A 90679-nucleotide genomic window follows, 5' to 3' on the forward strand; every position below is an offset into this window, starting at 1 on the left:
GGAGCACGTCCGGCGTGGGACGGGCGGGGCGAGCGGCACGAACAGCGAGAGCGGCCTGCGTGGGGCTGGCGGGGCGAGCGGCACGAGTGGGGTGGGCGAAGCTGTGGTGCGCAAGCGGCGAGTCCGCTGGAGGCGCGTCCTCGCCGGAACGAGCATCGGTCTGCTGGCGTGCGGCATGCTCGGTGCCGGAGCGGTGTACCTGTGGGTCCGCGGGCTAGACGTCAGCAAGCTGGAGCATCCGCTTCCGGAACCGACGCTCATCATGGACCGCAACGGGCAGCCGGCCTCACAGCTCTCGTCGTCGAAGATTACGCCGGTGCCATTGGACCAAATCCCGCTGGATCTTCGCAATGCCATCATTGCGGTCGAAGACAGGCGCTTCTACGAGCATGCCGGGATTGACCTGTGGTCGATCAGCCGGGCGCTGCTGGTGGATTTGAAATCAGGCTCCATGGCGGAAGGCGGCAGCACGCTGACCCAGCAGCTGGCCAAAAATATGTTCCTGCAATCGGACAAAACCATGAGCCGGAAGCTGAAGGAAGCCGGCTACGCGCTAAAAATTAATCTGACCTATACCAAGGACGAAATTTTGGAGCTGTACTTGAACAGCATTTATTTCGGTGAAGGACGTTGGGGTGTGGAAGGCGCGGCGCAGGAATATTTCGCCAAGCCGGTACAGCAGCTCAGCTTGGAGGAGTGCGCCCTGCTTGCGGCGCTGCCCAAAGCTCCCACTACCTACTCTCCGGCCAAAAATAAGGAAAAAGCGCTGGAGCGGCGCAATCTGGTACTGTCACTGATGAAGGAGCAGCATTTCATTACGGCTGCCGCCTATACCCAGGCGGCAGCCCGACCCATCGCGCTGAAGCAAAACAGCCAGGAGTCGCTTAAAGGCAAATATCCTTCCTATGTCGACTATGTCATTCAGGAGGCCGGCGACTTGTATGGCTTTACAGAGGAGCAGATTCTTACTACGGGCCTGCGCATCTATACGTATTTGGAGCCTCAGCTGCAGCAAACGGCCCAAGAGGTGTATGCTCAGGATTCGCTGTTTCCTGCCGGCCCGAAGGACCAGCTGATGCAAAGCGGGGCCGTCTTCCTCGATCACCATAATGGCGGCATAGCGGCATTAGTCGGTACCCGAGGCCCGCAGGTATACCGCGGCTTTAATCATGCGACCCAGCTGAGACGCCAGCCCGGGTCCTCCTTCAAGCCGCTTGCGGTATACGGCCCGGCCCTGGAGCAGGGGTACGCTCCCGGCTCCCCATTGTACGATGGCCCGCTCGACATCGGCGGCTACCGTCCCCAGGATTGGGACGGCCAGACCCGCGGGCAGGTATCGCTGCAGGAAGCGATCGTGCGCTCCTGGAATATCCCTGCGGTCTGGCTGCTGAATGAAATCGGCCTCGACCAGGGGATGGCCTTCGCCCGCAGGGCGGGCATCCCGCTCAGCCAGGCCGACCGCAGCCTGAGCATGGCCCTCGGCGGCCTATCCGAGGGCGTCTCGCCCTTACAGATGGCACAAGCCTACAGTGCCATCGCCAACCTTGGCGTGATGCATCCGGCACACGCCATCGCCAAGGTCACGACCAAGGAAGGCATCCCCTTGGTCGAGGCCAAGCCGCAGCCGGTCAGCGTCACGCGGCCGGCAGTGGCCTATACCCTGACTTTACTGCTGGAGGAAGCAGTAAAGTCAGGGACGGGACAGGCCGCCGCGCTAGGGCGGCCGACGGCGGGCAAGACGGGCACGACGCAGCTGCCCGACACGCAGGAGTTCGCCGACATCGGCCGCAACGGCGCGAAGGATGCCTGGTTCGTCGGCTTCACCCCTGAGCTGACCGCAGCTGTCTGGCTCGGGTACGATCAAACCGACAAGACCCATTACCTGACGACAGGAGGAGGGGCGGTACCCTCCGTGCTTTTCCGCGAAATCATGAGCCGGGCCCTGCGCGATGCGCCTGCCGCCGAGTTTCCTGTGCCGGACGACTACAAGCAGCAGCTGCTGCAGCAGGCGGCTGCCCAGGCTGCTCAACAGCAGTCCCAGGGGGCCGCGCAAAAACACAAGGATGAGGATAAAAAAGAAAAAGGCCCCGCCAAAGACGCCGGGCCCGCCGGACGCGGAGCCAAGGATAATCGAGTAGATAGGGGCGGCTAGCCCCTGACCTCTCACATAACCATACATGCGGGGCCGCATACGGCGGTTCCGAAAGGATTAAGCATTTCAAGATAACGGGTAGTTAAGCTCAACAGCCCTTGGTCTCTCCAGAAGGGGAGTTTAAGGGCGTATTTGTGTTACTAGACATTTCCCCGTACCGGTGCCGGGAGGTTGCCATCGTAAGGATGCAGGAGAGGAGTATCGCTCAGATTGACCAACTCATCGTCAAGAAGAAAAGTATCCAAAAAAACGGCTGCCCGGAACCCCTTGCCCGTTCCAGTCAGCCGCTGCGCCAGCTTTTCAAAATGATCAAGCTGCCTTACTCATCGTCCCCATCGTTCTTATGAGGCTTCTCTTTGCCCTTCCCTTTATCGTCCTCTTTGCTTTTGTCTTTATTTTTATCCCCGGCGGTTTCTTTCTCCTTGTCTTTATCCAGCCCTTTAGCCTTTCCCTGCGGGTTCGGAGATACGACTGTCGCGTTGGAGACGGATGCAGGTGCCGCTTTCCACTTCACGTCCAGCTTCCATTCCGGCGTGGTATCCTTCAGCTGAAATTCGGTCGCAATTTTCTGCTTTAACGCCTTCTCGAAGGCTGCGTGATCCGCTGGCAGCCCCTTCAGCAGCAGCTGAATCATTGCAGCCGCCGCTTCGCCGTTCAAATGAATAACGGAACGGTCATTTCTTTTCAAATACAGCTCGCTGTCGGTTTTCGAGCCGCTGTCGCTTTGCTTGACCCGCAAATCGAGCTCCCGGCTCTTCCATTCTACCGACAGCTTCTCCCACGCGGGTGCCGCCCCTGCCGCTGTACTGCCCGAAGCCGGGGTAGGGGCTCCGCCCGCGGACGCTTCACGGCCTGTGCTGCTACCGGCTGCCGCCGTTCCTGCCACAGCGCCGGCGGACAAAGCATTTGTCCCCGCCTGTGCCTGCTCCGAAGCAGCTGCTCCTGAGGCTGGCTGCTGGGACTGTCTTGCTGGTGCGCCCGAGGCTCCCTGCGGATTGACGGCTGTGTCCGCCGAAGCCGAGACAGCCTTCACGTAAGCCGCCTGGTCCTTGCTGTTCAATATAATTTCAAGCGAATCGCCCGCCTTCAGCTGGGACAGATCCGATTTTTGCATATCCCGGTACACCCAGATTGTAGAAGACGCGGGATATACCGTTTCTTTGCCGTCCACACTGACGACCAGCTTCTTGCCATTGTCGTCCGCCCTGACAAACGATCCTTTGGCCTGCTGCGACAGCTCCGCGGATACCGTATTATTATCGAAGCCGAACGCAGCGTAGGAAATGAACCCGACGCCCAAGCAAACGGCCACAAGCCATGCGATTTTTTTTCTCATCGATCCAGTCCCCTCCTGATGCAACCTTACCCTGGAAGCCAAGTGAATAAAAGTTCTGCTATTTATCACGCTTCCCGGTACTATAAGATTCGCAGGGGGACTTCATTTTCAGGCTACCCTTTGCTCTCTTCGCTTCGGATTCATTACGTCATCGGATCCCAGCGATGCTCATAGGCGTGCAGTCTGGGGTGCAAAGCGCCGGTTCCCGCCTCCAGATCGATCCATAAACGCAGCTTCTTGATCCACGGCTCGAAGGAATCAAAGGCCGCCAGCTTGTTCGCCGTCTCAAGGGATACGGCCGCAAAGTGAGGACCTGCATATTTGTCGGCCAAGTAGCGGAATGACGTATCCATGGGCGTATATTTTTTGCGGCGTCCTTCCCAGCGGTCAATCGTCGTATCGACAGTTGTTGTATCAACTGATTCCAGCAGTTCCTCCAGCCCATCCACTCTCCGGTAAAAAGGCTCCGCTTCCCGTTCTCCCATCCGACGCAGCGTCTCTTCATGCAGGGGATAAAATACGACACGCTTGACCTCTTTCAGACGGACAGCCGCCAAAAGGCGAACCAGCTCCTGCTCCCCATAGCGCTCAAAGCTGTCGTACACCCATACCGTCCCCCGAAGCCCTTTGCTCTCGTCCTCCGGCTTGTAGCCGAACGGTACCTTGCTTGTTTCTCTTGCCATGGGCAACCCTCCTGCTCTTCCAATTCAAAGGTTTAAAGGATATCTACGTTGTAGTATACCAACCGAAGCCTGCGGCTCATTCCATCCGGGAGGAATAATTGACAGGCTGGCTGGCAATGTTATACAAGAGCCCGCTGACCGCAGCCGGCGAAGCGTGCTCTTTTTTCCGAAGTTACGACTGGTTATCCTGTACGATTTCTGTGAAAAAGGAGTTGTTCCTCTTATGTCGGAAAACAAAAAGCATCAAGGCAACTATGAAGGCACCGCCTCCATGAAGGCCGAAAATCAGGACATGGAGTTCGTCAACGATACCGTTGAGGGCGTAAAGACGACCAAAAACCTGAACGGAGCCATTACGAAGGAAAAACAATAAAGAGGGCGCAGGCCCTCTTTATTTGCGTTCCAAACCGAAATGTCGCATCGCCGTATGAAGCGGCTCCGTGACTCATAAAGCGCATGCGCAGTCATTCGGATACATACGTCGGAGCGGATCGAAATAAGCTTCTGGCATTTTTAATGAGCAGGCTGGCCATAGCCTTGAATTCACCTCGACTTCGGAAGCAGCTTGCCGCCATCCGCAAAAAGAAGCCTTTGCCGTCTGCTCCTACGCCTTACTCCATCTCCCGTAATTCCCGCCACGCCGCAAGCTTCGTCTCGAAGCTTAGTGTCCGGGCCGGGCTGGAGGAGGGCAGCACACCGAACTGCAGGCCCGTATCCAAGCCTTGCTCTACCAGCTGCGGGAGCACCTGTTTGCGGAACAATTGAGCGGCAGCCTGCCCGTTGAACCATATCCGCTCCAGAGCGGGATACTCCTGCAGCAGGCTGATGAAATCGTTCGCCTCGGGCTTCCGGATATCTGCATCCAGACTTCCCTCCCGTTCGCAGGCTGCCAGCACATCCCACAGGGCTACGCCATGCTTCACCGCGAAGCGGAGCCTTTCCTCGTACCTTTCGTCAGGGACAGGGTAGGCCTGTCTTTCAGGTCTTTCAGGTCTTTCAGGTCTTTCAGGTTCTTTAGGTCTTTCAGGCCCCTCAAATCCTCCAGACGCAGCAGGCGCAACCGCTTCTTCGCTTAGCACAGCGTACAACAAGCGCCAAAAATGATTGCGCGGATGCCCGTAATACTGCTGCTTGCTTAAGGAGAGTGCACCCGGCATCGATCCTAGCACCAGGATCCGGCAGCCGGAATCAATGACCGGCGGCAATCCATGCAATCGCCGTTGTGAATCGTCCATGCTCATCTCGTCAGGAGGCCTCCTTTTGCAGTATCGATCCCTGCTCCATCGCCCGTCATCCCAGGTGCGTTTCGGCGCAGCGAAGCGGCCGGTCGAGCCTGCGCGGCGCACTCAACCGGCGTCCGATGCCGTTTGCCCTGGCTTGCGCGCCGCCAGCCGAGCCTTGCGCATCGGCCAATTCAATAGCAGCAAACCCGCAATGAACAGCCCGACGCCGCTAAGAATATACCCGGTGATCCGGTCGTGGAAGAACAAATACGACCATAGAATTGTAAACAGCGCGCCGCTGTTGCTTACGATGACCGCTGCGGCGAAGCTGACTCTTTTCAGCGCCTCGGCGAACCAATTGAAGCTTAGCCCTGTAATGAGCCCCAAACCGACCAACGCCGCGATCCCCCACAGCGGCACCGTCCCCCCTGTTGCATGCGCTTGAAAAGGAAGCGGCACCGCCATCAGAATCGAGCACAGGAAAAAGATCGAGAAGTTCATCGGGCCGGACTCCATCGATTGGACCAGCATTTTTTGGCTGAGCACGTGAAAAGCCGTCCCGATCGCCGAAAGCACGAACAGCAGCGTCGTGAGTCCGTTGCTTGCCAGCATCGTATGGAGCGGCAGACCGTTCCAGCTGATGCACAGCACACCCATGATGCATAAAGCGCCGGCAATCCATCCCCGCAGGGATACATGCTCTTTGAAAATAAACACGGAAACGAGCAATAAAATAACCGTTTGGATCGGTCCGACCAAAATATTGCCGTACGAATACCCGATCGAAATCGCCATATTTTCGAACAAATAATTGCAGCTTTTGCCCAGTGCCCCGATCCAGATCCAGCGCAGGTCCAGCTTCAGGCCGAGCTTTCGATCCTTCACCAAAAGAAGTATGCCCAAAAAAACAATGCCCAGCGAAAACCGGGCAAAAGTAATGGTCGTGCTGTCCACCATCGTCGAGGCGGATTTAACCAAAATACCGACGAAGCTCCAGGACAAGGTCGCCAATATAAGCAAAAGATATCCCATGCTGTCTATTCCCCATTCGCTGTTGGTTTGCTTACCGCTTGAGCGGCTCCCTGCGGCGCCGATTGATGGCTCTCGTTCAGCTTCTGCTGCTGCCGGTCGATAAAAGCGATGCGGGCGCCGAGCCCTTCCAGCTGCGGGAACCTGCCGCGAACGCCGCGGTACAGCTCCCGAGCCTCCGAAAGCTTGCCGCATTGGCGCATCAGATCCCCCAGCAGCGCATCCGCCTTGCCGTCCAATATCGTATAATCCGGGGAAACGGTCCCCCGGTACGTTCGAAAGCTTTCCTTCGCCTGCTTCAGCTCCCGCCCCGCTTCCTGGACCAGCTGCTCCGCTTGCTTCAGCCGGATTTGCGCAAGCATGTACCGGGCGTCGGGATAATCCGGCTGCAGCTCCAGCGCTTTCAAGCAATAGCCTGCCGCTTCGTCCAGACGCTTTTGTCCTTGTCCCAGCCGCCATGCCAGCTGGGCAAGCAGCCGGTACACCTCCAGCAGCCGGCCGAAGCGCGGCTGCTGCAGCGCCGCTTCCTCGGCCTTGCGCAGATGCCGGATCGCTTCCTCCAGGCGGCCCGCCGCCATCGTTTCGCGTCCGTAAAACAGCCACGCGCCCGGGTTGTCCGGCTCCTCCGCAACCTGCTTGGCCAGCAGCCGCAGATTGCGTTCAATCGTCTGTTTGCCGCGCAGCACCGCAGGGTCATAGCCGTCATGCCGAAGCCGAAGACGAACGATCCGCCGCAGCGTAGCCTGCTCGTACAAGCCTTGCCCAGCGACGGCGAGCTGCTCATGAATCCGGCCGCGGTATTCCAAGCCGCGCCGGTTCGGGAACAGGCGGGTCTGGGAAAAGTCGTGGCGGATTTGTTGGCCCTGCTGATGCAGATGCCACACATGCAGCACCGCCGGCAGCTCCGTAGCATGGAAAAGTCCGGCAATATGCCGGACATAGCTAACATCGTCGGATACAAGCTCCTCATCCGCGTCTATCATAAGTATCCAATCGCTCTGGACATGCGCCAGAGCTACATTACGCTGCCGGGCAAAGTCGTCCTGCCACTCCGCCCGGATGAGCCGAACCAGCGGAAAAGACTCCGCTATGGCCGCGGTCCCGTCAGACGACGAGTCGATCACCACGATCTCGTCCACGGCTCCCTGCAGGCTCCGCAGGCAGCGGGCGATGCACCGCTCTTCGTTGCCGGCGATGATCACCGCCGCTACCGTGACCGGCTCCACCTGCAGCAAAGCATCCACATCGCCCCTTGGCGATCCGTCCGGCACCTGCTGCAGCGCTGCGTGCACCCGCGTCACCCAGGCGGCTTCCGGATCGAGCAGCCAGGCCCGATCGAATACGCGCCGTGCCGCGAGACCGAAGCCTTGCTGCTGGAGGGCTTCACCCAGCAGCACCCAGCCTTGTCCGTCCAGCGGCTCTTGACGGACAAGGGCGGCGGCGAGCTGCTCCGCCTCCGCATAGTGTCCCTGCCGCAGCGCGTCCACCGTCGATGAATACATAGAAGTCATCATGAAGACGGAATGTGCGGAAGGAACCGGATTTTATACGTAACGACAGGAGTGGACGGGTTATACTCTGTGGTTTCCCCGAAAACACGAGGATACGCTTGAATGGCCACTTCCCCTTCCGTTCCATAGGTCCAGCCTAGCTGAAACGTGGAGCCGGAGATCGGGTTCTCCACCGTTTCAAAGAAGCGGCCTGTCACTGTATAATCACCGATTTCCTCCCAGCGTCCTTCCATATGTTCGAGGTGACGCCATAAGTCCAATTGAGAACCGGTGTAAGGAAGCCCTTCAACGCCTAGTTTAAACGAATCGATGATCTCACTGGTCTGCTCCTGATCCTCGAACAAGCCGATGACTCTATACGACTCTTCGCGCCACATTTCTCCGTACTGGCTGTCCAGCGTGCCTTCGATAATGAGCTTATTGCCTTCGATATGAGCATTCGAATAAGTGCCGGTGGTGACGGTTTGGTTCAGATTCTGTAAATAGTAATGGTACGTTGCACCTGCAACCGTGCTGTAGTTAAATTTTTGATGCAAATCGATTTCCATTCTTGAATTGGTAAATACCATCCGATCCGCCAAAATCTCGGAATAATACATCCATTTCGGATAAATGGCGACGGTTTGGGAAACCGGTGAATTCGGGTGTGCCGCATCGGTCGCGCTAATCTGAATGAAGGTGGCAGAGTCGAAGTTCTCACCTGCCTCATTGACCAGCAGCGTGTTCCCCTCACGAACGACCGTAGCTCCCCAATCCGGCAGTTCCCCTTCCGACGGCTCGATCGAATACACCGAACTCGTAACGGATTCCGGGCTGCCCACGGACCTGGTATAAGTGTAGCTCAACTGGTCCCCATCCTGATCCCGGAACAAGGCATCCATAGAAATACGCAGCGGCTCCTGTTCGTCGATCACGTACCGGGTGATCCCTTTTACCTTCTCCGGCGCATGATTTACCGGTGGTGTTACCGAAGGAAGTACGGTTACCGGTACGGCCAATTCGGCCGTTCCCCCTGCCGGATCGGTCCCCTTGATGTACAGAACCGCCGTCCCCGCCTGATGGCCCTCAATCACAATCCCCCCATCCGACAAGAAAGCCGTAACTATAGTCTCGCTGCCGGAGCGGACGGAGTAGGTCAATTCCTCTTCTTCGGGGTCGGAGAAATACTTGCTGAATTCAGCGGCGTAGATAAAGTCTGTCTCATTCGCCGTCACTGTTCGTCCCGCTATGCCGCCATCCTGGACTATAGGCCTGCCATTGACGCTTCTTACCTCAATACCGTTCAGCAAATTCGCCATATCCGCCGGACTTTGGGCAGTAGAGGGACTCGCCGTAACTAATTTCCGAATGTCGGAAATGTCAATTTTGTTATCCGGTCCCGGATCAATCATGGTCACGGCAATCTTTTTCGGAGTCAGATCCGACCCGTTCAGCGGTGTAACGGTAAATGTCGCTTTTCCCAGTCCCTTGGACGTAATTTGTAGTAAACCGGAGCTTGTAGGAATTACCCCTTCAGCCACATTTGTGTTGTCCGATACCACCGACGCGAAGCTCGTTATATTGGGAAAGATGGAGTTTAATTTTACTTCAAACGTCTGCTGCGAATGCTTCTTAACAAGATATAATGCTGCGGTTTCCCCTCCGCCGCTGTTCGCCGATGCCAATGCGCTTGGAGCTCCGAAGGGCTGCAGCAGTAAAGGGATCGAAGCTAGGGCTGTACCGGCTTGCCATGCCCAATGCTTGGCCGATCGGCGGGCACCGCCGTTCTCATTTGAACTTCTCACCATGCCACCTCTTATTTTACAATTTTCGCCATCCTATGATGCGTCTATTGTACCATAGCTTTTTGGGGAACAGAACGGAAACCGTCCCCTTTTCTTCCATTAATTTATCGCAAACCTTCGAAATTGAAGTAAAAGGCTGCTGCAATCCTTAATGCTGCCATTGAGAGATAGCACCCAACTGCTGTTGGGATTGCTCCCTTTTCCATCCCCCCTCGATAAAGCGCTTTCCTTATGGTAAAGTGATATACCGAAAGATACATTTCGTAATTTCGCAAGGGGGTTCTTGTGACGGATGAGAAGATTCATGTTCATTTACTTTTTGCTCGCGCTGGCTTTTGTTCTCTACGTGGTCAATTATAACTATCGGGATTCGCGGATCGTGAACCCTTCCCAGGAGGGGCTTCGCGGCAGCATCGACGAGAAATATGTGATGGTTACGTTTCAGGCCGGAATCGAATACTGGAAAAGCGGTTTAAAAGGCTTCGAGGACGCAGCCGAGACGATGAACGTCTCTGTAGAATACCGGGGAGCGACGCAGTACGATTTGCATGAGCAAATCACCGTCCTTGAGCAGGTTATCGCCCGCAAGCCGGCTGGCATCGCCTTATCAGCGATCAATCCGCAGGAGCTGTCGGAGACGATCAACAAAGCGGTCGAAGCCGGCATCCCTGTCGTACTGTTCGATTCGGGTGCGATAACGAGCAAGGCGTATTCCTTCCTGGCAACGAACAATTACAGCGCCGGCGTGACGGCCGCCCACAAAATGGCCGAGCTCCTCCAGAACAAGGGCGAGTTAGCCATCATCACTCAGCCGAACCAATTGAACCATCAGGAGCGGACGAAGGGGTTTCAGGATACGATAGAGAAGGAATACCCGCAGATCAAGATCGCTGCTGTCGAGGACGGCAAAGGCGATCAGGCGTATTCGAGCAAAATAGCGGCTGAGATTATGAAAGATCATCCGAACGTAAGCGGTTTCTTCGCTACCCAGGCGAACGGCGCGGTTGGTATCGGCGAGACGCTGCAGCGTCAGCATCTGGACGGCAAAGTGAAGCTGATTGGCTTTGATACGGATAAATCGACTTTGGACATGATAAAGACTGGGGTCGTATCCGCCACGATGGCTCAAGGCACCTGGCAGATGGGGTATTGGTCCCTGCAATTTTTGTTCCAGCTGAAGCACGGGCTTCTGAATCCGGCGCCGGGCTCCGAGGTTTCTCCGCTCCCGCCCTACGTGGATACCGGAATTACCGTAGTTACCGAAAGGAACGTGGACAACTATTATGCGAAGTAAGGCATCCGGAGGATCGGGCGGACTGTTCAATCGGCTGTTTGGTTTTAAAATAAATGATTTACCTATCCGCTACAAGCTGATCGTTCACTTTCTGCTGATCGGTATTTTGCCTGCTATCGGTTTGGGTGCGCTCACAAGCTTGACGGCGGGGAAAATTATCGAGAGACAAGTCACCGACAACACGCTCCAATTGATCAGCAAAGTCAATACGACGCTGGAGTTTTATTTGAGCAATATGCAAAATATTACGTATCTCGTTTCGTTTAATCCCGAGGTTCAGAGCTTTCTGGAAAACAACGACGATGCCCAAAATATGTACAACATGCGTAAGTTTCTACAGGAATTTACGACGCTGCATTCCGAAATATCCGGTATTCTCGTTATGAACAGTGCGGGTGCCTACATCAGCAATGAGCTGTATGCGCGCAGTACAGCCAGCCTTATTGAGGAGACCTGGTATCAGGAAGCCGTCAAAAGCAAAGGCTTGTTCAAAATATTAGGTCACCCGGCCGGGCGCAACATTACGAGTCACGTGAACTATAAAGACAACGAGGTCATCTCGGTGGTGCGGGCCATTCTGGATCCGGATACACAGCAGCTGAAAGGCGTTGTCCTCATCGACCTGAAGCTCAGAGTCATTGCCGAGACGGCGAAAGACGTGAGGCTGGGCAAGCTCGGATATCTAATGGTGTTGAACAGCCAGGGAGAAGAAATCTACGCGCCCAGGCATCATTTATTGAACGAGATTCCTATCGAGTGGTTCCAGGGGAGTAATGGGGGCACCTTTTCAAAAAAGGTGGACGGGGAAAATTTGCAGTTTATTTACCAAAAGTCCCCATTTACCGAATGGACGACCGTCGGGGTGTTTTCCAGTCAGGAATCTGTGCTCGAAGTAAGGGAAATTAACTTTTACGTGGTCAGCTTCGTCTTTATTCTTTGCTCGCTCGGGATTTTCGCCTCCTTCTATTTGTCCTACAGCATTTCCAGGCCAATCGTTCGATTGATGTCTCTGATGCAAAAAGCGGAATCCGGTGATTTGAACATCCGGTATTTGGGGGACCGGAAGGACGAAGTCGGCATGCTGGGCAAAAGCCTCAATACGATGCTGGCCCAGATCAGCAAGCTGCTGCATCTTACGGAGGTCCAATCGCGTCAGAAGCAGGAAGCCGAATTCCGGAGCTTGCAGGCCCACATTAAGCCGCATTTTCTATACAATACGCTGGATACGATACACTGGATGGCGAGGAATAAAGGTGTCGACGATGTAGCGGAAGTCGTGGAATCGCTCTCCAAGCTGTTTCGGATCGGCCTGAGCAAAGGAAGCGACATCATCCCGCTGTTGGACGAGATCGAGCATATCAAGAGCTACTTGAAGATTCAGAAGACAAGGTACAGGGACAAGCTGAACTACTCCATTCATCTGGACCCGGCCGTTCAAGGGGCTTCCGTCTTAAAGCTGCTGCTGCAGCCGCTTGTCGAGAATGCGATTTACCACGGTATCAAGGAACGGAGAGGCCCCGGCCATATCCTGATGGAGGCCTATGAGCAGGAAGGCAAGCTGGTGCTTAAGGTAACGGACGACGGCAAAGGGATCCCCCCGGAGGCTTTGACGAAGCTAAGGAAGAAGCTGGACGAGCTGTTCACGGACGGATCGGAATTACAAGAGACGGGAGACCGTTCGGGGTACGGTCTGATGAATGTTCAAGCGAGAATCCGCTTGACCTTCGGCCCATCGTACGGGCTGTCTGTCGACAGTGAGCCGGGCCAAGGGACAACCGTGATGGTCATTCACCCGATATTAAGCGGCAGTATGCCGCTTACGACAAAGGAGGAGGTCAGCCGTGACAACAGCGGGCTGGAAAGTGATCATAGCGGATGACGAGCCGATCATTCGGGAGGGCATCCACAACTCGGTAAATTGGGAAGCGCTCGGCATGACAGTTGTGGCGCAAGCAGAGGACGGCGAAGAGGCGCTGGAGCTGGCCGTTCGGCATGGCGTTCATATTTTGCTTGTCGATTTGAACATGCCGATCATGGACGGGCTTACGCTGGTCAAGCATATCCGGGACCAGGTGCCGGACTGTAAAGTCATCATCATCTCCGGCCATGATGAATTCTCCTATGCGCAGGAGGCGATTCGCCTCAATGTAGACGATTATATCCTGAAGCCGGCGAATCCGGAGCAGCTGAGGAAAGTGCTTGAGCGCGTCAAGCTGGAGCTGGAAACGACTATGGAGCAGAATGAGCTTCTGAAATCGGCCTCCAGGCAAATCAGCAAAAATTTCCCGCTGCTGCGGGAAAGGTTCTGCACTGAATGGGTTCAAGGCACCTTGACCCAGGGAGAGATTGAGGAGCAGCTCAGCTTCCTTAAGCTGCCTTCAGCCCGTCCGGCGCAGCTGTGCATCGTGCGTTGGCCGGAAACGAGCTCCAATCGGCCGCTGCTCAAGGAAAATGACCGGCAGCTGTTTTTATTCGCGATCGAGAATATTATTTCCGAGCTGCTGCAGCCTTATCCAAGGGTTACCTTCCGGGATGATTCCGGATTGATCGTCACCATTCTATGGGATTCCGTGGCCGAGAGCGTCTTCTCCGACATCGCCGGCTCCATCCAGGTGTACCTGAAAATTCCGATTCATCTTCAGGTCGAGCCTATGGAGGGGCCCATTACGGAAATAGCGGAGGTTTACCGCATTTGCAAAGCGAAGCTATATAAGGAGTCTGACGTTTCTCCCCTTGTGAAACGAGCCAAATGGCATATCGCCGAGCAATATTCAGACCCGGATCTGACGCTGGAATCGACAGCCAGACTGCTGCAGGTATCCCCGGTGTACCTCAGCCGCATTTTCAAGCAGGAGCTGGGTACCTCCTTCGTCAGTCTGGTTACGCAAACCCGAATCAAGAAGGCGGTGCAGCTGCTCAATTCCACGGACTTGACGATCCACGATATCGCCGGCAAGGTCGGCTACGAAACCCAGCATTATTTCATCACCGCCTTCAAGAAGGCGATGGGCATCCCGCCCAACCAGTACCGCAAAGGCGGCAGCAGTTCATAGCGAGGCGGCAGGGCACGAGACGTCAATGAGACGCTCGTGCCTTATTTGCTTTCACTGATTCACTCCTGCCGAATCTGAATGCTCCTCCGCCATCATTTAACTTAGTTGGTTTTTTATAAAAAAGGTTTCTTTTTTTAAAAGACGGTCCCGCCCCTTTTTAATATACTCAGAGCAGTTCCTAATTCAAAGAGAAATGAAAGGGGTAACACAATGAAAAAAGTAATCACACTCATGCTTTCGTTGATGATGGTATTTGCCCTTGCGGCCTGCGGCGCTGCAAAAACCGGCGGTGACACGGCAGCAGCGGGCGGAGGCAGCGGTACGGATCAAGGCGGAAAAGGCAAATTCGTCGGCATCGCAATGCCGACCAAATCGTCCGAGCGCTGGGTGAAAGACGGCGACAATATGATGAAGGAATTTCAGAAGCTGGGGTATAAAACGGATCTGCAATATGCAGAGGACGTTGTAGAGAATCAAGTGTCGCAAATCGAGAACATGATCACCAAAGGCGTGAACGTATTGGTTATCGCATCGATTGACGGCGAATCGCTTACCAACGTGCTGGACAAAGCGAAAAAGGCGAACATTCCTGTAATCGCTTACGACCGCTTGATCAAAAAGACCGATAACGTCAGCTACTACGCGACTTTCGATAACTTCAAGGTCGGCGTGCTGCAAGGCTCCTATATCGAGCAAAAGCTCGGCCTGAAGGACGGCAAGGGACCTTTCAACATCGAGCTGTTCGGCGGATCTCCGGATGATAACAATGCTTACTTCTTCTTCGACGGTGCGATGTCCGTGCTGAAGCCTTATATCGATTCCGGCAAGCTGGTCGTGCGCAGCGGCCAAACGAAAATGGACCAGGTAGCTACACTCCGGTGGGACGGCGCAACGGCACAGGCCCGTATGGATAACCTGCTCAGCGCAAAGTACGCAACCGACAAGGTAGACGCAGTGCTTTCTCCGTATGACGGAATCAGTATCGGGATCCTCTCCTCCTTGAAAGGCGTCGGCTACGGAACAAAGGATAAGCCGCTGCCGGTCATCACCGGCCAAGATGCGGAGCTGGCTTCCGTGAAGTCGATCATCGCAGGCGGACAAACGCAGACGGTATTCAAGGATACCCGCGAGTTGGCTAAAAAAGCCGTTGAAATGGCGGACAGCATTCTGAAGGGCACTGAGGTGAAGGTCAACGATACGAAAACGTATAATAACGGCGTCAAAATCGTTCCGTCCTTCCTGCTGCAGCCGGTTTCCGTTGATGTGACCAACTATGAGAAGGCTTTGGTCGAAACCGGATACTATTCGAAGGACCAGCTGGCGAAATAACACGATATAACTCATCGACAATGATTTAGTGGCGGCCTGTCCGCCGCTAAATCATTCATTACATTTTAGAGGGTCTGGTGAAATGGACATGACGGATACCATATTGGAAATGAGGGGCATAACGAAAACGTTTCCGGGTGTCAAAGCGCTTGAAGATGTCAATTTGAAGGTCAAAGAAGGCGAAATCCACGCGTTGATGGGGGAGAACGGCGCCGGCAAATCGACGCTCATGAAGGTGCTCAGCGGCGTGTATCCGTATGGCAGCTATAACGGTGATATTTTGTTCGACAACGACATTTGCAAATTCAAAGATATCAAGGACAGCGAGAAGCTGGGCATCGTCATTATCCATCAGGAATTGGCCTTGATTCCTCAGCTGTCTATTGCCGAGAACATATTTCTGGGCAATGAACGCGGACGCCGCGGCATCGTGAACTGGAACGAAACGATCGTAAAAACCCGGGAGCTGTTAAATAAAGTAGGGCTTAACGAATCGCCTGACTCGATCATATCCTCGCATGGTGTAGGCAAGCAGCAGCTGGTCGAAATCGCCAAAGCGTTATCCAAGGAGGTCAAGCTGCTCATTCTCGATGAGCCGACCGCCGCATTGAATGAGGAAGACAGCGATAATCTGCTCAACCTGCTATTGGAATTGAAAAAACAAGGGCTCACGGCCATTATCATATCCCACAAATTGAACGAAATCGTCAAGGTTGCCGATTCCATCACGATTCTAAGGGACGGCAAAACGATCGAAACCCTTGATGTACAGCAAGACAATATTACGGAAGACCGTATCATTAAAGGAATGGTCGGAAGGGATTTGACTCAGCGCTACCCGGCCCGGGAACCGAAGATCGGCGGTACGATTTTCGAGGTGAAGAATTGGCATGTATTTCATCCCGAGCAGGTGGGCCGCAAGGTCATCGACGACGTCAATTTTCATATTCGCGCGGGAGAAATAGTGGGCATCGCCGGATTAATGGGGGCTGGCCGTACGGAGCTGGCGATGAGTATTTTCGGTAAATCCTACGGAACCAAGATCAGCGGGAAAGTGATCAAAAACGGTAAAGAGGTTCAACTGAATACAATTACGAAGGCTATTGACGAAGGCATCGCTTATGTCACGGAGGATCGGAAGCATTACGGATTGATATTGCTGGATGACATCAAACGCAACATATCTTTAGCCAGCTTGAATAAGCTGTCCCGAAATCTCGTCATCGATGAAAATCGGGAAATCACCGAGGCAGAAAACTTCCGAAAGGCGATGAATATCAAGACGCCGAGCATTTTGCAAAAAACGGGCAATTTAAGCGGCGGCAATCAGCAGAAGGTCGTTCTCAGCAAATGGATCTTATCCGGACCGGATATTCTCATTCTGGATGAGCCAACCCGCGGGATCGACGTCGGCGCCAAATATGAAATCTACACCATCATTCATCAGCTTGCGGCAGAGGGTAAAGGGATTCTGATCATTTCGTCCGAGCTGCCGGAAATTCTCGGAATGTGCGACCGGATTTATGTAATGAGCGAAGGACGCATGACCGGTGAAGTGGACGGCAAGGAAGCGACGCAAGAGACATTAATGAAGTACATGACAAAAAGCAGGGGGTAACACACGGTGGAAAGCTTAGTGAAAATGTTCCGGTCCAATATCCGCCATTACGGCATGTTTATAGCGTTAATCCTGATCATTGCATTGTTTCAAATCTTGACGGACGGCATCCTGCTGAAGCCTTTGAATCTTACGAATATTATTTTGCAAAACAGTTACATTCTCGTGCTCGCAATCGGGATGCTTCTGGTCATCATCACCGGGCATATCGATCTGTCGGTCGGCTCGATTGCGGCTTTCGTCGGCGCATTATCGGCCATTTTCATGGTTAATATGCAGATGCCGTTCGCAGTTGCTTTTATTCTTTCCCTACTCATCGGAGCGGCTATCGGAGCTTGGCAGGGCTTTTGGGTCGCTTACGTGAAAATCCCGTCCTTTATCGTTACGCTGGCGGGCATGCTCCTGTTCCGAGGGCTCACAATGATCGTGCTGAAGGGTCAATCCATCTCCCCGTTCCCGGGGGCGTTTCAGAAGATCAGCTCGGGCTTCATGCCCGATTTCTTCACAGGCGGGTCTCTCCATCTTTCAACGATCGTCATAGGAATTCTCTTATCGGTACTGTTAATCTTCAGTGAATTAAGAACGCGGAAAAATCAGAAGAAATACAGCTTTGAGGTGCTCCCGATCGGGCTGCTGACAGCCAAGCTGGCGGCTATGATTGTGATCATCAACGTATTTACTTATGTGCTGGCCAGCTATGAAGGGATACCGAACATCCTTATTATTCTTTTTATTCTGATTGTGATTTATTCCTTCGTGATGAATCGAATGGTCATGGGCCGCCACGTCTATGCTCTCGGGGGCAACGAAAAAGCGGCGAAGCTGTCCGGTGTCAAAACCAAACGCGTCACCTTCTGGGTATTCGTCAACATGGGTGCGCTGGCTGCGCTGTCCGGGCTTATCTTCGCCGCCCGTCTGAATGCGGCAACGCCGAAAGCCGGTGTAAACTTCGAGCTTGATGCGATCGCAGCCTGCTTCATCGGCGGCGCTTCCGCTTCCGGCGGGATCGGGACCGTAGTCGGTGCCATTGTGGGCGGTCTTGTTATGGGCGTCATGAATAACGGGATGTCCATCATCGGGCTCGGAATCGACTGGCAGCAAGGAATTAAAGGCCTGGTGCTGCTGCTGGCCGTAGCGTTCGACATCTACAACAAGAACAAAACGGCGTAAGCCGCAAATTGAAAAAAGGGTATTCCCCGGAAAGCCATGCATTGCAGTGGCTTCGGGGAATGCCCTTATTGTCTATTCAATGAGCCGTAGACCTCATTCATCCGGTTCTTCCCTTTGCCAGTACGAACTATGGGATCCGATGGATCAAGGCGTTTTCGCTGCCGGGAATTCAGCCCGCCCCGTCAGGTTAATGGAACAGCTCCGAAGCACTCAGCGCGTGAACGGCGTGCGCCCCATTCGTTTCAAACAGCGAGGCTTCTTCTGCCGTATCTGCAAACGGTTGGCGGGCAACGAGAGCAAACGGGGCCACGACAGCAATCTCATCTTCGTGCCCTTCGATGACCGCGCCGTCCTCAATGACTGCGCCTTCCCCGATAATCGCATGAGAGATACGCACATGACGCCCGATGGTCACGTTCGGCATCAGCACACTGTCGTTGATACGACTGCCCTTTCCTACTTGTACACCTGAGAAAATGACGGACCGGTGCAGGCTGCCCTCCACCGAGCTCTCCCGGTGTGCCAGAGATTCCTGAACATCCTTGCTTGTGAACACGGAGCGAAGGCTGCCGACATGAGGATCGCGGCTGTACATCGGCCAGTTCTCCCTCTTCAGATCCAGCTGGGGTTGTCCGCCAAGCAAATCCATATGTGCCTCCCACAGGCTCTTAATGGTACCGACATCCCGCCAGTAGCCGTCGAACCGGTAAGCGAACAGCTTTCCGTCCATGCGCAGCATACGGGGGAGCAGATCCTTGCCGAAATCATGGCTTGATTTCGGATTGTTCGCATCCTCGATCAGATGCTCCCGCAAATAAGACCATTCGAAGACATAGATTCCCATGGAGGCCAGATTGCTTAGAGGCCGGGTCGGCTTTTCGACAAAATCCTTGATGCAGCCTCTCTCATCCGCATTCATGATGCCGAAGCGGTGCGCCTCCGCCCAAGGCACTTCCATGACGGAAATCGTCGCTTCCGCTCCGTTCTCCTTGTGATAAGCAAGCATCAGGCGGTAATCCATCGAATAGATATGGTCACCCGACAAAATGAAGACATGCTCGGGATCGTGCCGGTCGATAAAAGAAATATTTTTATAAATGGCATCTGCCGTACCAAGGTAACCGCAAGCATCGGATGTGGGTGCGGAGAGCAGGGAAACCCCCTCATCCTGCTGGCCGGCCAAGCCCCAAGGCTCGCCGCCGCCGATATGCGAATGCAATGATTCTGAAGCGTACTGGGTCAACACGCCAACGGTCCGAATGTCCGAATTCGCGCAATTGCTTAGAGGGAAATCGATAATGCGGTAATGCCCTCCGAAGGGAACCGCCGGCTTGGCCAATTGATTCGTTAAAGGAGATAACCTGCGTCCCTCGCCTCCGGCTAGCAGCATGGCAATACACTCTTTCTTCTTCAAGTTGATCGCCTCCCATGACATGTATGTACTTCCTTTTAACCTTTAAGCACCCAGCTGAAACGGGAAATGCAACGAAATAGGAATTTATGGGAGGATTGCGTGCAGCTTCTAATTATCCAATAAAATGTAAAGGCAGACGTATCAGCCGCCTCAACCCGCTACAAGCTAGTGTAAACCATTGTGGCGGCAGACCATGCACGAATCGGCGAAAAAAATGAAGAAGCCCCTGACAAGGCCGTCAGGGGCATGGGGCAGGAATAAAGCTGTGGAGCGAAGCGTATAGGTACGTGCAGGCCGCCAGCCTAAACGGCAAAAATACCCTGTCTGCCGCCTCCCCCAAAAGGTCAGCCTGGCGCACAGGTCTAAGGACTTGCAATGCGAAACCATTAGCCCAATTCCCGGTATAAAATGCGGTAGCCGAGCGGCTCAAGCTCAATATGCATGATGCCATCCACCGGCTGAACCTCCTCGCCGCTCAGCGCATCGCGCCAATCGTCCGTCTCGATCGGATGCGACAATGTCGTTGTCTCCTCCGTATTGTTCATCCAGACCAAGAAATGCTCTGCTTCGTCGATCCGCTCGTAGACGAGCCGCCTGTCGCCCTGCTCCGCCTGAAGGAAGCGGAATTTTCCGCTGACCAGCGCAGCATGCTCTCTGCGCAGAGCAATCAGCAGCTTATAGAAATCGTACAGCTCCCGGTCCTGGCGTTCGGGGTCCCATTCCATGCATTTGCGGCAGTCCGGATCGGCCCCGCCGGTCAAGCCGACTTCATCCCCGTAATAAATACACGGCGTTCCCATATACGTCAGCAAAAAAACGACGCACAGCTTCAGCCGGCGCTTGTCCTCCCCTACCCGGGTCAGCACCCGAGGAGTATCATGGCTGCCCAGCAGATTGAAGATGACCTCGTTGGTCTGCTGCGGATACCGCATCAATAGCGCGCTGATCCCGTTAGAGAATGTATAACCGTCCATATCCGAAGCCGTGAAAAACTCCAGCACTTGATTCGAGAACGGATAATTCATCACCGAATCGAATTGATCGCCGAGCAGCCACTTGATCGAATCGTTCCACACCTCACCGACGATGTAAGCTTCTGGGTTCGCCTGCTTAACGACCTTGCGGAAGTCCCGCCAAAAATGGTGATCGACTTCATTGGCCACATCGAGCCGCCATCCGTCGATCTCCACCTCCTTCACCCAGTACTCAGCGACATCGAGCAAATACTGCTTTACCTCGGGATTCGCTGTATTCAGCTTCGGCATGGTGCCATAGAACCCGAACGTATCGTAGTTCGGAATACCGTCCTTCACCTCGAGCGGAAAGCCGCGAATGTGGAACCAATCCGCATACTGCGAGCGCTCCCCGTACTTCAACACGTCCTGAAAAGGAGGAAACTGCTCCCCCGCATGGTTAAACACGGCGTCCAGCATGACGCGGATCCCCCGGTCATGGCACTGCTTTACCAGCTCCCGCATCAGGTCGTTATCCCCCAGTTGGGGGTCAATCCGCCGGTAATCCACCGTGTCATACTTATGATTCGAAGGGGAAACGAAAACAGGTGTCAAATACACCGCATTCACACCCAGATCCGCCAGATGGTCGAGATGATCGATAATTCCCTGCAGATCTCCTCCGAACATATTGTCCAGCTTCGGCTGCCCTCCCCAAGGCTCGGTGCCTTCCGGATCATTGCCCGGGTTACCGTTAGCGAACCGGTCCGGCACGATCTGATAAAACACCGCGGATTTCGCCCATTCCGGCACCGTATTCAAGTCGATTTCATGAATATAGGGAAAGTCGTAATACCCTCCAGTCGGCATGGGCCGGTGGTTCCCAATCCCGTCCTCCGTCAGCCACAAGGTCTCGGACCCGGCTCTTAGCCGGAACCCGTAGGAGACCCTGCCAAAGGGGGGCTTTACGGCACCCTCCCAGTAATCGAACATCGTATCCGATGCCGCTTTGGTCATCGGGTATTCGGCATACGTCCGGTCCCAGTCGTATTTATCCCCCGTCTCCGCCACTACCTCCTCCACGTCGTCTCGTTTGGTGCGAACGCGAAGATGAAGCGTTTCTTTATTGTAAGCATAGGCCCAGCTGCCTTGAGCCGTATGATAAAAGCTTTCCCACTGCATGGCTTCAGCTCCTTCGACCGGTAATGTTGGTTCATGCTTATGAACTCATTAACCAATCGGATGCGCGTTCAAACAAACTGACGGATACGAGACCCGCTCCTTCAGGTTTACAAGGCTTATCGGAACAGGGCGGCAATTAAAGCAGCGATTAGCAGAACACCAAGTACAAACAAAAACGACTTCATAAAACCGCTCCAAAAGGAAGGGGCCGTGCGATTGCCTCCCTGTCCTCCCTGCTGCGACCGTACATACCACTCACGACCATACACACTCACAACGGTCCCCAAGCTGCACAAGCAGGCAATACGCAGCACCTTAAACACGTATTCCCTCATGGGCAAAAGCACTGTGGTGGTCGTCCCTCCCATACCATGAGTCGTTATCTGATCAGGACACCAGAGGATGCCCAGCATCAACCCGACAATAAACCCGTAGATCCCGCCTTTAACCAGCTTTGTCTCCATATGCTCGCTCTGTCCTCTCCCTAATGAAAATCCGGCACCGGCAGATGTAATACTTACATATGAGGAAAGACACAGCGGGCTTCGGTTAAAATAAAGCAGATTCTTTACACAAGCCTTCATCCGGCTTGCACTGACACAGCGCTAACCCTGGACGGTGGCCTCGGCAAAAATCGGCGCAAGCTCCGCCTGCAGAGCCCGCTCCAAATACGGATCCGCCTGTAAAAAACGGCGGAATTCGACATAGCTGCGCGCAAGCGGGGCAAGCTCCGCGGCGGAAGGCTGCTTGCCCTTTACCGCGCGGATCAGCACGTTTTTGGGTGTGTGCTCCATGTCGATGAACTCAAGCAGCTGCGTCTTGTATCCCATCAGCTCCAGCAGCTTCGCGCGGATCGCGTCGGTCGCAAGTGCGGAGAAGCGCTCCTTCAGGATGCCGTGCTCCAGCAGCGGGGAGAGCACGTCGCTCTTCACCTGGCGGAACAGCTCATGCTGGCAGCAGGGTACCGACAGCACGACGTCCGCCTGCCAGCGGATCGCCTTCTCCAGCGCCGCGTCGGTCGCCGTATCGCAGGCATGCAGCGTGACAACCATATCGACGCGGTCCAGGCCGTTATACTGTGCGATGTCGCCTACCAGAAACTGAAGCCGGTCGTAGCCGAAACGGTCAGCCAATTCGCTGCAATGGCGGATCACATCCTCCTTCAGATCGAGTCCGATGACCCGAATGTCCAGGCCCCGTACCTCCTTGAGATAATGGTACAGCACGAAGGTCAGGTACGACTTGCCGCAGCCGAAGTCGACGATATTCAGCGTCCGGTCTTGGGCCAAATGCGGCACAACGTCGGCGATCATCTCGACAAACCGGTTGATTTGCCGGAACTTGTCGTATTTCTTCGCCAACACTTTGCCTTCGGCATTCATGATGCCAAGCTCCACCAGGAAAGGCACCGGAGAGCCTTCCTCGATGACATAGTTTTTTTTGCGGTTATGCGACAGCTCCGTGACAGGCTTCTTGGTTGGCGGCTTCTTCAGAATGCCGACCTTCCCTTTTTTGCTGATGAGGATATGATAATCGGCTTCGGCCGTTTGCAGCAGGGCTTGACGGAATTGGTCCGTCAGCAGCGGGCTCATCCTGGCTGCCGCTTCTTCCGGAGCCAGATTGTCATGCAGCACCTTGGGCCCGACGAAGGAGCTGAACTGGTAGTACAGCTCCCCTTTGAGCTGTATCGGCTTCACGATGACTTTGACGGGAAGCTCGGGGTCTTTTTTCCGGACTTGGCTGAAGGTGCCTTGAATCAGCTCACGGCGATCCATCAGCTCGCCCAGCAGGGTAACTAACGATTGCATAAGGACATTCTCCGTTCTTTTCGGGTATACAGGTTTCCTCTATTATACTGAATCCGCGGCGCGGAAAGCGAGCGGCCGGTCATCCGATGCCGTAGAAGACGTGCTTTGGAAAAAGCCCCTCCATACCGAAAAGAGGTACCGCCCGCATTCGCAAGCAGTACCTCTTCCCATCGAACCGGGATGGTTACCCGGCTTTATTCAACCTTGGCCTTAGCTGCAGCCCTAGCCGAGGAACGAATTCAGCATCCATACATGCTTCTCAAGGCTGGAATGAATAGCCAGCAGCATATCGCCTGTCGTCTCGTCGCCAGCCTTCTCGGCAACCTCCATGCCTTCCTTCAATTGGCTGATCACCAAATTGAAATCCTCAACCAGTGTGCTGACCATCGCTTCGGCTTTTTCCGAGCCGCCGGCTTCTTTAATGGAGGATAGCTCCAGCATCTCTTTCATTGTAGCCACCGGTTTCCCGCCGAGCGTCAACAGGCGTTCGGCAACGGCATCAAAATGCAGCGTAGCCTCGTTATACAGCTCCTCAAATTTCAAGTGCAGCGTGAAAAATTGGGAACCTTTTACATACCAGTGGAAGTTATGAAGCTTAATATACAGTACTCCGAAGTTGGCTACCTGCTGATTCAATACTTTATCCAGTTCTTTGGACATCGACATTCACGCTCCTCTATAAAATTCACAAAACAAGTAATGCACCGGCGACGGGCACTGCCTGCCCGTTCACTGCATATGCCCTTATAGGATGGGAAGAACAGGTCTCAAACTATGCAAGCTTCCGTGAAAAAAATCCGCCAGATCTCCCGCCGCCGGCTGTCTGTATTTCTTTTACCCGCAGGAGGCGGCTATGAATCTTGCGCCTTACGCATAGCTGCGAATTAAGGCTTCCAGCTGATCGGCCACATGGTCTGCCCCGTACTGCAGCTCGCTTGCCGGCAGATGGAAGCGCACGAAGCTTTCATCGAGCTCCAATGCCTCCGACAGCAGTCCGCCGAACCCTCGAGCGCGGCGGTCGATCTGCAGGAACAGCTCCAATCCGTCTTCTTGCACGAAGAACAGTACCTCCAGCTCATCCAGCAGGCCGCGGAACGGGCCGCTGGCAGGCACAAATTCGAACTCCTGAACGAAAGGCAGCTCGCCGCCGAATCGGGGAGCATAATCATTCGTCACCTCGCGCAGCCGGAAGCCCAGCCGATCCAGCGCATCCAGCACCGTCTGCGAGTAGACATGCGGCATGACCTCAATGTAATCGCGGTCCGTCGGGTCAACAGCCATGGCAATATCAAGCCCTGTTTCCACCCAGACCGGCGACCTCCGCAGCGTGACCGGGGTATGCGCAGGGAGCGTAAAGACGAATGGCAGCTCCTTCGTTTCGTTCGCCTGCACGGTGAACCCGCGGGATAGGAGCACGCGCTCAATAACCGCATCACGCGTCACCTTGTGATCGTTCTCTTCTTTCTGGTACTGCGTCTTGATGTATAAGTACAGGTTGTCGATCTTCTGCTCCAGCTGGCCCCCGGTGATGATAACGACACCGCTAACCTCTTCTCCGGCAGCGATATGGTCTGTATCGAGCCGCGTGTCAACCTTGGCAGAGCCAATACCGACGCTGGCCAGCATCTTTTTGAAAAAGGACATTTCCCTTCCACCTCTCGAACGAATTTCGGATTCTCATCCTTATCCATATGTACGGAGCCAAGGGAAAGGAAGTTTCAGGAATGCATCCGAAAGCAGCCGCGCCGGCCCAGCCACCGGTATCCCTTTCTCACAGCCGTCAGCAGGAATTCGGGAATCGGGAGATGATGAAGGAACGGAAAGTAGAACCGATCGTATGCTTTCTTGAGATCGTCCCACATGGAGCAGGGCTCCTCCTCCAAAAAATCCGACACATCCACGACGATGCCTCGGCCGTCCTGCAGCATGACGTTCTTGCCATGCACATCGGTCGGGTTAAGCCCCCGTTCTCTTGCGTATGCGAGTGCCGCATCGATATCGCAGATGACCTGTCGCGGGATCGGAATGCCCCGCAGCAGACAGTTATACAGGGTAACCCCGCTGAGACGCCGCAAAATCAAATAGCCTTTGCCCGTATGGTAACACTCGGAATACGCCGCATGGCGGCCAAGCCGCCGGTACACCTCCGTCTCGTCCTCCAGGCCCGGACGACCGGGCGCATACACCTTGACGACCAGCCGAAAGAAGTCGGGGTGCGTCATCACCGCCGCATAATTGCCTGCTCCGAGCAGCTTCCACGGCTTGGGCAGGTGCCTGACGACAACAGGGTCATGCGGGGCTATGCTTTCCAGCTCCAGCTTGGGCAGCAGACCTTCCTCTACCTGACGAACCAGCGCAGCCAAATCCGGCTCCTCCCCTTTGTTATGGCTATCCGCCATAACGGTAGGTCGGGAGCCCTGCGACACCGGGCTTGACGCAGAACAAGCTGCCGGCATGCGGCTGCTTGGCGAGCTCCTCCTCGGTTGCGCCGATGCGGGCCGTCGTGATATACAGCTCGTCAAGGTTCGCGCCTCCAAAAGCGCAGGAGGAGGCCCGCTCCACCGGAACGGGAATCGCTGTCAGCTGCTCCCCGGTATAAGGATTCCAGCGCGACACCTGCCAGCCGCCCCATTGCGCAACCCAGAGCATGCCTTCCGCGTCTACCGTCATCCCATCGGGGAAGCCTCCGTCTGCGGGGATCGTCACCACCGTCCGGCGATGGGTCAAACTGCCTGTCTCCACATCAAAATCATACGCGACGACCCGTTTGGTAGGAGAATCGATATAGTACATCGTCCTCCCATCCGGGCTCCAGCCGAGCCCGTTGGACACAGTGACCCCTTCAATTGCCTTGCGTACCGTTCGATCCGACTCCAGACAATACAAAGCGCCAGCCGGTCCCTGCTCCTTCTTGTCCATCGTCCCCGCCCAGAAGCGTCCGGCGGCGTCGCACTTCCCATCATTGAACCGGTTACCCGCCTGGCCCGGCTCCGGGTCTTGTATAGCAGTCAGCTGCTCGGTATCCCAATCGAGGGTATAAAATCCCTGCTCCATCGCAAGCACCAAGCCACCGGCCTCGCGCACGACAGCTGCACCTACCATTTGATCCAGGGCAACGGATCGATCCGATCTGTCGAGGGGGTTGAACGCGTGCACCTTTTTACCGGCGATATCAACCCAATACAGCAGCCCGCTCCGCTCATCCCAGCAAGGTCCCTCTCCTAATTGAGCCTGTGCATCCAGCACCAGCTCTACTTGCGGCTGCGCCATTGTCTTATCCTCCCATCAGCCGTTATGATGTTCCAATTCTCCCCTCATTGTAGCACAAGCCCAGGCAGTTGGTAAAAATAAACAAGCGATGGCCATGTGACAATCGGACGCTAAGTATTAAGAAAAACGCTGTTGCGGTGTCCTTCGGCGGACCCTATACGTTTGTGTGTGGGGGGAAGTCAGGTGTGGGGTTCCGGCCTCTGTTGAAACTCGTGTTCCTTGAATCCAACCAACCAGCGGTAGAACACTAGTTTCAAAGGCGGACGCTCCGCTCCTCCACCCCACACCTGACCCCCTCCGTTCTACTCTGTGCTTTGTGTTAGTGCCTTACCCCCTAAACGATCTTCAATTCGGTATTCATATCTATGACTGCCTATGTAATAATCCGTATCCTATACAGCGTTACGGCACAAGCTGCGGATCGTGGCATCCTTCGCACACCAGCAGCTTAAAACCTTTACTCAGGTCTCCGCAGCCCCGAAATATTATAAATTCTGGCATGTATAATGATTCCCTGCTCATGACGGCATGCGTTCGCCACGAAAAAAGACCTTTGGCCCTCGTCTGAGGATGGCGCCAAAGGTCTCATAACATCACTTCATCAGGGCGTAACCCGCCGCTCCGGGCCACGGTACGCTTGTTTAACTGGAAAAACCGTCGTTTTCCAGGCTGGCCAGCGCAGCCTCGTCTTCCGCCAAATCCGCCTGCGCCTGCTCCACCGCCAGCTGATTATGGCTTAAGCCTGCCTGCTCGACAGCCCGCTCGGCACGCTCCACTGCTGTATTTGCCTGCTCTATCATCTGTTCCGTGGGATGGCTCTGCGCTTGCGTAACCGCGTTATGCGCATTGTGCACGGAGTTTTGCGCTTGGGAAATCGGGTTTTGCGACTGCAGGCTGGAATCGGTTCTTGCTCTCGACATAGGGATGCCCCTCCTTGGGTTTGGATTGCATTCCTGTTTACTATGGAACAAAACGGACCGTTTTATGCTCCTTGATCCCTTGCCTGTAACGTCAATCCCGTAACCCACCCCTGGAAGCAAGGGGAATAGTCCCACTCCAAGGGTGTGCCCTTCCCCGGTCGGCGGGGGGCCGCAGCCAAAGCTCCGTCTCTCTTCCAGCGCGGCTTTTAGAGAGCAGCGCCAACCCGCCGCTTAGAACAAATCCAGCTGCCGCGGCTCGGTGCCCTCATACTCGATGCCGAGCATCCGCATCAGCTGCTTCGCATTTCCGGCGGCGTCCCCGCCGGAGTTGTTGTTGAAGATGACCGCGATGTTCGCGGTCTCCCGCTCCAGCAGGCGCAGGCGCTCCGCCCATTCGGCGAGCTCCGCTTCGCTGTAGCGGTACAGGTAGCGCACGTCGCGCCAGTTCGGCTGGCCGCCGCTGTTCCACCCGGCGGCGTTGCGCCCGTGCATCCGCACCACCGTCTGCTCGGGGTGCGTTGCCTTCAGCACGGTCGGCACGCTTCCGTCGCCGGCCTGCGGCTCATCGCAGATGCTGTGGAACCACCCTTCCTTCTCGAGGAAGGAGAGGGTCCGCTCCCGCAGCTGCGGGGTGAACCAGCTCTGGTGGCGGAACTCCAGCGCCACCGGCAGCCCCTTCATCGCATCCTTGGCGTCGCGCAGCAAGGCGACATGCTCCCGCGTGCAGTTAAACCAAGGCGGGTACTGAAACAGCACAGATTGCAGCTTGCCCGCCTCCATGACGGGCTGTACAGAATCGCGGAAAGCCTGGAACATAGACGCCGAATCCGCAAAGGGGCTGCGTCCCCTCAGATGCCCTGTCATCCCTTGGTAGGCTTTGACGACGAATTGGAAGTCGTCCGGTGTCTCCCGCACCCAGCGCTCGAACGTTGCGGGCGCCGGCACGGCATAGAACGAGCTGTCGACCTCCACGACATTGAAGTGCTGGCTGTAGGCCCTCAGCTTATCCCGCTGCGGCACGCCATTCATATATAAATCATCATGATCCCCCCACCCGGCAAGTCCGATTCGGATCAATGGCTTCTCCCCCCATCGACAGGATAAAAACAGTTATTTACGGATGCTGCAATGGGTGATACAATTCATTCGTTATGCCTTGAACAACATGATCATCACCCATATAGCTGTAATACATGGCTTCAGCGATGCTAGGAAAACGCTTCTTGCAGGTGTTAAGACGCCGAGACGAAGGAGTGCTCTCCCTGGCTATTCGTGGTGCCTGCAAGTGTTCATTTTATTTTACTAGAAAGAGGGTTTATATGGTAGGCAAGCTTAAACGCTACTTAATTGGAAAGCCGATGAAATCCAACGCGCTGGAGGACGAAAAGCTATCCAAACTGAAGGCATTGGCGGTACTTTCCTCCGATGCTCTATCTTCCGTCGCTTACGGGACGGAGCAAATCTTACTGGTCCTCATGACCGTAGGCGCAGCCGCCTTATGGTATTCGCTTCCCATTTCAATCGCTGTGCTGGGGCTGTTGACGATCCTGATTTTATCTTACCGTCAGACGATCTTCTCTTACCCTTCCGGAGGCGGCGCGTATATCGTATCCAAGGACAATATCGGCGTGACCTCCGGGCTGATGGCCGGCGGGTCGCTGCTTGTTGATTATATTTTAACGGTGGCGGTCAGCTCTTCGGCCGGAACCGACGCGATTACCTCCGCATTTCCCGGATTGCACGATCATCGGGTGCTCATTTCATTGATCATGATTACCTTCCTGACCTTGATGAACTTGCGCGGGATCACAGAGTCTGCCTCGGTGCTTGCGCTGCCTGTCTATTTATTCGTCATTTCGATCTTTGTGCTTATCGTCTGCGGCATTATCCATTATGCGACCGGAGGCGTGTCCGCACCTGCCCCACATTATGGCGCAACGCTGTCCAGCGTCAGTCTTTTTCTACTGCTCAAAGCGTTCAGCTCCGGCTGCTCCGCCCTCACCGGTGTTGAGGCCGTGTCCAACGCCATTCCCAATTTCAAACAACCTGCCGAGAAAAATGCCGCCTCAACGCTCCTCATGATGGGCGCGATTCTAGGTGCCATGTTCATCGGCATCAGCCTGCTCGCTTACTGGTACGGCATTCAGCCCAATGAGAAGGAAACCGTTGTTTCCCAGATCGCTGATGCGACCTTCGGCCGCGGCACGATCTATTTTATCATTCAGGGCGTGACCGCCTTAATCTTGTTCCTGGCAGCCAACACCGCCTATTCAGCCTTTCCTTTGCTTGCCTTCATGCTGGCCAAAGACAAGTTCATGCCCCACATGTTCATGGTACGCGGCGACCGGCTCGGCTTCTCCAACGGCATTATTATTTTGGGCTTGCTGTCCGCGCTGCTGGTCATCGCCTTTCACGGGGACACGGAAAATTTGATTCCGCTGTACGCCGTCGGGGTATTCATCCCGTTCACCTTATCCCAGCTTGGGATGATGATCCGCTGGATCAAGCTGAGACCGGCCGGCTGGATCGTGAAGCTGTTGATCAATACGGTTGGGATGCTGACAACCTTGTCCATCACCTTGATTTTTATCATCACAAAGTTCGAACAGGTGTGGATGATCTTCGTCTTCCTGCCGCTCGTGATGCTGCTGTTTCACCGGATTTACCTGCATTATGAGAACACGGCGAATGAGCTGCGTATCAATCTGGCGCTGGACAAGCCTGTGATTAAAGGAAGCACCATCGTCATTCCCGTAGCTGGCATTACCCGCGTCGTATTAAATACGATCAGCTATGCCAAGTCGCTTACGGATAACGTCGTTGCCGTCTATATCGCCTTTGATGAAGAAGAAATTCATAGAATGGAAGCAAAATGGGAGGAATGGAATCCGGGCGTTCGCCTGATCGTATTGCGTTCACGTTACCGGAGCGTGATGAAGCCGCTCATCAAGTTCATTGAGACCGTGGAATGGAAAACCGCGGAGTCGGATCACATTACTATACTCATTCCGCAATTTATTACGAAGCATTGGTGGCAGAACATTCTCCACAATCAGACCAGTCTGCTCATCCGCACCTATCTGTTCACTCAAAAGGACATCGTCATAGCGACTGTACCGTACCATTTGAACAGGTAAAAAACAGAGCGCTCCCGGCTAGGGAGCGCTCTATCGATTTTATCTTTGCTACAATATTGGCGACAGCAGTCTCGCCATGGATTCCGCCGCACGGGTCAGCAGCTTGCGCTTCCCGTACTTTTCCCAGGTGAGCAGCTCGCTGTTCTTCATGTCCTCCTCAAAAATCGCCTCCAGCCGCGACGCCACATCCTCCCCATATAAAAACGCCGTCACCTCAAAATTCAGCTCAAAGCTCCGATGATCCAGATTCGCTGTGCCGACGGAAGCGGCCTGCCCGTCCACGATCATGGTTTTGGCATGCAGAAATCCGTTGCTGTACAAGTAGCACTTTGCCCCCGCCTGCAGCAAATCTCTCAAATACGAGTAAGAGGCAAAATGGACCAGCAGATGGTCGGCCCGCTTCGGAATCATAATCCGCACATCAATGCCGGACAGCACAGCAATCTTCAGTGCATTGAACATACTGTCATCCGGCACAAAATACGGCGTCTGCAAATAGATGCTTTTCCGCGCCTGAAAAATCATTTTGATGTAGCCGTTCTTGATTTGCTGCTTCTCCGAGTTCGGCCCGCTCGATACGATTTGTACCGCGGTCTTGGGCGTGTGGCTCATCTCCGGGAACAGCTCGACCGGCTCCATCGTCAGCTTCTCGTTGGAAGCGATGTCCCAATCCATCAGAAACTGCACTTGCAGCCGGTACACCGCATCGCCATAAAGCATGAGGTGCGTGTCGCGCCAGTACCCGAACACTGGGTTCATACCTAAATATTCATTGCCGATATTAAATCCGCCGATGAAGCCGACCTTCCCGTCGATCACGGCGATTTTGCGATGATTGCGGTAATTCAGCCGAAAATTGAGGAACGGGATTTTGGATGGAAAAAAAGGATATACCGCTCCCCCTGCAGCTTTTAATTCGCGAAACAGCCTGTGATTGACCCCAAGCGACCCGATATCGTCGTACAGCAGCCGAACCTGAACCCCCTCCTTGGCTTTGCGCTTCAACGCCTGCACAAGTCTCCGACCGGTCTCATCATTGCCGATTTTGTAATACAAAATATGGATGTGCTGCTCCGCCTCGGCGATGCATTCGAGCAGTGTCTCGAATTTGCGTACACCGTCGGTAAACACCGTAACCTCGTTATTTTGCGACAGCGGCGAGTAGCTGCTGATCAGATTCATATAAATCAGATGCCGAAACCGTTCGATGGCCGGCTCGTTATAGGCAAATGTCCCCCGCTGCATCTGATCGCCCTGCAGGTCCATCTGCTCCCTTACCCGCTCCTGCATGCGCGGCCTCATCCGGTATACCTTTTGTCTCGCCAGGTTTTGCCCGAGGAAAATATAAATGATGAAACCGATAATCGGCAGCAGCAAAAGCAGCATGAGCCACGCCCACGTGACCCCTATATTCCGTCTTTCCAAGAAAATAATAGCAATAGCAAACAGCAGGCTGATGACCGGAATCCAATCGCTCATCGTCTTCCAAAGGTCGCTCCACATCTGCATCCGTCACTCACCCCGACTTCCATAAGCTTTCCTGTTACTACCATACATTATTTTGAAAAATATGCAAAATAGGCAGGCCTAGTAAGCCCCCTATTGCCGGCGGATGTTTAGAATCTAGCAAAATAGGCAAATCTAGTACTAGTTTCTTGAAAAGAAGGAGGATCCCTGCCCATGTTTGGAACCCGTTTGAACCGGATGACGCTCATCTGTCTCGTATTGCTGCTCCAAGCAGCCCCCGGCTTGACTAGCCGTGCTTACGCTTACTACGGTGATGAAGGTTATGAGGATGCGGCCGCTGTGTACGGACCTGCCTATATCGCTTACGATTCAACAACGGAGCTGGGCCCGGTGCTCGGTCCCGCTCTTCCTGAGGCCGAGCCGGAGCCGGCTGCAACGCCGCAGCCGCTGAAGTATCAAGTCGCCTCGGGAGATACCCTGTACAAAATTGCCCGTGATTTCAATATTTCTATCACCGCACTCCTGGTAGAGAACGATATTCCCGACCCGAAGCGGTTATCCGTCGGGCAGCAGCTGCTCATTCCGGATTCCGAAGCGATTATCCCCCTGCCAGGCGGCGAACGCCAAGTGGTCAAGCAGGTTATCAGCTCCACGCTGACCGCCTACACGGCAGGCGTCGAATCGACGGGCAAGAGCCCCTCGCATTCCGCCTACGGTATTACCTACAGCGGCAGCCGGGCCGAGGAAGGACGGACAATCGCCGTCGACCCTAATGTCATCCCTATCGGCACCACCGTATTCATTGACGGTATAGGCATACGTAAAGCCGAGGACACCGGCTCCGCCGTCCGCGGCGCCCGCATCGACGTCTTCATGGACGACGTTAAACAGGCTATCAATTTTGGCGTGAAGCGCAACGTGAAGGTGTATGTACTCTCAGGGGAAAATGTGTAGCTTTGCTAGTTTCGTAGACAAGGATATCGGCATTGCCGTCTTTCAAGATGGCGGCATTTGTCAAGATAGACGAAGGATGAGAAGCTTATACGCTTATCTACGGACCAAGAGCCGCTGGCAATAAACCAGCGGCTCTTTTTTACTAGCTTTGATTAGAATGTGACAGCTTCCACTTTGCGCAAAGGAATATATACTGTGATACCTGCGCTAGTCGTAATCACTACGTTACCGTCTTTAATCCCTTGATATTTCCCTGTACGGAAGGCACTGTCGAAATAAACAGTAATTTGTGTGCCTAAGCTAACTTTGTCAAGAATGCTGAGGATGGAGGATGTGGACATCGGGTGCAACCCCCTTTCCAATGCTAGGATAAGATATCATATGCTAGTGGACCCTCAAAAAACTAGATTAATATAGTAGGGAAAGAACATATTTTAAGGGACAACCCGCCCTCACCTGTGGTGCCTGCCGGGCCAATGTAGGGAAAAAATCATATTTTCAAAGCGTCAGCCATTATATTTCCATCCGTTTTTGTGTATTATATTAAGATAAACTATGAAGCAAGAAAGGTTGATTGTGTTGGAGAACCCGTCTGCATCATCTCATTTTATTAAAAACATCGTCATCGAGGATTTAAAATCCGGCAAAGTGGACGAAATCGTCACACGCTTCCCGCCCGAACCGAACGGCTATTTGCATATCGGGCACTCCAAATCGATCTGCCTGAACTTCGAGCTGGCCGACGAATTCAAAGGACGCACGAACCTCCGGTTCGATGATACGAACCCGTCCAAGGAGGATACGGAATTTGTCGAAGCGATCAAAGAGGATGTGCGTTGGCTCGGCTTCGAGTGGGACGGCCTGTTCTTTGCATCAGATTATTTCGAGGAAATGTATCAACGCGCGATTTTGCTAATTAAAAAAGGCAAGGCTTATGTCGATGACCTGACTGCCGAGGAAATCCGCCTCACCCGCGGCACCTTGACGCAGCCGGGCGAGAACAGCCCGCACCGCGAGCGCAGCGTGGAGGAGAATCTGGAGCTGTTCGACCGGATGCGCAAAGGCGAGTTCAAGGACGGCGAAAAGGTGCTGCGCGCCAAGATCGACATGTCTTCGCCGAACATCAATCTTCGCGATCCCGTGCTGTACCGGATTTCCCATACGACGCACCACAACACAGGGGATCAATGGTGTATTTATCCGATGTACGACTACGCGCATCCGCTCGGCGATGCGATTGAGGGCGTGACGCACTCTATCTGTACGCTGGAGTTCGAGGACCACCGTCCGCTGTACGACTGGGTGATCCAGGAGTGCGAGATGGAGGCGCAGCCGAAGCAGTACGAGTTTGCCCGGCTGAACCTAACGAACACGGTGATGAGCAAGCGTTTCTTGAAGCAGCTGGTCGACGAGAAAATTGTCGATGCGTGGGACGACCCGCGGATGCCGACGATTTCGGGCTTGCGCCGCAAGGGCTTCACGCCGGAGGCGATCCGCAACTTTGCGCGTGAAACCGGTGTGGCCCGCAGCTACAGCATTGTGGATGAGCGGATGCTGGAGCATTTTATCCGTGAGGACCTGAAGCTGAAGGTGCCGCGTACGATGGGCGTGCTGCGTCCGTTGAAGGTGGTCATTACGAATTATCCGGAAGGACAAACCGAAGAGCTGGAGGCGGAGATCAATCCGGAAAATCCGGAGATGGGCAGCCGTCAAATTACATTCTCCCGTGAAATTTACATCGAGCGGGACGATTTCATGGAGAACCCGCCGAACAAATATTTCCGTCTGTTCCCTGGCAATGAGGTCCGCTTGAAAAATGCCTACTTCATCAAGTGCAACGACTTCGTGAAGGATGCCGACGGCAACGTGGTCGAGATTCACTGCACCTACGATCCGGAGACGAAGAGTGGCAGCGGCTTCACCGGCCGCAAGGTGAAAGGAACGATCCACTGGGTCGACGCTTCCAATGCGGTGCCTGCGGAATTCCGCTTATACGAGCCGCTCATTCTCGATGAACAGCGCGGGGACAGCGACAACTTCCTGGAGCACATCAACCCGAACTCGCTGGAGATCGTTCAAGGGTTCGTCGAGCCGGGCCTGAAGGATGCGCAACCGCAGGACAAATTCCAGTTTTTCCGTCACGGCTACTTCAATGTAGATCCGAAGCTGACGACAGCGGAGAAGCCGGTGTACAACCGGGTGGTTTCCCTGAAAAGCTCTTTTGAAGTCAAGTAAATCACGCAAATCCTCCGGGATCACCCGGGGGATTTTTTTGTGCTGTGCACAAAAAGAAAGAGACCCGCAGCAACGGGCTGCGGGTCTTAAAAGGTTATATATTAAAAAGGGGGTCGAGTTCTATTATAGGCTCGTTTCCTTAAGGGAAGATGAAGATCAGATTACAGTTTCATTACAAACTTGGCCGTTCGTCAGCTGCGATCCTAGGAAAGTCGGGGAGGCCGGAGCTGACATCCAAAGTACATGCGGTTGACCCGTTGACCGCCGGAATGCAACGCCATGCCGCGTGCTGGAGGCTTGCTGCCCCTGTGCTTGCGGACAGAAGAGAGTATCACCCGAGCCTCGCATGAGTCCCTTCTATAGCTCTCCCTCGCTCTGACGACGGTATTCCGTCGGGGTGACGGTGAGCTTCTTGCGGAATACCTGGGTGAAATGCCGCATGTCCTGGTAACCGACCCGTTCGGCGATATCGGCGATTTTCAGATACGGGTCCCGAAGCAGCTCCTTTGCGCGCTCCATCCGCAGCTGAATGATGTAATCCTTGAAGCCTTGGCCGGTCTTTTGCTTGAACAGCTGGCTGAAGTAAGCCGGGTTCAGGTACACAATGGACGCCACCTTCTCGAGGGACAATTCCTCCTGATAGTGGGTGCGAATATATTGAAGCGCCACCTCAATGGAGCTTTCGTTGCGATGCTCATACAGGTTGCCCGGCGCCGCGCTGCCGCACTGCTTCAGCTTCTTCACTTCGTTCGGGATGCTTTGAAAATCATGCAGCAGGCCGCTTGCCGCCAGATGAAACGGAATTTTCAAATATTGATTCAAATGGCTGCGCAGCTCCACCAGGAAGCAGTCCAAGCCGGTCCCTTCCTGGAGCGTAACAAGTCCCAGCAAGCTGTGGCTCTCGAAGCTCGCTACGAAGCCGCGCCCCTTCTGCTCAATCAGCTCGGAGAGCACGTTGTCGACGATAAAATGCTCCAGATGAATGGGCGTCTCGCTCTCCAAGCGAACCATCACGAGATAAAACTCAGCATGGCTCTCCATCTCGGATACCATATCGAATCGGCCGATGTCGAGCCCGGATGCCCAGCGCTGGAACACCGCCTCGCGCAAATATTTGAGGTTCGAGCGGAGCACCTGATTCTCCATCGTCAGACGGCTTTCCCGCTGCAGCTCACTTGCAAGCGAATCGATCAGCTTGATCAGCTTCTCCTTCCCGATCGGCTTCAGCAAATAATCCTTTGCGCCAAGCCGCATCGCCTCCTGCGCATAAGCAAATTCGGAGTATGCGGAGATGACGATCCATTTCACGTGCGGATGCCTGCGGCGGGTCAGCTTCATCAGTTCAAGTCCGGTCATGCCCGGCATCAAGATATCCGTAAACACGATATCAATGTGTTCGTTACGAAGCGTATCAATTGCCTCCTCCGGGGAAGCCGCCGTCCAAATGCGCACCTCCGGATAGGAGGTATGGATCGTCCGGCGGACCCCTTCGCGGATGATCTTCTCATCATCGACCACCAGAATGTTCATGAGGTTCCCGTCTCCCTTCTGTTCCATGACCCGCTCTGCGAAGGTACGGATATGCAGATGACCGTCCCCCGGCCCTGCTCGCTGCGGACGTCGAGCCCGTAGCCTTCGCCGAACATCAGCTGCAACCGGCGGTGCACGTTTTGCAGCCCGATGCCCTGCCGCAGCCGGGCGGCGGCATCGCCCGGCTCAGCCGTGGCTGCGGCTGCCGCCGAAGCTGCCGGCCTGTCGGCAGCTTCGGATTGCCCTGCCGCTGTCGCGGCCGTCCCCGGCGCAGCCGAAGCCTCCGCGGCAGCGGGAGCATCGCCGGCGGAGACCAGCGACGCCTGCAGCCGGGCGAGCGCAGCCGCGTCCATGCCCGGCCCGTTGTCTTCGATATACAGGCGCAGCCGGATATCGTCGGCCTGCGCGTATACCCGCAGCAGACCGGCCTCCTGCCTCCGCTCCAGCCCATGCTTCACGGCGTTTTCGATGATGGGCTGGAGCGTCATTTTGGGAAGCCGTATGCGCTGCCACTGGGCTTCCACCTGGATATCCACCTGCAGCCTGCCGTCCAGACGCAGCTGGATGATGGTCAAATAATGCTGGATTTGCTCCAGCTCCTCCTCCAGCGTTACGACCGAGTTTGCCTCCCAGTGCGAGCTGTAGCGGAACATATTCGACAGCGCCAGCACGACGGAGCCCAGCTTATCCTGCTCCTGCTCATCGAGCATCCAATAAATCATATCCAAGGTATTATATAGGAAATGCGGGTTGACCTGCGACTGCAGCGCCTGCAGCTGTGCGTTCTTTTCGCTCGTCGATACCGATTTGACGCGCTCGATCAGTTCATCCATCCGCCCAACCATTTGGTTGAACGAGGATACCAGGCTGTTAATCTCCTCATATGAATTCACGGTCACCGGACCGCCGCGGAAATTTCCCATCTCCACCTGCTTCATCTCTTGAATGAGCCGCTTGAGCGGGGAAGCGAAGGACTTCGATACGAGCGTCGCCAATACGGTCGAAACGACGACCAGTATCGAGCCGACCACAAGCAAATACTGCTTCATCCGGTCCAGCTCTACATTCAGGTCCGCCTCCGGCGTGATGCTGATGAACTGCCAATCCGCAAGCGATGGGCGGGAGCCGACGATCATATAGCCTCCCTGCTCCTCAACCAGCACCTCGTGCTCCTGAAGCAGTCGCAGCTTTCTATCCAGCTCATGAATCAGCTGAGGCTCCTCCCGGCTCGCCGCCATGACCTCTCCGTCCGCGGACAGCATGTAAACCTCGCTGCGCGCCCCGAGCTGAAGGTTCGACAAGGCCGCCAAAATTTGCTGCGGATTCGTCTCGACGAGCACCATGCCGACCGGCTGATGCGTATGGAGATCGTACATTTGCCGGCCGAACGCAAATACGGCCCGCGACTCATTCTGGTCGATGACCGAATGCTCATGCACGCCGAGCCAGACGAGCTCTCCCGTCGAGACGCTCACCTTCCGGTACCAATCCGACTGCTGGAAGCCCGGATCGATAACGCTCATATAGTTGCCGTAGCTGTAAGGCGTGCCGCTCTTGGAGACGACATGGATCCCGATAATATCCTCCCGGGAGTAGTAATTCGCTCCGAGAATATTGACGATCGACCGCTCGTTAATAGCCCGTACCGCAGGATCCTTGAGCGTATCGTCCGGAAGCAGCCGCTGCAAATCGAAATTCCCCGTCACCGACTTGGTGAGCGTGTCGTATCCACCCAACAACAGATCGAACAGCTCGCTTGTCTGGTAGACGTTTTTTTGCGCAATATCACTGATTTTCTGGTGAACCTGATCGGTAGACCGCTTATAATAAAGCCCGCTGACAATAATCAGCAGGCTCAGCATGCAAACGAGAAATAAAATAAACAACCGACTATAGATGGAATGAAAGCCGCGCCGCACGTTTCCCGAACCCCTTTCGTCCTGCCTGTCCCTACTATACAATAACGACGGACGATTGGCACTCGCATTTTCCTGGGTCAGCCCGCAAGCGACGAACCCAGTACTACGAATAGTCTGTTAACCATGCGGATACGCAGGACAGACAGCCTACCGGCGGATGGCATGTAGCTGCCTGCCGCCATGTAGCACCGCTATCGATCGCCCCGACAGGAGCTGTTCGGTTGAGAAGCAGCCGGCACTTAGCCTTTGACCGCTCCGGCGACCATGCCCTTCGTTATTTTTTCCGACAAGACGAAATAAATCAGCATGACCGGCAGGGCCCCCAGCACCAGGAACGCCCCGATCGCTCCGTAATTGACCGAATACTGGCTGACGAAGCTGTATACGCCGAACGGCAGCGTCTTCAGGCTTTGCGAAGAGATGAAGGTCGAGGCCATAATGTACTCGTTCCAGATCGAGATGAACGTCAAAATGCTGACCGTCATGATCGGCGGTATGGAAATCGGAAGTATAATGCTGCGGAAGGTCCGGTAAATGCTCGCGCCATCCATCACCGCCGACTCCTCAATCTCCAGCGGAATCGTCCGCATGAAGCCTGACAGCACGAACACGGCAAGCGGTGTCGAGAACGAAATGTAAGGCAGTATTAGGGCCAAATAGGTGTTCAAGATGCCCAGGTTTTTAAAAATAATCATTAACGGCAGCAGTGTGGCCTGCAAGGGAATCATGATGCCCACGAGAAAGACCAGCATCACCACGGAGCTGTATTTGAACCGGAACCGGGTGATGGCATAGGCGACCATCGAACACAGCACGATGACGACAGCCATTGTCGAGGCTGTGACGAGGAAGCTGTTGAACAAATATTTCAAATACGTTCCCGCGACGTAGGCGTCCTTGTAATTCATCCATTGCGGCGAATGCGGCAGCGAGAAGAAGCTTCCCGACAGGATCTCCTCATTCGTTTTGAGCGAGTAGATGATAAGCCAGAATAAGGGATACACCTGTGTCACGAACAGCACGGACAGGAAGGTGATCACCAGTCCCTTGCCTCTCGTTCGGCCGGCTCTCCGCCGCGGTACGGTTTGAGTCGGAGCGGTAATTACACCGGGTACTGCACTCATGTAGATCTCTCCTTTGTCTTTCTTAAGAAAATTTGTCCTCCAGCTTGCGGAACACGGCATTGAGCACAATCGTTACCGCCAGACATTCCAGCACAAGGAACGATGCCATGGCGCTTCCGTAGCCGTATCTCATGGAGAGGAACGACATGTTGTACATATGGGTGGAGATCACGTCTGTAGCATGCGCCGGACCGCCTCCGGTCATCACCATAATCATATCGAACGCTTGAAGCGAGCCGATGACGGATAATACAATCGATATTTTAAAAATCGGCAAAACCATTGGCAGTGTGATGTACCTGTCGGCGGTCAGCCCTTCGGCCCCGTCAATTTTTGCCGCTTCATAAATTTCGGAAGGAATGTTTTGAATGCCTGTAAATTGGATGAGCACATGGTACCCCAAATACTGCCACAAGGAAACGAAGAACAGCGCGAAGATCGCCACCTTCGGGTCGGTCAGCCATGGCTTGGTCCAATGCTCCAGACCGACGGCCATTAGCAGCTGATTCAGCATGCCGCCGAGCGAGGCGGGGTTGTAGATCGTTTTCCACAGCTGGCCGATGACAACGACCGATAAAATGACCGGTAAAAAGTAGCTGGAAACAAGAAAATTCGGCTTACGCACATAACGGCTGATGAGAATAGCTACGAACAAAGCGAACGGAATCTCCGCCATGGAAAATAAAGCGAACAACAGCGTCCTGCCTACGGATGGCCAGAACACCGGGTCTTTCGTAAACAGCTCTTTGAAATTGTTAAGTCCGATGAAGCTCGACTTGCCGATCCCGTTCCAATCCAGCATGGAGGTATAGAACGATACCAGGATGGGAATGAACACAAGCAGGATATAGAGCAGCAGACAAGGAAGCACAAACAGAGCAATCGTTCGCTTCGGGACTTTTAAAGCATTCACTGTGAACCGCCTCCAGAAAAAAAAGTCGAAGGGAACCGGTGACCCGGTCCAACCTGTACATCCAGGCCAGCAAGCCCCGTTTCCCTTCGTGAAAATAACCGTTTACTTATTATTCGTTTCGAAAGCGGCCTGATGCTCCTTCGCCACGTCCTTCGGATCTTTCTTCTGTACGAACAGATTTTGAATACTGGTCAAGTGCACTTGCGCTGTGCCCGGGTTCATCGTGTTATCGAAGGCGAGGTCGCCGCCCTGAACATTTTTGAACAAATCCATAACCTGCATAGCCAGATCGGAATAGCCTGCGGCTTTGAGATCGCCCTCAACCTTCTGTGCAACGCCGACCGCGTTATGCAATTCAAACGAAACCTTCGGGAAGCTCACCATGAAATAGTTCAGGAAGTCCTTCGTTTCCTTCAAATGCTTGCTGTTTGCCGAAATCGCAAAGCCGCTGCCCGGAGCCAGCATGAATTGATCCGGATTGCCTTTGCCGCCGACCGTCGGGAATTTGAATGCGCCGATCTTGCCTTTGACCGAGGAATCATCGATGCTGCCCGTTGCCCAGGTCCCCATGTAGTACATAGCCGCTTTGCCTGTCTTGAACAGGTTCTCCCCTGCCGTCAGGTCGAAGGAAGTGGCTCCCTCCTGGAATGCGCCGGCCTGCACCAAATCCTGCAGCTTGGAAACGGCTTCGACGAACGCCGGGTCCTCGAACGTTTTCTTCTTATCCTGTACGTCCTTCAAGAAATTAGGGCCGTTGTTCGTTCTCAGCACCATGTTCATAAACAGGAAGGAGCCGGTCCACGTATCTTTCTCCGGAATCGCCATTGGGATGATGCCTTTGGCTTTAAGCTTCTTCGCCGCCTCCACCATGTCCTCGAACGTCTTCGGCACTTCAACGCCCGCTTGGCTGAACAGCTCCTTGTTGTAATACACAACGCCGATATTGTTCCCGTCCGGCAGCGCATACACGTTATTGTTAAAGGTATAATAATCGAGAATGCCTTTTTGGAACGTATCCTTCAAGCCGTTCTGGTCAAGCATATCGTTAAGCGGAGCCAGCAGGCCTGCATCCACGAAGGGCTTCATTTGAGCACTTGGGTTGACGATCGTAATGTCCGGCACTTCTTTGGACGCCGCTTGAGTTTTCAGCTTCATTTTTTGCTGGTCGGTATTCAGAGAATCAAGCTCGATCTTGATGTTCGGGTGTGCCGCCATATAATCGGCGACGATTTTTTTCATCACTTTGTTGTTGGGAGCGGTCGGGTCCGGATAAATGTTCTGGAACGTAATTGTCACGGCACCCTGCTTATCTTTATCCTTCGAGGCATCACCTGCTGCGCCGTTCGGCGAGGCGCTTCCGTTCGTGGAGCCGGTACCGCCTCCACAGGCCGCGAGACCGAATACCATCGTACCTGCCAACGCCAGATGAACCAAGCGATTTGTTTTCATTTCCTTGCTTCCCCCTCGTGTATCGTTGTTCTCAATCACAAGTTTATTATGCTATAGGGAGACCCTTTCAACAATGAAGAAACTTAAGGGATTAGGTTTGTTTTTTCTATGTCGGCTTCAGTCTGCCCGCCCATGATGCGAACAGCGGCACGCCTATTGCCTGACAGGCAATTTGTGAAAAGATTGCATTGACTCCGGCTTCCGGTCATGTTAACATTTATTTAAAGTAACTAACTTACTAATTACAATTAATCGTGATAGAGCAGGGTCACAGCAGAAGCCAGTTCCTTCTGTGCCCGCTTATACCTGGGAGGATGTTGATCATGGGAGCATCATATTTTATCGGCCACGGATCGCCTATGCTGGCGATTCAGGATATTCCTTACACCCGCGAGCTGCGGAAGCTTGGAGCATCGCTCGGCAAGCCGGAAGCGGTCGTCGTCTTTACCGCCCACTGGACGACGCGCGAGCTGTCCGTGACGTCGACAGACGACGTCTACGAAACAATCTATGACTTCGGCGGCTTCCCGGACGAGCTGTTCCGGGTCGTCTATCCGGCCCGCGGCTCCAGGAAGCTGGCCGGCGAGGTCATCGACCTCTTCGCCGCGGCAGGCTTGTCCGCGCGGCCGAACGAGGTGCGCGGCCTCGACCACGGCGTGTGGGTGCTGCTGCGCCACCTGTTCCCCGACGCGGACGTGCCGGTCATCGCCGTCTCGGTGAACCCGCTGCTGCCGCCGGAGCAGCAGTACAAGATCGGGCAGGCGCTCGCCCCGCTGCTCGAGCGCGATATCGTTGTGATCGGCAGCGGCGCGACGATCCACAACTTCCGCGAGATGAACTTTCACGCGGAGAATCAGGCGGATGCCTGGGCGAAGGAGTTCGACGACTGGCTGATCGGGCATCTGCAAGCGTGGGACACCGATTCCCTGTTCGACTACCGGAAGCAGGCCCCTCACGCCGTACGGGCGACGCCGGACTACGAGCATTTTCTCCCGCTATTCCTTGCGATGGGCGCCGGGGACAAGCAGCGCCGGATGGAGCTGCTGACACAAATTTATTTGTATGGCTCTCTGAGCCATTTGATTGTGAAGTTCTAATGTGGCTGACCGCCATGAAGCGCCCCGGTGTGCGGGGCGCTGCGGGCGGCGCGAATGAGCTTGCAACCCGCTGCACCGCTTATTCAGCGGGCAGCAAGCCTTTTTCTTAGGCTGCGCGGACTGTCCAAGACACCTCTTCCTTTCCCTGACATATGGTAGGGATAAAGGAGGAGATCCGCATATGCCATGGAGCTACAAGGTGCCTTACCTGCTCGGAAAGCCGGTCGGCATTTCTCTGAAGAACGGTCAAGGGGTCAGCGGCGTGCTGTGCAGCGTGTACGACGGCCAAGTGTACGTGATGGAGTACTTATACCACACCCAGTTTGCCACCAAGCACTATCCGGTGAATGCGATTCAGGATATGAATCCGTTCCCCAGCTCCTATATGCCGCCACCGCCGCCCATGCCTTATCCGCAGCCTCGCCCGTTCAGGTCCTGACCGTTCAGCCCGAATTCTGTCCGAAGCTGCGTAGAGCTGGAAAGCTTAAAGACGCCGTCAACCCACGCTGTGAGTGGGTGACGGCGTCTTTGCTTAGCTTTCATAGGGTCAGGATGCCGATGTACCGATAGAGATTGCCTAATGAACCCTTCTCATCTTCAGAAATTCTTCAACTTTGCTTCCACTTGTTCTGAAGAAGTTTTCGATACGATGGTCGTGTCGAAAGTAAAGAGCGAGAGAGGCGATGTTTCATGATGCGAGCTATGCAAGAGAAGCTGCTGTTCCTGTATAAATTTATGCGTACGCCAAAGCAAATCGGCAGCGTAACACCAAGCTCTACATTTTTGGCGAGAAAAATGCTGGAGCCTGTTCCTTGGAGCAAGGTTGCGAGCGTTGTGGAGCTAGGGGCCGGTACAGGCGCAATTACCAGGCACATGGATGCGGTCCGGCGTAGAGATACGACAGTGCTTCTGTTTGAGCAAGACCCCCATCTGCTAAGCAGACTGAAGGAGGCTTTTCCGGATTACGCCTGCCATGAGGACGCCTGCGGCCTCCGGAATGCCTTAAAGGAAACGGGAATCGACAGGCTTGATTGCGTGCTTAGCGGGCTTCCGTTTTTCAATTTCCCCCATCAGCTGCGTGAACAGATTATGCAGGAGGTCACGGCTGCATTAAGACCGGGCGGCCTGTTTATCGCCTTCCAATATTCGCAGCAAATGCGAAAACGGCTCAGCCGGGATTTTGAGATTGAGCACATTCATTTCGTTCCGCTCAATGTTCCGCCCGCGTTCGTCTATGTGTGCCGGAAAAAGGAAGCCTCCAGCCATGAGCTATGAAGCACGGCTGTCATTCATCCAACAGTTCGGCCAGTTGGTGTTAATTGACGGAGACATTCGTTAAATGGTAGTTTTGCATTAGACCCGTTATTTTCTTCCAGTCGCTCGTCCCATCATGTCTTATGTGGTGTGGTTGGTACAACCGGATGATGCTCACACGTACAGCTTCTACGGGTGTAGTCACAGCTTCGATGTCACCCAAGCAGTGCCTCGTAACCGGCTCTGTGTTGGGTCAGCTTGATTCACGATTTATGTATGCTGCCGGTTTCATTGGGACGCTTACTTAATCCGAGGAGGAATGCAGCTTGACGATTCGTATTCTCGTATCGGATGACGATCTGGAGATTCGCGATGTCATTCGCATTTATTTGCAAAATGAAGGCTTCTGTGTATATGAAGCGGAGGATGGTATCCAGGCGCTAGAATGGCTGAGCAAGGAAACGATGGATTTGATCATTTTGGACATTATGATGCCGAACATGGATGGAATTAAGACCTGCTTCCAGATACGGGCCATGTCGAACATTCCAATCATCATGCTCTCCGCGAAGGGAGAAGATATCGATAAAATAATGGGTCTGACAACAGGAGCCGATGATTACGTTGCCAAGCCCTTTAACCCGCTGGAACTGGTCGCGAGAGTGAAGGCACAGCTGCGCAGACAGTCGTTCACAGACGCTCTTCAGGCAGGCAAGGTTGCCCCTGCCGACGGCATCTTCGAGGTCGATGATTTGATTATTGATACAAACCGTCATCTGGTGACGGTATCAGGCAAAGGGGTTTCGCTTACCCCGATCGAATTCGCCATTTTGAAGCTGCTCGCCGGACGGCGCGGACAGGTTTTCAACGTCGAGCAAATTTACCGGAATGTGTGGAAAGAGGACAAATTTTTATCCGACAATACCGTAATGGTCCACGTGCGGAATATCCGTGAGAAAATCGAGGACAATCCCCGGGAGCCGCGCTATATCAAAACCGTATGGGGAGTGGGATACAAAATTGATTAGAAGCTTCCTTGCCCTTCTTGATCACCGAAAGAGCATCCGAATCCGGATTGTCGGTTCGTTTGTCCTTAGCTTCTTGATTGCGTTCATCGGTTCGGCCATTATCACCGTAAACAGCTTTTTTGACCGGTTAGGGAGCACTCTCTCGGCCATCGCCTCTTTACTGGCGTTCATCGCCATCTTCCTGCTTGTGTTCTTTATGTTCACGAGGCGAATCGTACGTTACATGCAGACATTGGCAAGCGGCCTTATGACCATCGCCAAGGGCAATCTCAAGTACCGGGTGCCGCTGTCCAACCAGGACGAGCTCGGCGTGGTGGCGCAGAATATCAATTACATGGCGGAACAGCTGCATACCATGATGGACAAGGAACGCCGTCTAGAAATGTCCAAAATCGAGCTGATTACTCACATATCTCACGATTTGCGAACTCCCCTGACAAGCATCATCGGTTATTTGAATTTGCTCAAAAACGACGATTATCGCGATCTGGAGGAGCATAAACGCTTCATCAACAACGCATTCAACAAGACGCAGCAGCTAAAAAAGCTGATTGACGACCTGTTCGATTATACCCGTCTGACCAGCGGGGATGTGACTCTGTCCTTTCAAAGAATCGATATCAGCAGCCTGGTTGAGCAAATTGTCAACGAATTCGAACCGATCGCTCAAGAGCATTCTCTTGCCGTTCACAAGATCGGAGCTCCACAAGCTCTGTACGTGCAGATCGATGTAGAAAAATTTGTTCGAGCCCTTGATAATCTTTTGATGAATGCGCTCAAGTTTTCCTTGAAGCCCGGGGAGGTTGCGATTCGGCTTGCGGAAAGGGGTGAGCAGGTTGTCCTTTCTATCGAAAACCGGGGAAAACCGATCACGACAGAGCAGGAAGCATTGCTCTTCGAACGCTTTTACAAAGCGGAGCCTTCCCGGCACGATCGCGACATGCCGTCCGGCGCGGGACTCGGCTTGTCCATTGCAAGCCATATCGTCGAGCTGCATGGCAGCAAGTTGAAGCTGCATCATCAGAATGGTCATTTCTCTTTTACGATTGAGCTGCCCAAAGTATTGTAATCCATCAGCAATTCCCCTGCTAATGATTCAAAATACTATCCTCCAGCACGGCAAACTTATCGCCGTATTCTTTAATGATATGCCGTTCTCCCCACGCGCACAGCGAATCCAGGATCGGCTTCAAGCCCCAGCCGTACTCCGTCAGCTCATACTCCACCTTGGGCGGGACTTGATTATACGTAATCCGGTTAATAATCCCGTCCTCCTCCAGCTCCCGCAGCTGCTGGGTCAGCATCTTTTGGGTAATGCCGGGCATCAGCCGCTTCAAGTCGCTGGTTCGTTTTTTTCCATGAGTCAAATGGCATAAGATGACGCACTTCCATTTGCCCCCGATCACCTCAAGCGTCGCTTCAACGGATATGTTGTATTTTTTCTTCGGTTCCGCCATGACCTGTCCCTCCTGCTGTTTATAGGCACTTTTTAGTACCTATAGCACTTATAAGTACGTACTATTCTTTTCTACTCACTTGCTCCATAATAGCATTTGCCGGCCGGTGAATCTATAGATAGGAGTGAGATGAATGCCATTAGATAAAAGAAGAAGCACCCTGGCGCTCCTGGCCCTGGCCATTAGTGCCTTTGCAATAGGAACGACCGAGTTTATCAGCGTGGGACTGCTGCCGCTTATCGCTGAAGACCTGCATATATCCGTAACCACCTCGGGCTTAACCGTCACTTTGTATGCATTAGGCGTCACTTTTGGCGCTCCTGTATTAACGTCACTGACCTCCAATATATCTCGCAAAACGCTGCTGTTTTGGATCATGATCGTGTTTATTGCGGGCAACAGCCTTGCGGCCGCTGCGAGCGGCATCGGCGTGCTGCTGACCGCACGTGTCATCTCCGCTTTGTCGCACGGCATCTTCATGTCGATCGGCTCTACGATCGCGGCGGATCTGGTGCCGGAAAACCGCCGGGCCAGTGCCATTGCGATGATGTTTTCCGGGCTTACCGTGGCCACGGTCACCGGAGTGCCCATCGGCACGTTTATCGGACAGCAATGGGGTTGGCGCGCCGCTTTTGCTGCCATTGTCGTCGTCGGTATTGCAGCTCTGATAGCGAATATGCTTTTGGTTCCTTCCCATTTGCGCAAAGGAGCCAAAATCATGCTGCGGGATCAGCTTAAGCTGATAACAAACGGACGACTGCTGCTTGTTTTTGCTATTACCGCCCTTGGATACGGGGGGACGTTCGTCGTCTTTACTTATTTATCCCCGCTGCTCCACGACATTACCGGGTTTCAGGAGCATACGGTAGCCGCCATCCTGCTGCTGTACGGCATCGCCATTGCCATCGGCAATGTCATTGGAGGCAAGGCCGCGAACCGCAAGCCGGTAAATGCGCTGTTCTACATGTTCGCCGTTCAATCCCTCGTGCTGCTGCTCTTGGCCTTCACCGCGCCGTTCAAAGCGGCTGGCCTGATAACGATATTCGGTATGGGGCTGCTCGCCTTCATGAACGTTCCGGGACTTCAGGTGTACGTCGTGATGCTGGCGGAGCGTTATGTTCCCAAAGCGGTTGATGTCGCATCCGCCATCAATATCGCCGCCTTTAACGCAGGCATTGCTATCGGCGCCTACTTGGGCGGAGTGGTCACAGATACCATCGGCTTGATTCATACGACATGGGTGGGCGCATTGATGGTTCTAGGCGCTGTCATCCTGACAGCCTGGAGCCGTGCCTTGGAAAAGAAACCGGCCCGCAGCCCGGAAACCGAGCCCGCCTACCGGTCGGCTTAACCCTTCTTATCCCCAATACAATATACAGGAGTGAACCACATAATGAATCTGCACAATTTGCAGTCCACAACCGTATTGCACAATGGAGTTCGTATGCCTTGGCTTGGCCTGGGCGTTTTTAAAGTCGAAGAAGGAACCCAGCTGGTGGAGGCTGTTCAATCCGCTGTTCGCCACGGTTACCGCAGTATCGATACCGCGGCTATTTACGGCAATGAAGCCAGCGTCGGCCAAGGCATCCAGGCAGCCCTTCAGGAGACGGGGCTGAGCCAGGAAGAGCTCTTCGTTACCTCGAAGGTTTGGAATGCCGATCTCGGCTACGAATCCACTCTCGCCGCGTACGAAGCCAGCTTGGCCAAATTGCAGCTGGATTATCTCGACTTGTACCTGATTCATTGGCCTGTCGCAGGCAAATATAAAGAAGCATGGAGAGCTCTGGAAGCCCTCTACCGGGAAGGCCGTGTCAAAGCGATCGGGGTGAGCAATTTCCAGGTCCATCATCTGGAAGAGATCATGAAGGAGGCGGAGATCAAACCGATGGTCAACCAGGTTGAATATCACCCTCAGCTGACTCAAGCTTCGCTGCTTAGCTACTGTCAGTCCCATAACATTCAGCTGGAGGCCTGGTCGCCGCTCATGCAAGGCCAGCTGCTGGAGCAGCCGGTACTGAAGGAAATTGCGGAGCGGCACGGCAAGTCCGTCGCTCAAGTCATTTTGCGCTGGGATTTGCAGCATGGCGTGGTGACGATTCCGAAATCAACGAAGGAGCAGCGCATCATCGAGAATGGTTCGGTCTTCGACTTTGCGTTATCGGCCGAGGATATGACACGAATCGATGCCTTGAACCGGGATTTACGCGTTGGACCGGATCCGGACAACTTTGATTTTTAATGTGCCCAGACGGTACAAGACCATACAGACCGTTCTTCTCGATCAGAGGGCGGTCTGTTTTATTTTTGACTATCGGCGTCTCACCTAAAAATATCGCAACTCCGCATAGAAATTACACAAGCTTTTCCTTTTTGTTTTCTATACTCTACTATTGTAAGCGCTATCAATAATTGCCTGTAATTCGTTCGAAGGGAGGAGCTTCAAGTTCACCGCTTTCCCAATCTGATTTTTCAGGAGGAACCACCGATGACCACACGCGCTATGAAGTTGAATTTCCCTTATCCTCGCCAGACGTTGTATTTATTCCTGTCCATTTGTCTATTCCTGCTGCTGATGGTTGTATTTACTTCCCGTCCCATTCACGCCGCTACAGTCAATTGCAGCACGGCCTCATGCTTGCAAACCGCCCTTACCAACGCGCAGCCGGGCGATACGATCGTCTTAAACGCGGGAACTACCTTCAGCGGAAATTTCGTTCTGGCAGCCAACGGAACAGCGGCTAGTCCGATCACGCTCAAAAGCTCCAGTGCCACGAGTAAGGCCATTTTGAACGGCGGGGGAACCGGCAGCGGTTATACCGTCTATATTACCGGCGACTATTGGGTCGTTCAGGACCTCAAGGTGACGAATGCCAAAAAAGGGATCATGCTGGACAACGCCAATTACACGCTGATTGACGGAGCCGAGGTGTACAATATCGGGGAGGAAGGCGTTCATTACCGCGACGGCAGCTCCTATAACAAGATTCAGAACTCGTACGTCCATGATACGGGCCAAGTGACCGCCGATTATGGCGAAGGCGTGTATGTCGGGTCCGACCAAGGCAAATGGGGAACCTATGTGAAAGCAACGAATTACAACACGATCACCAATGTGACGATCGGACCTAATGTCACGGCAGAGCATGTAGATATCAAGGAAGGCTCGACCGGCACCATCGTAGAAAACTGCACGTTCAACGGAACCGGCATCAGCGGCGCCAACTCTGCAGACAGCTTCATCGACGTGAAAGGAAACAATGACATCATCCGCAACAATACAGGCTACCGCAACAACAACAGCATCATTGTCGACGCCTTCCAGGTGCATCAACGGGTTACCGGGTGGGGACAGAACGCAACCTTTACCGGCAATACCGTTTATCTGGATACGGCAGCGCCTTATGTCGTTACGACCGATGCGAACGGAACGGCGACCGCCTCCGGCAATACCCGCAGCCCGTCAGGCAATATGTACAGCGGGAATGTGACAGTCGCGAACGGCAGCACCTCATCCAAGCTGTCCGTACCGGGGACGAGTGTGACCGCAAGCAGCGATGATGGCAACGTGCCGGCCAATACAGTGGATGGCAGCCTGAGCACCCGCTGGTCCGCCAACGGCGACGGGCAGTGGATCCGCTACGATCTGGGACCCAGCAAAACGGTGGATCGGATCAAAATTTCCTGGTACCAAGGAGATGTGCGGAGCTCCTCCTTTCAGATCGAGGTGTCAGCAGACGGAACGAGCTGGACAACGGTCTACACCGGAGCCAGCAGCGGTTCGACGCTCAATCTCGAAACGGTTGACATTGCCGACCAAAGTGCACGGTATGTGCGAATTGTCGGACACGGTAACACGGTGAATACTTGGAACAGTATTACCGAAACGGAAATTTGGGGACAATGAACAGGAAAATAGCAGGGTAAGATGAGGAAGCCTTTTAAGAAGCCCTACGAAGATGAGCGGCAGCGTTCTAGGGAAGGGTTCTTTCACCAAAACGTCCGCTTGGGGTTGGTCCGACCGCCATGCAGAGCGGCAACACGCGCGTTGGATATGTAAGCAGGCTTTCGTTTCGCAAATGCAGGCTTTCCTGGCGCTTTGCAGCAAAACAAAAACGGCCGGGTTAGGGGCTCTCCCCTTCCCGACCGTTTTGTTACATTATACTCGACCCAGCAGCGTCAAGCTGCTGGACAACGGCCCAAGAGCATCCAATGCTTCTTATCGAACCATTTGCCGATTGCAGAGCGCTGCTTGTTCCGTTCCTGCGGAAACATGTCGTTATGTTCAGGCTTCCATCCCATAGTTGGACAAATTATTTAATGATAACGGGTCGGTCCGACAAATTTTGCTCCACGTGCAACAATTTTATATCGGTTTGTGTCGCTTGCGGCGCTCTTCCGTTCTGCTCTCAGGTACCTTGCTGCAGCGAACCGTCGAACCGTTACAGCAGCGATTGAATCGTGGACTCCATGTCCATCGGCTCTTCTGTCGGCTCGAAGCGCGCGACTACATTGCCTTCGCGGTCGATAATAAACTTCGTGAAGTTCCATTTCACCGAATCACCTAATAATTGCTCCGGAAACTTCTCCTGCAGAAATGCGTTCAGCATTTTGCCGCTGGCATTGGTTAGATCAAAGCCCTTGAACGGCGCCTGCTCCGTTAAATATTGGAACAACGGATGCGCATCCGCTCCGCGCACGTCCGTTTTCTCGAACAGCGGGAAGCTTACGCCATAATTCATTTGGCAAAAGGCCTCGACCTCCGTATGACTTCCCGGCTCCTGCTCAGCAAATTGATTGCTCGGGAAGCCCAAAATTTCCAAGCCTTGCTCACGGTATTTCTCATACAGCTTTTGCAGGTCGCTGTACTGCGGGGTAAATCCGCATTTGCTGGCTGTGTTGGCGACAATCAGCACTTTTCCTTTGTAATCGGCCATGGAGCCTTCTTTTCCTCTAATGCTGGTGACTGGGATATCATAAATAGACATAAGATCATTCCTCCGATTTGAATTGTTGGATGGTGTGGGTCAGCTGTGTCAGCTGCTTTCGCCATTGACTGATTTCCTGAGGGTCTAAGCCCAAATGACAGAATACCTTCTCTGGAATCTCGTACGCACGTTCCTTCAGAGCCTTGCCCTGCTCGGTCAATTGGATTAATACATTGCGTTCATCCTTCACGTCGCGCACCCGCCGAATAAGCCCCATTTGCTCCAGCCGCTTCAGCAGCGGCGTCAAAGTGCCTGAATCGAGGTACAGTCGGGCACCAAGCTCTTTCACAGTAATGTCGTCTTCCTCCCAAAGGGCTAGCAAGGTCACATACTGCGTATAGGTGAGGCCCAGCTCTTCGAGATGGGGACGGTATATCTTCGTGATTTCCCGGGACAAAGCATAGACGGCAAAGCAGAGCTGATTGTCCAGCTTCAGCAGTTGCTCGCGCTCCATATCTGCCTCCCACCTTCATTTAGATTTTGTAAGATTAAATTGTGCACAATTTGTTTATGGGTTTACTTTACCATCGACCTTTCCAAAAGTCAAATGGTTCTTTTCACAGGCAGCGAATGCTGATTCAACTCCGTCTCATCCGGTTAATGAATGGCAAAAGACTTGAATAAGGAGAGTCGCTTATGCTGATGTCCTATGAATCTATCTTGTTTGCCGCTGTTTTATTATCTCTCCCTTTGGCGGTTGTATTTATTTACATATACAATCGCAACAAAATTTAGCGCTGATTCCCACAAAGAACGATTCCAGCCTGCTTGCCGTGGTTAAAGCACCGCCCAAGTGTTTCTTACGCGCTATGTGACGCAACAACAAAGGAGCCGCCCGCGGCAGCTCCTTTAGATTGCTTGCTTTTAGACCCCAGAGACGCTGCGGGCAAGCCAGCCCTTTCGGGTTCAACAGCTTACTCTGCTTCGCCACCGCTGCATACCTCTTGTCAGGCCTGATTCTCCTTCGGCTTCCGGTTATCCTCCGCCTGCTCCCGCTCCTCCAACTGCCGGCTCATCCTCGTCAGCTGTTCCTCCAGTCGTCGAAGCGTGCGGGTATTCTCCTTCGAATTTCGAACCAAGACCACAACCGCATAAATAATAAATATCCAAAATGCCGCCAACAACAGCTGAATAAACATTGTCGTCCATTCAAAATGCATGCTCCAGCCCCCTCAAGGTCATTCTACCGCTCAAACAAACAGGGTAATCATACCATAAAAGGAAGCCGAAAGGACTTCCAGCTTGCAGATCGGCATCTGCTTAGTTCGGCCGCTTCTCCAGCTTCTGAAGTCCGCGCTCCTGCAAATTCCGCAAAAACTGCAGGGCCTCCGAACGCGTCAGCCGCTCACCGCCCGCGTAGCCTGCCACCGTAGAAGCCGTTTTGCCTTGCGAGTATCCTGCGTCCAACAGAAAGCGGATGGCATCGTCATCACTCGCATAGTTATGCCCGCTCACCCCGGCGATCAGCTGTGCAACCTGAGCGCGTTTCAGCGCCTGGCTTCTGAGCTCCCGGTTGGCCGTGCTGTCCTGCAGACCCAGATTAAGCGCGGCGGCATAGCCGTAATACTTGTCACTCCAATCGCCGGATGCCGAGACGCCGGCGGAATCCAATGCTTCAGTGCTGCCCGGATACATCCGGAACAGCATCGCCAAAAACTCGGCCTCGGTCACTTCACCGTCAGGCCGGAACGTTCCATCCGCATAGCCGTCGATGATGCTATACTGCTGTGCCCATTGAATCGTAGCCTGTGCCCAATGGGAGCTAATATCCGTAAAATTCATGGCTTTGGCAGCAGCCGCCCCCGTTCCTTGTCCCTGTTCTTGACCCAGCTGCTCCACGATGCCGGGAACCGCCCCGCCTTGATTCGGTGTTACAGAGAAGTCGAAGCTGTAGGCCGCGCCCCCATAGGTGGCCGTAATCCTCGCCTTTCCTTCGGAAATCCCATAAATCATGCCGTCGCTGATCTTCACCTTCGATGAATCCGTAGTAAATTGGACGGAAGAGGTCACATCACTCTCACTGCCGCTGCTGGTTCTCGCCATAATGGAAGGGACCTTGATGCTCGAGCCCACGGGAACCGAGGAACGGAAGCTATTCGCATACAGGGTCGAAATGGTGTCCGACTGCGTTGTAAAGCTCCAATCGTAGGTTTTGTTCGTGCTCGATCCGCTTTCAAAGTCGCTGCTCAGGGTAACGCTGGCATTCACCTTATAGGTTGTATTGTTCTTGAGCGGCTCTTTGGGTATGAATATGAGTCCGTAGCTGTTCCCGCCCTTGTTGGAATCCACCAGATAGTAGTCTACATTATTGCCGGAGGGATCCGTAATCTGAGCACTACGGAAGGATAGCTTATTCCCTGTCGAGGTGCTGATGGTAATCGGATAACCTACCTTGGCGCCCGCTTTTCCGTAGGAGCTCAGCGGATTCGGCGTTTCATACGCCATCCAATAGGCCGGAATCCCGGTTTGGCCATTGTAAGGATAATACACAAGCCCGTTATCCTTGCTGTCATATATAATACTCTTCTTCCCAGGGTCAATCACCGTATAACCGTTCGATACACCGACGCCGACATCGCGGAACGATGGCATCAGTAAGATAAACCGATGGAACGGGGCATCGATGAGCATTTGTGTCGCCCCTGACGATGACGCTGAGGTCGGCGCTACGGTCTCCCCTACGCCCGAGCTGGCGTAGCCGAAGGCTCTGGCCCTGTCCCCAGGCCCGGCACCGGAAAACCAGAGCTTGCCGGATGTTTCGTCATGCCCCATCCGCTTGTCTGCATCCTGGTAGTTCGCATGAGCCTGTGCCGCCTTGTTCAAGCTGTCGTCAAACGTAAGCGGAGCTGCCCCTACAGCAGTCCGCAGTGTGTTGAGCAGGTCCAGCGATGCCTTGCGGTGTGCAGCCAGCCTGGACATATCGACGCCGGAATACACATCCAGCGTCGATTGGGGAACCGCCGGCTCCGTATACAACGGTGGGGTGATCGGATTTTGCTCCTCCTCCGCAGTAACCGTAATCGGAACGGTTGCGGTTAAGTTCTGGAATTGAATGTGCAGCACCGTGCTGCCCTCGGCTACGGAGAATACCGCCCCCTCGCTGTTCACAGTCGCCACAGCAGTGTCCTCGACCCAGTAGGTACACTGGGAGGTAACATTATCTGCTACCCCGAACCCCCCCATAGCATAAATCCCTGTCGTGAAGCGTGTGCGGAGGGAGATATCGATTTTCGATACACCTACGGACAGACGCGTATACTGCGGTGTCCCGTATGTGGAGGAGGTGACTGATGACGCTGCCGCGACGGAAGCTCCTGCAGGCAGAATAGAAAAAGGCAGCTGCGACAGCAAAAGCGCCGCAGCAAGTGGTTTCACGATACGTTTCAATGGAATCATCCTTTAGTCATATAATCATTGGGATAAAAGGCGTGGCGAATGACATCCAAATTACCCAACAGTTGGATATTCTACATGCAAGGCAGAAAGTCCTTCCAAAATTCGACAAAAATTTTATAAAGGCCTAGGCAAACGCCAAGAAATGAGGGACCATGGTCCCTCCCGCCCGCCAGCTTCCGGGATAATTTCCGGCCCGCAGCAAAAAAAGAGCCGCCCCCACCTGCTAGGGGACAGCTCTCTTAGCTTCAAAAAATTAGTTCCACTCGATCTCCGCTTCTTCAAGCAAGCTTTTCAATGCTCTTACCGCTACCACGAACAGCTCCGGGCCGCTGAAGCCCTGGAACGTCTCCGCGGCGGACAAATGCGGCTCCAGCGACATGAAGCCATTGTATCCGCGCTGCTTCAACGTGCCGATCAAATCCCGCAGCTCGCCGTCGCCTTCTCCGGCCGGTACCACCTTGCCGCTCTCCAGCAGCGCGTCCTTGATGTGAATATACTCGATGTAGGGTGCAACCAGCGGGTAAGCCTCCGACATCGGACGTACGCCGCACTGCACGAAGTTGGCCGGATCGAACGCCGCCCGCAGCTTGTCGGAATCGCAAGCTTGCAAAATCTCCAGACAACGCTCGCCGTTGTCGCCATAAATCTCTTTCTCATTTTCATGCAGCAGCATGATGTTCTCCTGCTCGGCCAGACGGGCCAGCTGCTTCATCCGGCTCAGCACTTCTTCGCGATAGCCTGCAGGGTCCTCCCCTTCCGGAATGAAGAAGGAGAAGATGCGGATATACGGTGCCCCGAAATAACGGGCCAGCTCGATAGCTTTCCGGAAATCGGTCAGATGCGGCTCAAAGTCATCGGTGATTTGAATCTTGCCGATCGGCGAGCCGATCGAGGAGACGCGGAAGCCGCGTGCATCCAGCCGTTCCTTTACGCGCGCCGCCTCCTCGTCGGTCAATTGGAGCACGTTCTTGCCCCATACGCCGCGCAGCTCCAGGTGGCTAGTGCCTTCCGACGCCAATACGTCGAGCTGTATTTCCAAATCCGGTGATATTTCGTCTGCAAATCCAGTCAGTGTAATCATCTTATTGATAGTCCTTCGCTTTCTTCACTAATTCATCATACGCCGCTTCCGGCGTAATCTTGCCGAACATCACTTTTTCGCCGATATCCTTGAAGTCCTTGGCGGTATAGTTGCTCCACCCTTTGGCGCCCGGATTGAACGGCTGTGCATCCGGAGCTACGTTCTTGATCAGCTCGATTTGCAGCTTGTCCGCAGCCGTCAGCTTCGGCGTCAAGTATTCGAGCACCTTTTTGGAAACCGGCACGCCTCTTGTCGTCGTCAAAATATCCGCCGCTTCCTGGTCGTTCACGAACCAGTCGATAAATTTCTTCGAGGCCTCGACGTTTTTGGAATCCGCGCTGACCGACCAGAACATGGACGGCTTCAGGAAGCCGCTGGACTGAGCGCCCTTCGGCTGCGTCACCAGCGTGTAAGCCCCCGGTTTCACGCCTTCATAGCCCGGGAACAGTGCCGCGAAGCTGCGTTTCATCAATACGGTGTCATTGTTCATCAAGTCCATCTTGGCGTCCGATTCTTTATCGGTCGTAGCGATATCCGGAGGAGGAACGATGCCGTCTTTGCGTAAATCCGCATATTTTTTCACGAACGTAAGGTACGTGTCTTTATCGATATTAAATTTGCCGTCTACCGTAATCGGGTAGCCTTTGCCTTGGCTGATCTGATAGGAGGAATACACCGTATAATCGTTCGTCGCATCCATCAGCGCGTATTTATCCTTCTCCAGCTTGGCTTTCGCATCCTTGCCGAATTGGAAATATTGATCCCACGTCCAGCCGTTGGCCGGAGGCGTAATGCCAAGCTTGTCGACCGCATTCTTGTTGAATACCATGCCCGTCGCGTTATTCCCAAGCGGAATCGCGTACAGCTTGTCTTTGTACTTGCCGGAATCGACGAGTGATTTATCGATATCCGCCGTATTGATGCCCTGGGACAGATCCGCCAGCTGATTTCTGGCGCTGTATTCAGCGAGCCAAGCCGGGTCCATCTGGATGATGTCAGGTGCGTTTTTCGCTGCAGCTTGGGTTGCCAGCTTGTCGGCATAGCCGTCGAAGCCGGAAAACTCCGGTTCAAAGGTCACATTCGGATGTTTTTTCGTGTAGGCATCCAGCGCCTTCAAGGTAGCGTCATGTCTGGCCTGTGAGCCCCACCACACAATGCGCAGCTTGACCGGCTTGTCCCCGCCCGCTGCCGCATCCCCGCTCGCTTGACCGGCTTCATTCGGCTTGGTATTCGCGCCGCAGGCGGCCAAGCTCACTGCTGTAAGCGCTGTAACCGATAGCAAACCCCATCTTTTTATCTGCTTGTTCATCATCTTGTTAACCCCTTCCTGTATTCAGGTCCATGGTGGCAAAGCCGTCCGACGAAAGGAACGATGGTGCCGGATAACTCCATTCATCAGCAGCGCTTCTAGCTACATTATATAAATCAAAGGGTCCAACAAAAATAAGAGTAATGAACACATTTATACCACAATCGGGCACAAACTATTTTTTGCCGAGCTCGCTGGGATTCATACCGTAATGCTTTTTGAAAATCGAGCTGAAATAGGCGACGTTCTTGTAGCCCACCTTCTCCGCAATCTCGTAGATCATGTGCTTCCCTTCCGCCAGCAGCGCCTTGGCCTTCTCCATCCGGACACGGATCAAATAGTTCGTAAACGTTTCACCCGTCGCTTTCTTGAACATCCGGTTCAAATAATTGCGGGATAAATACAGCTGCTTGGACAAATCCTCCAGCCCGATTTCCTCCGCATAATGCTCGTGCGCGTAATGAAGCATGAAATCGATGGCGTCCTTATGCTTGGAATGCTCGCTCCAGCCGCGGTGGGAGGCGATGCCATGGATTTTATGCTGCAGCCACTCCCTCAGCCCTTCGATCGTGTGAACCTTGGCAATTTCCTGCGCAGCGGGAAGGTCGGGGAACAAGTCATCCAGCACCACGCCTGTGCTATATAGCGAATAGGCGAGGATGGTCCACAGCTCCGTGCATAAGTATTGCAGATACGCCGGCGTGATCGACGGCATCTGACGGAGCTGCTCCAAATAGGCGTCCACGATCGCAAGCGTCGCCTCCTCCTTGGAGTACACAATCGCCTCGGCCATCTCCTGATAAAACTTGATGGGCCGAATCGTAAAGGCGGGCTCCTCCATGCCGGACATTCCGGACATGCCGGACATGCGGGTCCCCTCGTCCCCGGTCAGCGTTTGCTGCAGCAGGTCCAGAAAGGCCTCCTCTGTGGAGTCGGAGAGCTGCCGCCAATCCGTCTTAACCCTCCCCAGCCCCGTGCGGATGCTCAGCTTCAAATAGGTCTGCGTGCATTCCGCAAGATAGCCGCCAATCCGGCGAATGCGGTCCAGAGCTTCCTCGTCAGACTGCCCGAGAGGGATGTGAAACACAATGGCCGCATGGTGGCTGTGCAGCTCGATGAAATCCGATGCCGGCCAATCCCGCTCCAGCACTTCACAGATGATGTTGGCCAGCGCAAATCGGAACAAGCTCCAATCCGTCAGCGTCAGGTTCGAGATGCGGTCCGTTCCCATCAGCTCGATCCCCATCACGACATGCTTGCGCCGAAGCCATCTTTCAACGTCTACCGGTTCCATGCTTTCTTCGGCCATCGTCCGCTCCAGCGTTCCTGTCACGACCGACTTCAACCATTCCTTCTGCACGAAAGGCTCGTACATCATCAGCCTGCGCCGGGTCTCCTCCTGCTCCAGCTTCTCGAGCTCCTTGCTCTCAAGCTCACGGATGACGCGCTCCAGCACGCTGCCCAGCTCTTCCATCGTCACCGGCTTCGACAAGTAATCGCTCACCTGCAGCCGCAGCGCCTGGCGCGCATACTGGAAGTCGGAATAGCCGCTCAGAATGACGATTTCTCCCGAGAAGCCCTCCTGCTTCAACTGCTCTATCATCTCCAGCCCGTTCATGACCGGCATATAAATATCCGTAATAATAATGTCCGGGCTCGTTTCCTTTACTTTCTGAAGCCCCTCCTGCCCGTCCATGGCTTCCCCTGCCCATTCCGCCTCCAGCCGTTCCCATGGGATCGATTTCTTCATCCCTTCCAGCACTTGAAAATCATCATCAATAATGAGTACTCTCCACATGGAACTTCTCCTCCACCTCAAGTTTGTTGTGTATCGCAGGCAGCAGAATCAACACTTCCGTCCCTTCTCCATCCCTATTGCGCATGCTCACACCATATGGCTGCCCGAAATAAGCCGCCATCCGGTCCATCACATTGCGGACTCCGTAACCGCCCGTCCTGCGCGGCTTCGGCGCGTCCCAGCCCGGCTTCAGTCCGACGCCGTTGTCGGTAACGGTAATCTCCACGTTCGAGTCCCTTCTTCTCACCTCGACGCGGACCTCTCCGGCTCTTCTTCCATGAAACCCGTGAATAAATGCATTCTCTACAAAAGGCTGTATCGTTAACCGTGGAATATACAGATCGTTCAGCTCGTCCTCGACTTCAATCGAATACTTGAGCCGTTCTCCCCAGCGAACACTTTGAATTTGCAGGTAGCAGTCCACATGCGTCAGCTCATCCCGGATCGGGATGACCGTTTCCCCGTTGGAGAGGCCGATGCGGAACATTTTCCCCATGAGCGATACAATTTTGCTGATCTTCTCTTGTCCCGAGTCGATAGCAATCCAATTCAACTGATCCAGCGTGTTATATAAAAAGTGAGGATTAATCATCGCCTGCAGCGCCAAAATCTCCGCCTCCCGCTGACGCTTATGCTGCGCTTGAAGCGATTGCAGCAGCTCGTCGATGCGTTCCATCTGGCGGCGGTAGCCGTTGAACAGGCTGCCGAATTCGTTCTTATAGTCGACCGGCAGGTCTACCGTAGCGCCCTTGGCCGGTACCCGCCCCATCATCGCGAGCAGCAGCCGGATCGGCTTTGTGAACTGCCTCGACAGAAACAACGTAAAGAACGAAGCGATGAAGATCGCCGTCAGGCCGATGGAGACGAGAATATAAGCAAGGCGGACACTGCCGTGCACAATATTTTTCCATGGCGTAATCTCGACGAGTGTCCAGTCGGAACGCACCTTGCTCCAGACGAGCAAAGACTCCTCTCCTTGACTCGCGGGCATATGAATGTAGTTGGACTTGGCATCCTTACTGCCGATCAGCTCCAGCTCGGTGCTGCTTAGCGCCGGCTTTCCGATCGCAGCGATGGTTCGCCCTCCCGCATCCAGCAGCAGCCGGTTCTTCTCTTTACCGTCCGTCTCCCCCCGCACCAGGCTTTCAATCGCCGAGGCCTTCACGTTGAGCATAAGCAGCCCGTAGTATTTGTCGGAATTGTTGTACAGCTTGCGGGCAAAGGTGACGAACTGCTGCGGCCCCGAATAGGTGGGCAGCGTCCGTTCCCCGATCCAGGTGAAGTCATTTTTCTGAATCTCGGGATACCACGGCTCGTCCCGCACATGCTGCATATCGAGAATTTGCACAGGTGCCTGGGCATCGGTAAGCGAAGGATTATCGATGTATAAATAAATGGACTGCACCATCGTGGTGCTATAGGTGATGCTGGAGAGCATCCTCAGCATGTCGTCCTTGCGGCGAAACCGTTCGAAGGAATCCTTTTCAAACGGGTCATAACCGATCGTGTTCATATTCCGCGATGCCGCGAGCGACATTTGCTCGATCGATTTGAGCTGGATATCGAGCTGCTTGTTCAGCTCGTTGAGCAAATCCTGCTGGTAGTACGACGTCGTATCCGCCAGCTCCCGGGACGTAATGCTGTAGCTGATCCACGTAAAAACGAGCAATAGGACCGAAATAAAGGCAGCAAAGCTGCTAAAAAACAAGCGGTCGATCCGCACGCGTTTGAATAAATTCATCCGGACTCTCCTTCCATGGCCATGCATCCAAGACGGTAGGCCCGATACAGACGGCTGCTTGGAATAAGGCAAAAAAGCTGCACAATATCGCAGCTTTTCATAAGTAGCGTCTATGATTTTACCCCTTCACTGCACCGGAGGCAATGCCATCCACAAAATGCCGCTGAGCCATGAAGAAAATGATGAGCGAAGGAATGACCGATACGAGTGACATCGCGAGCAGCTGGCCCCAAGGCAGGGCCGACTGGCTGTCGACGAACAGCTTGAGGGCAAGCCCCACCGTATATTTATCGACCGAGTTGATGTACAGCAGGTGGCCGAAGAAGTCATCCCAGTTCCAGAGGAAGCAGTAGATCGCAACCGTCACGAGCGCCGGCTTCGTCAAAGGCATAATGATCCGCCAGTAGATGCCGAACCAGCTGCAGCCGTCCATTTTGGCCGACTCGTCCAGGTCCTTCGGAATCGCCCGGATAAACTGAATGAGCAGGAAAATAAAGAACGGTCCGCCGATGCCGCCCGCGAGTGCGTGCGGTACATAGAACGGCAGGTACGTGTTAATCCAGCCGAAGGCATTGAACATAATGTATTGAGGAACCATCGTCACCTGACTCGGCAGCATCAAGGTCACCATCAGAATAGAGAACCAGAAGTTTTTGAGCGGAAAATCCAAACGGGCGAAGCCGAAGGCCACAATACTGCAGGAAAGCACGGACGTGATCAGAACGCCCAGAATCAGCTCGAACGTGTTGATATAGAAATGGGTGAACGTATATTTCGGCAGCGCAACCCAGCCATCCGTGAAATTGCTCCACAGCCATTCGGTCGGGAACAGATTGGGCGAGCTCATCTCGTCATTGGACTTGAATGCGGCCCCCACCCACCACAGAATCGGATACACCATGATGATACTGAATACGGCTAAGAAGATATGAGAACCGATGGTTCGGCGTTGGATTGAACTCATTTCTTGCGTCCTCCTTCTGTCTCGTAGAATACCCAGTAGCGGGACGATGCGAAGATCAGGGCTGTCGCAATCGCAATAATGACCAGGAGAATCCAGGCCAGCGCGGACGCGTAACCCATGTCATAGCGGGCGAAGGCTCTGTCGTACAAATACAGCGCATACATATAGGTCGAGTTGACCGGACCGCCCTTCGTAATGATGAACGCCTGCGTGAACATCTGGAACGAACCGATCGTTTGCAGCACGAGATTGAACAGCAGCACCGGAGAGAGCATCGGCAGCGTGATGTTGAAAAATTGTCTGAGCTTCGACGCACCGTCCACCGAGGATGCTTCATACAGCTCCGACGGAATTTGCTTCAGCCCTGCAAGGAAGATAACCATCGAGGAGCCGAACTGCCAGGCCACCAATATAATCAATGTGCCGAGTGCGGTACCCGGACTGCTGATCCAGCTGATCCCTTTGACGCCGAATACGCTGAGAAACTTGTTGATAAAGCCGTCGATTCCAAAAATATTTTTCCACAAAACCGCAACCGCAATACTGCTGCCGATCAGCGACGGCAAATAAATAAACGTACGGTACACGGAGATGCCTTTAATCTTCTTGTTGAGCAGCATCGCGACCAGCAGGGCGCTTAACAGCTTTAACGGGACAGACAGAACGACAAACATCAGGGTAACATAGAGCGATTGCCGGAACGTTTCATCGTCGCTGAAAATCCGTTCATAGTTTCTCATGCCGACCCATTCGGGGGCATCGAGCAGGGTAAACTTGGTAAATGAATAATAGATGGACCGGATCATCGGCCATAACGTTAACAGCAAGAAGCCAAGCAGCCATGGGGAGATGAATAAATATCCGGCCCAAGGCGATTCCCAGCGGCCTTTCAATATGAAGGCGGAGGCCCGCTTTTGAGCCTTTTGGGAAATGGTCGTAGATTGTGTACGCATATCGGGCTCACCCTTTTCTTCAGAAAGTAACTTTGTACCTTCAGTATAAAAGAGCCCTCCGGCTGCGAAAATGAGAGGATTGAACACAACTTCACCAAAATCGAACACAATCCCCAACCCAGACGACAGTTGTTCTTAAAACCTCCTATAATTCTTTGAAGGATTCGACACGACCGTGAATCGAATTCATAAGTATACCGCAAAAGCCGCACGAGAACCGGGCTATTGTTATCTGTACAATCCAATAAAAGGAGCTGTTTGTATGGAAACGTTTTGGCAAATCAGGGAGTTTTCGAAGGTCATCGGCAAGCATCACAATACGGTGGACGGCTGGTTCAAGCAGATGGAGGAGCGCCGGCTTCATTATATCAACCGCGCAGGGCATGAGAAGGTATACGATGAGCTGGACCTGCAAATCGCACGATACATCTATGAATGGAGGGAAAAAGGGTGGTCGCTGGAGGGCATCTTCGGCCAGCTGGCGGAGCATTGCGAGCTTCGTCCGTTTCCGAAGGACTACGACCTCGCCGCACAGCTGCAAGCCCCTTCCATCGACGTGATCAAAAACCAGCTGGTCCAGGAAATGCGGACCGCCTTCGAGGAGGTTGCAGCCGCCCAACTGAAGGAGCTCGAGCGGATGTACGAGCAGTGGACTGTGCCCGAGCTTCCCCTTCATCCGCTTCCGCTGTACCCGTCCCGGCTGGAGCTGCGCAAGCAGCGGCTGGCCGATGTCATCACACGCAAACGGATTGAGATCCAACTGGAGCAAACGGCGCTTCACCTTTGGTCCACCAAGCCGGCCTCCGAGCGGCTGCGGAGGGTCGGCCTATTCCGCAAGGAGGAAAACCGGGAGATGCGGGAGCTGTTCGTGAAAAGCTACGTGAACAAATATTTTGCCGACCGGGTCCGCGACGAGCTCGATTGGATGGAGCTGCATTGGCCGGAGGAAAGCGCGGAGCAGCAGGAAATCCATTAATAATTAATAAGCCGGTATCTAAGAGCAATTTACGTTACGAAGGACCCCCTTCCTGATTGAAGTGGGGTGATTTCCCGGCTTCGGGCTGCCCGAAGCCCTTTTCCGGTACGACGGCCTTCAGAGCTTTCGGATGAAACAACCCCTTCTTGACGATCGCGTCCGCCAGCTCCGCATCCTTCATTTGGATATCCATGTCCGGGATACGCACGATAAACAAGCGTTTCAAGCGGTCATACGTTACCTCGCCTACCGGCTCCAGCTCGTAGAGCGGCATTTGGCTTGAAGGCACCTTCTTCAGCTCATGCAGCAGGACGAACACCTCGCCCCAGAAGGGCAGGTCCTCGTCCGCTCGGCACGCTGTGATGGTCTGTCTCAGTTGTACCACAAGCTGCTCCTTCGTCGTCATATACGGGAACCGCCTTCCGCTTTAGACGGAAGCAGCTGGAACGCTTCGGCCAGAAGCCGGTACGACTTCAGCTTCGCTTCCATGCTGTGGGTAATGGTGACGATCATCATTTCGTCCGCCTCATACTGCTCGGCGAGCTGCTGAAGCCGCTCCTTGACCTGCTCCGGCGTGCCGACGATCATCCGCCTGCGGTTATCCTCGATCCGGCTCCGGTCGTACTCGGAGTAAGGATAATTACGCGCCATCGCCACCGTCGCCACTCCGGCGGTCTGCCGGTTCTTCTCCCGCAGCAGCAGCGTCAGATCCAGGCTCGACGCCATCTCATCCGCCTCTTCCTCGGTCTCTCCGCAGAAGGCATGGATCGCGACGAGCGACCGGGGCTTGCCGCCAACTACGGACGGCTGGAAGCTGCGGCGGTAGGCGCGCATCTCCTCGGCACCGCCATAGCCGTTGATGAAGTGGGCGAAGGCGAAGCCCGCCCCCCGTTCAGCGGCCAGCTTGGCGCTTTCGCCGCTGGAGCCGAGCAGCCACAGCTCGGGCACCGTGTCGATCAGCGGCATCGCCCGCAGATCGGCCAGCGGATGCGTATCCGGCAGCGAATCGTGGAGATAAGCGATGAGATCGTCCATCTGCTCCGGGTACCGGTCGATGCCCCTTGCCTTGCCCTCCTGCAGCGCCTGCGTTGCCAGCGGCATGCCGCCCGGCGCGCGGCCGAGGCCAAGGTCGATGCGCCCGGGGTACAGCGCCTCGAGCAGGCGGAAATTTTCCGCCACCTTGTAGGCGCTGTAGTGAGGCAGCATCACGCCGCCGGATCCGATGCGCAGCCTCGTCGTCCGTGCCGCCAGATGGCTGATAAGCACCTCAGGGCTAGAGCCGGCCAAGCTTGCCGTAAAGTGATGCTCCGACACCCAAAACCGGTGATATCCCAGCTTCTCCGTCTCCTCCGCCAGCCGTCCCGTGTTCGCCAGCGCTTCTACCGCATTGCTGCCTACCGCTACAGGCGATTGGTCCAATACACTTAATCGCATCCTCTTTGCCGCCTCCCCGCTTCGTCTTGTCCCATTGAATAGATGAGTATGTTTTATCCTAGTATACAATAATTTTCGATGCGAAACTTGCCGCTGTGCAAGGAATCACGCTCTTCTGCAAGTACCGTCTGCCTTGCTTCCCGTTGTATTTTTCCATAAAATTGGAGAGGCTATGCCTGCCCGAAACGAGGATGACCGGCTTTGCCGTCTTTTAGGATGGCATGCGTTTGTGAAAATCGGCGCAGAATGAGAAACTTAACCGCTGATCTGCCTTACGAAATCGCCGACACCCGTTGAGCTCGCATTTTGTCTTACAACCTATTGTCCTAACGGAGGAACCAACATGAACATCATACGACCGGCCACACCCGAAGACGCTGCGGCGACCGTCCCTTTGATTCTGGATGCCATTCAAGATATCGGCTATCAATTAACGGGAGCGGCGACCCATGAAGAAGCGGTGGAGCGGCTCACTTATTTTTTCACCCGGGAAGGAAACCGGCTAAGCTACGAGCATGTCCTTGTCAAAGTGCTGGACCGGCAAATCGCAGGCATGATTCTTTGCTATCACGGACAGCACGCCAAGGCGATCGACCAGCCGCTGCTGGACCGCCTGCACGAGCTCTTGCCGGACAGAGAGGCCGTGCTGGATCAGGAAGCCGATGAGGACGAATATTACATCGACGCCTTGGCGGTATCCCCGCAGTGGAAAGGCCGCGGCATCGGCACCGAGCTGATCTCTGCCGCGGAGCAGGCCGCCCGGCAGCAGTGCTATTGCAAAATTGCACTGAACGTAGAGCAATCCAATACCCGGGCGCAGGCGCTGTACCAAAGGCTCGGGTACGAGACTGACAAGCATCGAACCATTCATGGAAAGCGGTATGACCATATGGTCAAAATGCTGTGAGCTACGCTCGCGGCTCACGGCTCGCGGCAGCTCTCTAAAGCTTCCCCGTCTCCAGACACCGGAAACTGCAACAAAATCCCGCTCCCTTGCGTCATTGGATATATCACCCAATGCGGGGAGTGGTTTTTGTTATGCATAAAATCAGCTGGAAGCCTTTTGTCAGCCGACGGTAATGTAACTATTTTGTAAATCTCTTCAGCAGCCGATACGATATGATAAACATGTAAACAACGATTACAGGAGGGAAATTCTGATGAAACGCACTTATCCATTACTTACCTTAGGCCTGGCCGGCTGCATGCTTGTGGGGGGAACCCCGGTATCCTGGGCAGCGGAAGCTCCTGTTCAGGCGGTTCCGATCTCGGCGGCCATCGCTCCGCAAGCCCCTCTCTCCACGATTGCTATTACATCCAAAGACGTAACCAAAGAGAATGCTCTGCTAATAGCAAAATTGAGCATCCCTGTCTTGTCCGGGATGAAGGATACCCGTTATCAGGCGGAAGTGAACGACATCATTGAGCGGCACGCGATGGAGGAGCTGGCTGCACTGGAGCAGCAGGCGCAGCAGGATGCGGATGAAGCGAAGCAGAGCGGCGGCTACGAGTTCCGCCCTTATGGGTTCGACGTCCGGTACGAAGTCAAAGCAGCGGGCAGACCGGAGGAGGCCAACCGTGTCTCCTTGAAGGTGATGACGTATACTTACACAGGCGGTGCCAACGGAATGTCTCGCGTAGATGCCTATAACTTCACGAATGAGGCGGAAGCGAAGCCGTTGACGCTGCGGGACCTGTTCGGGGACAGCTATAAGCAGACAATTGACGGCATCATTGGACAGGCGATTCAAGCGAAGCCGGAGGACTACTTCAAGGATGCGTTCCAAGGTATTTCCGATGCTCAAACGTTCTATGTAGAGAACGGCGAGGCGGTCATCGTCTTCGGCAAATACGAAATTGCCCCGGGCGCCGCCGGCAATCCGGAATTTCGCATTCCGCTGGCCGGCGGCTCTTCCGCAGCTGCGCCGGCAGGCGGCTTGGCTGTGAACGGGAAGCCGCTGCCCTCCGGCGAGGCACAAGCTTACGTGAACGACGCCGGGGTAACCATGCTTCCTCTGCGTGCCGTGACGGAGGCGCTGGGCTACAAGCTGACCTGGAACGCGGAGAAGCGCCAGGCGGAGCTCAGTAAAGGCGCTCAATGGACAGCGGTGCAGGAGGGCAAGGACAGCTATACGATCAACAAAATGGCCCCTGTTCAGCTGGGAACCGCGCCGATCCTTCACACCGAGAAGCTGTATGTGCCTCTTGCCTTCTTCTCGGATATCTTGAAGCTGGACGTGACGAAGGCAAACGGCGGCGGGATTCATATCCAAGCGCCTAAATAACCCGTCGTTCAGAAGGTTGTGAAAGTTATAGCTTCTTAGTGAAGCATATGTCTCTCTTACCCCATCCTTGCCGCCTGATTCTGGCTCCGGGAATCCGCAGAAAGGTACAGCAGACGAGCGAAGATGGGGCTCCAGCTTTTCTCCCAACATCCTATTGACTCCCTTTTGGAAGTCCTTTACACTTATATTTAGTCGACTAACTAATTTTTTGGAGGAACGAATGGAACGTCAGGATATTTACGAATCGGAGTCACTTACCTTCATCCTATCGCGAATGATGAAGCTTCGCCGCAGCAATGTTCACCTGCTTCTGCGCGACCAAGAGGTGTATCCGGGTCAGCCCCCGCTCCTCTTCCATTTGTCCCGCCACGAGGGGCACAGCCAGAAGGAAATTGCCCAGCATTTGCAGCTTACCCCCGCCACTGTCACAGTGATGCTGAAGCGGATGGAGAAAACGGGCCATGTGGAACGCCGTCCCGACCCTCAGGACCAGCGCATCTCCCGCGCCTATTTGACCGACAAAGGCAGGGAAGCCCTGAGTGAAGTGAAGGAAGCGATGAACTTCCTGGAAATTCAGTGCTTTCAGCATATATCCGAGGAGGAGAAACGGATGATGCGCCGCCTGCTGCTGCAAATGTACGACAACATGAAGAGCTTCGAGCAAAGCCTCCTGACTGAGAAGGATCAACCTAACCGTAAATGAGGTGGTACACTGCATGTGGAAATTACGCGGCTATTTGAAGCCGTACTGGAAGGCATCGTTATTGGCCCCGCTTTTTATGCTGCTCGAGGTCTACATGGACCTGCTGCAGCCCAAGCTGATGGCCAGCATTATCAATGAGGGCGTCCTTCGCGGCGACCTCCCGCATATTCAACAAACCGGCCTGGCCATGATCGGCATCGCCCTGATCGGGCTGCTCGGAGGCATCGGCTGCACGATTTACTCGAGCATCGCCTCCCAATGCTTCGGCGCGGATCTGCGGAAAGATTTGTTCCAGAAGGTGCAATCGTTTTCTTTCCGCAATCTGGACCGCATCCCGGCCGGTTCGTTAATTACGAGACTGACGAACGATATCGTTCAGCTGCAAAATATGGTGCAGATGACGCTGCGCATTCTCATCCGCTCCCCGTTTTTGGCTCTTGGCAGTCTGATTATGGCCGTGACGATCAGCCCCCGCCTCGCGCTGGTGCTGGCCATCGTGCTGCCGATTCTTTTTCTCGTGCTGTACGTGCTGATCCGCTTCGCGTTCCCGCTGTTCTCCATGGTGCAGAACAAGCTGGATCAAGTGAATACGGTGCTGCAGGAAAATTTGACCGGGATCCGCGTCGTCAAGGCGTTCGTGCGCTCCCGTTTTGAGAACAAGCGGTTTCAAGCCGCCAATCAGGATTATATGGACATCGCGCTGAGAGCCTCGCGCGTCGTCTCGATTAATATGCCGGTCATGATGCTGATTCTGAATCTGAGTATCGTTGCGGTGCTCTGGTTCGGCGGCCACCATGTCTGGGAAGGCTCCATGCCCGTCGGGGACCTGGTCGCTTTCATCAACTATGTGACGCAGGTGCTGATGTCATTTTCGATGGTCGGCATGATTCTGATGAATGTGTCGCGAGCCAAAGTATCCGCAGACCGGGTGAATGAAGTGCTCCGCACCGAGTCGGAAATTACGGATCGCCCTCAAGCCTCCGACGCAGCTATTCGGCAGGGGCGCGTCACGTTCGACCGCGTTTCCTTCGCGTATCCGAACCAGCAGGAATTGGCGCTGCGCGATATCAGCTTCACCGCAGAGCCCGGGAGAACCGTCGCCATTCTGGGCGCCACCGGCTCGGGCAAATCGTCGCTCGTCCATCTGATCCCGCGGCTGTACGATACGACCGGGGGCCAGGTGCTCATCGACGGCACCGATGTGCGGGACATTCAGCTGCAGCACCTGAGAACGCACGTCGGAATGGTGCTGCAGGAGTCCTTCCTGTTCACGGGCACCATCCGTGACAATATCCGCTTCGGCCGTCCGGATGCGACGGACGCGGAGGTCAAGGCCGCAGCCCAAGCGGCGCAGGCGCATGAGTTCATCGCCCGGATGCCGGGCGGCTACGATACGCTGCTTGGCCAGCGGGGCGTGAACCTGTCCGGCGGGCAAAAGCAGCGCATCTCCATCGCCAGGGCGCTGCTCGTCCGGCCCGCCATCCTGATCCTCGACGACAGCACGAGCGCCGTCGATCTCGGTACCGAATCGCGCATTCAGAGAGCGCTGCGGGAGCTGATGCGCACCAGCACGTGCTTTCTGATCGCGCAGCGGATATCGTCCGTGCTCGATGCGGACAAAATCCTGGTGCTCGACGAAGGGCGCATCGTCGCCGAGGGCACGCACGCCGAGCTGTACCGCAGCTCCGCTGTGTATCAGGACATTTACCGTTCCCAGCTCGGAAAGGAGGAGCTTGCACATGGCTGAACAACCAACCCGACCGGCTGAGGCCGGAGGCGCAAGACCTGCCGGTATGCCGCCCATCGGCGGCATGGGGATGCACATGGGCATGGGCGGAGGCTCCGGCGGACCGGGAGCCCGAGGCATGGCGCCCAAGGTACGGCCGAAGCATACGTCCCTTACGTTGAAGCGCATCTGGGGCTATCTCGGCCGGCAGCGGGCCAGTCTGGTCTACGTCCTGATGCTGACCGCGATCAGCTCCGGCCTGTCCCTGATCGGTCCTTACTTGATCGGCACCGCCATCGATAAATATATTATTCCGAAGGATTATAACGGTCTCGTATGGCTGTCGCTCAGCCTGATCGCCGTCTACCTGCTCAGTGCGGCTATGACCTGGTACCAATCGTACGTCATGATCGGGGTTTCCCAGCGTACGGTCCGCGAGCTGCGGCAGGATGTCTTCGCCAGGCTGCAGCTGCTGCCTCTCCCCTATTTCGACGCGAGGACGCACGGCGAGCTGATGAGCCGGACGACCAACGACATCGAGAATGTGTCGAATACGCTGAATCAGAGCGTCACTCAGCTCTTGTCCAGCGTTTTGACCGTAATGGGCGCTTTCGTCCTGATGCTGATGCTGGACGTATGGATGACGATTGTCAGCCTCGTGACCATCCCTCTTGTCATGCTCGTGACCGGACAGATCGCGAAGCGGACGCGCAAGTATTTCACCGCCCAGCAGCAGCAGCTCGGCGAGCTGAACGGATTTATTCAGGAAACCGTGTCCGGGCAAAAGGTCGTCAAGGTGTTCCGCAGGGAGGACAAAGCTGCCGAGCAATTCAGCGTTATTAATCAAAAGCTGAACGCCGTCGGCATTCAAGCACAAATCTTCTCCGGGACCGTCGGGCCGGTGATGAACGTCATCAATAACGTGAACTTTGCGCTGATTGCGGCCATCGGCGGTTGGCTTGCCTTCAAAGGTATGACGAGCATCGGCATCATCGTCAGCTTCCTGAATTATTCGAAGCAGTTCGGCCGCCCCATCAATGAACTGGCGAACCAGTTCAACGTCATCCAATCGGCGGTAGCCGGCGCTGAGCGCGTGTTCGAGATTCTCGATACGGCCTCTGAATACGAGCAGGACGCCGGTCTGAAGCCCTTGCACCACGTACAGGGCGAGGTTGTCTTCCGTGACGTTACCTTCAGCTACAAGGAAGGAGTTCCCGTGCTGAAGCACGTGAACCTGACCGCGAAGCCGGGCGATACGATTGCGCTCGTCGGGCCGACGGGGGCCGGCAAGACGACGATCGTCAACCTGCTCACCCGCTTCTATGAAATCGAGAGCGGAGAGATTACAATCGATGGCGAGAACGTTCGCCAGCTGGATAAAAACAGCCTGCGCAGCCAGCTCGGCATCGTGCTGCAGGATGCGTATCTGTTCTCGGACACAATCCGCGAGAACATCCGGTACGGCCGCCTCGATGCCACGGACGCGGAGGTCGAGGCCGCTGCGAAGCTGGCCAATGCGGATGCGTTCATCCGCAAGCTGCCCGGCGGCTACGGAACGCAGCTGTCCGCTGAAGGCAGCAACCTGAGCCAGGGGCAGCGGCAGCTTCTCACCATCGCCCGGGCGATTCTGGCTGACCCGGCGATTCTAATTCTCGACGAAGCGACGAGCAGCGTCGATACGCGCACGGAGATGCACATTCAGGAAGCGATGCATGTGCTGATGAAGGGGCGCACCAGCTTCGTTATCGCGCACAGGCTCAGCACGATCCGCGAAGCCGATCAAATCCTCGTCATTGACGGCGGGGAAATTATCGAACGCGGTACTCATGAGCAGCTGCTCGCGCAGCAGGGGTTCTACTACGGCTTGTATACAAGCCAGTTCAAAAGGGTGGGTTAGCGCTGCGAAAGTCCGATGGCTATGCCCATCGTTATCGTGCTATTCGCGAAGAACGGCTCCCCTCTAGCCTGTGTGCCCCTTTTTCCAGCATTGAGTTCTATGTACATGAAGTGATACTATATACCCATAGACGTATCTATGAAAGGGGTCGGATCGGTATGGAGTACGATGATAATGTGAAAAAGCGGCTGCGCCGCATTGAAGGACAAATTCGCGGTGTCTTGAATATGATGGAGGAACAGCAGCACTGCAAGGACGTCGTGAGTCAGCTGTCCGCCGTGCGAAGCGCCGCAGATAAGGCGATTGCTTATCTGGTAGCCGTAAACCTGGAGAAATGTATCATCGAGGAACGGGAAGCCGGGCGGGATTCCAGCAAAGTGGTTCAAGAAGCGATTGACCTGCTGGTTCGGAGCAAATAACAGGCTCCCCCGTCATCCTTTTCAGGTCATCGACGGGGAGCTTATCGTGATCGGCGGCTACGGGGCCGGACCGTGAAATAGCAATGTTTCCATTGCAGGTTCTCGTTTAAACCGGGGTCTCAAGTGATTTCTTCCAGTTTGTTATCAAAAATAAGAAAAGTCCTTCGTGCCTGCTTCTGGCCCGGAGGACTTTCCTTTTTAATGCTGCTCCCCGCAAGAAGCTTTGTTGGCGAGCCATCCCTCGCCTAGCGCTGCCCGCTCACCCTGGCTAACAGCTATGCAGCCTGAGTCCATCTCAGCAGGTGGCTCCGGGCTCCCGAACCGTACCGGGAGCTGCCTTCTGCGCTCACGCTCCGGCCTTACCGCCAGCCTGCCGCCTATCCCTGCAAGCCGAAGCCTCTGCTTTGCAGATTGCGCAAGCTGATAGCCAAGCTCTCGAACGGATCACGCTCATACGTCTGATCCTGCTCTACCGCTGCCCACTCGACACCGATGTCTTCGCACGCCTCAAGAATACGGGTGAAATTCATATTGCCCTCCCCAACCTCGGCGAACCGGGGCTCACGCGGTCCGGTAACAATCATGTCCTTCAAGTGGACGACTTTCATCCGTCCTTCCACTTTGCGGATCCATTCGGCCGGATCGGCGCCGCCTGCCTGCACCCAGTACACGTCCAGCTCGAAATCGACGGTGGACGGGTCCGTTTCCTCGAGTAAAATATCCATTCCCGTCTTCCCGTCAAATTTAACGAATTCAAAATCATGATTATGATAAATAAACGTCAAGCCCGCTTCCTTCAGCTTTCGTCCGATATCCGTTGCCAGCTTCGCAAAGGAGCTGTACCCTTCGCGGCTTGCACGGTACTCCTGCGGCAGTCCTCCGAGCCCGACATACTTGCAGCCCCAGAGCTGATGCTTCGCAATCACCTCATCCAGCTTGTCCGTCAGATCGGAGAATGGAATATGCGTCGCACAGATCGTTAGCTGCTCCTGATCCGCCAAATCCTTCAGCGCCTGGTTATCGATAGGACCGACACCAGATACTTGAACGGCGTTGTAGCCGATTTGTTTCACCTTTTTTAGAGTCGCTGCAATGTCTTCCGGTGTTTTCAAATGCTCTCTTAACGTGTACAGCTGTGCTGCGATTTGCATTTTCATCTCTCCATTCGACCATGATTGATAGCGTCTTTGTAAGGGCTTCCACTCTATCATCTTACTTCTTGGAAGTTTTTTCAACGCTTTTATACAAACGCTTCAAGTCAAAGCGAGGAGCACGCGCCCCGAATGCGGCGCCATGTCTGCGACCGTCAGCGTTCCGCTGTAAAAGCCCAGACTCTCGCCGGTCCAAAAATCTTCAAGCCGCACCGGCTTAGGGAGGGCTACCTCGAGCGTGGAGGGCTCGTCGCTCCAGTTGAACAGGCAGAGCAGCTCGCGGTCCGGCTCCTGCACGCGACCGATGCGGAAGCTGCTGTCGTCGAACCTCGCGGCGATATTGCGCGTGGTCAACGCCTTGCGGAGGACGGCCAGTCCCGCGGCCGACAGTTCGCACACATCGTCACCGGACAGCACCATGCCCCCGGAGGCGATGATGTACGCCGCATGGAACCCGAATTCATCGGGTGTAATGGATGAGGGCCCTCGGCGGACGGTACCATCCGGATCGACGAGCTTTATGTCCCGATTTTCCAGCACGAGGCAATCGGGATCGTTTACCCACAATCGCTGATGCTGCCAATTGCGGGAGAAGCCTTCGGCAGCCAGCTTCTTGAAGATGGGCCATTTGCGGCTGATATCGCCGGTCACCCGCATCCCGTGCACCGTACCGAGGGACGGCCACATCGGAGCATTGCAGCCGAGCAGGAAGCTGTCCGCCCCCGCGCCCTCGAGGACTGCCTCCATCCCCATCCGGTACGCCTCGACCTTCGTCGCGGAACGCAAATGACGCCGCCCGCCCGGAAGCGCCCCCCACATATTCGCGTCCAGCTTGAAGTAGTGGCAGCCCCACCCCTCGCGCATCGTCCGGAATACCATGCGGAGGTACGCCCTCGCCTCCGGGTGAGTGCCGTCGAGCATGTACCACGGCCCGTGCCGCCAGCCGCCGAAGGAGATCCGGTTCGACGCCAACGGCTGCCCCTCCTCATCCTGAATAAACCAGTCCGGATGGGTTTGGAACAGCTCCGATTCCCGTTGGGCTATGAACGGTGCTACCCAGATAGCCGGCTCGAAGCCTGCCGCCTTGATTTCCTTGCACAGCCGTTCCATGTCGCTAAAGGAGGCTCCCGGCGTCAGCCAGTCGCCCATATGCGCCTGATACCCGTCATCGATCTGGATATAACGCAGCTGCGGCACCTGAGTACCGATCGCCCCGAGGTTATCGAAAATATGCTGCTCCGTCACAGCCGGGCCGAAGCAGTACCACGAGCACCAGCCGCTTGGGACTCCGCGGGGGGAAGCAAGAAGAGGATGGTTGCTCTGAATGAATTCCGCAAACTGCTGCAGCAGCGCTTCCCTGTCGCTCCCCTCAAGCACGGCCAGTTCCTCCAGCTCCCAGCTCTCCCCAGGTGCAAGCGTCAGCCCCTCTCCATCGAGCACCAGCTCGAATCGCCTGTCGGCCAGCCGGACCTCTCCCGTAAACCTTCGGCAGGAGGTGAAGCCGATCAGCACATGCCGGTCAGACTGCGGTGACAGCAGGGCGAAGTTATATACGGCACAGAAGCCATCCGTCTCCGGCAGCTTGTAATGCTTGTGGTCGTCGTAGGCACCGATCAGCAGCGGCTCGGCCATCGTGCCGTTGTATTGGGACAGCATGCTGTAGCCTTCGCCATAGAACGGGGTGTCCCCGTCGAAAGGCCAGGTGCCCTGCAGCAGCACAATGTCCTGAACGGAAACAGGCAGCGCCCCTTCGTTATGGAGGCGAAAGGAGGCGGTGTTTCCCCGCCAGCGGGGTATTACACGCAGCCCGGCAAGCTCTGTGCCATCCGTCCCTCGAACAGCCGAAAACGCCGAGCCTATCCAATCAGTCTTGGTAAATGTCGGTTTCACGATTCTATCCCTCCAGATTCCGATTTGTCCGCAAGTCAACTGTATAAACAATCGCCAGCAGCCAATGCAAACGGTTCCCTCTTCTTCAAATTCATGATTTTATTATATCAACGCTGCCTTCCTCTGGATTTATCTCTTTGTCTACGATTTGCACGATTGGAGGATCATTTTTATCCAGCTTCCGATTGCCATCGCGACATCCGCATGATAGTCTACATTCAAAAGAACGATGTCCGACAGGACATCCCCTGAACCGGAGGTCATCTTCCCCTATGTCCTATACGCAGCAAATCTCTTTATCGGAGCTGCGCTCCCGTGTCGTCGGCGCTTCCTTTTATCCGTTCAAGCCGGGACAGAACGTCCCGCCGCGTTTCCCTTACGTGTATGCTTTTACCTGGATTACGGCAGGGCGGGGAACCGTCTTGATCGACGGGGAGGCGTATGCCGCGGAGCCTTACGATCTTTTTATCATCGAGCCGGGGCGTATCCACGCCTTTCATGCCGACCCGCAGGAGCCTATGGTTCATGCGTCGGTCTATGTGGATCTGCTGTCCCCCTCCACACCAAAGCAGAAGGGAGACAAGCATTTGAACACCCATGATCTGAAGGGCATCGATCCGGCTCTCCGTGCGGTTAAAGTATCGTTTGCCGAAGCCATCACTCTGCCTGTACACAGCCGGCCTCCCCGCCATGCCGAATGGATGGACTCGCTGCTGTCGGTGATCCGACTGTTCCCCGAGCCGTTTATCGGCACGGATATATTGCTTCGGGCACGGTTCGAGGCTTTTCTGATCCCCTACATGCAATACACCATGAAGCCTACCCCCAGCTTCTACGATCCGCGTATCGCAAAGCTGATGCAGTGGCTGGAGGCGGGGGACGGAGCCCCCTTCACGGTCACGGATTGGGCGGGGCGCCTTGGGATCAGCACCGCTTATTTATACGAGCTGTTTCGCAAGCAAACGGGAACCAGCCCTCATGCGTATGAGCTGAAGGTGAAGCTGGACCGCGCCAAAACATGGCTAAGGGAAACGGACCTGCCGGTTACCGAAATAGCCCATCAGCTCGGGTTCTCCTCTATTCATTATTTTACTAGACAGTTTACGAAGCATATGCAGGAAACGGCGACGCATTACCGCAGCCGGTTTCGCCGGTAGAAACCCCGTCTCCATCCGTATAACGACCGTATCGTTGTCACATACTATGCGCATCCATTCCAATGATTGGGAGCCCTTCCGTATGTTAACGGTCTACTTTTTAATCTCCTTGTTCGTTTGTATCGTTTGTCTCGCATCCCTTGGTTTGCTGAGAAAGCGCATGCAGCCGCTGCTGCTGCTCCATGGTTATTTTGCCGGAACAGCATTGATGCAGCAGTCCTTTACCGTCATTTCGCTTAATCTCCATTACGTTAGACCGGCCCTAACCTGGCAGTCCTTCTGGTCGGTCAAGCTGCCCGGACTTTTTTGTATGCCTGTCCTGCTTCTGTGGGCACTGCTTCTGCTGCTGTCCGATAAGTACCATCCCGGAGGTAAAATAGCGCTTGTTGCAGCGGTTTTATTGCTGATGACCTCTGTAGACGTGGGAATAAACAAGGCAGGCTTTATTGAAGCCCTGCACTGGAACGTTCTTTACTCCCTCATAAGATATGTCATGATATTGCTTGTCCTTTGGGGCTACTTGACGTTGCTGCGCAGCCGGATGCGTAAGGAAGGGGTGGCCGGCCTATGATCCTGTATCCTCCGGCCGCATTCGATGCGAACGAATGGTTCATTATTGCAGCCAGCGTATGTATTTGGTGCGTTTGGCTGGCGCTGCCACGGCGTTTTACAGGGTTCACCTTGGTTACGATCTGGTTATTGAACGTGTTTTTAGCGCAAACGACCGATTTCATCATCGGGAAGCCTCCCTACGATTTGTACAAAGTGAATGATTATAACGAGTATGAATGGTTTGACCTGCTGCTCTATCTTTTCACTTATCCGCCCGCCGGGTTTATGCTGCTTTACGGATACGACCGCTTTCGCTTTCGCGACGGGAAGCTGGTGCTGTACCTGCTGGCATGCGCAATCATCACAACATTGCTTGAGAAAATGTCGGTGTATTTCCGTGTGTTTACCTATAACAACTGGAGCTTGGCCTATTCCTTCCCCACCTACGTGCTTGTCTACGCATTGAATATCGCCTTGCTCCGGCTCATTTGGCGGTATCATCCCTCTCAAGGGCGCCGGCACCGAATAACAAAAAGAAGGGCTGCCTCTAAGTGAGGCTAGCCCTTAATGTACTTGGTTGAATAACGTCGGAAATGTACTTGTCATGGCGTGGTTTCTGCCCTGAGTCCGCACCGAATCCGCTTTACTGCTGCACCTTTTCCAGCAGCTCCTCCCGCTCCCAGCTGGCGAAATGATCCTCCCAGATGATGTGATACAGGTTCTCCTTCACTTCCAGAATAATGCCCCGTGCGCCGTCCCGAATAAATATGACACTGTCCCCGATCTCCAACATTCGAATCACCCCAATCTGAAGACGATTCCGTGACCACCCTTCGGATATTCCCATTTGATATTCTGGTGGGGACAGCCGATCCGGCAGCTCCCGCACTCATGGCACCCCTCATAGCCAACATGCATCCGTATTTGCTCCCATTTGTATACTTCCGCCGGGCAAAAGATCGTGCAAATTTTATCAGGACATTGATTCAGGCATACGTCTGCGCTCAAAACGGTAAGATGCGACTTCGTATCGGCATTAAAGCGAAGAAGATACTGCTTCTCCTCGATCGACTGGCCTTTGGTCTGCCCTTTCGTTTGCGCTTGCGCCTGCTCGCTCATTACTTCATCACCTTCCACACCCGGTACACGTCCCGGGCAATTTTCAGCTTATCCTTCATCGAGCCGATGTCCTGCCAAATCTTTTTCTGCTTCTGCCTTTTGGAGGTGCCGTCCACAGTAAACATTTGGCTCGCCGCCCGGTTCATCATCGGGATGTACTGATCGAAGTACTGCGGGAATTTGTCAAAATGATGCGTTGCATCCTTGTACTTTTTCAAATCCTGCCCGACGAAGCTGTCCATCAGCCGCTGCCGGTAATGATCCAGCGTCCGCTCGGAATAATCGCCTGCCTGCTTCGCCAGCACAATCGTCTCGGCGGCGAGACGCCCCGACGTCATCGCCATGTTCGAGCCCTCACGGTGAATGGCGTTCACAAGCTGCGCGGCATCCCCGGCCACCAGTACGCCCGGGCCCACGACCTTCGGCATCGAGTGGTAACCGCCCTCCGGGATGAGGTGAGCCAAATACTCCTGCTGCTCGCCGCCCTGCAGATAGGGCCGGATCATCGGGTGCTGCTTCACATATTCCAGCAGCTCGTAGGGCTTGATCTTGTGCTTGATCAAGCCGGACAGCAAGGTACCGACGCCGATACTCAGCGTATCTTTATTCGTATAGAGGAAGCCGGTGCCGAGGATGCCCTTGGTCGCATCACCGAACAGCTCGATGGTACAGCCTTGATCCGCCTCCAGGTTGAAACGGTCCTCGATCACCTTCCGGTCAACCTTAATGATTTCCATCGTAGCGAGAGCCACCTCGTCAGGCTTGAATTCCTGATGGAATCCAAGCGACTTCGCAAGCAGCGAATTGACCCCGTCGGCGAGCACGACCACATCGGCGTACAAGTCGCCATCCGGGCGGTCCGTCCGGACCCCGACGACGCGTCCGTCCTCTACGATGCATTCGAGCGCCACCGTCTCGTTGATCAACAGCGCGCCTTGATCCACGGCTTTCTGCGCGAACCATTGGTCGAACTTGGCCCGCAGCACCGTGAAATTGTTATACGGCTCTCGTGCCCATTCCATGCCCTTGTAGCCGAAGGTGAGCGCGGATTCCTTGTCGAGCATCATAAAGCGCTGCTCCACAATAGGCCGCTCCAGCGGTGCCTCCTTGTGGAAATCCGGGATGATGTCCTCCATCATCTGCCGGTACAGCACGCCGCCCATGACATTTTTGGAGCCGGGGTATTCGCCTCTCTCCAGCAGCAGCACATGAACGCCCGCCTTGGCCAGCTCGTAGGCGCAGGCAATCCCTGCGGGGCCTGCCCCGACGACGATACAATCAAATTTTTCGGACATGCTCGTCTTCCTTTCCGCCTATTGCATCAGTCTTGGTACCTGAATCCGCCGCTGGGGAAGGGTCGGTGGGCTCAGCTGATTGGGCGGCTGCCTTGGCTGCCGCTGCTGATTCCGCCGCTTCCAGCGATGGGGCCGAACTCACCGACGCACCCGTTCCCGCGGCCTCCAGTGAGGCTGCCGAATCTACCGGCGCACCCGCTCCTGCTGCCTCCAGTGAGGCTGCCGATTCCGCTGGCGTACCCGCTCCCCCCGATTCCAGCTTGTTCGCGCTGCCGTCGGAATCGGCCATAGCTACCTCCACGCCGTTGACCGTTTGCGCCGCATCGTCCGCTTCCTCCGCCGTGTCCGTCTCCCAGTCGGAGTCGGCTGCGCTGCCTGTCAAGGGCTCGGTACCCTCCCCTGCCAACGCGTCCAGCGTGGCCTGGAATTGGCCGATCAACAGCGGCACAATCTCGAACGCATCCCCGACAATGCCATAATGACAGGACTGGAATATGGCGGCGCTCGGGTCCTTATTGATGGCGATAATCAGCCCTGAATTCTGCATGCCGACAATATGCTGAATCGCTCCGGAAATCCCGATCGCAAAATACACCTTCGGCGTTACCGTCAGTCCCGTCTGCCCCACCTGGTGGTGGTGCTCGATCCAGCCCGCCTCCACCACGTCGCGGCTCGCGCCGACGGCTGCGCCCAGCACGGCCGCCAGCTGGTGTATCAGCTGAAAGCCGCCAGGGCTGCCCATGCCTTTGCCGCCGGCGACGATGACGTCGGCCTCATCGATCCGCACCTTCGCTGTCGTCGCGCGGACAATGTCCAGCACCTTCGTGCGGACGTCCTCCTCCTCCAGCGGGATCGCTTCCTCGATCAGCCGCCCCACTCTGCCAGGCACCGGAGATAGCGCTTTCATCACCTTCGGACGAACGGTAGCCATTTGCGGCCGGTATTTTTTACACAGAATCGTCGCCATAATGTTCCCGCCGAAGGCCGGACGGCTTGCCAGCAGCAGGCCGGTGTCCTCCTCAACGTCCAGAATCGTCGTATCCGCCGTCAACCCCGTAGGCAGGTCGGTGGCAACCGCGCTGGCCAGATCCTTGCCCGTCGAGGTAGCCCCGTACAAAATAATTTCCGGCTTGTATTTCTCCGTGCAGGCCAGCAGCGCTTTCATGTACGTCTCCGTGCGGTAATGCTTGAATATCGGCGCATCATACACGTACAGCACATCCGCACCGTAAGTGAACACCGTATCGGCAAGCGGTTTCACCTGGTCACCGATCAACACCCCGGCCAGCTCCGTCTTGCGTTTATCCGCAAGCTGCCGTCCTGCGCCGAGCAGCTCAAGCGACACCGGAGCCACGCGCCCGTCCTTCACCTCGATAAACACCCATATGCCACGGTAATCGTCAAAACTCATGATCGTTCACCCCTAGCCGCAAACAGCTCTTTTTTGTCCATCAGAATACCGAGCAGCTGTTCCACCTGCTGCAGCGGGTCGCCGTCCAGCATCGTGCCGCCCTGCGGCTTCTGCGGAGCCCACACGGAGGAAACGATCGTCGGCGATCCCTTCAGCCCAAGCTGCGCGCGATCCACATCCTCCAGATCGTTGACCGACCAAATATGCGGCTGGTAGCGCGCCGCCCTGATCATGTCCGGCATCGTCGAATACGGCACCTCGTTAATCTCCTTCTCTACCGATAGCAGGCAAGGCAGCGTCGACCGGATCACCTCATAGCCGTCCTCCAGCTTGCGGTGGACGACAGCGAAGCCGTCGGCACGGTTCACCTCGACTACCTTGTTGACCGATGTCAACGGAGGGATGTCCAGCCGTCTGGCAATGCCCGGGCCCACCTGGCCGGTATCCCCGTCGATTGTCATTTTGCCGCAAATAATCAAATCCACGGGCTGCATCTTTGCGATTTTGTCAATCGCCTTGGTCAGCGCATAGCTCGTTGCGAGCGTATCTGCGCCTGCAAAAGCCCGGTCCGAGATCATATAGCCTTCATCTGCGCCGATCTCGATACATTTCTTGATGGCCTTCACCGCCGGCGGCGGACCCATCGTAAGCACGGATACGGTGCCGCCGTACCTTTTTTTCAGCCGCACCGCCTCCTCGACCGCATGGGCGTCATAAGGATTTAGAATAGCCGGCGCGCTGGCCCGGTCCATCGTATTCGTCTTCGGGTTCATCTTGATGATCTTCGTATCCGGCACCTGTTTTATACAGGCCACAATATGAAGCATAGTCCAAGCACCTCCCTGATTCCGACTTCACTAGCATGACAGCTTCCTATGAATACTTTATGTATATAGATCGGAAGCGCATAAAATGCCATTTGTCTGAAATCCGTCGGACAAGGCGCACGAGAAAAAAGAGGCCGTCGCAAAGGTCATCGAAGATGACAAATGGACGCCTCTTAGGTCGGCTGAATGTAAACTCTCGCGTGCCGCTAGCAGCCGCAGAGTCATTACAGCCAGCCATGGGCTGTGAACCCCTTTCCTTCTCATGTGCGGGCAATCACAATCTCCCACTCATGAATTTCATAGCTTCTCGCCTTCAACATGACATACGGATCCTCTTCCACCATCTGCTTTACGTGATCGTACGCATCAGCCTTATAAATAACAAGTCCTCCCCAGCCGTCCGCAAAGCGCCCGTTGGCAAAGATCCTTCCTTCGCTCCGTCTTTGGTCCAAATAAGCGAGGTGCTGCTCCCGGTAAAGTCCGCTCTTTTCCTGATCCAGCATAGGTAAAAACACCGCAAAATATTTCATCCCTCATTCGCCTCCAAAAGCTTCGATTGCTGATATAGGAACATGGCCGACATATCCTTCCCCGCCAGCTCGGTCTGGCTTGCTTCGCTCAACAGACTTAAAGCCTGACGGCCCAGCGCAAGCTCTACCTGCTGTTCGTCCGCCATCTGATTGACCAGAGACAAGTCTTTATGCAGCAGCTTGATTGCAAATCCCGCCTCGAACCGGCCCTTGGCGACATACTGGACATAATGGCGTTCCAGTATCCGGCTCTGCGCAAAGCTTGCATTCAATATCGGGAACAGCGTATCCGAATCGATACCGAGCTGCTGCCCCAGAACGAGCGCCTCGCTTGCGGCCTGGGTATGAATGCCGACCATCAATTGATTGATCAGCTTGACTATCGTCCCGCTGCCGACCTCGCCGACATGGTAAATGTTTTGGCCCAGCGCTTCGAGCACCGGCTTCACCCGGGCAAAAATCTCCGGCTTCCCCCCTGCCATGATGCTTAACGTCCCCGTCTCCGCACCCACCGTGCCTCCGCTGACCGGCGCATCCAGGAACGCCATTCCCTTCCGCTCGGCGGCGGCGGCAACCTTCCTGACGACACCGGGGGACACCGTGCTAAAGTCGATCAGAACCTGCCCCTCTTTCCCATGCTGTACGATGCCGTTGTCCCCCAAATAGACCGCCTCCACGTCCTGCGGCATAGGCAAGCAGGTCATAACCACATCGGCCTCGCGGGTCAGCTCTGCGATCGAGCCTCCTGCCCTGCCGCCCGCCTCAACGAAGCGCTGCTCCGCCCCCTTGCTCCGGTTCAAGCCGTACACTTCCCTGCCTGTCTTCAATAAATTCCGTGCCATCGGCAGACCCATATGGCCCAAACCAATAAAACCGAGCTTCTCCATGGTTCCCCTTCCTCTCTATAATTTGATCACGATCGCAGCAAAATCGGCCACAGCCTCCACTTGAATGGTGGAAGTCCCGTCAGCGCTACAGAAGTTGACTTTGGATTGCTTCGTCAATTCCATCACTTCCCGTACAGGCCCCAGCCCCTTCAGAGCAACCTCGATCCCGTACACGGGTATAGGTATGCCGTATGTCACCCCATTGAAGCCCGAAAGATTGAGAAGATGGAGTATCAAGGTAGTATCATCCAACCGGTGGAAAAACAACTCGATCTGTGGCGGAGCATTCGTCTTCAAGATGCAGGGTTCCCCGGCCACATGCTCCAGAAGATCAAGCAGCACATGCTTATGGTCGGCATAGCCATGCTTGTAATACAGCTCGCCGGCGTGCCATGGAACGTACACCGCCTTCCGGTTCCCCACATCCTGAAGCCATGCGCCTTCGGCCTGCTCTGACAGCCGATGCCCGAAGGCGCGTTCGGGAGGCCCGTAGGTGGCGGGCTCGACCATCGGGAGCTGCCGAACCGTCAATGCGCCCGCCGCTGCCCGGTAATACGGACCGTCGAGGAAAATCCAGTCGCGGTCCGGGAACCGCCTGAACAGCTTCTTGTCCGCCGTGTGGAAATACACGGCTTCCTGCCTGTAATCATGCACCGACTGATAGGTGAGTCCGAACGATGCTTCCAAAAACCTGCGGCCGGCCTCATCCCCGGTAAATGCCCCGCCTGTACCAAGCAGACAGGCTCCCTGATGCTGCGCTTGCCCTAACACCCGCAGTTCCTTTTCCGAGAAGTGGGTGATGCCCGGAATCAGAACGGCTTTATACGCCGACAGCCTCTCTCCCGCTTCGGCAAGCGTGTGCTGATGAATCACATCAAACAGCAGGTGCTCCTCTTTTAGCATTTTGTATACGCCGAAGTACTCTTTCATAGCTGACTGCTGCGTGACGCCCGGCTTAATCAGTGCGATACCCGACATCGATTGGAACCGGCCGTACCACGATTCGTTCTCCCGATGGAACCTATAGATGTCAGCGACGGCAGGCAAATTCGCCCGATCGGGATAATCATCGAACACGCCAATGATGCAGAAATCGAGTCCAGATCCGCTTGCCAGGCTTTCCTTCAACCGAATCTGAATCTCATGCTCAGATACGCCCGTGAATCGGTGAACCAGATCGATCGCATTAATGCTGCAGTTGCTGACGCACTTGTCATCCCACGAGTCCTCTACGGACTGCACATTTTCCGAAGCGGAGTACAGCCAGACCGGATGCGGGCGATGAATATCGGTGTTCGATTCCTTGCGGACAATATCCACCTTGTTCTCGTTGTAGGTCGAGATCGCTATATCGTCTCTTCTACTCTTCACCAACGCGTGAATGCGGTCGAGCATCTCTTTCGTCGTTGTCTCCTGAAACTGCTTATACTGCCGGTACACCGGATCATCGGGGCTTTCCGAATCCGGCAGCGCAAGACCGCTATACTCGCGAAAGCGGACCCTGCAGCTGTCGCAAAAGCAGATACCGTAGTGCCTGCCGCTGTAATCGCGTGTCTGGTACCCGAACATGTTGAAGAAAATGCCGTCTACCTCATAGGTGGAGATGACTTCATCAACAATATGGAGTGCATATTCCCTTTGATAGGCTCCGTTAATGCACGTATGCACGATGCCGTGATAGTTCACTTCCCTGCCCTCCCGGGTCCGGTAAAACCATTCCGGACGCCGGTGAAACACGTCCTCGTGCGCTTTGCTGAAATCGAACCGGGCCATGAGCTTGATCCCATTGGCGTGCGCCTTCTCCACCGCTTCCGCGAGCAAATCCTTCTGCTGACCGGCCGCGCGGTAATGGTATTCAAGCTGCGTCGGATAAAAGGCGACAATGCCGCCGGCATTGATCATCCATACGTTGGCGGAAAGCTTCTTCAGTTCCTCAATGGACCGCTCCACATCCAGATTTGCATCGCTCTCGCGAAGATTGTTCTGGATGAGCCGCATCCGATTCGTCGTCCACCAGGCCATGCCCACCCTCCCTCCTGTAACTCGGGAAGTGCTGCCGCGGGCCCTTTCCAGGGTACGGCAGCACGCTCCATTATTTTTTATTAAATTCCTTATAGGCCTCGGCATTTTCAGCGAATGCTTTCTTCATTTCCGGCAAATTGCCGAGCTTCTCCACATAAGCTTTATATTCGTCCATCGAAATTTGCCCGACGATCGCTTTAGTTACCATCGATTTGAATTCACTCTCGTACTTTGGCCAAATGCTGTTAAAAGTTGGGGAGTATACGTAACGGAACGGATCGACCTTCCCGATCGTGTCGTAAGCCTCGACTTCTTTTTTCTTCGCGTCGTTATAGGCTTTATCTCCGGAAGCGCTCTCCACCTTGCCCCATTTGGCATAGGCGAGAACCCCCGCGCCCTTGCTGGTCGTATTCACTTCCTTGATGCCTTGCTCCGTCAGCACCTTTTGACCGCCGACATTTTTGTAATGAACACCTTCGATACCGTAGTAGGCAAAATCGGTTATTTCATCGGATGCCGTGAAATCAAAATATTTCAGCAGCTGCTTCACCTTCGCCTCCGGCACCTTCTTGGAAATATAGTAGCCTCCGGATACGCCGGTCGACAGGACGATGGCGTCTCCCTTCGGCCCTTTGAGCGATAGATTCAATATTTTGGAATTCGGCTGCATTTTGTTGATCGAATCCTCATATTCCTTATCCCACCAGACGCTTCGCGCATAGGAGGCCGCTCTGCCCGTTTTGTAGAGCTCCTCGGCCTGCGTCTTCTTCATTACGGCGAATTCCTTGGACAAGATGCCGTCCGAATACAAGCCTCGGAACCAGTTCACCATCTCGGTGTACTGAGGCGTCAGCCGTTTATCGATCATGCCCCCTTCGCTGTTATACGTAGGATCCAATGCGCCAAAGCCGGCCGCAAAGGCATCATCGCCGTCGTTAATAATCACCCCGTGGCCGATCAGTCCGAGCGTATCCTTCTTGCCGTTGCCGTCCGGGTCGCTGTCGATCATTTTCTTTAATGCGGCAGCATACTCATCCAGCGTTTTCGGTACGGGGATGCCCAGCTTATCCAGCCAGTCCCTGCGAATTTTGATCCCGTTATCGATACGGGAACGGGATCGGGGCACCGCATAAATTTTGCCGTCCACCGACAAATATTTTTGCCAGTCCGGCGCCATATTTTTTTTCAGGTTCGGGTATTCGCTCAAGTCGCCCAAGAAAGGCGTCAGATCCCAGAAGGCGCCGTTCTTGATCGCGCTTCTCAATGTCGGCCAAGTGGAATCGGGCGAAGCGACCACTTCCGGAAGATCGGCGGAGGCAAAGAGCAGATCCGCCTTTGTCTTCAAATCCCCGTCGGGCACCCATTCGATGTCAAGCTTGGTATTCGTTCTTTTTTGCCACTCGGTCCAGTAAGCGTTGTTCATATCCGGCACTTCGTTGTACAGCCCGGCAAAAATTTTAATCGAAAGCGGCGCCTTGGCATCCGGCTGTCCTGCGGACGGACTCTGACCGGCTGTGTTGCTTCCTGAGCAGCCCGCTGCCAAAGACAAAGCCACCAATCCCGATATGCCTGCTCCCCATGGTTTGAACGATTTCATTTGGCTTCCCCCTCAATTCATCTCGTCTTGCCGAAATCGATATTCCTTATTCGCATGCAATCCATACGCATTCCCATATGTTCAAGCGGGGCACCTGGATCACAAGCTTCCCTTCCTTCACTTCATACCGGAGCTGCTCCCCGGTGATCAGCCCGCGCACTTCGCTTACCTGCTGTCCATTCCAGCGCAGCCTCAGCTCCAGCTCATGGAGCGGAAGCAGGTTGGTCAAGGGACGTCTTCCCGCTCCATTGACCAGATGGATCGCATAGGAGCCGTTCTTAACAAAGGCCGTCACCTGCAGTCCCTGGTAGTGGCTCACTTCCAGCAGGCTGTCTTCTCCTAAGGCCATATGAATCGCGTTGGACAGCAATTGATAATGCTCTCCCAGCTTGTATTCATTGATCAGATGGCTGAGGGAAAACGGCAGGTACATGGTGCGGCCCTTCCCCGCTTCCGACCATACCGCAAGCGGCAGGTCCGTATGTGTAACCGGGAGAGAGGCACGCTCCGGCGGAGCGCCTACGCCATCCAAAGGAGAGAAGGGCGGCACCAGTGTAGCGAGCACCCTCGTGCGCCCGCCGACCGGCCGGGTGTAGACCACCTTACCGCGCAGCGCGATCAGCTCGGTCTGCTCCAATTCCTTCTGCAGCGGGTTGTCCCCCGCCTCGAACCTCAAATACGCAGCCGTCAACGGCTCGCTCGGTTGGACATCATCCGCGATCCCGAGCAGGTCGCAGAGCTCCCTGCAGTCAGGCAGCGCCCCTTCTATAAGAAGATACCCGCCGTCCTTTACATAGTCTGTAACCGCATTCATCAATGCTTCTGTCAGCTTCACCCCTTCAGGGAAAATGACCGCTTTATAGGGCTTCAATCTTTCCGGTGTAGCCTGCTCCCGGAGCAGCACATCGAACAAAATTTGGCGATTAATAAGCCCGTCGGCCCAGCCCTCCGCAGCGGCATCAGCCGTCCACATCAGGGCGACCTGTGCTACGCTCACCGCATCCTCCATATACGTCTCGACCTTTTCGACGCGGTGATTGAAGTCGGACACGACATCGATAATGCGCTTATCCCCTATGGTATCGGGAATCCCCGTCAAGGAATGCCAGATGCTGCCCCCGTGCGCAGGAATCTGTGAAAGCCAGAACCGGTATTCCGCCGGGGGCAATCCCGTATGGCGCCAATCCATTCCAGGACTCGAGTGCACGATACCGAACGGAACCGGACGTTCCGGCAAGGACCGGCCCAGCTTCATGCTGAGCGCCGGCTTCCAGAACTCGGGGATGTGATGATGGCCAAGCGACAAAATGTCCTGCGGCTCCGTACACAGCATATCGGTCGTCTGTTCCCGATCAAACAGATTATCCCTGTACAAATTGTAGTACAGAATCATCGGCACTTCCGCTCTCGTCTGCTTGATCAGCTGATACAGATGATCCATGTTGTCGCGCATACAGACGGAAGCCCAATCCGAAGCGAAAGCCTTCGCCTCCTCCGGAAGCTCCTGCCCGTAAATTCCTTTGTATTTTCGGCGGCAGCCTTCGCAGTGGCACGCGACATAGCCCGGAGCATTGAAGAAGATGCCGTCAATATCGTACCGGCCGAGCACTTCCTTCAGTACCGGTGCGGCTACCGCCTCGTAACGGTATGCGCTGTTGATGCAGGTTGACATCAGCAGCGACCATTTCCCGGGCCGGCCTCCCCCGATGGTGACCGGTTCGCCCGACCGCTGTCTGGCGAACCATTCCGGCCGCTGCAAATATACCGAGTCTTCCGCCTTACTGAAGTCAAAACGTGCAATAAACCGAATATTGTGCTTATGGCATGCCTCAATAACCTCCTGCAGCAAATCGAAGGATGAAGGCAAATATTCATTCACCGTATGATGCTTTACCTGGGTAGGATACCAGGCATAAATCCCTCCGACATTAAAGACGATCGTGTTCGCTCCCATCGCCTTCATTTGCGACGCAAGTCGCTCTGGATCAATCCGATCCGTATCTCTTACCTGAAGATTCGGTTGAATAACGCGAAGCGGCTTCTGCCACCATGCTTTCGTTGAACGGCTCATCATTTCCTCCCGGATGGCTGCGCCGGCATCGGTTGGGCCGGCGGCCGCAGCTTATTTTGTAGCTTACAGCAAGGATTTCGCTTGTTTCTCTCTCAAAGGGTCAGCCCTTGACGGATCCGAGCATAACGCCTTTGGCGAAATGCTTTTGCAAAAAAGGATATACGATCAGAATCGGAGCCATCGCCAGCATGATGGAGGCCATGCGGATCGTCTCTTGGGGCACGAGCCGGTCGTCCCCGCCGGATTGGCCGACCCCAATCGAGTCCGAATCGATGACCAATGTTTTTACCAGCACCTGCAGGGTCCACTTTTTCGAATCCGAAATGTAGATCAAGGCGTTGAAGTACGTATTCCAATGCGATACGGCAAAAAACAGCGTAAATGCCGCGACGGCGGGAAGCGACAGCGGGATAACGATTCTCAGGAACACGCCCAGGTCCGAGCAACCGTCGATCCGGGCGGAATCCTCCAGCTCCGGGGGCAGCGATTCCAGAAAGCTCTTGATCACGATCAAGCTCCAAGCATTCGTCAGCGCAGGCCAGATTAGCGCTCCATACGAGTTCAGCAGCCCGAGCTGCTTGACGAGAAGATAGCCGGGTACGATCCCCGCATGAAAGACGAGAGTGAAGATGACGGCGCTCAGCATCCATCCGCGTCCGGGCATCGTTTTTTTGGTCAAGGCGTACGCCAGAGTGAACGATACGACCAGATTGAGCGCCGTACCTGCGATCGTGATGAACACGGTGCTTTTCAGTGCATGGAGAAAGCTGTTCGTCGACAAAATGTATTTGTAGGCCGACAGCGACCATTGCTCCGGAACGATATAAAATTGCAGCGGCACATACGCTTTGGGGTCCGTGAACGAAACGCTGAACACATACAGAAACGGAAATATACAAATTAACGAGATCACAGCGAGGAGCGTATAATTGACATAGTCAAACAGCTCCAGCTTTTTACGTGCGGCAAAGCTCATTTCAGATCCGCCTCCTTCCTCAGTAAATCCCTTCGTGCCCGAGCTTTTTGACTACATAGTTGGAGCCCATCACAAGAATGAAGCCGACAACTCCCTTAAACATGCCCACCGTCACCCCGACGCTAATCTGCCCTTTGAGAATGCCCTGCGTATACGAGTACGTATCGAACACCTCCGCAACGGAAGTGACGAGCGGGTTCATCATCAGCAGCACCTGCTCGAAGCCGACGTCCG

At 54.7% G+C, this 90679-nt stretch carries 77 protein-coding genes and 2 pseudogenes; 29 read left to right on the forward strand and 50 right to left on the reverse strand.

What is annotated here, in order from left to right; translation table 11 throughout:
* Positions 1 to 2152: transglycosylase domain-containing protein (locus CF651_RS24790; protein ID WP_144029107.1), on the forward strand; the 2152-nt coding region annotated here is incomplete at its 5' end.
* Positions 2153 to 2471: 319 nt separating this feature from the next.
* Here CF651_RS24790 and CF651_RS24795 read toward each other — a convergent pair.
* A complete protein-coding gene (locus CF651_RS24795; RefSeq protein WP_094017575.1) occupies positions 2472 to 3488 on the reverse strand; it encodes a hypothetical protein in 1017 nt (338 codons plus the stop codon).
* Positions 3489 to 3631: 143 nt separating this feature from the next.
* Positions 3632 to 4171 (reverse strand): hypothetical protein, encoded by a 540-nt coding sequence (locus CF651_RS24800; protein ID WP_094017576.1) that lies wholly within the window; start codon positions 4169 to 4171, stop codon positions 3632 to 3634.
* Positions 4172 to 4394: 223 nt separating this feature from the next.
* Here CF651_RS24800 and CF651_RS32515 point away from each other — a divergent pair, with 223 nt between their 5' ends.
* Positions 4395 to 4544 (forward strand): hypothetical protein, encoded by a 150-nt coding sequence (locus CF651_RS32515; RefSeq protein ID WP_179232978.1) that lies wholly within the window; start codon positions 4395 to 4397, stop codon positions 4542 to 4544.
* Between the two features lie 238 nt (positions 4545 to 4782).
* Here CF651_RS32515 and CF651_RS24805 read toward each other — a convergent pair whose 3' ends face one another.
* The 4 genes from CF651_RS24805 to CF651_RS24820 form a co-directional block, all read right to left on the reverse strand.
* Positions 4783 to 5412 (reverse strand): DNA-deoxyinosine glycosylase, encoded by a 630-nt coding sequence (locus tag CF651_RS24805; protein ID WP_094017577.1) that lies wholly within the window; start codon positions 5410 to 5412, stop codon positions 4783 to 4785.
* A 105-nt stretch (positions 5413 to 5517) separates the two neighbouring features.
* The gene (locus CF651_RS24810) at positions 5518 to 6426 is read right to left on the reverse strand and encodes a DMT family transporter (RefSeq protein WP_094017578.1); all 909 of its coding nucleotides are present in this window, start codon (positions 6424 to 6426) and stop codon (positions 5518 to 5520) included.
* Positions 6427 to 6431: 5 nt separating this feature from the next.
* Positions 6432 to 7925 carry a glycosyltransferase family 2 protein gene (locus tag CF651_RS24815; RefSeq protein WP_179232979.1) on the reverse strand — a complete coding sequence of 498 codons (1494 nt, stop codon included), beginning with the start codon at positions 7923 to 7925 and terminating at the stop codon, positions 6432 to 6434.
* Between the two features lie 8 nt (positions 7926 to 7933).
* Positions 7934 to 9721 (reverse strand): hypothetical protein, encoded by a 1788-nt coding sequence (locus tag CF651_RS24820; protein WP_094017580.1) that lies wholly within the window; start codon positions 9719 to 9721, stop codon positions 7934 to 7936.
* A gap of 289 nt (positions 9722 to 10010) precedes the next feature.
* Here CF651_RS24820 and CF651_RS24825 point away from each other — a divergent pair, with 289 nt between their 5' ends.
* From CF651_RS24825 to mmsB, 6 genes are all read left to right on the forward strand, one after another.
* Entirely contained in the window at positions 10011 to 11012 is a 1002-nt protein-coding gene (locus CF651_RS24825) for a substrate-binding domain-containing protein (RefSeq protein ID WP_094017581.1), read from the forward strand.
* On the forward strand, positions 11002 to 12891 hold the full coding sequence (locus CF651_RS24830; RefSeq protein WP_094017582.1) for a cache domain-containing sensor histidine kinase: 1890 nt from the start codon (positions 11002 to 11004) through the stop codon (positions 12889 to 12891). Before CF651_RS24825 ends, CF651_RS24830 begins: the two co-directional genes overlap by 11 nt.
* Positions 12854 to 14065, forward strand: coding sequence for a response regulator (locus tag CF651_RS24835; RefSeq protein ID WP_094017583.1), 1212 nt, complete (start codon positions 12854 to 12856; stop codon positions 14063 to 14065). The genes CF651_RS24830 and CF651_RS24835 overlap by 38 nt, the downstream gene beginning before the upstream one ends.
* Positions 14066 to 14275: 210 nt before the next feature.
* Positions 14276 to 15394: a multiple monosaccharide ABC transporter substrate-binding protein gene (gene chvE / locus CF651_RS24840; protein ID WP_094017584.1), complete on the forward strand. Its 1119-nt coding sequence runs from the start codon at positions 14276 to 14278 to the stop codon at positions 15392 to 15394.
* Positions 15395 to 15482: 88 nt separating this feature from the next.
* Positions 15483 to 17012 (forward strand): multiple monosaccharide ABC transporter ATP-binding protein, encoded by a 1530-nt coding sequence (mmsA, locus tag CF651_RS24845; protein ID WP_094017639.1) that lies wholly within the window; start codon positions 15483 to 15485, stop codon positions 17010 to 17012.
* 24 nt (positions 17013 to 17036) lie between these two features.
* Positions 17037 to 18182 carry a multiple monosaccharide ABC transporter permease gene (mmsB, locus tag CF651_RS24850; RefSeq protein ID WP_218827876.1) on the forward strand — a complete coding sequence of 382 codons (1146 nt, stop codon included), beginning with the start codon at positions 17037 to 17039 and terminating at the stop codon, positions 18180 to 18182.
* A gap of 187 nt (positions 18183 to 18369) precedes the next feature.
* On the opposite strand, the gene CF651_RS24855 is transcribed toward mmsB, so the two are convergent.
* The 10 genes from CF651_RS24855 to CF651_RS24900 form a co-directional block, all read right to left on the reverse strand.
* Entirely contained in the window at positions 18370 to 19596 is a 1227-nt protein-coding gene (locus tag CF651_RS24855) for a glucose-1-phosphate adenylyltransferase (RefSeq protein WP_094017640.1), read from the reverse strand.
* 386 nt (positions 19597 to 19982) lie between these two features.
* On the reverse strand, positions 19983 to 21731 hold the full coding sequence (locus CF651_RS24860; protein WP_094017586.1) for an alpha-glycosidase: 1749 nt from the start codon (positions 21729 to 21731) through the stop codon (positions 19983 to 19985).
* A gap of 116 nt (positions 21732 to 21847) precedes the next feature.
* Entirely contained in the window at positions 21848 to 22195 is a 348-nt protein-coding gene (locus CF651_RS24865) for a hypothetical protein (protein WP_094017587.1), read from the reverse strand.
* A 141-nt stretch (positions 22196 to 22336) separates the two neighbouring features.
* A complete protein-coding gene (locus tag CF651_RS24870) occupies positions 22337 to 23539 on the reverse strand; it encodes a class I SAM-dependent methyltransferase (RefSeq protein WP_094017588.1) in 1203 nt (400 codons plus the stop codon).
* A 222-nt stretch (positions 23540 to 23761) separates the two neighbouring features.
* Complete coding sequence (locus CF651_RS24875; RefSeq protein WP_094017589.1) at positions 23762 to 24199, reverse strand: Dps family protein; 438 nt, start codon at positions 24197 to 24199, stop codon at positions 23762 to 23764.
* Between the two features lie 207 nt (positions 24200 to 24406).
* A complete protein-coding gene (locus CF651_RS24880) occupies positions 24407 to 25183 on the reverse strand; it encodes a sporulation protein (protein WP_094017590.1) in 777 nt (258 codons plus the stop codon).
* A gap of 74 nt (positions 25184 to 25257) precedes the next feature.
* Positions 25258 to 25938, reverse strand: coding sequence for a serine/threonine-protein kinase (locus CF651_RS24885; RefSeq protein WP_094017591.1), 681 nt, complete (start codon positions 25936 to 25938; stop codon positions 25258 to 25260).
* Entirely contained in the window at positions 25928 to 26809 is an 882-nt protein-coding gene (locus CF651_RS24890) for an SMP-30/gluconolactonase/LRE family protein (protein WP_094017592.1), read from the reverse strand. The genes CF651_RS24885 and CF651_RS24890 overlap by 11 nt, the downstream gene beginning before the upstream one ends.
* Before the next feature lie 641 nt (positions 26810 to 27450).
* Entirely contained in the window at positions 27451 to 27729 is a 279-nt protein-coding gene (locus CF651_RS24895) for a hypothetical protein (RefSeq protein ID WP_094017593.1), read from the reverse strand.
* Positions 27730 to 27960: 231 nt separating this feature from the next.
* Positions 27961 to 28806 (reverse strand): DUF72 domain-containing protein, encoded by an 846-nt coding sequence (locus CF651_RS24900; protein ID WP_094017594.1) that lies wholly within the window; start codon positions 28804 to 28806, stop codon positions 27961 to 27963.
* 242 nt (positions 28807 to 29048) lie between these two features.
* On the opposite strand from CF651_RS24900, the gene CF651_RS24905 reads away from it, so the two are divergent.
* On the forward strand, positions 29049 to 30866 hold the full coding sequence (locus CF651_RS24905; protein ID WP_094017595.1) for an APC family permease: 1818 nt from the start codon (positions 29049 to 29051) through the stop codon (positions 30864 to 30866).
* Positions 30867 to 30914: 48 nt separating this feature from the next.
* On the opposite strand, the gene cls is transcribed toward CF651_RS24905, so the two are convergent.
* Entirely contained in the window at positions 30915 to 32375 is a 1461-nt protein-coding gene (cls, locus tag CF651_RS24910) for a cardiolipin synthase (RefSeq protein WP_179232981.1), read from the reverse strand.
* Positions 32376 to 32546: 171 nt separating this feature from the next.
* On the opposite strand from cls, the gene CF651_RS24915 reads away from it, so the two are divergent.
* The gene (locus tag CF651_RS24915; protein WP_245856142.1) at positions 32547 to 33287 is read left to right on the forward strand and encodes a 3D domain-containing protein; all 741 of its coding nucleotides are present in this window, start codon (positions 32547 to 32549) and stop codon (positions 33285 to 33287) included.
* Between the two features lie 152 nt (positions 33288 to 33439).
* Here the strand turns inward: CF651_RS24915 and CF651_RS24920 are convergent, their stop codons facing one another.
* Positions 33440 to 33628, reverse strand: a complete 189-nt coding sequence (locus tag CF651_RS24920) for a hypothetical protein (protein ID WP_094017596.1) — start codon at positions 33626 to 33628, stop codon at positions 33440 to 33442.
* A 214-nt stretch (positions 33629 to 33842) separates the two neighbouring features.
* Here CF651_RS24920 and CF651_RS24925 point away from each other — a divergent pair, with 214 nt between their 5' ends.
* Positions 33843 to 35522, forward strand: a complete 1680-nt coding sequence (locus CF651_RS24925; protein ID WP_179232982.1) for a glutamine--tRNA ligase/YqeY domain fusion protein — start codon at positions 33843 to 33845, stop codon at positions 35520 to 35522.
* A 357-nt stretch (positions 35523 to 35879) separates the two neighbouring features.
* Here the strand turns inward: CF651_RS24925 and CF651_RS24930 are convergent, their stop codons facing one another.
* The 5 genes from CF651_RS24930 to CF651_RS24950 all read right to left on the reverse strand — a co-directional run bounded on the left by CF651_RS24930 (position 35880) and on the right by CF651_RS24950 (position 42457).
* The gene (locus CF651_RS24930; RefSeq protein ID WP_094017597.1) at positions 35880 to 37052 is read right to left on the reverse strand and encodes a response regulator; all 1173 of its coding nucleotides are present in this window, start codon (positions 37050 to 37052) and stop codon (positions 35880 to 35882) included.
* The gene (locus tag CF651_RS24935; RefSeq protein WP_094017598.1) at positions 37049 to 38971 is read right to left on the reverse strand and encodes a cache domain-containing sensor histidine kinase; all 1923 of its coding nucleotides are present in this window, start codon (positions 38969 to 38971) and stop codon (positions 37049 to 37051) included. Before CF651_RS24935 ends, CF651_RS24930 begins: the two co-directional genes overlap by 4 nt.
* A 239-nt stretch (positions 38972 to 39210) precedes the next feature.
* Positions 39211 to 40095: a carbohydrate ABC transporter permease gene (locus CF651_RS24940; RefSeq protein ID WP_094017599.1), complete on the reverse strand. Its 885-nt coding sequence runs from the start codon at positions 40093 to 40095 to the stop codon at positions 39211 to 39213.
* A 22-nt stretch (positions 40096 to 40117) separates the two neighbouring features.
* A complete protein-coding gene (locus tag CF651_RS24945; protein WP_094017600.1) occupies positions 40118 to 41008 on the reverse strand; it encodes a carbohydrate ABC transporter permease in 891 nt (296 codons plus the stop codon).
* Positions 41009 to 41110: 102 nt separating this feature from the next.
* Complete coding sequence (locus tag CF651_RS24950) at positions 41111 to 42457, reverse strand: sugar ABC transporter substrate-binding protein (protein WP_094017601.1); 1347 nt, start codon at positions 42455 to 42457, stop codon at positions 41111 to 41113.
* 323 nt (positions 42458 to 42780) lie between these two features.
* Between CF651_RS24950 and CF651_RS24955 the strand changes: the two genes are divergently transcribed.
* The 5 genes from CF651_RS24955 (at position 42781) to CF651_RS24975 (ending at position 46905) form a co-directional block, all read left to right on the forward strand.
* A complete protein-coding gene (locus CF651_RS24955; protein WP_094017602.1) occupies positions 42781 to 43554 on the forward strand; it encodes a DODA-type extradiol aromatic ring-opening family dioxygenase in 774 nt (257 codons plus the stop codon).
* 181 nt (positions 43555 to 43735) lie between these two features.
* Positions 43736 to 43993 (forward strand): hypothetical protein, encoded by a 258-nt coding sequence (locus tag CF651_RS24960; protein WP_094017603.1) that lies wholly within the window; start codon positions 43736 to 43738, stop codon positions 43991 to 43993.
* Between the two features lie 254 nt (positions 43994 to 44247).
* On the forward strand, positions 44248 to 44829 hold the full coding sequence (locus CF651_RS24965) for a class I SAM-dependent methyltransferase (RefSeq protein ID WP_425436323.1): 582 nt from the start codon (positions 44248 to 44250) through the stop codon (positions 44827 to 44829).
* Positions 44830 to 45134: 305 nt separating this feature from the next.
* Entirely contained in the window at positions 45135 to 45836 is a 702-nt protein-coding gene (locus CF651_RS24970) for a response regulator transcription factor (protein ID WP_094017605.1), read from the forward strand.
* Entirely contained in the window at positions 45829 to 46905 is a 1077-nt protein-coding gene (locus CF651_RS24975) for a sensor histidine kinase (protein WP_245856143.1), read from the forward strand. The genes CF651_RS24970 and CF651_RS24975 overlap by 8 nt, the downstream gene beginning before the upstream one ends.
* Positions 46906 to 46924: 19 nt before the next feature.
* Here CF651_RS24975 and CF651_RS24980 read toward each other — a convergent pair whose 3' ends face one another.
* Positions 46925 to 47293, reverse strand: coding sequence for a winged helix-turn-helix transcriptional regulator (locus CF651_RS24980; RefSeq protein WP_094017606.1), 369 nt, complete (start codon positions 47291 to 47293; stop codon positions 46925 to 46927).
* A gap of 133 nt (positions 47294 to 47426) precedes the next feature.
* On the opposite strand from CF651_RS24980, the gene CF651_RS24985 reads away from it, so the two are divergent.
* From CF651_RS24985 to CF651_RS32520, 3 genes are all read left to right on the forward strand, one after another.
* Entirely contained in the window at positions 47427 to 48644 is a 1218-nt protein-coding gene (locus CF651_RS24985; protein WP_094017607.1) for an MFS transporter, read from the forward strand.
* A gap of 42 nt (positions 48645 to 48686) precedes the next feature.
* The gene (locus CF651_RS24990; protein ID WP_094017608.1) at positions 48687 to 49532 is read left to right on the forward strand and encodes an aldo/keto reductase; all 846 of its coding nucleotides are present in this window, start codon (positions 48687 to 48689) and stop codon (positions 49530 to 49532) included.
* 246 nt (positions 49533 to 49778) lie between these two features.
* On the forward strand, positions 49779 to 51197 hold the full coding sequence (locus CF651_RS32520) for a discoidin domain-containing protein (RefSeq protein ID WP_179232983.1): 1419 nt from the start codon (positions 49779 to 49781) through the stop codon (positions 51195 to 51197).
* 535 nt (positions 51198 to 51732) lie between these two features.
* Here the strand turns inward: CF651_RS32520 and CF651_RS25000 are convergent.
* The 10 genes from CF651_RS25000 to CF651_RS25045 all read right to left on the reverse strand — a co-directional run bounded on the left by CF651_RS25000 (position 51733) and on the right by CF651_RS25045 (position 63520).
* Positions 51733 to 52278: a glutathione peroxidase gene (locus CF651_RS25000; protein WP_094017609.1), complete on the reverse strand. Its 546-nt coding sequence runs from the start codon at positions 52276 to 52278 to the stop codon at positions 51733 to 51735.
* A gap of 4 nt (positions 52279 to 52282) precedes the next feature.
* Positions 52283 to 52732 (reverse strand): MarR family winged helix-turn-helix transcriptional regulator, encoded by a 450-nt coding sequence (locus tag CF651_RS25005; RefSeq protein ID WP_094017610.1) that lies wholly within the window; start codon positions 52730 to 52732, stop codon positions 52283 to 52285.
* A 493-nt stretch (positions 52733 to 53225) separates the two neighbouring features.
* Entirely contained in the window at positions 53226 to 53438 is a 213-nt protein-coding gene (locus CF651_RS25010) for a DUF948 domain-containing protein (RefSeq protein WP_094017611.1), read from the reverse strand.
* 100 nt (positions 53439 to 53538) lie between these two features.
* Positions 53539 to 55665, reverse strand: a complete 2127-nt coding sequence (locus CF651_RS25015; protein WP_179232984.1) for an S-layer homology domain-containing protein — start codon at positions 55663 to 55665, stop codon at positions 53539 to 53541.
* A gap of 262 nt (positions 55666 to 55927) precedes the next feature.
* Positions 55928 to 56755 (reverse strand): sugar phosphate isomerase/epimerase family protein, encoded by an 828-nt coding sequence (locus CF651_RS25020; protein ID WP_094017613.1) that lies wholly within the window; start codon positions 56753 to 56755, stop codon positions 55928 to 55930.
* Position 56756: 1 nt separating this feature from the next.
* On the reverse strand, positions 56757 to 58067 hold the full coding sequence (locus tag CF651_RS25025; RefSeq protein WP_245856144.1) for an ABC transporter substrate-binding protein: 1311 nt from the start codon (positions 58065 to 58067) through the stop codon (positions 56757 to 56759).
* 172 nt (positions 58068 to 58239) lie between these two features.
* Positions 58240 to 59862 (reverse strand): response regulator transcription factor, encoded by a 1623-nt coding sequence (locus tag CF651_RS25030; RefSeq protein ID WP_094017614.1) that lies wholly within the window; start codon positions 59860 to 59862, stop codon positions 58240 to 58242.
* A complete protein-coding gene (locus CF651_RS25035; RefSeq protein ID WP_179232985.1) occupies positions 59840 to 61603 on the reverse strand; it encodes a sensor histidine kinase in 1764 nt (587 codons plus the stop codon). The genes CF651_RS25030 and CF651_RS25035 overlap by 23 nt, the downstream gene beginning before the upstream one ends.
* 118 nt (positions 61604 to 61721) lie before the next feature.
* Positions 61722 to 62567: a carbohydrate ABC transporter permease gene (locus CF651_RS25040; RefSeq protein ID WP_094017616.1), complete on the reverse strand. Its 846-nt coding sequence runs from the start codon at positions 62565 to 62567 to the stop codon at positions 61722 to 61724.
* A complete protein-coding gene (locus CF651_RS25045; RefSeq protein WP_094017646.1) occupies positions 62564 to 63520 on the reverse strand; it encodes a carbohydrate ABC transporter permease in 957 nt (318 codons plus the stop codon). Before CF651_RS25045 ends, CF651_RS25040 begins: the two co-directional genes overlap by 4 nt.
* Positions 63521 to 63782: 262 nt before the next feature.
* Between CF651_RS25045 and CF651_RS25050 the strand changes: the two genes are divergently transcribed.
* The gene (locus CF651_RS25050; RefSeq protein WP_094017617.1) at positions 63783 to 64496 is read left to right on the forward strand and encodes a hypothetical protein; all 714 of its coding nucleotides are present in this window, start codon (positions 63783 to 63785) and stop codon (positions 64494 to 64496) included.
* Between the two features lie 34 nt (positions 64497 to 64530).
* Here CF651_RS25050 and CF651_RS25055 read toward each other — a convergent pair whose 3' ends face one another.
* Entirely contained in the window at positions 64531 to 64902 is a 372-nt protein-coding gene (locus tag CF651_RS25055) for a hypothetical protein (protein ID WP_094017618.1), read from the reverse strand.
* The gene (locus tag CF651_RS25060) at positions 64899 to 65930 is read right to left on the reverse strand and encodes an LLM class flavin-dependent oxidoreductase (protein WP_094017619.1); all 1032 of its coding nucleotides are present in this window, start codon (positions 65928 to 65930) and stop codon (positions 64899 to 64901) included. The genes CF651_RS25055 and CF651_RS25060 overlap by 4 nt, the downstream gene beginning before the upstream one ends.
* Before the next feature lie 343 nt (positions 65931 to 66273).
* Here CF651_RS25060 and CF651_RS25065 point away from each other — a divergent pair, with 343 nt between their 5' ends.
* The 6 genes from CF651_RS25065 to CF651_RS25090 all read left to right on the forward strand — a co-directional run bounded on the left by CF651_RS25065 (position 66274) and on the right by CF651_RS25090 (position 72960).
* Positions 66274 to 66837: a GNAT family N-acetyltransferase gene (locus CF651_RS25065; RefSeq protein ID WP_094017620.1), complete on the forward strand. Its 564-nt coding sequence runs from the start codon at positions 66274 to 66276 to the stop codon at positions 66835 to 66837.
* A gap of 253 nt (positions 66838 to 67090) precedes the next feature.
* The gene (locus tag CF651_RS25070; RefSeq protein WP_094017621.1) at positions 67091 to 68215 is read left to right on the forward strand and encodes a stalk domain-containing protein; all 1125 of its coding nucleotides are present in this window, start codon (positions 67091 to 67093) and stop codon (positions 68213 to 68215) included.
* 220 nt (positions 68216 to 68435) lie between these two features.
* Positions 68436 to 68918: a MarR family winged helix-turn-helix transcriptional regulator gene (locus CF651_RS25075; RefSeq protein ID WP_094017622.1), complete on the forward strand. Its 483-nt coding sequence runs from the start codon at positions 68436 to 68438 to the stop codon at positions 68916 to 68918.
* Between the two features lie 13 nt (positions 68919 to 68931).
* Positions 68932 to 70665, forward strand: coding sequence for an ABC transporter ATP-binding protein (locus tag CF651_RS25080; protein WP_094017623.1), 1734 nt, complete (start codon positions 68932 to 68934; stop codon positions 70663 to 70665).
* 64 nt (positions 70666 to 70729) lie between these two features.
* Positions 70730 to 72541, forward strand: coding sequence for an ABC transporter ATP-binding protein (locus CF651_RS25085; RefSeq protein WP_094017647.1), 1812 nt, complete (start codon positions 70730 to 70732; stop codon positions 72539 to 72541).
* Between the two features lie 158 nt (positions 72542 to 72699).
* Entirely contained in the window at positions 72700 to 72960 is a 261-nt protein-coding gene (locus CF651_RS25090) for a metal-sensitive transcriptional regulator (protein WP_179232986.1), read from the forward strand.
* A 377-nt stretch (positions 72961 to 73337) separates the two neighbouring features.
* Here the strand turns inward: CF651_RS25090 and CF651_RS25095 are convergent, their stop codons facing one another.
* Together CF651_RS25095 and CF651_RS25100 are read right to left on the reverse strand one after the other, a co-directional pair.
* Positions 73338 to 74111, reverse strand: a complete 774-nt coding sequence (locus CF651_RS25095; RefSeq protein ID WP_245856145.1) for a sugar phosphate isomerase/epimerase family protein — start codon at positions 74109 to 74111, stop codon at positions 73338 to 73340.
* 102 nt (positions 74112 to 74213) lie between these two features.
* Positions 74214 to 76001, reverse strand: coding sequence for a glycoside hydrolase family 36 protein (locus CF651_RS25100; protein ID WP_094017625.1), 1788 nt, complete (start codon positions 75999 to 76001; stop codon positions 74214 to 74216).
* 272 nt (positions 76002 to 76273) lie between these two features.
* On the opposite strand from CF651_RS25100, the gene CF651_RS25105 reads away from it, so the two are divergent.
* The 3 genes from CF651_RS25105 to CF651_RS25115 all read left to right on the forward strand — a co-directional run bounded on the left by CF651_RS25105 (position 76274) and on the right by CF651_RS25115 (position 78265).
* Positions 76274 to 77158 carry an AraC family transcriptional regulator gene (locus tag CF651_RS25105; RefSeq protein ID WP_094017626.1) on the forward strand — a complete coding sequence of 295 codons (885 nt, stop codon included), beginning with the start codon at positions 76274 to 76276 and terminating at the stop codon, positions 77156 to 77158.
* An 82-nt stretch (positions 77159 to 77240) separates the two neighbouring features.
* Complete coding sequence (locus CF651_RS25110) at positions 77241 to 77729, forward strand: hypothetical protein (protein WP_094017627.1); 489 nt, start codon at positions 77241 to 77243, stop codon at positions 77727 to 77729.
* A complete protein-coding gene (locus CF651_RS25115) occupies positions 77726 to 78265 on the forward strand; it encodes a hypothetical protein (RefSeq protein WP_094017628.1) in 540 nt (179 codons plus the stop codon). Before CF651_RS25110 ends, CF651_RS25115 begins: the two co-directional genes overlap by 4 nt.
* An 88-nt stretch (positions 78266 to 78353) precedes the next feature.
* On the opposite strand, the gene CF651_RS32525 is transcribed toward CF651_RS25115, so the two are convergent.
* The 12 genes and pseudogenes from CF651_RS32525 to CF651_RS25170 all read right to left on the reverse strand — a co-directional run.
* Entirely contained in the window at positions 78354 to 78503 is a 150-nt protein-coding gene (locus tag CF651_RS32525) for a hypothetical protein (RefSeq protein WP_179232987.1), read from the reverse strand.
* 5 nt (positions 78504 to 78508) lie between these two features.
* A complete protein-coding gene (locus CF651_RS25120; protein WP_094017629.1) occupies positions 78509 to 78829 on the reverse strand; it encodes a ferredoxin family protein in 321 nt (106 codons plus the stop codon).
* Complete coding sequence (locus CF651_RS25125) at positions 78829 to 80124, reverse strand: FAD-dependent oxidoreductase (protein WP_094017630.1); 1296 nt, start codon at positions 80122 to 80124, stop codon at positions 78829 to 78831. The genes CF651_RS25120 and CF651_RS25125 overlap by 1 nt, the downstream gene beginning before the upstream one ends.
* A 406-nt stretch (positions 80125 to 80530) precedes the next feature.
* Positions 80531 to 81535, reverse strand: a pseudogene (locus CF651_RS25130) (electron transfer flavoprotein subunit alpha/FixB family protein); the annotation flags it as partial.
* The gene (locus tag CF651_RS25135) at positions 81532 to 82362 is read right to left on the reverse strand and encodes an electron transfer flavoprotein subunit beta/FixA family protein (protein WP_094017631.1); all 831 of its coding nucleotides are present in this window, start codon (positions 82360 to 82362) and stop codon (positions 81532 to 81534) included. The pseudogene CF651_RS25130 and the gene CF651_RS25135, both read right to left, overlap by 4 nt.
* Positions 82363 to 82622: 260 nt before the next feature.
* Complete coding sequence (locus CF651_RS25140; RefSeq protein WP_094017632.1) at positions 82623 to 82892, reverse strand: YciI family protein; 270 nt, start codon at positions 82890 to 82892, stop codon at positions 82623 to 82625.
* Positions 82889 to 83779, reverse strand: a complete 891-nt coding sequence (locus tag CF651_RS25145) for an NAD(P)-dependent oxidoreductase (RefSeq protein WP_094017633.1) — start codon at positions 83777 to 83779, stop codon at positions 82889 to 82891. Before CF651_RS25145 ends, CF651_RS25140 begins: the two co-directional genes overlap by 4 nt.
* Positions 83780 to 83794: 15 nt before the next feature.
* Positions 83795 to 85801, reverse strand: coding sequence for an alpha-amylase family protein (locus CF651_RS25150; protein ID WP_094017634.1), 2007 nt, complete (start codon positions 85799 to 85801; stop codon positions 83795 to 83797).
* Positions 85802 to 85871: 70 nt separating this feature from the next.
* Complete coding sequence (locus tag CF651_RS25155; RefSeq protein WP_094017635.1) at positions 85872 to 87398, reverse strand: type 2 periplasmic-binding domain-containing protein; 1527 nt, start codon at positions 87396 to 87398, stop codon at positions 85872 to 85874.
* 46 nt (positions 87399 to 87444) lie between these two features.
* Complete coding sequence (locus CF651_RS25160; protein ID WP_245856146.1) at positions 87445 to 89472, reverse strand: family 10 glycosylhydrolase; 2028 nt, start codon at positions 89470 to 89472, stop codon at positions 87445 to 87447.
* A gap of 97 nt (positions 89473 to 89569) precedes the next feature.
* Positions 89570 to 90445: a carbohydrate ABC transporter permease gene (locus CF651_RS25165; RefSeq protein ID WP_094017637.1), complete on the reverse strand. Its 876-nt coding sequence runs from the start codon at positions 90443 to 90445 to the stop codon at positions 89570 to 89572.
* Between the two features lie 19 nt (positions 90446 to 90464).
* Positions 90465 to 90679: pseudogene (locus CF651_RS25170) on the reverse strand (sugar ABC transporter permease); the annotation flags it as partial.

The organism is Paenibacillus rigui (assembly GCF_002234615.1).
GTDB classification, from domain to species: Bacteria; Bacillota; Bacilli; order Paenibacillales; family NBRC-103111; genus Paenibacillus_S; species Paenibacillus_S rigui.

Bases quoted from the DNA above. Each gene is read 5' to 3' on its own strand.
- CF651_RS24830 (WP_094017582.1), top strand. From the start codon at position 11,002: ATGCGAAGTAAGGCATCCGGAGGATCGGGCGGACTGTTCAATCGGCTG.
- CF651_RS25110 (WP_094017627.1), top strand. From the start codon at position 77,241: ATGTTAACGGTCTACTTTTTAATCTCCTTGTTCGTTTGTATCGTTTGT.
- mmsA (WP_094017639.1), top strand. From the start codon at position 15,483: ATGACGGATACCATATTGGAAATGAGGGGCATAACGAAAACGTTTCCG.
- CF651_RS25025 (WP_245856144.1), bottom strand. From the start codon at position 58,067: ATGATGAACAAGCAGATAAAAAGATGGGGTTTGCTATCGGTTACAGCG.
- CF651_RS25040 (WP_094017616.1), bottom strand. From the start codon at position 62,567: ATGAGTTCAATCCAACGCCGAACCATCGGTTCTCATATCTTCTTAGCC.
- CF651_RS24980 (WP_094017606.1), bottom strand. From the start codon at position 47,293: ATGGCGGAACCGAAGAAAAAATACAACATATCCGTTGAAGCGACGCTT.
- CF651_RS25160 (WP_245856146.1), bottom strand. From the start codon at position 89,472: ATGATGAGCCGTTCAACGAAAGCATGGTGGCAGAAGCCGCTTCGCGTT.
- CF651_RS24895 (WP_094017593.1), bottom strand. From the start codon at position 27,729: ATGTCGAGAGCAAGAACCGATTCCAGCCTGCAGTCGCAAAACCCGATT.
- CF651_RS25005 (WP_094017610.1), bottom strand. From the start codon at position 52,732: ATGGAGCGCGAGCAACTGCTGAAGCTGGACAATCAGCTCTGCTTTGCC.
- CF651_RS25165 (WP_094017637.1), bottom strand. From the start codon at position 90,445: ATGAGCTTTGCCGCACGTAAAAAGCTGGAGCTGTTTGACTATGTCAAT.
- CF651_RS24865 (WP_094017587.1), bottom strand. From the start codon at position 22,195: ATGGAGACAAAGCTGGTTAAAGGCGGGATCTACGGGTTTATTGTCGGG.
- chvE (WP_094017584.1), top strand. From the start codon at position 14,276: ATGAAAAAAGTAATCACACTCATGCTTTCGTTGATGATGGTATTTGCC.
- CF651_RS24880 (WP_094017590.1), bottom strand. From the start codon at position 25,183: ATGTCCTTTTTCAAAAAGATGCTGGCCAGCGTCGGTATTGGCTCTGCC.
- CF651_RS25035 (WP_179232985.1), bottom strand. From the start codon at position 61,603: ATGAATTTATTCAAACGCGTGCGGATCGACCGCTTGTTTTTTAGCAGC.
- CF651_RS25020 (WP_094017613.1), bottom strand. From the start codon at position 56,755: ATGATTACACTGACTGGATTTGCAGACGAAATATCACCGGATTTGGAA.
- CF651_RS25085 (WP_094017647.1), top strand. From the start codon at position 70,730: ATGGGGATGCACATGGGCATGGGCGGAGGCTCCGGCGGACCGGGAGCC.
- CF651_RS25135 (WP_094017631.1), bottom strand. From the start codon at position 82,362: ATGCTTCATATTGTGGCCTGTATAAAACAGGTGCCGGATACGAAGATC.
- CF651_RS25030 (WP_094017614.1), bottom strand. From the start codon at position 59,862: ATGTGGAGAGTACTCATTATTGATGATGATTTTCAAGTGCTGGAAGGG.
- CF651_RS25120 (WP_094017629.1), bottom strand. From the start codon at position 78,829: ATGAGCGAGCAGGCGCAAGCGCAAACGAAAGGGCAGACCAAAGGCCAG.
- CF651_RS24905 (WP_094017595.1), top strand. From the start codon at position 29,049: ATGGTAGGCAAGCTTAAACGCTACTTAATTGGAAAGCCGATGAAATCC.
- CF651_RS24915 (WP_245856142.1), top strand. From the start codon at position 32,547: ATGTTTGGAACCCGTTTGAACCGGATGACGCTCATCTGTCTCGTATTG.
- mmsB (WP_218827876.1), top strand. From the start codon at position 17,037: ATGTTCCGGTCCAATATCCGCCATTACGGCATGTTTATAGCGTTAATC.
- CF651_RS24950 (WP_094017601.1), bottom strand. From the start codon at position 42,457: ATGAAAACAAATCGCTTGGTTCATCTGGCGTTGGCAGGTACGATGGTA.
- CF651_RS24860 (WP_094017586.1), bottom strand. From the start codon at position 21,731: ATGCAGTGGGAAAGCTTTTATCATACGGCTCAAGGCAGCTGGGCCTAT.
- CF651_RS25140 (WP_094017632.1), bottom strand. From the start codon at position 82,892: ATGAAATATTTTGCGGTGTTTTTACCTATGCTGGATCAGGAAAAGAGC.
- CF651_RS25155 (WP_094017635.1), bottom strand. From the start codon at position 87,398: ATGAAATCGTTCAAACCATGGGGAGCAGGCATATCGGGATTGGTGGCT.
- CF651_RS25145 (WP_094017633.1), bottom strand. From the start codon at position 83,779: ATGGAGAAGCTCGGTTTTATTGGTTTGGGCCATATGGGTCTGCCGATG.
- CF651_RS25105 (WP_094017626.1), top strand. From the start codon at position 76,274: ATGTCCTATACGCAGCAAATCTCTTTATCGGAGCTGCGCTCCCGTGTC.
- CF651_RS24920 (WP_094017596.1), bottom strand. From the start codon at position 33,628: ATGTCCACATCCTCCATCCTCAGCATTCTTGACAAAGTTAGCTTAGGC.
- CF651_RS25070 (WP_094017621.1), top strand. From the start codon at position 67,091: ATGAAACGCACTTATCCATTACTTACCTTAGGCCTGGCCGGCTGCATG.
- CF651_RS24955 (WP_094017602.1), top strand. From the start codon at position 42,781: ATGGGAGCATCATATTTTATCGGCCACGGATCGCCTATGCTGGCGATT.
- CF651_RS25125 (WP_094017630.1), bottom strand. From the start codon at position 80,124: ATGTCCGAAAAATTTGATTGTATCGTCGTCGGGGCAGGCCCCGCAGGG.
- CF651_RS24810 (WP_094017578.1), bottom strand. From the start codon at position 6,426: ATGGGATATCTTTTGCTTATATTGGCGACCTTGTCCTGGAGCTTCGTC.
- CF651_RS24985 (WP_094017607.1), top strand. From the start codon at position 47,427: ATGCCATTAGATAAAAGAAGAAGCACCCTGGCGCTCCTGGCCCTGGCC.
- CF651_RS25065 (WP_094017620.1), top strand. From the start codon at position 66,274: ATGAACATCATACGACCGGCCACACCCGAAGACGCTGCGGCGACCGTC.
- CF651_RS32520 (WP_179232983.1), top strand. From the start codon at position 49,779: ATGACCACACGCGCTATGAAGTTGAATTTCCCTTATCCTCGCCAGACG.
- CF651_RS24925 (WP_179232982.1), top strand. From the start codon at position 33,843: ATGAAGCAAGAAAGGTTGATTGTGTTGGAGAACCCGTCTGCATCATCT.
- CF651_RS24890 (WP_094017592.1), bottom strand. From the start codon at position 26,809: ATGGCGCAGCCGCAAGTAGAGCTGGTGCTGGATGCACAGGCTCAATTA.
- CF651_RS24795 (WP_094017575.1), bottom strand. From the start codon at position 3,488: ATGAGAAAAAAAATCGCATGGCTTGTGGCCGTTTGCTTGGGCGTCGGG.
- CF651_RS24940 (WP_094017599.1), bottom strand. From the start codon at position 40,095: ATGAGTGCAGTACCCGGTGTAATTACCGCTCCGACTCAAACCGTACCG.
- CF651_RS25050 (WP_094017617.1), top strand. From the start codon at position 63,783: ATGGAAACGTTTTGGCAAATCAGGGAGTTTTCGAAGGTCATCGGCAAG.
- CF651_RS24875 (WP_094017589.1), bottom strand. From the start codon at position 24,199: ATGTCCAAAGAACTGGATAAAGTATTGAATCAGCAGGTAGCCAACTTC.
- CF651_RS25080 (WP_094017623.1), top strand. From the start codon at position 68,932: ATGTGGAAATTACGCGGCTATTTGAAGCCGTACTGGAAGGCATCGTTA.
- CF651_RS25010 (WP_094017611.1), bottom strand. From the start codon at position 53,438: ATGCATTTTGAATGGACGACAATGTTTATTCAGCTGTTGTTGGCGGCA.
- CF651_RS24815 (WP_179232979.1), bottom strand. From the start codon at position 7,925: ATGTATTCATCGACGGTGGACGCGCTGCGGCAGGGACACTATGCGGAG.
- CF651_RS25115 (WP_094017628.1), top strand. From the start codon at position 77,726: ATGATCCTGTATCCTCCGGCCGCATTCGATGCGAACGAATGGTTCATT.
- CF651_RS25000 (WP_094017609.1), bottom strand. From the start codon at position 52,278: ATGTCTATTTATGATATCCCAGTCACCAGCATTAGAGGAAAAGAAGGC.
- CF651_RS25075 (WP_094017622.1), top strand. From the start codon at position 68,436: ATGGAACGTCAGGATATTTACGAATCGGAGTCACTTACCTTCATCCTA.
- CF651_RS25060 (WP_094017619.1), bottom strand. From the start codon at position 65,930: ATGCGATTAAGTGTATTGGACCAATCGCCTGTAGCGGTAGGCAGCAAT.
- CF651_RS32525 (WP_179232987.1), bottom strand. From the start codon at position 78,503: ATGTTGGAGATCGGGGACAGTGTCATATTTATTCGGGACGGCGCACGG.
- CF651_RS25150 (WP_094017634.1), bottom strand. From the start codon at position 85,801: ATGGCCTGGTGGACGACGAATCGGATGCGGCTCATCCAGAACAATCTT.
- CF651_RS25045 (WP_094017646.1), bottom strand. From the start codon at position 63,520: ATGCGTACACAATCTACGACCATTTCCCAAAAGGCTCAAAAGCGGGCC.
- CF651_RS24930 (WP_094017597.1), bottom strand. From the start codon at position 37,052: ATGAACATTCTGGTGGTCGATGATGAGAAGATCATCCGCGAAGGGGTC.
- CF651_RS24805 (WP_094017577.1), bottom strand. From the start codon at position 5,412: ATGAGCATGGACGATTCACAACGGCGATTGCATGGATTGCCGCCGGTC.
- CF651_RS24820 (WP_094017580.1), bottom strand. From the start codon at position 9,721: ATGGTGAGAAGTTCAAATGAGAACGGCGGTGCCCGCCGATCGGCCAAG.
- CF651_RS24800 (WP_094017576.1), bottom strand. From the start codon at position 4,171: ATGGCAAGAGAAACAAGCAAGGTACCGTTCGGCTACAAGCCGGAGGAC.
- CF651_RS25055 (WP_094017618.1), bottom strand. From the start codon at position 64,902: ATGACGACGAAGGAGCAGCTTGTGGTACAACTGAGACAGACCATCACA.
- CF651_RS24960 (WP_094017603.1), top strand. From the start codon at position 43,736: ATGCCATGGAGCTACAAGGTGCCTTACCTGCTCGGAAAGCCGGTCGGC.
- CF651_RS32515 (WP_179232978.1), top strand. From the start codon at position 4,395: ATGTCGGAAAACAAAAAGCATCAAGGCAACTATGAAGGCACCGCCTCC.
- CF651_RS24825 (WP_094017581.1), top strand. From the start codon at position 10,011: ATGAGAAGATTCATGTTCATTTACTTTTTGCTCGCGCTGGCTTTTGTT.
- CF651_RS24990 (WP_094017608.1), top strand. From the start codon at position 48,687: ATGAATCTGCACAATTTGCAGTCCACAACCGTATTGCACAATGGAGTT.
- CF651_RS25095 (WP_245856145.1), bottom strand. From the start codon at position 74,111: ATGCAAATCGCAGCACAGCTGTACACGTTAAGAGAGCATTTGAAAACA.
- CF651_RS24870 (WP_094017588.1), bottom strand. From the start codon at position 23,539: ATGCAATCGTTAGTTACCCTGCTGGGCGAGCTGATGGATCGCCGTGAG.
- cls (WP_179232981.1), bottom strand. From the start codon at position 32,375: ATGCAGATGTGGAGCGACCTTTGGAAGACGATGAGCGATTGGATTCCG.
- CF651_RS24885 (WP_094017591.1), bottom strand. From the start codon at position 25,938: ATGGCGGATAGCCATAACAAAGGGGAGGAGCCGGATTTGGCTGCGCTG.
- CF651_RS24965 (WP_425436323.1), top strand. From the start codon at position 44,248: ATGCGAGCTATGCAAGAGAAGCTGCTGTTCCTGTATAAATTTATGCGT.
- CF651_RS25090 (WP_179232986.1), top strand. From the start codon at position 72,700: ATGGAGTACGATGATAATGTGAAAAAGCGGCTGCGCCGCATTGAAGGA.